Genomic DNA, 114872 nt, shown 5'->3' on the forward strand with positions numbered 1-114872 from the left:
GCTCGGTGCGGCCGTCGAGACCGAATGCGAGATCACCGACATCGAGCCGGTGGATGGCTCGGTCCGGCTCCGGGCCCGCGACGGGGTTCATCACGCGCGGAAGGTCGTCGTGGCCACCGGTGCGCAGGAAACCGGTGTTCCGCTGCAGCTGGACCAGCTCGTCGTGCCGTGGTTCTGGGGCGCGCAGCCGTTGTCGTTCCCGCCGTTCATCCACGAACTTCCGGACGGCCGCCGGTTCGGCGGGATGCCGAACCTCGACGCCGACACCCCGGCGAAGGTGATGCCGATGCGCCCCTATCCCGGGGAAACCGCGCTGGCGGACGGGGTCCGGGACGCGGAATGGTACGTCCGCACCCATCGGTCCGATTTGGACCCCAAAGCGGAAAGCGCCTTCCAGTGCCTGGCCCCGACCACCGCCGACGGGCATTTCCATCTGCGGCCGGGGGAGCGGGACGTCGTGCATCTGGCCGGGCTGAACGGGCACGGGTTCAAGTTCGGCCCGGTGCTGGGCGAGGCCGCGGTCCGGATGGCGCTGGAGGAGTCGGTGTCCTGGCCGTGAGCCGGACCATGGGCGCTGGAGGAGTCGGTGTCCTGGCCGTGAGCCGTACCATGCAGGCCATGACCCGCATCGCCCGCCGGATGTTCGAGCTCCTGGAGCCGATCTGCCTGGTCACGTTCTTCGCCGACGAGTGCAACGACGAGCTGGCCGCGCTCGGCCACCGCACCTATTGGGACGGCTATTTCGCCAGCCGCGCCGCGCCGCTGGGGCGGGTGCCGGCGCAGGTCGTGCACGCGGCTTTCTACAACTTCGCCGAGGGCGAGGCCGCGCGGCACATCCCGAGCGCGTGGGAGACGATCCCGCCCGAGGCGTCCGTCGCGGCGAGGCTGCGGGGCAGCGCAGCGTCCGTGCGGCGAATCCTCGGCGACGAGCTCGTCGGCTCCCCGGGCCTGGTACGCGCGGCCGACCTGGCCACCAAAGCCGCGACGAGCGCACCCACCGAAGGCCGGATGATGTACGCCGGGATGCGTACGCTGCCGATCCCGGGTGACCCGGTCGCCCGGTTGTGGCATTCCGCGACCATGCTGCGTGAGCACCGCGGGGACGGGCACATCGCCGCCCTGCTCAGCGAGCGGATCGGCGGCACGGAATCGCACGTACTGTCCGCGCTGGACATGGGAATTCACCCGGCGGAATCGTTCGGACGCATCCATCACCTGCCGAAACAACGGCTGGCCGAGGTCATGGACGGCTTGCGCGAGCGCGGGCTCGTCGACTCCGGCGGCCGGTTCACCGACTCCGGCCGCCGGACCAAAGAACGGATCGAAACCCTGACCGACGAGCTTGCCGACGCGCCGTACGACGCCCTCGCCCCGGCCGAGCTCGACGGGCTGATCGCCGAGCTCGAACCCATTACCGCGAAGCTGGAGGCTGCCGGGTCACGGTGACTGGGCTGCGCGAAGCCAGGAGGATCGCATGCCGCGCACGACCCAGGTCAGGTCTTCGTCCGGGATGAGGAAACCGCCGGTTCCGTTGGCGTACAACAGGTCGAACACGGGTACGTGGTCGGCCGGTTCCGGTGGCAGGAGGATGGTGATCAGACCCGGTCGTTCGTCGATGCTTTCCACGCGGTAGTCGCCGTCCGGGACGGTGCCGAAATGCTTGCGGAGTGCGGCTCTCGGGTCCGTGACGAATTCCTCCCGTACTTCCGGGTCGGTCGTGAGCTGACGGAAATGGTTCCGGGACAGTTCTTCTGGGGTCATGAGGTAATGCTCCGGTTCTCGCGGAAGGAACGGCGCATGGTCAGCAGCGACGCTTTCAGGTTTTCCGGCATGATCCAGCAGAACAGGTCGGCGCTGCGCCAGAGATCGATTTGCTCGACGCCTTCGACCGGCTCGGACCGGAGCGGCGGAATCAGGTAATAAAGCGTGCGCCGGTCCTGTACGCGGATGTCCACTTCGATTTCCTCGGGTACCTCGACGCCGAGTTCGGTCAGGGCGGCCCGGGGGTCCGCGCGGAGGAGATCGCGGAACGCGGCGTCGGTCCAGGCTCGCTGCATCAGGGCTTGTTCCAGGTCATCGGTCATGGTGCGGGCCTTTCGATGATTGCCGAGTGGACGGTGTCCGGGTCGGTCACCAGTCCGAAGTGGCCGGTCTCGAGCACCTGGCATTGCGAAGCGCGACCAGCCATCCCCGCGAAAAGGGACTGGCTGCCGAAAAGCACATACCGCTGTGGAGAAACGGCAGCACGTGGCAATGCTTCCGTATGCGTCGCAATGCTGATCGGCCGTAGCCGGGCGAGGAATGCCGGATCGGTCATGCCGAACCGGTCGAATCCGAATGGGGGAACGGTTTCCCCAGCTGCTGCCTCGGCAAACAACCCACGAAGCATCGGCAGCAGATCGAAAGCGGATTCCCCGGGCCGCGGCAGGAATGCGTCGAGATAAACCGCCTCGCGGACCTGGGCACAGCTGGCGGCCCCGGTGATCACCATCCCGCCGTAACTGTGGCCGACCAGCGTGACGTCGTCCGGCTCCAGCAGCGAGACGACCTCGTCGATGTGCTGGTGGAGACCGGAACCCTCGGACAGCGTCGGCGTCTCCACGGTGTGCCCGCCGGCGCGCAGCCGGGCCGCGATGTCGTCCCACACCCAGCCGCCGCACCACGATCCGTGGACCAGGACGTAGTGGCTCATCGCAGCGCCGCCACGACGTCGACCTCGACCAGCACCCCGGGCGCGAACAACGCACTCACCCCGGCCAGCGTGCTCGCCGGGGGTTCCGCCCCGCTCGTGCGCAGCGGGACGAGCAGGCCCGGCAGCAACTCCGGCTGGTGGTCCACGACGTAGACCGTCTCCTTCACGATGAGGTCGCGCCCCGAGCCTGCGGCGGCCAGCGCGAGATCGAGGTTGCGGACGATTTGCCGCATTTGCGCGAAATGGTCGTCGCCGATCAGCGCGCCGTGCTCGTCCCACGCGACCTGGCCGGAGAGGAACACCAGACCGGCGCTGCGAACGACAACGCACGCCGTGAGGGCGCCCGGAATCCGGTGCAGGCCAGCCGGATTCAGGTACTCGACCGCGCTCATGCGGTGATCCAAGCCGACAGAGCGGACAGATCGGCGGGCGCCGAACCAGGACGGCGGACCCACGCGATATGCCCGTCCGGGCGCACGAGCACCTCCTCGGCCTCCCATTTCTCCGGCAGCGCAGCCACGGTGACCCGGTCCGCCGGGACCGCGGGGGCGGCACCGGACGTCAGGTAGGCGAACTTCCCGGTGTGCAGCAGGCTCGAAACCCGCTGTCCGGGCCCGTCGAGATCCAGGTCCGGCATGCGGGTGCCGATGAGGGGATCGTCCGGGGACGGATAGGTCGTGCCGAGTGCGGTCACCAGCCCGGCGAGGCGCGCGTTGACCTCGGGAATGCCGAGCAGGTCGTTCAGCAGGTCGCGCAGTGCGGCGACCGGGCGCTGGTACTGCGGCACGAGCAGCAGCTCCAGCAGCAGGACCTGCGACAACGTGTTGTCGGTGACCGATTTCCCGACCGGATGCCGCTCCGCGTGGTAGGTGTCGAGCAGGCCGGGCGGGGCCCAGCCGTTGATCTCGGCGGCGAGTTTCCAGCCAAGGTTCATCGCGTCCTGCAGGCCGACGTTGAGGCCCTGGCCCGCGGCCGGGAAGTGGATGTGCGCGGCATCGCCGGCGAGGAAAACCCGTCCGGCGCGGTAGGTTTCGGCCAGCCGGGTGGCGTTGCCGAAGCGGGACAGCCACCGCGGCTCCGCGATCCCGAACGACTGGCCGGTCATCCGGACCACCGCGGCGCGGAACTCCTCGAAGGTCACCGGTTCCGACGTCGGCACGTGCATCCGGTCGGGATCCACGACAACGAACCGGGTCGCCCCGTCCGACAGCGGCACGATCATCAGCGGACCCCCGCCCTCGGCGATCGCCGCCGCATCGACGGTCGTGAAATCGCCGAGCATGCCGGTCACCGTGGTGTCCGAGCCGGGGAAACCGATCCCGGCGCTTTCCCGGACCCGGCTCCGCGCGCCGTCACAGCCGACGACGTACGCCGCGCGCAGGGTGGCTTCCCCATCCGGCCCGGTCACGACGACGTCGACGCCGTTTTCGTCCTGCGCCACGGAAACGACCTCGTGTCCATAAGCGACCTCGACCCCCAGTTCCCGCGCGCGTTCCTCGAGCAGCCGCTCGGTCTGGGCCTGCGCGAGGAACAGGGTGTAGCCGTGCCGGGTTTCGAGCGACGAGAAGTCCAGCCGCGTCGGCAAGCTCGCGAAATGCCAGCCGGGGAGCGTGTGCCCGGCGTCGAGGAACCGGCCGGCAATCCCGCGCAGGTCGAGGATCTCGATGCTCCGCGGATGCAGGGTGAGCGCGCGGGACTGCTCGTGCCGGGCGGTCAGCCGTTCCAGCACCCGCACCCGTACCCCGGCCAGCGCGAGTTCGCTCGCGAGCAGCAGACCGGCTGGGCCCGCGCCGCTGATCACCACGTCGGTGTCCATGATCGCCTCCTTTTTCGAACAACGTTCATTTAATACTCCGTCAGTGTGCCGCCGTCTCGCGGAAGCTGTCAAACGCGCTGGTAGGCTCGCTGTGTCATGACTGCGCACCCTGCTCGCGGCCGCGGTCGCCCGCCGGCGGCCGACCGGGCCCACGTCACCGCTGCCGCGCTGCGCCTGCTCGACGAAGCCGGGCTCGACGCGCTCACCATGCGCAAGCTCGCCACCGCGGTCGGAGTCCAGGTCGGCACCCTGTACGGCTATTTCCCCACCAAACGCGCGCTGCTCAACGCGATGGCGGAGGAGCTGCTGGCGGGATGCGCCGAGACCGACGAGACGGTGCCGAGCGAGCGTGTACGGACCTTGCTGCGGAATCTGCGCACGGCGTTGTTGTCTCGCCGCGACGGCGCGCGCGTCTATGCGGGTACCCACTCCACCGGGCCGAACACCCTGGGGCTCACCGAAACGTTGCTGGGCGCCCTGCGCGAGGGCGGGCTCGAAGCGGTCGAGGCGACGGAATCCGCGATTCTGCTGGTGAATTTCGCCATCGGGCACGTCCTCGAAGAACAAGCGACCACCGAGGCCAATCCCGATCTTCCGGGGGAAATGGCCGAGCTGAAGGACGCCATTCAGCGCGGCGACTACCCACTGCTCACCGAATTCCGGGTACACCTCGGCGAAACGGACTACGGCCGGCTTTTCGAGCAGGGCATCCGGTCGCTCACTGCCACGCTGCGCTGAGCCGTACGGACATCGTTGTCGGCGGTCGGCCTCCGACCTCGGTGCAAACGCTGCCGACCGGGAATTTCTGACAAGACATGTCTGAACCAATCCGTTGACATGGTTGTCGGCCGGGCTGACCATTGTCCCCGTTACCGGAGCGCACAACGATTTCCCGGTCCTCGCGGCTCCCTGCCGGCTCCGGCGGGAGGGAGCCGCGCGGAGCCGGGGGCCACGCCGCTCGCCCGAGCGGGTTCGGATCTCGCCACCGTCGCCGTGACCGGAGGAAGCCGCCCATGCTGCTCCGTCGTTTGCTTGCCGTCCTTGCCCTCGCCGTGAGCCCGCTCGTGGCTGTGCCGCCGTCCGCCGGTGCGGCCGCGCTCGGACCTGCCGTGCGGATCATGCCGCTCGGTGACTCGATCACCGCGGGTGCGGGCAGCGCCACCGTGTCGTCCTACCGGGCTCCACTGTGGACGATGCTGGCCGGGGAATCCCGCTATTCCCCCAGATTCGTCGGTACCCAGACGAACGGCAGCCTGCCCGGCCCGGCCAACGAGGGCCACAGCGGGTACACCATCGACCAGATCACCGCGGGCATCGGCGGCTGGCTGGCCTTCGACCGTCCGGACGTCGTGCTGCTGCACATCGGGATCAACGACCTCGACCGCGGGATCGACATCGCGAACGCGCCGGCCCGCCTGCACAGGTTGCTCGACCGGATCTACGCCGACCGGCCGGATGTCACCGTGCTCCTGCTCGGCCTGATCCCGACCTCGGCCGGGCTGGAGAGCCGGGTCGCCGCGTACAACTCGGCCGTCAAGGGCTTCGCCGCGGGGGAAAACCAAGCCGGGCACCGGTTCCGCTATGTCGAACCGCCCGCGCTCACGTCCGGGGAAATGCAGGATCACCTGCACCCCAACGACGCCGGGTACCGCCGGATGGCGGAAAGTTTCTCCGGTGCCCTCGCGAAGGCGTATTCCGATGGGTTGTTTTCCGCGCATCCGCCGCTCGGCGCCGCGACCGAATCCGGCGGCTCGGGCAAGATCCGCTGGGCTGATTTCGACGGGGACGGCCGGGCCGATTATGTGACCATTGCGTCGAATGGTGCAGTGAACGTATTCCTCAACCGCGGTGGCGACGGGCACGGCGGCTGGCAGGCACTCGGTCAGGTCGCCACCGGATTGACCACCGACCCGGCCCGCGTCCGGCTCGCCGATTTCGACGGCGACGGCCGGGCCGATTATCTGCTGATTGCTCCGAATGGCGCGGTGAGCGTTTATCTCAACCGCGGTGGCGACGGGCACGGCGGCTGGCAAGCGCTCGGTCAGGTCGCCACCGGATTGACCACCGACCCGAGCCGGGTGCGGTTCGCCGATTTCGACGGCGACGGCCGCACCGACTACCTCCTGATCGCCCCGAACGGCGTGGTCACCGCCTATCTGAACCGTGGCGGTGACGGCCACGGAGGCTGGCTGGGTCGCGGTCAGGTCGCCGGAGGAACCACGACCGACGCCAACAGTGTCCGATTCGCCGACCTCGACGGCGACGCGCGAGCCGATTACGTCACGATCGCGCCGAGCGGTGCGGTGAATGCCTTCTTCAATCGCGGTGGGGACGAAGAAGGCGGCTGGCAATCGATGGGCCAGGTCGCCACGGGAGTGACCACCGATTCGAGTGCCGTCGCGCTGGCCGATTTCACCGGTGGCGGCAATGCGGATTACCTCCTCCTCGACAAGAGCACGAATGCCGCTTCCGTCTATTCCTGGGAAGGCGGCGACGGACACGGCAGCTGGAATTACCGCGGCACAGTCGCGGGTGGCGTGCCGGTCAGCTGATTTTCCCCGCGAAACCCCGAAGAGAGAGATGAGGCTGTGCGATGAGAGTGCTCGCGAGACCGCGTAGCGCCGCAGTCGGCTGCGCGCTGGCGCTGGCGGTCGCCGGACTGTCGGCGGTCCCGGCGCAAGCCGCCCCGCAAGCCGCCCAGGCGGTGGCCGATCCGGCGTCCCTGGTGAACCCGTTCATCGGAACGACCAACGACGCCAACGACTTCCCCGGCGCCGACGCCCCGTTCGGCATGGTCCAGTGGAGTCCCGACACGAACTCCCGCCCGCCCGGCGGCGGCTACAACTACAAGGACTCCACGATCACCGGTTTCAGCCTCACCCACATCGCCGGACCCGGCTGCGGTGCCGCGGGTGACCTGCCGGTACTGCCGACCACCGGCGGGGTCAACTCGTCGGCGAACGTGAACTTCTCGCACGCCAACGAATCCGCGTCCGCCGGGTACTATCAGGTGAAGCTCGACAACGGCGTGAACACCGAGCTCACCGCCACCACGCGCAGCGGCATGGGCCGGTTCACCTTCCCGGCGGGCAACCAGTCCAACCTCGTGTTCAAAGTGGACAAGAGCCAGAACGCCACCAGTAACGCACAATTCAGCGTGGTGTCGAACACGCAGGTGCGCGGACAGGTCACCAGTGGCCAGTTCTGCGGCGCCGGAAACAAGTACACGGTCTACTTCGACATGGTTTTCGACCGTCCATTCTCGAGCAGCGGCAGCCGGTCGGTCACGTTCGACACCTCCGGAAACCAGGTGGTACAGGCAAAAGTCGGGCTCAGTTACGTCTCGTCCGCCAATGCCGCCGCGAACCGTGCCGCGGAAAACTCCGGCTGGGACTTCAACGGTACCCGCGCCGCGGTGGCGAAATCCTGGAACGACCAGCTGAACAAAATCAAGATCACCGGTGGTTCGGCGGATCAGCAGAAAATGTTCTACACCGCGCTGTACCACTCCCTGCTGCACCCGAACGTGATCAGTGACACCAATCGTCAGTACCCCGGATTCGACGGCCGCACGCACACCGTCGACGCCGGGCACGATGCCGCGTACGGCAACTACTCCGGTTGGGACATCTACCGTTCGCAAGCGCAGCTGGAAGCGTGGGTCGCGCCGAAGGTCGCGTCCGACACCGCACAGTCCATGGTGAACGACTACCAGCAGACCGGCATTTTCCCGAAGTGGTCGGAAAACAACGGCGAATCGTACGTGATGGTCGGTGACCCGGCGGCCGCCATCATCGCCGACTACTACGCCTTCGGCGCCCGCGACTTCGACACCGCCACCGCGCTGCGCGGCCTGGTTGCCCAAGCATCGCAACAGAACAACGACCGGCCAGGCGTGAACTATCTCAACAACCCGGGTTACCTGCCGCATGACGGACAATACGGCTGCTGCAATTTCTACGGTTCCGCAGCCACCACATTGGAATACGCGACCGCCGACTTCGCCTTGTCTGCGTTCGCCGGTGCGCTCGGCGATACCGCAAATCAGCGCACGTACCAGAACCGCGCGCAGGATTGGCGCAACCTGCTCAACCCGCAGTCCGGGTTCATCCAGTCCCGCAATGCCGACGGCAGCTGGGTGTCCAATTTCGACCCGACCGGCGACACCGGCATGGTCGAGGGCGATTCGTTCATCTACACCGGCATGATCCCGTTCAACCTGGCCGGGCTCACCCAGGCCAAGGGCGGCCCGACGGTGATGAACCACTACCTCGACACCGTGCTGCGCAGCTACAAGGGCGAAAACGGGTACGCCTGGGTCGGCAACGAGCCCAGCATCGAGCTGCCGTGGGAGTACGACTACACCGGGGCGCCGTACCGGACGCAGGAGACGGTCCGCTCGATCCAGCAGCAGATCTGGCGCAATGCGCCGGACGGCCTCGCCGACGGCAACGACGACCTCGGGGCCATGAGTGCCTGGTACGTGTGGTCGGCGCTCGGCATGTTCCCGGAGACCCCGGGTACCGCCGACCTGGCGCTGGGTTCGCCGGTGTTCACCCAGGCCGTGGTCACGCTCCCGTCCGGGCAGGCGCTCACGATCAACGGCAACGGCGCCGCGGACAACGCGCCGTACGTGCAGTCGGCTTCGTGGAATGGATCGGACTGGAACAAGGCGTTCGCCCCGCCCGGCGCGGTCAGCTCGGGTGGCACGCTCACCTACAACCTCGGCACCGCGGCCAACCGCTCGTGGGCCTCGGACCCGTCGGCCGCGCCGCCGTCGTACGCCGGGGACACTCCGGGACCGGCCCGACCCCGGGTCGGGCCGGTGACCTCGGGGGTCGGGGCGAGCATCTGCCTCGACGACGCGAACTCGAAGACCGCCGACGGCACCCCGATCCAGATCTACGGCTGCGACTCCACGTACGCCCAGGACTGGACCGTCGGCACCGACAGCACGCTGCGAGTGCTCGGCAAGTGTCTCGACGTCGACCACTCCGGTACCGCCGATGGCACCCACATCCAGCTCTGGTACTGCAACAACAGCGGGGCCCAGCAGTGGGTGGCGGACAACGGATCGCTGCGCAACCCGAACTCCGGGAAGTGCCTCGATGTCCCGGGCGGCACGACCAAGGAATCCACCCAGGTCCAGCTGTACACCTGCAACAACAGTCCCGCACAGAAGTGGAATCTGCCTTCTTGAGAATGGGGGAGTAGCACTCGGTACCCGGGCTGCCACGCGGTGTTGCGACACCGTGAGGCAGCCCGGGTCCTGCTTTAGCCGGGGGCACAAGGCCGGGGCCGAATGTCTGGGCTCTCGTCCAAGGATCTGCGTTTCCGCCGGGCTCGATACTGACGCCCATCGACCCGTCGTGGTCGGGACACCGCAGTCCCGGAGGTTTCAAGCAGATGAGAGCACCCGCGTCCCCGGCGCTGGACCAGGCCTGCCGTACGGCCTTGCACGAACGGTCCTTCGCCACCGGCCTGTCGATGGCGGTGACCGATCGCGACACCGTGCTCGCCGCCGGCACGTTCGGGCTCGCCGACCAAGCCGCCGGCCTGCCGGTCACCGGCGACACCCTGTTCCAGATCGGGTCGATCAGCAAAGCCTTCACCGCCGTCCTGCTGCTGCAGGCCCGCGACACGGGACTCGTCGACCTCGACCACCCGGTCACCGAGTACCTGCCGTGGTTTTCCGTCCGGTCGGCGCACGAGCCGATCACTTTGCGGCACCTGATGTCCCACACCGCCGGGATCATCGAGGGCACCGACGTTTCCGGCGATTCCGCCTTCGAGGTGTGGGCGCTGCGCGACACCGAGGCCACCACCCCGCCGGGAACCTGGTTCCACTACTCGAACGTCGGGTACAAGGCGCTCGGGCTCGTGCTGGCGGCGGTGCACCGGCGGCCGTACTCCGAACTCCTCGGCGAACTCCTCGCCGCACTGGGGATGCAGACCGCGGTACCCGCGATCACTCACGAAATCCGCACCCGCAGCGCGGTCGGCTACGAACCGCGGTACGACGACCGTCCGCCGCTCCGCGAAGACGGCGTGGTCCCGGCGACCTGGCTGGAGACAGACACCGCCGACGGCAGCGTCGTGTCCACTGCGGTCGACATGACGGCATGGCTGCGGCTGCTGATGGGCGGGCGGCCCGACCTGCTGTCCGAGGCCGCGAGAAAGGAGCTCCTCACCCCCGCGATCCGGATCGAGGAGGAGGGGTGCTCGTACGGGCTCGGCATGCTGATCGGCGAGTTCGGCGGGCGCCCGCACGTCTGGCACACCGGCGGCATGATCGGGTACCACGCGGCCGTCGCCTGCGATCTCGACACCGGGATCGGGGCCGTGGTGCTCACCAACGGCGTCGGTCCTTGGCAGGAAACCGCCGTGCATCTGATCGCGGCGACCCGGGAGCCGGTACCCGAGTTTTCCTTGCCGGACAAGAAACCTCCGGCCCCGCCACCACCGGAAGACCCACCGGAACGCTGGGCCGCGCTGGTCGGCCACTACCGCTGTCACAACCCGTGGCTGTCGAATCTCCACGTTTACGCCCACGAGGCGAAGCTGTGGGTTTCGGTCTGCGGCGGCGCGCCGGAGGAACTCGTCCCGCTCGACGACGGCTCCTTCCGCGTCGGCGCGGACGCGCGGCTCCCCGAACGGCTGCGGTTCGACGTCTTCCTCGACGGGTCCGCGACGCGGGCCGACTACTCCGGCTGCCCCCTCTACCGCACGTTCACGCCTTAGGTGGCTTCGATGACGAACCGCTTCCGCCGCGCGGTCGCCGCGCTTCTCGCCGTGGTGCTGGCCGCTGGTGGCCTCGCCGCGTGCGGCCGGGCCGAAAGCGAGACCGCCGACGGCGGGATCTACCGGCTCGGCGCCGACCAGCCGATCGATTCGCTGAACCCGTTCGTGTCCGTCGTGACCATGGCGTTCTCGGTGTTCGAGCAGATCTACCCGACCCTGGTCCAGCTCGATCCGCAGGACAAGTACGCCCCCGAGTTCGCCACGGACTGGACCACCTCCGAAGACGGCCAGACCTGGACCTTCCACACCCATCCCGGCGCGAAATGGTCCGATGGCGAACCGCTGAGCGCCGAGGACGTCGCGTGGACGCTCAGCACGATCGCGCAGTTCCAGGACGGGCCCACCGCCGGTCTCGCCAACTACGTGATCGACCTCGACACGGCAACCGCGCCCGACGCGAACACCGTGGTACTGCACTACAAGAACCCGGTCTCGAACGTGCTGAGCCGCCTGATGAGCGTGCCGATCCTGCCCCGGCACATCTGGCAGCAGTACGCCGAGGGGGACGGACAGGCGCTCACGACGTTCCCCAACAACGCGCCGATCGTGTCCGGCGGACCGTTCGTGCTGGTGAAACACGAGCCGAAGCAGATTGCGATGTTCAAGCGCAATCCCGCGTACTACGGCCCGAAACCGCACATCGCCGGGTTCGGCATCCAGTTCTTCAGCACCGACGACGCGATGATCACCGCACTCAAGAGCCACCAGCTCGACGCGGTGCAGAGTGTGCCCGCCACGTCGGTCGGAAACCTCGAATCGTCCGGGTTCAAGGTGATCTCGTCGCCCGGCATGCGGTTCGACAGCATCACGGTGAACGCGAACCCGAAACAGCAGGAAGCACATCGGGAGCTCACCGATCCGTTGCTGCGCGAGGCTTTCGACCACGCCATCAACCGCGCCGAGATCGTGAAGACCTCGCTGCTCGGCCACGGCCGTCCGGGCGGGTCGATCATCGCACCCGGCACCGCCGACTGGGCCGATCCCTCGATCAAGCCGGCGTCGTTCGACCTCGACCTCGCCAATCGCCTGCTCGACCAGGCGGGCTTCCGCCGCGGGCCGGACGGGACGCGGATCGCGAACGGTCACCCGATGGTGTACCCCATCATCCTGCCCGAGGACACCTACAGCGGCGCCGGCTTGCGGTCGTTCCAGATCATCCGCGGCGACTTCGCCCGGATCGGCGTGCGGCTCGAACCGCGGCTGCTGGACAACGCGGCGGCGAACGCGGCGGCCATGGCGAACAAGTCGGCGGACTTCGCGATGACCATGTGGGGCTGGAGCGGCGGCACCAGCGACCCGGACGACACGCTCAACTACCTCACCTGTGCCAGCTGGGAAATCCTCAACGACACCGGGTACTGCAGCAAGGAGTTCGACGACCTCTACGCCGATCAGGGCGAGGCGATGGACCCGGCCGAGCGGCACGACGTGGTGAACCGGATGCAGCAGGTGGCCGCACGGGACCGCGCGCTGCTGGTGATCGACTACCCCGATTCGATCGAGGCGCATTCGCCGTCCTGGGAGCTGCAGCAGGTCGGCGGGGACTCGTTCTCGTCGGAATCGAAGATCCCGCTGCTGTCCGCGCGAAAGGTGGGCTGAACCGATGCGCAGTCTCGACTACCTGCTCCGCCGCGGGATCTTCACCGTGGTGACGATCTTCCTCACGGTCACCGCGAACTTCTTCCTCTTCCGGGTGCTGCCCGGCGACGCGGTCAGCAACCTGTCCCGGGTCCCGCACGCCACGCCGGAGCTCCAGCACGCGCTGGAGGCCCGGTTCGGGCTCGACAAGTCCAAATGGGACCAGTACCTGATCTATCTCAAGAACCTGCTGCACGGTGACCTCGGCGTGTCCTTCACCTACCAGCAGCCGGTGAGCCACCTGCTGGTGGAGGACCTGAAGAACACCGTGCTGCTGGCCGGGGTCGGCACGCTCGGCGCGATCGTCTTCGGCATTCTCTCCGGCGTGATCGCGGCCTGGCGCCGGTCGTCGGCGCTGGACCACCTCAACACCGGGCTGGCGACGCTGGTGTACTCGTTCCCGTCGCAGTGGCTCGGGCTGGTGCTGCTGATCCTCTTCGCCGGGGTGCTGCCCGCGGGCGGGATGGCGGACCTGTTCGTGTTCGACAGCCCGCCGTTCTGGCAGAACGTCGGTGACGTGGCGAGCCACATGGTGCTGCCCACTGCCACCCTGATCCTCACCGCGTACGGCGGTTACACGCTGGTGGTGCGGTCGTCGATGCTCGAAACCCTGGGCGAGGACTACGTGCTCACCGCGCGGGCGAAGGGCCTGTCCGACCGTCGCGTGGTGTGGCAGCACGCCGTGCGCAACGCGATGCTGCCGATGGTCACCATGGTCGCGCTCGACCTCGGGTACGTGGTGGGCGGCGCGGTGCTGATCGAGGTGATCTTCAGCTGGCCGGGCATCGGCATGGCCACCTACACCGCGCTCAGCCAGCGGGACTACCCCATGGTGCAAGGCGGTTTCCTGCTCCTGACCGTTTCGGTGATCCTGCTGAACTTCATCGCCGACCTCGTCTACTTCCGCCTCGACCGAAGGGTCAGCGCATGAGTACGTCCACCCTTCTCGCCCCCGATGTGGGCGGGATGCGCCGCACCGGGATCTTCCGGAAAGTGCTGCGGGAGCACAAATCCGCGGTCGCCGGGCTCGTGGTGCTCGGGTTTTTCGTGGTGCTGTCGATCATTGCGCCCTACGTCGCGCCGTACAGCACCACCGAACGGTCGTGCGCGGTGTTCGAACCGCCGTCCGCGCACCACTGGCTCGGCTGCGACGACGGCGGCGTGGACATGGTGTCGCTGCTGATGCGCGGCGGGCAGACCTCGCTGGTCGTCGGGTTCACCGCGACGCTCGTGGCGATGGTGCTCGGCGGGACGATCGGCATCCTGTCCGGCTACTTCGGCGGCTGGGTCGACGCGGTGCTGATGCGGGTCACCGACGTGCTGCTGGTGCTGCCGGACCTGGTGCTGGCCATGGTGATCGCCGCGGTGTGGGGCCCGAGCCTGTTCCACGTGATCCTGGTGATCGGCCTGCTGGAATGGACCACTACGGCGCGGATCGTACGGGCGGAGGTGATGTCGCTGCGCGAGCGCGCGTACGTGAAACGGGCGCGCGGGCTCGGGGCGAGCAACACCCGGGTGATCGTGCGGCACATCCTCCCGCAAGCCGGTCCGCTGCTGATCGCGAACACCGTGCTGACCGTGTCGGTGGCGATCTACCTGGAGACCGCGCTCGCGTTCCTCGGCTTGGAGGACCCGAGCGTGACCACGTGGGGAACGATCCTGGAACACGCGTTCGCGCGGACGGCAATCAGTTCCGGCGCCTGGTGGGCGATCGTGCCCGACGGATTCGTGATCGCCGCGGTGAGCATCGGCTGCTTCCTGCTCGGGCGGGCCATCGAGGACGCGCTGAACCCGCGGCTGAAGGTCTCGCACCTGTCGGGGCGCCGGTGGCGGATCCGAGTGCTGGCGGGAAGAGGGGCGGACGCGCGATGAGCGTGCTGGAGTGCAGTGATCTGCACGTGTGGTTCGACCTGCCGGGCGGTGGTCAGGTGCATCCCGTGGACGGGGTGAGTTTCTCCCTCGCGGCGAGTGAACGGTTCGGGCTGGTCGGGGAATCGGGTTGCGGGAAGTCGACGACGATTCTGGCGTTGATGGGTTTGCTGCCGCCGACTGCGACGGTCGCGGGGCGGGTGTGCATTGACGGTACCGAGATTCTGTCCGGTGGTGAGGAATCGGTGCGAGGGCATCGGTGGCGGGACATCGCGATGGTGTTCCAGGGGGCGATGAATGCCCTGAACCCGGTGAAAACGGTCGGCTGGCAAATTGCCGAACCGATGATCGCGCACGGTTTCGCGCGCCGGGCGAAAGCGCGGGAGCGGACGCGGGAATTGCTGGAGCTGGTCGGTATTCCGGCGGCTTCGGTGGACCGGTACCCGCACGAGTTCTCCGGCGGGATGCGGCAACGGCTCTCGATTGCGATGGCCTTGGCGTGCGAGCCGAAAATCCTGCTCGCCGACGAGCCGACGACCGCGTTGGACGTCATGGTCCAGGCCCAGATCCTGGAGTTGCTGACCCGGCTCACCGAGGAACTGGGTATGGCGTTGGTACTGGTCACCCACGACCTGCCACTGGTGTCGCAGTTCTGCCATCGCGCGGCGGTGATGTATGCGGGGAAAATGGTGGAGGACGGTCCGGCGGACAAGCTGAGCTGGGAATCGCAGCACCCGTACACGCGGCTGCTGTTCGCGGCGACGCCGGATCTGTACGGCGCCGAGGAGGTCGTCTCCATTCCCGGTGCGCCGCCGCGGCTGGACCAGGAGATCACCGGCTGCCCGTTCCGGCCCCGGTGTGACGTGCCGATGGACCGCTGCGCGGGCGAGCTGCCGTTGTTGCGGGCGACCGGTCCGGGCCACCGGGCGGCGTGTTTCCACACCGAGAGCATGGTGACGTCATGAGCGAGGCGCTGCTGGAGGTCGAAGACCTCTCGATCCATTACCCGATGCGCCGCGGCATGGTGGGGACTCTCGCGCGGCGGCCGCGCAATGTCGTGCACGCCGTCGACGGCATCAGTTTCCGGCTGGGGCGCGGGGAAATGGTCGCCGTGGTGGGGGAGTCCGGCTGCGGGAAGTCCACTACCGCCAAAGCGATCTGCGGTCTGGTGAGCCCGACCGGCGGCACCGTGCGGCTGGAGGGGAGCGCGATCAGCGGGCTGCCCGAACGCCGGTTGCGGCCGATCCGGCGCCGGGTGCAGATGATCTACCAGGACCCGTACGAATCGCTCGACCCGCTGTGCCGCGTCCGCGACATCCTGGCCGAGCCGATGCTGATCCACGGCATCGGCGGGTCGCGGGCGGAGCGGGAAAAGCTCGCCGAGGAAGCGCTGGAGCGCAGCGGGCTTTCCCCGGCGAGCGCATTCCTCGCCCGGTATCCGCACGAGCTTTCCGGCGGGCAGCGGCAGCGGGTCGCCATTGCCGCCGCGCTGGTGCTCGACCCGGATGTACTGCTCGCCGACGAACCAGTGTCCATGTTGGACGTTTCCGTGCGCGCCGGGGTGCTGTCCCTTTTGGACACTCTGCGCAAGGACCAGGACACCGCCATCCTGATGATCACCCACGATCTGTCCACGGCCGCGCATTTCGCCGACCGGATCGTGGTGATGTACCTCGGGCGGATCGTCGAGCAGGGTCCGGCGCACGACGTCATCCACAATCCGCAGCACCCTTATACGAAAGCGTTGCTGTCCGCGGTACCCCGGCGGGACCGGCAGGAACGCGCGAAACCGCAGCTGCTGTCCGGGGAGACGCCGGACCCGGTGGACATCCCGGACGGCTGCCGGTTCCGGTCGCGCTGCCCAGTCGGCACGGCCGACTGCGAGCGCACCGACCCGCCGCTGGTCACGGTGGGCGCAGGCCACGAGGTCGCATGTCTGTACGCCTGATCATGTCCCGCCCGGCCGCGCCGAGGGAAAGGAGCACCATGCCCGCCGATTTGGTGATTCGAGGAGGCTCGGTTGTCGACGGCACGGGCGGCCCGGCCCGGCTCGTCGACGTGGCCATCGCCGGCGACCGGATCGAAGCGGTCGGCGAGGTGCCGGAGACCGACGTGCCGGAGCTGGACGCCGCGGGATGCGTGGTGGCGCCGGGGTTCATCAACGTGCTGAGCCATGCGTACGAGACGCTGCAGCTGGATCCGCGCGGGCTGTCTGACCTGTATCAAGGGGTGACGACGGAGGTGTTCGGCGAGGGCCGGTCGATGGGGCCGGTCACCGGGCGGATGACGGATCTGGTCGCAGCCGAACCGCCGCTCTTCGGCATGCGGACCAGCTGGCCGCGGCTCGGGGATTTCTTCGCCGACCTCGCCGCGGCCGGGCTGGGGCTGAACATCGCGAGTTTCGTCGGCGCGGAAAACCTGCGGATGCCTTTTGCCGGTACCGAAGATCGGCCGCTGACCACGGATGAATTGGCGGCCGCGTGCGCGTTGCTGGACGAGGAATTGGCGGACGGCGCGCTCGGCGTGGGTTCGGCGTTGATCTATTCGCCGGGCAGTTATGCGTCCACGGAGGAATTGATTGCGTACGCCCGGGTTTTGGCGCGCCATGATGCGTTGTACATCTCGCACATCCGCGGGGAATCGGACCGGCTGGTCGATTCCGTGGACGAGCTGATCCGGATCGCGCGGGAATCGTCGGCGCGGGCGGAGATCTATCACCTCAAGGCGTCCGGGAAACAGAACTGGCCGCTGATGACGACGGTGCTGGAGCGGGTAGCGCAGGCTCGCGCCGAGGGCCTCGGGGTGACCGCGGACATCTACCCGTACGACGCGGGTTCCACGTTCCTGTCCGCCTTCATCCCGCCGCGCTTCCACGAGGGTGGCCACGCGGCGCTGGCGGAGCGGATCGCCGACCCCGTAACGCGCAAGGAGATCAAGGCGGCCATCCTCGATCCTGGTCAGGACTGGGAGAACCTGTACCTGGGTTCCGGCGGTGCTTCCGGGATCCTGCTGCTCGGGACCGGCGCTGATCATCTGAAGGGGCATACGCTCGCCGAGGTCAGCGCCCATCGGTGGGACAGCGATCCACTGGACACGTTGCTGGACCTCGTGACCGCGGAGCCGAAGCTGATGGTCGCGGAGTTCACCGCCTCGGAAACGGACGTGCGACGTGCTTTGCAACAGCCGTGGGTCTCGGTGTGCACAGATTCCGAGGCGATCGCGGCGGAACCGCCGTTCACCGACACGTCCATCCATCCCCGGACGTACGGTGCTTTCGCGCGAGTGCTGGGCCCGTGGGTGCGGGAAGGCGTGCTGCCGCTCGAGGAAGCGGTCCGCCGGATGACGAGCCTGCCTGCGTCGAACCTGCGCCTGCCGGACCGCGGCGTGCTGCGGCCGGGTGCGTTCGCCGATGTGACGGTGTTCGACCCAGCGGCAGTGCAGGACAACGCGACGTACCTGAACCCGCACCGATATGCGGACGGGATGCGGCACGTACTGGTGAACGGCCAGGCGGCACTGCGGGAGGGCCAGCCGACGGGGGTTTTGGCGGGTCGTGCCCTGCGGCGGGGGCGCTGAAAGTCACCAGCCCAGCTGGTCTCCCAGCCGCAATCGGAGCCACAGGACCAGCCGCTCATCCGGGTCGGCCAGATCGAAGCCGAAGATCTCCTCCGCGCGCGACAGCCGGTACCGGATTGTGTTCGGGTGTACCGAAAGGCGCGTCGACGCGGCCGCGATGTCGCCGTTTGTGTCCAGGTACGCCAGGATTGTCGGGGCGTACGTCGTTCCGTGGTCGGCGTCGTGTGCCCGGACTGCCGGACCCAGTCGTCGCGGCAAGGACTCGTGTGTCGCCAGGATTTGGGCCAGTACCGACAGCGTCGCGCCTGCCCAGACTTCGTCGATCGTTGCTACCTGGCAAGGTTCCGTGGGGCGTTCGCTCAGCGTGCGGAGTACCAAGTCCGCGTCGGCGCGGGAGGTTGCGATGGCGCGTAACCCCTTGACCACCGAACCGAGCCCCGCCTGTACCGGCATCCGCAGCGCACCATTGGCCCGGCGCGCGATGTCGGCGACCAGTTCCCGGTGGGTGGGACCGTTCGGCAGCAGCGCGTACACCGTCCCGTCGATCAGCGCGCACCCGTGCCGTCCGTAGTGGGCTTCGCAGTGCAGGCTCACCAGGTCGGCCAGCCGGGCGGCCGCGTGGGCCGCGAGCACGTCCTCGGTGTCCGCGGACGCCACGGTGAACGCGGCGACTGCCACCGGGGCGTCCGGTTCCAGGCCGAGCTGCGGGGCGACCGCGGTGACGCTGCTCGGGTCGGCGAGCAGGCGGCGTAACAGGTCCGCGCGCCGCCGCCGGACCACGTCGACCGCCGTCCGGGCCGCGAGCAGGTGCAGTGCGGCGATGTCCGAAGCGTCGAAAAGAGCCTGCTCAGCGGCCTCGTCGAGGTTGTCCTCGGCGTCCACGACCCAGATCGACCCCAGTATCTCGCTGCCCGCGCGCACGGCCACCCCGAGCCGCGGCAGCCCGCCGGGGATGGGCGGGAACCGGCAGGTCCGCCGCTCATGGGTGAGGGCCTGGTACTGCTCGTCGTAGTAGTCCGGCGCGTGCGGCACCTGCAGGCCGAGGATGCCCTGGCGGCGGCCGTCGTCGATGGGCTGGCCGGGCACCGTCGAGTACGCCAGGATCCGTCGGTGCGGGTCCTCGATCGACGTCGCACCGCCCACCATCCCGGCAATCGCGTTGGCCAGCGCGAAGAGGTCACCGGCAGCGGGCGCGCCGGGTACCCGCACGGTGGGCGCCAGCGCCGAGGAGATCATCGCCTCCAGGTGGTGCCAGGCCACGGCTTCGTCGGCGGCCAGCAGCACGAGACCTGCGCCTTCCGCGGCGGCGGCCAGCTCCGTCACCGGCTCGCCGAAGCTCTTCACCACCAGCCCCGCGTACCCGGCGTCCGCGGCCGCGACGACCAGGTCCTTCCCCTCGGCCGGATCGGCCCCGACCGCGAGCAGGATCGTGTCCCGCGCCGGTGGCAACGGCGTGCGCCGTTCGTGGATCAGCACACCCGACACCGGCACCCGCCGGTCCGGCAGCGGCGTGACCGGCCGGAGCAGCGAAGTGCCCAGCGCGTCGAGAACCTGGCCGAGATCGGGTATCTCCGGGTCGAGCATCCTCACCTCTTTAGCCAGACGCACAAAACATTCGCGGAATCTCTGGACTGGCACTGTATGCACCCGGCCGAGCTGCCCGCGAGGCTGTCAGCATGCACGTTCCCTCAGGTGTGCCGCGGGCCGCCCCTGCGACCGTACCCCCCTTCGCCGAGACCGGGGCCACCGAAACCGCTTTGCGCGCCGCGAACCGCGCCGGGGTCCGGATCCGGCTGGCCGGGGATGTCCCGACGGTCGAAGCGGTGTCACGGTTCCTCGCCGGGGTATGGCAGACGCCGGAAACGCAGCCGCCTTTCGGCACCGACGCCTTGCGCGCCTTCGCCCACGCGGGCGGCGCGGTGCACTACGCCGCCGACGGTGACGGCATCCTGGCCGCCTCAGTGCTGATCTTCTGCGCACCTGCATCGCGCGCCGTGTACTCGATGATCGCCGCTGCCCGCACCAGTGACCGCGGGGTCGGCTTCGCGCTCAAGCAAGCGCAGCGCGGGTGGGCGCTCGAACAGGGCGCCACCACAATGGTCTGGACCTTTGACCCGCTGGTCAGCCGGAACGCGCATTTCAACCTCGCCAAGCTCGGCGCCCGCGGTACCGAGTACACAGTGGACTTCTTCGGGCAGATCGCCGACGGCGTCAACGGAGCGGACGAAACCGACCGGCTCACCGCGGTGTGGCCGCTCGAACACCCGCGCCCGGCCCGCCTCACCGGACCCGACCTGCACACCGCGGACCTCGACCCCCGCCGCGCCCCGGACGGCGAACCGTTCCTCGCCCACGACGCGACCGGACACTGGTGCCGCGTCCCGACGGACATCGTCGCCACCCGCCGCGAGGACGGACGGCTCGGCGCGCAGTGGCGGGCGGCCGTCCGGGATGCGCTGGCGCCGCTTTTCGCCGAGGGCTTTGCCGCGACCGGCTTCAGCCGGTCCGGCTGGTACCGCCTGAGCCGGGAGTCCGCATGAAGATCGAGCTGATCGACCTGATCCAGGTCCGGCTGCCACTCGTGCGCCCGTTCCGGACCTCGTGTTCGGTCGACACCGAGCGCGACACCCTGCTGCTGCACGTCGTCACCGACACCGCGGAAGGCTGGGCGGAGTTCGGCGGCGACCCAGAACCGTTGTACAGCCCCGAATTCGCGGCCGGTGCCGAACGTATTCTGCGCGACCACCTCGTCCCGCGGGTCACCGCGCTGCTGCGGCCGGACGCCGCTCGGATCGCCGGGGTGATGGCGCCGGTCAAGGGCAATCCGATGGCGAAGGCGTTGCTCGAAACGGCAATTCTCGACGCCGAATGCCGGACGTATGCGATGCCGTTGTCGACCTATCTCGGCGGTGTGCGGGATCGCATTCCGGCGGGGGTGTCGGTCGGGATCACGGACACGATCCCGGAGCTGCTGGGTACGGTCGCGGGCTACCTGGCCGAAGGGTACGTCCGGATCAAGCTGAAGATCGAGCCCGGCTGGGACCTGGAGCCGGTGCACGCGGTCCGTGCCGAATTCGGGCCGGACCTCGTCCTGCAGGCCGACGCCAACACCGCGTACACGCTCGCCGACGCCGCACACTTGCGCCGGCTCGACGAGTTCGGCCTCGTCCAGCTCGAACAGCCGCTGCCCGCGGACGACCTGGGCGGGCACGCCGAACTGGCGAAACTCCTGCGTACCCCGATCTGTCTCGACGAATCGATCTGCTCCGCCCGCGACGCCGCGTTCGCGATCCGGCTGGGCGCGTGCCGGATCGTGAACGTCAAGCCAAGCCGCGTCGGCGGGTACCTCGAAGCCCGGCGGATCCACGACGTCTGCGCCGCGCACGGGATTCCCGTGTGGTGCGGCGGAATGCTCGAAACCGGCATCGGCCGCGCGCAGAACCTCGCCCTCGCCGCGCTACCCGGTTTCGTGCTGCCGAACGACATTTCGGCGTCCAGCCGGTATTACGCCTCCGATCTCACCGAGGCATTCGAACTCGAGGACGGCTGTCTGTCCGTTCCGGACGGTCCCGGCGGTGGCGTCACGGTGGACCCCGCCGCGCTGCGCCGGTACACGGTCGCCTCGCAAACGCTCTTCTCGGTCTGACCCAGGTCCCCCCGGCAACGACGCCGGACCGGTGGAAGGAGACAGTATGCGAGGGTTGACGAGTGCTGCCGCGGCAGTGGCGGTGACGGCGGCTTTGGTCGCCGTACCTCCCGCGTCGGCCGCGGCGCGGTGCGACATGAAACCCATCCAGACCGCGCTGGCGGCGTTGAAGAACATCAATGCCGCACCGGGAATCGTCCTCACGGTGAAGAGCCCCGGCTGCGGGGTGTGGTCCGGCGGCGTCGGTGTCGCGGACCGCGCGACCGGCCGCAAGATCAGCGGCGACGAGCACAGCCGGATCGGCAGCGACACGAAGACGTGGACCGCCGTCGTCGTGCTCCAGCTGGTCGCGGAGGGCAAGCTCAAGCTCGACGACACTGTCGACCACTACCTGCCGGGCCTCGTCGACACCCCGCAGTACGACGGGCGCGAGATCACCATCCGGGACCTGCTGCAGCACACCAGCGGCCTGCCGGACTACGCGGAAAACGACTACTGGGCCGACGATCAGGAACACCGCTGGGACCACACGGAGCCGTTGTTCACCGTGCAGCAGGCACTCACGATGGACCCGCCCGAGCAGACGGCGTCGGGCTTCTACTACTCCAGCACGAACTACAACCTGGCCGGGCTGATCGTCGCGAAGGTGACCGGCCGGAGCATCGGCACCGAAATCACGCAGCGCATCATCCAGCCGCTCGGCCTGTGCGAAACCTACTGGCCCGGCGACCAGACCACGATCCGCAAGCCGGACCTGCGCTCCTACACCAAGGGCGTCGACACGACGGAGTGGAACACCTCGGAGGCGGATGCGTCCGGTGAGCTGATTTCCACCGGCCCCGACACGACGGCGTTCTGGGCTGCATTATTGAGCGGAAAGCTGCTGCCGCCGTCACTGCTGACGGAAATGAAGCGCACCATTCTGGACGACAGCAAGCAGGGGTACGGGCTCGGAGTCCAGAAGTACCAGCTCACCAAGGACCTGGTCACGTGGGGCCACAGCGGCGGCATGGCGAGCGGCCACAACTTCTGGAACGCAGTCACCGGCGACGGCCAGCGCTCGGTCACGATGCTGATCAACAGCGACGGCTACACCAACGCCCAAGCCCGCAAAATCGACAACGTAGGCGGCACCCTGGTCCACGACATCCGCTGACCATTTCCCGGCGAGTGCGGTGGTTCTCGGTACTGCCGCACTCGCCTTACTCTTCTGGCCGGACGATCCGCGCCTCGTCCCCGTTACGGCGCCGGACGGCCAACCGCCCGTCCCCAACTGCTGCAACCACCATCGCCCGCCGCCGCTTGACCTGCGTCTGCGGGGATTTGGCCCACTCGTCGGCCAGCACCTGGTCCTCCCACAACGCCGCAAGATCCGGGTCCCGCCATTCCCGCTCGGCGAGCAGCTCCCAGAGCCGCGCATCGAGCTCGGCAAGCCGGGCGTTGCGCTGCTTGCGCCCACCGTAGGCGCGGGCTTTCGCCCGGAGCTGCCGATTGTGTGAAGGCGTCCACAGCAACGGATTGGGCCGATGCATCGTATCGAGATACATCGAGCCAAACGCGGACGAAGCAGCCCGGAGCTCCTGCAACGACCGCGCACCAGGCTGCTGATTCTCTCGGAGCGCCGTCCGCCGATTGACCACCTCGACAGCATGCTTGGCCAGAAAATACATACTCCACCAAGGCTCCCGATAACCCACGGCCCTCGACAACCGCCGCGCGACCTCGTGCGCCTGCTGGTCGTCCAGACACCACTCATGGACCGCCCGCGCTTCCGCCAGCTCGGCGTCCAGCTCCTCGACGGTAGCCACCCGCCACGCCGCCACCCACGCGGCATCGGACCACTTCGCGCGAACCAAGTCGTGAAGCTCCCCGTCCGCCTTCGCGACCGGCGCGTGAACCTTGCCGCAGCCAGTACAGTCGTAATCCGCAGCCAGCAAATCCGGTGTCCAGCCCCGAATCGCCGCCGCCCCGATCACCGCCGCGCCACACTCCGCACACGACAGAACCCCATCGCCGACATACCCGGTATCCGGCTTGACCTCCCGAGCCTCCGGCCCTTTCGCCCGCCGCAACACCTCCGCCGCCAGCTCCGCGTCCACCTTCCGCAGCACCCCCTCCCAAGCCCGAGCCCGTGCGCGCAGTGTAGTAACACCCCAGCATTCCGTGAAGGGAACCTTCACGGAATCAGATTCCCTCATGGTTCCCTTCACGGACTTCCCCCACCCTCCCACCGCAGCCCGCGCACCCCACGAAACCCGGCAGCCCAGCCCCCGCCCTGCACCCCGATACGAAGCCGAAACACGGTCTGAGGGGCTTGTCAAGGCATCTTTCCCGCCTTGACAAGCCCCTCAGACCGTAGTCACAATCCCGGCTTCGGGGTGCCCCCCCGCAACAGTTCCCAAGAGAAACCCTCAGGAACGTGATCCCGGAGCAGCACTCCCTTCATACTCCCCAAGATCGGAAACCAGCCGAGTCAACTCCGGATCACTGTCATACCTCCGCTGATGCAGCTCAGCAATCCTCTCCGCCACCTCCGGATCCAGATCATCCGTAATGTCAAACGAAGTAAACCGATCCAGCAACGGCAACCCGATCCGATCAGTGTGCCGATGCGCAGGATGCACCAAATACTCCCAATACCCAGCCAAATCCTCGATCACGAACATCGCCCCGTAAGCAAAATCCCCACCATGATCCCGGCCGACCACAAACGACCGCACCGACGGAATGGACCGCCCCTGAACCCGCAAACTCTCCAGCGCAGAATCAATCTCCTCCTGACTGACCCCATCCTTGAACGTAAACCGATTACCGTGGTAAATCATCGAACTTCCTTCCCTTTGATGAAAACACTCCGCCAAGCACAGCGGAAGCTGTCGCCGCAAAACCGGCCCACCAGAACGCCCCACCGACCCCAACGGCGTGAACAACCGGCTCCACCAGCAGCGGCGAGAAAAACTGACCGAGAAAAATCGCGGTAACCAGCCCGCTCAACACCCGCCCCCGACGTTCCGGCGAGGCAAGCTCACTCAGCCGCAGCGTCAGGTTCGGGACCGCGAACCCCACCCCGGTACCCCCGACCAGCAACCCGACTGCCGCACCCACCGCGTCCCCGGCAAGACCGACCACCACCCAGCCAAGCCCGAGCAGCCCGATACTGACCGCAGTGATCACCGGTGACCGCAACCGCCGCCGCAGAGCCGGGAAGGAAAACGCCGCAACAGCGCTGCTCAATGTGCTCCCCGCAACCACGAATCCGACGAGCGCAGGTGCGGTGAGCAGGAACGGCACCTGCGTCGGGCCCATGTAGAACACCAGCGTCGCGGCGAGTGCCACCGCGTAAATTCCCAGCGCGCGACCAGGCAGTTTCGACCCGGTTCTCAGTCCCGGTGGCCGTGGCCGGTCGTGCACCGCGGCGATCGCGAGCAGGGCGACCACGGCGGCCACCGCGTAGAGCCAGAAGGGGACCCGCCAGCCGAGCGTCGCGAGCACCCCGGCCAGTGGCAGGAACACGACCCCGCCGAGGCTTGCGAACGCCTGCTGCAGCCCGAGGAACGAAGCGCGATCAGGCCCGTCGAACCAGTCGGTGATGGTCGCCGTGACCGCCGTCATCACCCCGCCGACGGCCACCCCGAGCAGGGCCCGCGTGACCAGCAGCACCGGGAGGTCGGTGACGAAGAACCCGGCGGTGCCGGCGAGCGCGTACAGCAGCAGCGCGGCGACGAGCACCGGACGGCGCCCGATCCGGTCGGCGAGCAGCCCGGCCAGCGGGGCGCTGATGCCGATCATGAGCGAGGTAAGCGTCATCGCGAGGCGGACGACCAGTCCGGCACCGAAGGCCTGCTCCATGGCGGGCAGGCTGGGCGCGATGATCGCGGGCGCCATGATGGTCAGGGAAGCCGCGGCGAGAACGGTGCCGCGGGCGAGGGAGCCCGGCGCGGTCCGGGCGGCTGGTTTCGTCATGCCCCGAGAATCACTCCGGACGGCACCGGCCCGCGTCGGCAGGAATTGCCTATTCTCGCGGGCGTACGTAGACGGCGCAGCGGCTGTTAACCTTCCAGCTGTGGTGCCCCCTCCCGGTCGTCGAGAGCGCAAGAAAGCCGCTACCCGCAAGGCTATTGCGGACGCGGCGCTGCGGTTGTTCCTCGAACGCGGGTACGCCGAGGTCGGGGTGCGGGAGGTCGCGAACGAGGCGGACGTGGCGACCGCGACCCTCTTCGCCTACTTCCCCTCGAAGGAAGCGCTCGTCTTCGATTGCGAGGAAGCCGAGGAATCGGCACTGGTCGAGGCGGTCACCGGGCGCGCACCGGGAGTCTCGATCCCGGAAGCACTGCACCGGAAGTTCCAGGCCGACCTGCGCGACGCGGCGGGCCTGCCCGAGTTCCGCAGGCTCATCAGCGAAACGCCGGCGCTGCGCGAGTACGCCGACCGGATGTGGCTGCGGTACGAGAAAACTCTCGCGGCCGCCATCGCCGCGGAGCTCGGCTACTCCGACCCGCCACCCGCTTGCCGGGCGCTCGCGCGCTTCGTCCTCGACGCCCGGGTGCTGGTGCGCGAGGAGGCGGATCCCGTCGCGGCGACGGAGCAGATCTTCGCCCTCATCTCGTCCGGCTGGGACCGGATGAGCACCGCACTGACCTAGGGCAAGCCTGCCACTGCCCAACCGGCTCGTTCCGCAGATCAGGGTAGTTCGGCCCAGCCCCCGGTGACCCGTCGGTGGCGCGCGGATGCACCCGCGCGCTCGTCGAGCACGCCTCAGCCCCCGTCCCGGCAGCATCCGCCGCACCGCGATGTCCCCCGACCAGGCGGTAAAAAGTTGTGCCGTTGCAAACTTGGAACAGTTCCGAATATAGTCCGGGTAGTAGTTCAACCCGGAGAGGAGCACCAGTGACCACTTCGCCTCGGATCGCGATCATCGGCGGCGGGCCCGGGGGCCTGCTGTGTGCCCGCGTCCTGCAGCTGCACGGCCTGCGCCCCGCGGTCTACGACGCCGATGCGGCCGCGGACGCCCGTGATCCCGGTGGCACCCTCGACCTGCATGCGGATGCCGGGCAGATCGCGCTGGAGGACGCCGGGCTGATGGCCGCGTTCCAGGCTCTCGCCCGGCTCGAAGGCCAGGCCAAGACCAGCCGTGACCACCACGGCAACCTCGTGGACGAGTTCGTCCCGGCGGACGGCGACAGCGCCGCGCCGGAGATCGACCGTGGCCAGCTGCGGATCATGCTCGCGGACCACGTCGAGGCCGGCACCGTCCACTGGGGACACAAACTCGTGCTGGCCACCGCTGCCGGCGCGGGAACGCACCGCCTCGAGTTCGCGAACGGTTTCCGTACCGAGGCCGACCTCGTGATCGGTGCCGACGGTGCGTGGTCGAAGGTGCGTCCCCTGGTCACCGACGCGGCGCCGCGGTACCTCGGGGTCTGCTTCCTCGACACCCGGTTCGACGACGTGGACGTCCGGCATCCCGAGATCGCCCGGATGGTCGGCGACGGGCACCTCTTCGTCACCGACAGCGCGGGCCGGGCGGTGATCGTCCAGCGCAACAGCAACGGGGTGGTCCGCGGGTACGTCGCTTTCCGCGCCGAGGAGGATTGGCCCGTCGCGGCCGGGGTGGACCTCGCCGACCGCGCCGCCGTCCGGGCGTATCTGCTGCGCCAGTACAGCCAGTGGTCCGCGGTCATGCGCCCGCTGCTCACGGACAACGACAGCGACTACCTCCTGCGCACCTTCTCGGCCCTGCCTGCCCCGCTGACCTGGGCGCACGTCCCCGGCGTCACCCTGATCGGCGACGCGGCCCACCTCATGGCCCCCTTCGGCGGGCACGGCACGAACCTCGCGCTGCTGGATGGCGCGGAACTCGCCCACGCGATTGCCGGGGAACCGGACCTCGACGCGGCGATCACGAGGTACGAAACCGAAATGTTCGCCCGCACCGCCGATCTCGCGGTGAGCTCGAACAAGGCTCTCGAAGGGTTCTTTTCGACCTCCGGCGTCCTTCACCGGCCGCCGGATCAGGGCGAAGAACACCGCGACTACGAAGCCCGCGCCGCCGAATACCGGCGCAAGCGGGCGCGGGGAAAGGAAAACACTCCGTCATGAGTGCACCACCGAGCGACGTTCCGGTCCCGTTGACCGGACGGCCCGTGGCCGCCGGCGCCTTCCTGTTCGATGACCCCGAGGGCATCGGCGTCGCTGAATACTGGGCCATCTCACTGGAAGGCAAGGACTACGGCGTCGATGTTTCCTACCTTCAGCTCAGTACCACGCGAATCGGGGTCTCCCCGCCCCTGCACGAGCATCCGTATCCGGAAACGGTGGCCGTTTTCGAGGGTACTGCCGAATTCACCGTCGGCACTGAGAAAATCGTCGTGCACGGTGGGCAGCGGCTGATCATCCCGGCCGGTACTCCGCACCTTTTCCGGACCCTGGGCCCCGGCCGCTATCAGCATTTCGCGCACCATCTCAGTGCCGAGTTCGTCACGACGTTCCTCGAAACCGGAACCGGCTGAAGCCGAGCGCAGGATAGGCTCGGCCCATGCCCGCTCCGCTGGTCGGCCGAGACGACGAGGTCGGGCGGCTTCGTGCGCTCACCGAGGCGGCGGCCCGGGGCGAGGGCGGGGTGCTCGTCCTGCGCGGGGAGCCCGGGATCGGCAAGAGTGCGCTGCTGGACGAGACCGGGCGCTTGGTGGACGGCGGGTTCCGCACCATCCGCGCGTCCGGCTCGGAGTTCGAGGGTGAGCTGGCCTTCGCCGCGCTGCACCAGCTGTGCGTGCCGGTGCTGGGGCTGCTGGACGAGCTCGCCCCGCCGTACCGGGACGCGCTCCACGTCGCATTCGGCCTGGCCAGCGGCACGCCCGACCCGTTTCGCGTCGGTCTCGCCACGCTCGAACTGCTGGCCGCGGCCGCGCGGGAGAGTCCGGTGCTGTGCCTGGTCGACGACGCGCACTGGCTGGACAAGGCGTCGGTGCAGGCGTTGACCTTCCTCGCCCGCCGCATTGCCGCCGAGCCCATCGCGATGGTCTTCGCGACGCGCGACTCGGCGCTGGACGAGCTACCCGGGTTCACCGTCGCGGGCTTGAGCGAACCCGACGCGCGAGCGTTGCTGACCGAGCAGAAGGCCGACGAACGCGTGCGCGAGCGCATTCTCGCCGAGGCACGCGGGAACCCGCTCGCGCTGATCGAGTTCCCCAAGGCCGGCGGCTTCGCGCTGCCGGAGCCGGTCCCGGTCGCGACCCGCATCGAGCGCAGCTTCCAGGCGCGGCTGGCCGAACTGGCGGACCCGGCGCGAAAACTGCTGGTCCTCGCGAGCGCGGACCCGACCGGCGATCCTGCGCTCTTGTGGGCGGCTGCGTGGGAACTGGACATCGACGTCCCATCGGCGAGCGCTGCCGCCGAGGCGTCCGGGCTGGTGGAATTCGGGACCCGGGTGCGGTTCTGGCATCCGGTCGCGCGGGCGGCTGTGTACCGCGGGGCCGAACCTGGCGAACGGCAGGCCGCGCACCGGGCGCTCGCCGCGGTCACCGACCCGGTCGGCGCGCCGGACCGGCGGGCATGGCACAGCGCGCAAGCGGCCAGCGGGCCGGACGAACAGATCGCGGCCGACCTGGTGTCCTCGGCGTCGCGGGCACAGGCGCGTGGGGGAGTGAGCGCCGCTGCCGCGTTCCTCCGGCGCGCCGCCGAGCTGTCGCCCGCGCCTCGGGAACGCATCTCGCGCACCCTCGCCGCCGCCCAGACGACCCTGGACGCCGGTGACGCCGATGCGGCGGCCCATCTGCTGTCCACAATCGACAGTTCGGCGCTGGACGTCGCGCAGCTCGCGTCCGTCGACCTGCTGCGCGGCCAGATCGCGTTCGTCGCGGGGGCGGGCCGCGGGCCGGAGTTCATCCTGCAGGCCGCGCGGCGCTTGGCTGCCACCGATCCGCAGCGGTCGCGGGAGTGTTTCGTGGCCGCGCTGGAGATGGGATTGGTCGTCGGCCGGGCGACCGGTGTCCTGGACCGAGTACTCGACGCCGCCCGGTCGGCTCCTGCGGCGGACCGCCCGGATCTCCTGGATGCGTTGGTACTGCTGAAGAACAAGGGTCATCGCGAGGCGGTACCGGCGCTCCGGCAGGTACTCACCGAGGATTCCGTTGCGCAGATCCCCGGTCTGGCGGCCGTGCTCGCGGGCGAACTGTGGGACCTCGACCTGCACACCTCGATCACCGCCTGGCTCCAGAAAACCGGACGGGACAACGGATCCCCGATCACCATCCGATTAGGACTGTCCCAATCGGCCATCGGTGCCACCCTCACCGGCGATCTCGGCCGTGCGATGGCGGCGATCGCCGAGGAGGAAGCAATCGCCGACGCGGTCGGTGATGTGCCGCAGATGTATTCGCGGGTCCAGCTGGCCGCATTACGAGGCCGCCGTGCGGAAACCTTGTCACTGCTCGCCGAAGCCGAACGCCGGGGTACCGGCCAGCTGATCACGAACGTCCATTGGGCTCGTGCAGTGCTGAGCAACGGCCTCGCCGAATACGAGGACGCGCTGGCCGCGGCCACCAAGGCAACCGAATCCGGCGACCTGTTCCTTTCCGGCGTTGCGCTTCCGGAATTGGTGGAAGCCGCCGTCCGATGTGGACGACCGGATACGGCCGCGGCCGCCCTGGAGTCCCTTGTGGACCGCACGGAACCCGCCGGAACCCCGTGGGCGCGCGGCGTCGCCGCCGGTGCTCGCGCATTGGTGACCGGCGCGGAGGACGACTACCGCGAGTCGGTGGAAGTACTGGCCGACAGCCCGCTGGCCCCGAACCGCGCGAGAGCCCACCTACGCTACGGCGAATGGCTACGGCGGGAAGGCCGCCGCCGCGACGCCCGCGAGCAACTCCGGACCGCGCACACCCTCTTGTCGGACCTGGGTCTGGAAGCCTTCGCCCGCCGCGCAGCGGGCGAGCTCCGCGCAACCGGAGAAGCCACCCGCAACCGCGCGGACCACGCCTACGACCACCTGACGATGCAGGAAATGCACATCGCGAGAGAAGTCGCGGGCGGCGCGACGTCGAAGGAAGTGGCGGCCAGGTTGTTCCTGAGCCCCCGCACGGTGGACGCCCATTTGCGGAACATCTACCGCAAACTGGGCATCAACTCCCGGCGGCAGCTGAAGGATCTGCCCGGACTGGTGTGAAGTCACATCGCCCGCAGCCGAGGCAGGACGTCTTTACCGAATTGTTCCAAAAACCGGCGCTGGTCGTGGCCCGGGCCGTGGATCACGAAGTGTCGCAGACCGGCGTCCAGGTACGGCTTGATTTCCGCCACTACCTCGTCCGGTTCGCAGCTCACGATCCAGCGGCGGGTGACCTGGTCCAGCGGCAGTTCGTCGGCCAGCCGTTCCATTTCCTCCGCGCTGCCGACGCTGTGTTTCTGTTCCGCCGACAACGAAAGCGGCGCCCAGAACCGGGTGTTTTCGCGCGCCCGCTCGGGGTCGCGGTCGTACGAGACCTTGATTTCGATCATCCGGTCCAAAGCGTCGACATTGCGCGCGGAGGCACCGGCGGCCAAGGCGGGCATGAGCTTTTCGGTGTACAGCTCCATTCCCTTACCTGAAGTGCAGATGATGCCATCCCCGGCGCGGCCCGCGTATTTCGCGACTACCGGGCCACCTGCGGCGACATACACCGGCACCGGGCGTTCCGGGCGGTCGTAAATCGTCGCGCCGACCGTCGTGTAGTGCTCGCCCTTGAAGTCGACGCTGCGCTCGGTCCACAGTAGACGCATCAGGTCGATCGATTCGCGCAGGCGGGCGAAGCGTTCGCGGAACTCGGGCCATTCGCGGCCGGACACGGCGATCTCGTTGAGTGCTTCACCGGTGCCGACGCCGAGGACCACCCGGTTGTCCGACAGCAGTGCCATGGTGGCGAAAGCCTGCGCGATGACCGCTGGGTTGTAGCGGAACGTCGGGGTGAGCACGCTCGTGCCGATGGTGACCCGGTTCGTGCGCTCGGCGACCGCGGCCATCCAAGCAAGCGAGAACGGCGCGTGCCCGCCGGTGTGCCGCCACGGCAGGAAGTGGTCGGACACCCACACGCTGTCCAGGCCGATTTCTTCGGCCAGCACCGAGGTTTCCACCAGCTCGCGTGGTCCGAACTGCTCCGCCGAAGCCTTGTACCCGATCCGGAGCGTCACTGGCGAACCTCCCGTCCGGCGAGCACTGCCGCCGCTTCTTTCACTGCGTCCACAATGAACTGATACCCCGTGCACCGGCAGAGGTTGCCGGACAACGCATTCCGGATCTCCGAGTCGGTCGGATCCGGGTTCGTGGCGAGAAGCTCCCGCACGGTCAGCAGGATGCCGGGCGTGCAGAAGCCGCATTGCAGGCCGTGGTTGCGCCAGAAGGCTTCCTGCAGCGGGTGCAAAGTGGACCCGTCGGCGAGACTCTCGACGGTCTCGACCTCCGCGCCGTCGGCCTGCACTGCGAGAGTGCAGCACGACCGCGCCGTCCGTCCATCCAGGACAATCGTGCAAGCACCGCATACCCCGTGTTCGCAACCGACGTGCACGCCGGTCGCGCCACAGTCCTTACGCAGGAAGTCAGACAGCGTACGGCGCGGTTCGACCCGGGCACTGACCTGGCGGCCGTCGACGGAGACAGTGATGTCGTTCATGCGGCGGTCCTTCGCGGTCGGGTTGTCTCGAGGCATCGGCGGGTCAGTACGGCTGCGAGGTGCCGCCGGTAGTCGGCGGGCGCGTGGATGTCGCCGACGGGTGCGGTGTCTTCGGCGAGTGCGGCAGCGGCGGCTTGGATGGTCGACGGCGTCAGAGAAGCCCCGGTGAGGATGTTTTCCGCGCGCTCAGCACGAATTGGTACCTGGCCGAGCCCGGCGGCCGAAATGCGGGCCTCGGCTACCACGTCGTCCGAGAACCGAATCGCGGTGAAAATCGCGGCCATGGCGAAATCGCCGTGCCGACGGGCGAATTCCTCCACCGCGACGACAGTTCCCGGTGCCTGCCGTGGAATCCGGATCGCGACCAGCAGCTCATCCGCTTCCAGCGCCGGGGTGAGAAATCCGAGAAAGAAGTCCGCCGCGGCAATCGATCGACGACCACGTGGACCGGCGGCAATCAGCTCGGCGTCGAGTGCCCGCAGCACGGAAGGCAATTCCGCCGCCGGGTCGGCATGTGCCGCGCTACCTCCGATCGTCCCGCGATTTCGGACGGTCACGTGCCCCACATAAGGCAAGGCCGCAGTAAGCAACGGCACCTCGGCGGCCAGCAGCGGCGACGTTTCCGCGTCGCGAGTACGCGTCATGGCACCAATCTCGACGGCCGCGTCATCAGAGCGGATGTACGCGAGGTCGCCGATCCCGCCGAGGTCGACGAGCACGGTCGGCTGAGCGAGCCGCATGGCCAGCAGTGGGACGAGACTTTGCCCACCGGCCAGTACTTTTGCGTCACCATCGGCGTCGGCGAGCACCTGGATCGCGTGCGCGACGTCGGTGGCCCGGACGTAGTCGAACGGAGCGGATTTCATGCGCGGTTCTCCTCGGCGTCCGTGATGAGCGCGTGCAGCCGGGGTGGCGTGACCGGCAGCGAAGTGATGTGAATACCGAGTTCCGACAGCGCATTGTCGATTCCCGCCGCAATGGCCGACGGCCCGCTGATCGTGCCCGCCTCGCCCATTCCCTTGAACCCGCCGGGAATGATCGGTGATTCGGTGGTCATGTGCAGCGTCCCGAACGGCGGAATCTCGGCCGCGGTGGGAATCAGGTAGTCCATGAACGTGGTGGTGAGTGGCTGGCCGTCCGGACCGTAGACGATTTCCTCGTACAACGCCCCGCCGATCGCCTGCGCTGCGCCGCCGTGCAATTGGCCGTCGACGATCATCGGGTTGATGACCGTGCCACAGTCGTGCGCGAGCAGGTAATCGAGCAGCGTCACTTTCCCGGTTTCCCGGTCGACTTCCAGCAACACGGCAGTGGCGCCATAGGAAAACGCGTGCGACGGCGGATCGAAGACCTCGTGTTCCTGCAGTCCCGGCGATTCCCCGTCCGGAAGCCGGTTGACCTGGCGGTAGCACGCGTCGGCGACCTCGCGGACCGTCACCGAAGGCCCATCCGGATTCCCGGTGACGAAAATGCGTCCGTCGGCGATTTCCAGGTCGGCCGGGGACGCCTCCAGCATTTCCCCGGCAATGCGCAAGATCTTGTCCCGCAACCGGGTACACGCCCCCATCACGGTCGCGCCGCCGACCGCCCCGCCGCGGCTGCCACCGGTGCCGTACCCGGTGAAGGGCACGGTTTCGGTGTCGCCAGTGATCACGGTGACCGAGTCCAGCGGCACGCCCAGCGTGTCGGCCGCGACCTGGGCCAGCGCGGTTTCGATGCCCTGTCCCATCACCGACATTCCACTGCGGACAGTCACGCCGCCGGTCGGGTCGATCCGCACGATCTCCTCGTCGAAGCCGGAGTGCCGGATGCCGATCAGGCCCATCACGCGCGAGTTCCCGGTGGCGCTCAGTTCGACGTGGAACGAATATCCGATGCCAAGGCAACGTTCGGGCGACTCCGCCCGCAGCCGGTTCCAGCCACGCTCCTCGACCGCCTGCTCCGTCCTTTCCAGACACTCGGCGTACCGTCCGCTGTCGAGGACGAAAGCCGTGCTCTGGTAAGGAAACTGGTCCGGTTTGATCAGATTCCGCCGCCGTACCTCGTTGGGCGGCAACCCGAGCTTCACCGCGAGCTTGTCGACGATCCGCTCGTGCGCGAAATTCCCCTTCGGCTGGCCCCAGCCGCGGTAGGAACCGTAGGGAGACCGGTTGGTGACCACACCGACCACAGTGGACTCGACGGCGGCAACGTCGTACGGCCCGGACAACGACGCGGCCGATGCCCAGGCCGGTCCCATTCCCGGCGTCGCGAGCTGACCACCGAGGACACCGGTGAACGTGCCGCGGATGCCGAGGATCGTGCCGTCCGCCTTGGCCGCGGCCTCCACCTCGATCCGCTGCTCCCGCGCATGCGCATTGGCGACGAAGCTCTCCAGGCGGTCCTCGATGATCTTCACCGGCCGCCCGGTCTGCCGCGAGAGCAAGGAAGCGACGACCTCCTCGGCGTACAGGTCGAACTTGTTCCCGAACCCGCCGCCGACCTCGGGAGTGCGCACCCGGATGCGTTCGGTGGGCAGCCCGAAGATCTCGCCGAGCAGGTCGCGCGCGAGGTTCGGCGCCTGCGTCGACAGCCAAAGGTCCAGCTGGCCGGTGAACGTGTCCCAGGTCGCGACGACCCCGCGCGTCTCCATCGGCGCGCCGGTCTGCCGCCCCCAGTACAGCGTGTCCCGCACGACCACGTCCGCCTCGGCGAATGCCGCCGCGATATCGCCCTTCGGGAACGTCATCCGGCCGCTGACGTTGTCCGGCCATTCCTCGTAAAGCCGCGGCGCATCCTCGGCGAGCGCTTCGTCCAATGTGGTCACCGCGGGCAGCACGTCGTACTCGACGTCGATCAGGCCCAGCGCGTCTTCGGCGACATAGCGGTCGACGGCCGCGACCGCCGCGACGGCTTCCCCGACATACCGGACCTTGTCCGTGGCCAGCGCGTAACGCTCGGTCATCCGCTGGCCGGGGATCACGTGGTGCAGCACCGGCTGCGGGTTCGCGCACAGCTTCTGCAAGTCGGCGCCGGTGAGGACCGCGTGCACGCCGGGCAGCGCCAGCGCGGCGGAGGCGTCGACCGACCCGACACGCGCGTGGGCATGCGGGCTGCGCAGGACCGCGCCTTCGAGCATCCCGGGCAGCACCACGTCGTCGACGTACCGGGCGCGCCCGGTGAGCAGCCGGGGATCCTCGGTCCGGCGCACCCGGGCGCCGATCAGCCGGGGCGGGAGAGGGTGGATGGTCACGAGTGCGCTCCGTCCGGGCCGGGAGGATGGTTCTCCGCAGCGTCGCTCACGCAGGCGCCGCTGTCCATTGGCCGCCGCGGCCGAAAATGCGGGCCCCGCTTCGGCCGCGGTGGCCATAGCGAGAAGTCACCGGCGCTTTTTTGTGCACCGCGCCCGATTCCCCCGTCGGCGCGCGGTGCCTAGGCTCGGAATCCGGGTGCCGACGCGGAAGGTAACGCATGATCCTGGAAAACGAGTTCACCATCGACGCCCCGCTCGAGAAGGCGTGGCAGGCCCTGAACAACCCGGAGCTGGTGGCCCCGTGCTTCCCCGGCGCGAACCTGAGCGATTACGCCGGCGACACGTTCACCGGCATGGTGAAGGTCAAACTCGGCCCGATTTCCCTGACGTACCAAGGGGAAGGCACGTACGTCGAGCGGGACGACGCCGCGCACACGATCGTGATCGCGGCCAAGGGCCGGGACGCGCGGGGCAACGGGACGGCGTCGGCGCGGGTGACCGGCGAGATCGTCGAGCTCGAACCGGGGAAATGCCGGGTCGGGATGCGCACGGACCTGTCGATCACCGGCCGTCCGGCGCAGTTCGGCCGCGGGGTGATCACCGATGTCGCGGATTCGATGGTCACGACGTTCGCCGGGCGGCTGGCCGAAACCCTCAGCGCGCGTGCGCCGGAAGCCCCGGTCGCCGAGATCCCCCAGGTCATCGAGGACAACGCGATCAGTGCCCTCGACCTGGTCCCGGCGCGGGTGAAGCGGGCTGCCCCGGTGGTCGGCGCGGTACTGGTCGTGACCCTGCTGTGGCGGCTGCTGCGCCGCAGGTAACCGGTCCTCCGGGAGGGCTCCCGCGGCCCGGCCGCTATCGTCCCTGGCCAAGCAGCGGAAGGGGGCCCGTGGTGACGGGATGGCGGATCAAGACGGCGCGAGGGGTGATGGCCGCGCAGGCGCTGGCTTCGCTCGGGATCTGGATCGTGCAGATACTCACGGTGAGCACGCGACTGGACCACAACCAGGACGTCGCGGGTTCGGTGTGGCTCGTGCTCGTGGTCAACCCGCTGGTCGTGATCCTCACCGCGGTCGCCGCGGCGTTACTGACGCGCCGGTCGTGGGCCCGCGGGCTCGGCGTGTTCGTCGAGGTCGTCGGGGTGCTGGGGGCGCTGGTCAGCGTGCTGACCGGGTACTACCAGGCACTGGTCGCGATCGCCCTCGCGCTCTTCGTGCTGTTTCTGCTGGCCACCAGCGGGCCACGACCCGACCACGCGGCATGAGGAGGCACGTTCCGGTGAAGGCGTTGTTCCGTTCGGCGGCGGTGGCCGCGGTGGTCGTGGTGGTCGTGGTGGCGGCAGCCGGATGTGCCGGTCCGCCGCCGATGGAGTGCGGCGAGCATTTTTGCAGCGGCCCGGCGTACTGGCCGAGTACCGGTACGCAGATCGAGAACGGGTTCATGGCAGTGCTGAGCGCAATCGGCATCGTGCCGATCGTCCCGCGCAGCGCCAACGGCCCGGCCCGCCGCACGATCGGGCAGTGACGATCGGGCTGAGCACCGGGAAAAACCCGGCGACATCGGCCGATCATCCCGGGAATACTGGCCGACCGTGGATGAGGTCGAAGTCGTCGTCGCCCATACCGAGCGCGCGACCCTGCGCGTCGGCGACGTGTTCCTGAAAGTGGACGCCGACCAGGCGCGCCTCGACGTCGAGGTCGACGCGATGGCTGTGGTGGATTTGGTGCCGGTCCCGACCCCGGAGGTGCGGTGGCGCAAGCCGTCCGTGCTCGCGCTCGCCGCCCTCCCGGGGGTGGCGCTCGGCCACCTCGGCGAACCGTCGACGGCGTCCCCGGCGGCATGGGCCGCGGCCGGTGCCGTCATCCGCAAGCTGCACGAGGCGCCGTTACCGCCCTGGACCGGCCGGCGCCGCCGGGATCCTGACGAGCTGGCGGTGGAACTCGACCGCGAATGCGAACTGCTCGTGAAGGACGGCATCCTGCCCGTCGACCTGGTCACCCACAACCGCCGGATCGCCGAGATCGCGCTCCGCCCGTGGACCCCGGCGTTCACCCACGGCGACCTGCAGATCGACCACGTCTTCGTCGACGGAGACGAGGTCACCGGCATCATCGACTGGTCAGAGGCCGGTCCGGGGGATGCCCTCTACGACCTCGCCACGGTCACGCTCGGGCAGGAGAAGCACCTCGCCGCCATCCTCGCCGGTTACGGCACCGACGTCGACCTCGACGTGGTCCGCGCGTGGTGGTCGCTGCGGAGCCTGCTGGGGGTCCGCTGGCTGGCCGAGCACGGCTTCGACCCGTTCACCCCGGGCTGTGAGGTCGACGTGCTGAAGGCCCGGATGCCTTAAGCCCCGGCGCGGCGAAGGCGTTCGGTGGCCTGCTCCCGAAGCGCGGCACCGCACACCGGCGGGTCCCCGTGCAGTGCTTCCCACCGGGCATGGTGCGCGGCGGGCCACAAACTCGCCGCCCACGCGACTTCCGTTTCCGCACGCGTGAACCGGCGGCCGCGAATGTCCTGATAGGACTCCAGGAATGCGTGGGAGCTGTCGATCGGTGCCAGCGTGGGCGGCCCGGCACCGGCGAACGTCCCGCTCGCCGCTCCGGCCAGCGCGGCTTCCGGTTGCCAGGCAAGGCTGTCCCAGTCGTGCACTGTCCACACTGTACTGCCCAGCCACCGGAGGTTCTGCGCCTCGAAATCCGCATGCCCGAGTACGCACGGCAACGCGGCGGCCCGGATGCGCCGCCGCGCCCGTCCGGCCGTGCCGACGACGAATCCGGGTACGACACTCTGGTCCCGCTCGTCGAGGAAGTCGATCGCGGGCCACAGACCGGGATCGCCGTGGTCCCACCGCGCCCAGCGAGGACTGGGTACCGGCGGCTCGACCGTCACCCGGTCCAGTGCGGTCATCACCATCGCGAACACTTCCGCGTACCGCACCGCGATGTCCGGCGAGTCGCCGCGCAGCACCTCGCCACCGGGCCGGAATTCCTCGGCATGCACCGCCAGCGAACCGACCGTGATCGCCGGCGTGAGCGGCCGGGCGCACGGGAAGCCGCTGTCGGCCAGCTGCGCCTGCGCCGCCACACACGCCGCCGCGCGTCCGTGGTCGGTCCGCGCCTTCACCACGACCTCGCGTCCGCCGGTGAGCCGGAATCCGTAGACCGCGGAGATCTGGTGCTGCTGGAAAAGCACGTCGGCGGGTTTGCCGCCGAGGTGCTGCAGGCACCAATCGGGCAGCCATTCCCCAGGGTCGGTCATCGGCGGCTCCCGTGTCGGCATCGACCGTACCGCCGGTTTCGCGAAATGCCTAACCGGTGACCCGGCGTTCGGTGGACCGTTGTTCGATTGCTTCGCCGACTTCGGCAATGGCGCGCCGGACCAGCGTGCCGTAAGCGTCGTCGGCGAGGGTGTCCTGGCAACGGCGGGCCGCGTGGATGTGTTCCGCTGCCGGGACGAAAGAACCGAGCCGGCGAAAGTTGTCGGCGAGATTGAGATGCAGCGACGGGAAGAATCCGGCGACCGGCATTCCGGCCTGTTCGTCGGTGACACTCGCCGCGGCGTCGAGGGCCCGGACGTCCCAGACGAGTGCCTCGGCCGGATCGTCGAAGAGATCTGCTTGGTAATGCGCGAGAACGCAGCGGTGGAACGGATTCCCGGCCGGGCCGAGCTCGTCCCACAGTTCCTGCAGCCGGATTCGCGCGGTTTCCTGGTCGCCGCCGCGGCCCAGCGTGACGGCGGCGTTGATTTCGTCCATCATCCGGCGGATTCCTCCTTGAGTGGCATGGCAAGCGTGGTCAGGTCGCCGTGGTCGGCGGAGCGGACGACCATCGGCAGGTCCGGCCCGGCGACGTCGAGCATCACGTCCGGCCCGACTGCCGTGCTGACGGCCGGATGCAGCGTCGTCATGGCGAATTCGAGCGAAACTTCCGGACCGGTGACGACGGCGTCGAGCGGAATCGCGGCCACGGACATCGAGGTGCTCGAAAAATCGAGCCGGACCCGCGGAGGGTAGTGGTTTTCCAAAGCCGCGACGAACGCATTCCGCGAAACCACCGCCCGGGTGACGACTTCCGGCAGCGAACCCATCATCAACCGGTAATCCGGAAATGGCTCGGCGAGTACGCGGCACGTGCGGACGGTGGAATCTCTGACGAAAAACACCCCGCCGGAATTGCGGCTGAGCGTGAGTTCGTGCTGCCGCCGGGTCCACGACATCGCGAGCCGGAGTTCGTCGGCGTCAATGGTCGCCGACCATTCCGCGTCGCTCGCCTCGGCCGGGACCAGCGTGCGGGTCGCCAGCCGGTACCGGTCGGTCGCGGTGAGCACGATCCCGTCCGCGGACACTTCGAGGTGTACCCCGTTGAGCACCGGCAGCTCCGGGGACGTGGCGGTGAGAACCTGCTCGACGGCGGCGCTGAACACCGCCCCGCCGACCCGGATCGACGGCGCTTGCGCAGCCGGGCCGAGCGCCGCCTTGACCTCCGCGGCCGTTTCCCGCGCCTGCCGCGCATGCCGGCTCAACCCGGCGACCTGGTCGTCGATGATCCGCGCGGCCTCGGCCGGATCGGCGGCGAGCACGTCGGCGATCCGGTCCAGCGGCAGGCCGATCTCGCGCAGCCGCCGGATCTGTACCGCCTGCGCGACCTGGCCGGAGGAGTAGTAGCGGTAGCCGGACCGGTCGTCGACCCGGAGTGGCGGCACCAGCCCGGAATCCGCGTAGAACCGCAGTGCGCTGGCGGTGAGCCCGCAGGCGCGGGCGAAAGCCCCGATGGGGAGTAGGTCGGACACCCGCTCATCATCGGGCTTCAAGCAACTCGAAGGTCAACCCCGGGAGCCCTCCCGCGGGTGATGCCCGATCCTGGGACCGGCCGAGAGGAGGCCCAGGGTGACCGAGCGGGAACAGCAGGCATATCTCGACCGCATCGAGGACGAGCACCGGCAGCTCCGGACCGGCCGGTTCCGCCGGATCGCGCGCATTGCCGGATGGCTGCTCGGCGCCGCGGTTCCGGTATCCCTGACCTCGTGGTTCGTGGACGGTGCGGTGCTCAACGACCACCCGTTCTGGAGCGGTGTGGCGTTGTGCGCCGTCGTGCTGTCGGGGCTGGGGGTGGCCGCCGAGGTGACCGGGTGGCTGGGCTCCGACGCCACTTCGTTGCGGGCGCTCGAGCGGGAACGCCGCGACCAGGAGCTCGGCGGCTGGAAACAGGACTCGCAGCGGCTCCTCGACGACCTGGATGACGCCCGCGCCGACCTCCGCCGGATCAGGCGGCAGGTGGCCGTCTCCGGGCTGGCGGTGGCGGGGTTCACCGGTGCGGTCGCGGTCGAGATCTGGCAGGTCGGCGCCGTATGGCCGGTCGAGTGGACGGCGCGGCTGCTGGTCGGCGGGACGGTCTGCCTCGGCGTGCCGCTGGTCGAGGTTTTCGCGTCGCTGCTGCTGACCGGGCGGCTGCGGACGGCGAAGGCCAATCTCCGGGCGGCCCAGCGCCGGCACCGCGACACTGCGCTGTACGACGCCCCACCCGACACGGACGACATGCCGGAACTGCCCCCGCTGACCCGCCGCGGCACGCTCGTCGCAGCGGTCACCGGCTGGCTCGTGTACGCCCTGGTCCTGGCGACTGCGTACGTGCACCTGCCCGCGGCCGCGCCACCTCCACCGGACGCTCCGATCGCCCTGGCGGCGAGGGCGACCGGGGTTCCGCTCGACTGGCCTTCCGGCGTGGCGGTGTCGCCGGACGGGAAGCGGGCGTACGTGGGCAACGCCGGTCCACACGACCGTCCCGACTCCGACATCGCGGTGATCGACCTTGCCACGGAGAAGGTCGTCGCCACGGTGCCGGTGCAGCCGCATCCGCTGGGGCTTGCCTTGACTCCGGATGGTCAGCGGCTGATCGTGTCCGCCAACGGACCTGCTGGCGCCCCGGCGGGGTCGCTGACGGTCATCGACACCGGCACGCTGAAGGTGCTCTCGACAGTGCGGCTCGAGGCGCCCGCCTACGACGTCGCAGTCTCCCCGGACGGCCGTACGGTGTGGTGTCTCATCACCGGCCCGACCGACTACGACCCGGGCGCGGCCGTCGCGGTGGATCTGGCGGCGGGGAAGGTGGCCGGGACCGTCCGCGTCGGACGGGATCCGGACGGTCTCGCGATCGCCCCCGACGGCTCGCGGCTCTACGTGTCCAACTACGACGACAACACCGTCTCGGTGATCGATGCCGCCGGCCAGAAGGTCGTCGCCACCGTGGAGGTGGGCGCCGGACCGGCCGGGCTGGTGGTCGACGCGCGGCGGCACACGGTGTGGGTCGCGAACCAGACCGAGTCCGACGTCCATCACACGCTCACCGCACTCGACACCACGACGCACGCGACGAAACCGGTCGACCTCGGCCCGCCCGCACCGGGGGTGAGCGGCGCGTCGGCAATGGCCTTGACCCCGGACGGACGGCGCCTGATCGTCGGCCGGTACAGCCCGAAAAGCGGCCCGATCCCGTCTCTCGCGCTCGTCGATCCGGACACGCGCCGCGTCACGGACGTGCTTTCGGTACCGTCGGCCTTCCGGATCGTGACCACCCCGGACAGCCACCACGCGCTCGCCTCGGCAGGCAACCTGTGGGTGCTGGACATACCGTGATTGTGTCAGCACGTATAGCATTGTGTTACAGCTGAAACTGCGCGGAGGTGGGCGACGTGGTCGAGGAGGCAGCGCTGTCCGGCGGGACGGCGGCGGAGATCGCGGTGTCGGTCGAGGGCGCCATTTCCGGCGGGCGGCTCGCGGCGGGCGAGCGGCTGCCGACGGTACGCGAACTCGCCGCACGGCTCGAGGTGAGCCCGGCGACGGTCAACGCCGCGTACCGGACCTTGCGCAACCGCGGCTTGGTCACTGGTGCCGGACGGGCCGGGACCCGGGTCGTCGAACACTCGGCGCCCGCGGCCCGCCGGCTCGCGGCGCCGGTGGGACCCGGGGTACGCAACCTCGCCGACGGCAACCCCGATCCGAGCCTGCTTCCGCCACTGCGCCCGGCGTTCGCCCGGATGAGCGGAAAGCATTGGCTGTACGGGGAATCCGGTGCCGCGCCCGCGCTGCTGGACTGGTTCAGCCGCGACTTCGCCGCCGACGGCCTCACCGCCCAGTACCTCGCGATCACCGGCGGCGCAATGGACGGCGCCGAACGCGTGCTGCAGGCGCACCTGCGGCCGGGCGACGCGGTCGTCGTGGAAGATCCGGGCTACGGCGGGGTGCTCGACCTCGTGCCCGCGCTGGGACTGCGGCCGATCGCGGTGCCGGTCGACGCCGACGGGCTGATGCCCGACCAGCTGGAGCGGGCGCTGGAGCAACGTCCGGAGGCGTGCATCCTCACGCCGCGAGCGCAGAACCCGACCGGCGCCGCGCTCACCGGCCAGCGCGCCGCCGACCTCCGCGAGGTGTTCCGGCGCCACGAAAACGTGCTGGTCATCGAAGACGACCACGCCGGGGTCATTTCCGGTGCAGCCGCGGAAACCATTGCCGGTACTGGGGATTTCCCGCGCTGGGCAGTGATCCGGTCGCTCACCAAGACGCTCGGCCCTGACCTGCGGCTCAGCTGCGTCAGCGGTGACCAGCTCACGGTGGACCGGCTGATCCGCCGCCAGCAGGCCGGAGCCGGCTGGGTGAGCCACCTCCTGCAAGAACTGGCCGCCACAATCCTTGCCGACTCGGCGACGCCGTCTCTGCTCGCCGCCGCCCGGGACGCCTACGGCGAACGCCGCCAAGCCCTCGTGGATGCGTTGGGGGGCCACGGGATCACGGTGACGGGTCGGTCGGGTTTCAATGCGTGGGTTCCGACGCCGTCGGAGGGTGCGGTCGCGCAGGCGCTTCTGGCGCGGGGTTGGGCGGTGCGTGCGGGGGAGTCGTTCCGGACGAGTAGCCCGCCTGGGTTGCGGGTTACGTTCGCTAGTCTGTTGCCGAGTGAGGCTGTCCAGTTCGCGGAGACTTTGGGCAGCATCCTCCGCGGCGACGGATGGGGTTATCCGGCCTGATCACCACAACGGCGCCCGCGCGACAGGGCCCTCATGCGACGGAAAATGCGGCAGCACCCACTCCACGATCTCCGCCACCGCCTCCTCCGCCGGGCGCGACCCGTGCTGTACTCCCAGTGCCACGTGGTTCACGCCGTTGTCCTGCCAGCGGCCCAGCAGGTCGATCAGCCCGTTGCGGCCGGTGCGCAGCACGAAGCCGCCCCGTAGCGGGGTCGGTGGGTAACCGGGATCCGGAGCCAGGTCGATCCACTCGTTGGTGATCACCGGTTTGAACTCACCACCGGGAATCCGCGACCGCCAGCCGCTGATTTTCGCGCCCAGCTCCGCCGGTCCCTCGGGCGTGTGTGCAGTACCCGGGTACACGAGCCAGCCGTCGCTGTGTTCGGCGATCCAGTCTTCCGTCTGCCTGCTCGAACCGGTGACGATCAGCGGGATCTCGCCGGTTGTCGGCTTCGGCAGGACGTCCGTGGTGCCGGTCAGGTGGGTCAGCCGGGAGCATGCCTGCGGGAAGCTCTCGGTGAGCAACCGCCGGACCAGCGGCAGGCTTTCGGCGAACCGGGCCGCACGCTCGTCGTACGGGATGCCGTAGGCCGGGAACTCCGACGCCCGGTCCCCGGCCGCCACGCCGAGCACCAGCCGCCCGCCGGAGAGCCGGTCCAGGGACGCGGCCTGCTTGGCGACGTCGATCGGATGCCGCAGCGTCGTGACGATGCTTCCCGCCGCAAGCGCGATCCGTTCGGTGTGCGCGCTCAGCCAGGCGAGGTACGTCCACGGGTCGTAAACCTGTCCGACGTCGCCGAACTTCTTGTCGTGCAACGGAATGTCGCGGACCCACAGTCCTGCCAGCCCACCGCGGTCGGCAGCCTGGACGATCGCCCCCTGCCCGCGCATCTCCTCCAGTTCGCCGCGGTACTGCCACAACGGCAGGAACAGCCCGACGGTCAGCCGTCCCGGCGCGAACATCCGCCGGTAGCCCGGGTGACCGGGGAACCGTCCCTCGTCGAGAACGTCCATTGCACCTCCTTGATCAAGCGTTCGTCCAGGACTACCAGAGACCGCTCACGATCCATTCCCGCGAACCCCTGGACGTGCGCCGAATCACAGATTAATCTATAACGTAACTAATTTGTTCTAGCACAAAACTCACCCGGAGAACACCATGGACGTCAGTGAGAAAACCGCCGTGCCGTTGCAGGCGGGCGAGATCCGCCGGATCGCCGGGCTGAGCCTGGTCGGCGCCAGCGTGGAATGGTTCGACTTCTTCCTCTTCGGCACCGCCGCCGCGCTCGTGTTCCCCCGGCTGTTCTTCCCGGCGGGCAACGAGTTCATCGCGCTGCTGTCGTCGTTCGCGGTGCTGGGCGTCGGGTTCGTCGCCCGGCCGATCGGCGGGATCGTCTGGGGCCACTTCGGCGACCGGGCCGGCCGCAAACGGGCGTTCGTGGCCGCGCTGCTCACGATGGCCGCGGCGAGCGTGCTGATCGGCCTGATCCCGACGTACCACCAGATCGGCGTCGCCGCGCCCATCCTGCTCACCGTGCTCCGCTTCGTGCAGGGGCTGGCCGTCGGCGGGCAGTGGGGTGGCGCCGCGCTGCTCGCCACCGAATGCGCGCCGAGCTCGAAACGGGGCTACTACGGCAGTTTCACCCAGATCGGCGTGCCGGTCGGGGTGCTGCTCGGCGTGGTCGCGTTCTTCCTTGTCGGGACCGGCATGGACCCGGCGCTCTTCGACCGCTACGGCTGGCGCGTGCCGTTCCTGGCCAGCGCTGTGCTCGTCGCGGTTGCCTTGTACGCCAAGAAATCCCTCGACGACACCCCGGCCTTCCAGCGGCTGCAGCAGGTCGGCGGATCGGGCCGGAAGAAGTCGCCGGTGCTCGAGGTGCTGCGCCGGCACTGGCGTCCGGTGCTGCTCGCCGGGGGCGCTTTCATCGTGGTGAACGCGACTTTCTACATCTACCTCACCTACATGCTCTCCTACGGCGTCAGCACGGTCGGGCTCAGCCGGGGCGAGATGCTGCTGGCTCTTGCGGTCGCCGCGGTGGTGCAAATCCCGTCGCTGGCCGGATTCGCCGCGCTCTCCGACCGGGTCGGCCGCCGTCCGGTCTACCTCGCCGGTGCGGTCGGTACTGCGCTGTGGGCGTTTCCGTTGTTCTGGCTTGCGGATTCGGGCAGTACCGTCGCGATGATCGTCGCATTGACGGTCGGGCAATGCATCATCTCGATGATGTACGGCCCGCTCGCGGCCTTCTTCTCCGAGCTTTTCAGCGCCGAGGTGCGGTACAGCGGCGCCTCGCTCGGCTACCAGCTGGGTGCGCTCATCGGCGGCGCGATCTCGCCGCTCGTATGCGTTGCGCTGCAGCGGGCTTTCGGCAGCACGCTCGCGATTTCCGGCTACATCGCCGTGCTGTCGGCGATCGCCATCGCGTGCATCATGCTGCTGAAGGAGACTCGTTCGGCAAAGCTGGGGTAACCGTCTTGCGCGCACCCGAACAGTCTGGTTCTATCGAACTAGAACATAAACATATACGTACTAGAACAAATTGGGAGTTTCTCATGACCACGGATCTGGGCTACGACCCCGACGAGCTGTGTGCCGAGTTTCTCGCGCCGTGGAACGACCACGACGTCGAGGCGGCCGTCGCCGCGTTCACCGACGACGCGTTCTGGGAGTTCACCGTCGGCTCGGACCCGTGGGGCACCGCGCACACCGGCCGCGCCGCCGTGCGGGCCGCGATCGAGGACGTGTTCACCGCGATCCCGGACATCCACTACGAGCTCGTCCGCTACCACGCGGGATCGACGCACCTCACGATGGAAGTCCTGGTCACCGGCACGAAACAGGACGGCACCAAGCTGAAGTACCAGGCGTGCGACATCCTCCGCCTCGACGGCAACCGGGTCGCCGGAAAACGCTCGTACCGCAAGGTGGTCTCGTGACCGGCCCGGTCACCGCCGAGGTGCGCACCCTCATCGAGTACCAGCGCCTGTGCTACGTCGCGACCACCGGCCCGGACGGCGAGCCGAACCTCAGCCCGAAGGGCTCGCTGAAGGTACTCTCCGACCACGAGCTGGCGTTCGCGGACATGGCCTCGCCGAACACGGTGGCCAACCTGCGCGCCGATCCGCGGCTGGAGATCAACGTGGTCGATCCGTTCCTGCGCCGGGGGTACCGGATCAAGGGCGTCGGCACGGTGGTCGACGATCCGGGCCTGCTCGCCGTGGTCGGCGAAGGGCTCGGGCACGACTACCCGGTCCGCGCGGCGGTGCGGATCGCGGTCACCGAGGTGCGGCCGGTCGACAGCCCGGTCTACCTGTTCACCAGCGCGCCGGCCGAGGAGGTGCACGCGATGTGGCAGGACAACTACGGCTATCACCGCGACGGCGCCGGGGGAGGGCCGAGCTGATGCGGTACGCACTCGCTTTCCCCGCCGAGGTCCAGCTGCGGACCACGGAGATGATCTCCGTCGGGCGGCAGGCCGAGGACGCCGGTCTGGACGGGGTGTGGGTCGCGGAAGGGCGTGGCGGGGAGGCGTTTTCGACCCTCGCCGCGCTGCTGATGAGCACGTCGCGGATCAGTGTGGGCGCGGGCGTCCTGCCCGTGTTCAACCGCAGCCCGTGGCTGGTCGCGATGGGTGCCGGAGTCCTCGAAGAGCTTGGCGGGCAACGGTTTCTGCTCGGTCTCGGACCGGGCCACCCGGCGGTGGTGCAGGACCGGCACGGCCTGGTCTACGAGCGTCCGCTGGACCGGATCCGGGAAACCGTCGACATCGTGCGCGCGGCCCTCACCGGCGACGTGGTCGACTACCGTGGCAGCGTCTTCACCCTGCGCGGTGCCCAGCTCAGCCATCCCGCGGCGCCGGTGCCGATCCACCTGGCCGCGACCGGCCCGCGCGCGCTGCGGCTTGCGGGTGAGGTCGCCGACGGGGTCATCCTGATCCTGACCTCGAAAGTCACCGCTCATACGGCGTTGACCCAGGTGCAGGCGGCGGCTGTGGAAGCGGGCCGGGACCCGTCGTCGATCGCCTCGTCGACGTACGTGTTCACCTGCGTACACGACGACCGCGACCGGGCGCGCGACGCTTCCCGCGGCACCCTCGCCTACTACGGCCGTCTGCGCACGTACCGGAAAATCTTCCACGCCGCCGGTTTCGAACGGGAAGCGGCCGGGCTGGAGCGAGCTTGGGAGAGCGGGTCGGCGGAGTCGGCGGCTGCGGCGATCAGCGACGCGATGATCGACGCCTTCACTGCGTCGGGCAATGCCGACGATGTCGCGAATGCCTTGCTGCGGATGGAAGAAACCGGCCTGACCGAGCTCACGGCATACCCGTATCCGGCGGCCGGTCAGTCGGCCATCGAGGCCTTTGAGTCCACTGTGGACGCCGTCGCGCGGGTCCGCTCGGTGAATTCGGTGAAGGGAGAATCGGCACATGCTGGACATGCGCCCCACCTGTGAACGCTGCGCCCGGGAACTGCCCGCGGACCAGCCGGGAGCGATGATCTGCAGCTTCGAATGCACCTTCTGTGCGGATTGCGTGTCCGGCCCGTTGAACGAGACGTGCCCGAACTGCGGCGGTACGTTCGTTCCGCGCCCGCCCCGGCCGACCGCACTGCTGGCGAAGTACCCACCCCGAGCGCCGGGTGATGCTGCGGAGTGATGACCGGCCCGGCCGAGGGCTTCCGGGTGAAGCTCTCGGCCGGGGGATGCGCTATCGGACCCGGACCGGCAGGCTTTCCAGCCCGCGGATCACGTTGTTCAAGTGGCGCACCGGTGTTCCGGTCTCGAACCGGTGCACGCGGTGGGCCAGCGCGGACAGGATCGCGTCCGCCTCCATCCGGGCGAGGCCCTGTCCGGCGCAGGCGTGGATGCCGAAGCCGAAGGAGAGGTGGTCGCCGGCGCGGCGGGCCACGTCGAACCGGTCCGGGGCAGGGTAATGGCGGTCGTCGCGGTTGCCGGAGCCGTAGAGCAGGACGACGCGGTCCCCGGCCGGGATCGTGACCCCGTCCAGCGGCACGTCGACGGTGGTCGTCCGGGTGAAAGCTTGCACTGGTGAGTCGTAGCGGAGGACTTCGTTGAACGCGTCTTCCGCGCCGCCCAGCCGCACCGCGTCCCACTGCTCGGGGTTCTGCGCGAAGAGGTGGACCGCGTTCGACAGCGCGTTGATCGTCGTGTCGATCCCGGCCGTGACGTACGCGGACAGCAGCCGCGGACACGACGCCTGCTCGATGACCCCGGCGTCGGCTGCCTCGTAAATCGCGCGGCCGAGGCTGCCGGGCGCGAGGTCGTCCGGTCCGGCCGACTCCAGCCACTCGTGCATGGCCTGCCGGACCGGCTGCAGGTCGATCATCCGCTGGTTCAGCGGGCCGAACGCGGTGAAGGAGGCGTCGGCCCACGCCAGCAGCTGCCCGCGGACCGCCGGACTCACCCCGATCAGGTCCGCTACGACCCGGAGCGGAAACACCTGCGCCAGGTCGCGGACAGCGTCGAATTCGCCCTTGTCGAATAGTTCGTCGACGAGATCCGCAGCCTGCGTGGTCAGGTCCGCCCGAAGCCGTTCGAGACCCCGCGGTGCGAGCTGCTCGGACAGCACGCTCCGCAGCCGCCGGTGCAACGGCGGATCGGACGCCAGCACGGTGCCGTTGAGCCCGGCGTTCATGGCGTCGTTGAGCGCGACGCCGTTCGCGGAGGAGAACGTCTCCCACTTGCGCAGCGCGTTGCGGACCTCGGCATACCGCGGAATCGCCCAGGCCTCGTGGCGTTCGAGATAGACCGCAGGTCCCTGGGCGCGCAGCTCGGCGTAGACGGGGTAGGGATCGTGGAGGGTGGGGTCGCTGAAGAGGTCGACGTCCGAGGTGAAGCGCATGGTGCCTCCGGGAGCAGGTGATGGTTCCAGTGTCGGAACCCGGCGGCACGGGACGCCACGGTGTGCCGGTCACCTCTGCCCTTTCGGGCACGCCTCAGACCAGGCGGTCGACCGCGGAGCCGAAACCCAGCCAGGGATGCCGGTTGCCCCACCAGCACCAGCCGACCTTCGGGGCGTTGCGCCGTTCGGGACCGTCGCGGCCGGTGCCGTTGCTGATCCACAGCGCCGGGGTACGGGCGTCGAAAGTGCCGTTTTCCTTGCGCAGCCGGGAGCCGATGGTCATGAAGCAGCGGTCGCGTTCGAGCGCGGCCGGCTGCTGCAGTACCCAGTGGATGCCTTCGGTGAGCAGCAGCGGGGTGCGACCGGCTCGGCTCAGCTCCGGCAGCGCTTCCGCCGGGCTCCAGTTCGCCAGATGATCCCCGCGGTCGAGCGCGGTGACGACGTACAGCGCGCTCTCCGGCAGCTCGAGGTCAGCTGGGGTGAAGCGGTCGACATCGGGCAGGTCAGTGACGACGAATCCCCGCTTGCCCTCGTGCCGGAGCAACGGCGCGAGCACGGACGCGGGTGCCCGGTCCGGGTGAATGGTGAGCAGGCCGTCACTGCCGGTGTGTGCGGCGAAGGCGCGCAGGGTGTCGGCGGGGATGTTCGCGACCCCGGGTATCCCCAGCTCGATCAGGCGTTCTGCCTGCGCCGGGAGGGCCGGGAGGGCGAGGGTCGGCACGGGCGGCTCCTTTTTGTCGATGATAGGCCCGCGGGCATGTCGATCGGGGTGGGTGCCATTCGTCGCTTGGGTGAGACGAGCCGATCGAGACCCCCGGGAGACGACGATGAGGGCAGGACGACGCGAATGGCTGGGCCTGGCGGTGCTGGCGCTGCCGACCGTGCTGTTGTCGCTGGACATGAGCGTGCTGCACCTGGCAGTTCCGCATCTGGCCGCCGACCTGCGGCCGAGCAGTACGCAGCTGCTGTGGATCATCGACGTCTACGGGTTCATGATCGCCGGGTTCCTCGTCACGATGGGTACGCTCGGTGACCGGATCGGGCGGCGGAAGCTGCTGATGGCCGGTGGGACGGCGTTCGGGCTCGCGTCGATCGCGGCGGCGTTCGCCACGAGCCCGGAGATGCTGATCGGCGCGCGGGCGGTGCTGGGGATCGCCGGGGCGACGCTGATGCCGTCGACGCTCGCCTTGATCAGCAACATGTTCCCCGACGCCAAGCAGCGCGGTACCGCGATCGCGGTGTGGATGAGCTGCTTCATGGGCGGCATGGTGGTCGGGCCGGTGGCCGGTGGGTTCCTGCTGGAGCATTTCCGGTGGGGTTCGGTGTTCCTGATGGGGGTCCCGGTGATGATCCTGCTGCTGGTGACCGCGCCGAAACTGCTGCCGGAGTACCGCGACACGTCCGCCGGACGGCTGGACCTCGCGAGCGTTGCGCTGTCACTGGGCGCGATCCTGCCGGTCATCTACGCACTCAAGGAAATCGCGAAGAGCGGGTTGTCGCTGACCGAGGTCGTGGTACTGGCGGTGGGTCTGACGATCGGCGTGGTGTTCGTCCGCCGCCAGCGCCGGCTCGCGCATCCGCTGCTGGACCTGCAGCTCTTCCGGGTCCGCGCCTTCAGCGCGGCGGTGAGCATCATGCTGGTCGGCGCACTCACGATGGGCGGGGTGTTCCTGCTGGTCAGCCAGTACCTGCAGATGGTGGCCGGACTGAGCACGGTAGCCGCGGGGCTGCTGCTGGTCCCGCAGGCACTCGCGGTGGTAGCCGGGTCGATGATCGCGCCGCGGCTGGCGCGCCGGTTCCGCCCGGAGTTCGTGCTGGGGTTCGGCATGCTGGTAGCCGCAGGCGGAATCCTGCTGTTCACCCTGGCCGGCGCGACGGGTGGCGTGACGTTCGTGGTGCTGGGCATGTCGATCGGGAGCTTCGGAATGGGCCCGCAGGGCGTGCTGTGCACGGAGATGGTGGTGAGCTCGGTACCGCCGCAGAAGGCAGGCGCAGCGTCGGCAATGTCGGAGACGAGCGCGGAGTTCGGAATCGCCATGGGGATCGCAGTGTTCGGCTCCATCGCGACGGCGGTGTACCGGGATCGGATCGAGGTCCCGTCGTCTATTCCGGCTGCCGCCACCGCGGAGGCAACCGACAGCATGGCGGGCGCGCTGCACGCGGGGAGCACGTTGCCGGGCCCGCTGGGGGAGCAGCTGGTGACGACCGCGCGGGAGGCGTTCACGTCCGGGCTGCACACGGTCGCGGGTATCGCGGCGGGGATTGTGGTGGTGTTCGCGGTGGTGGGGATGGTGGCCCTGCGCCGGACCCGGGGCGGGGCGGTTGAGGAGCGGGTTTTGGTGGGTAGTGAGCGGTGAGTTCGGGTGGTGGGGTTCTTGGTTGGTCGTGGGTTGCTGGTGAGTTCGGGTGGCGGGGTTTGGTGGGGTGTTTGGTTGGTCGTGGGTTGCCGGTCAGCCGGGTCGTGGGGCTTGGTGAGGTTCTCCTCAGCCCGGCTCCGCCGCCCGGCCGCAGGTGTGGCCGTTCCTCCGCGACTGGCAAATTATCCAGCAGTTCGGTCTGTGGCCTGGCCATATCCAGCACTCGCCCACCGTCCGGGTTCCACTCGAGTGAGTCACCTCCGCCAGTCGCGGACGATTATCCAGCACTTCCGCCGAAGACGGGGCTCCGCCGAAACCGGGGCTCCGCCGAAGACCGGGGCTCCGCCGAAGACCGGGGCCCCGCCGAAAACCGGGGCCCCGCCGAAAACCGGGGTTCCGCAGGGGATTCGGTCTTCCAGCAAGCGCGAGATTATCCAGCACTCCCCACCAAAGTCCGCGTCCGTAGCCACATCACAACCGCGCAGCCGACCGCAACGAACGTTGCAGCGGCGGCCAGCGCAAGGATCGTCGGGGCGGGCGTGCCAACTCCCAGCAAGATGCCGGTCGCGGCGGGGCCCGCAACCGACCCGGCCCGGCCCATTGCCGACGACCAGCCGATTCCCGTTGTCCGGTGTTCGCGTGGGTACAGCGCAACCGCCAGGCTCAGCTGGCCGCTCTGGCTTGCGCTGATGCCCGCGCCGATGCCGACCAGCGCGATCACCAAAGCCGTACCCCTGAGGTCCAGGGTTACCGCGGCGAGCAGGCACACGGCGGACAGCAGCGGGATCGCGACCAACGTCCGGCTCACTCCGGCCCACGCGGTGACCGGTATTACCGCAATGGCGCCCGCGATGGCGCCTAGGTAAATGAACGCCAGGGCGAGTGGGGCGTCCGAACCGGCGACGCCCAGGTGGGTGACCAGCACCGGGGCCCAAGTGGACAGTGCGGTCGACACGGCGAAGACGAGAAAAGCGAAGAGCCACAACAGAATCGTGTCGGCGCGAACGTCCCCGAACAGTTTCCGCACCCGTTCCGACGCGGGTTCCCTCGTCACGGCTGGTTCCGGCGGCAGGAGCAGTTGCAACGGGACGACCATCGCGAGCGAAACCGCGCCCACTGACCAGAACAGGCCGGTCACGCCGGACAGCGCGACGATCTTCTGGTAGGCAAAGCCGACTACGGTGGCGCCGCCGGAAAAGCCCAGTGCGACGAGCAGCGGTACCACGGCCCGACGCTCCGCTGAGCTGAAATCCGTGGCCAGCGCGACCGCCGACGGCAGCACGCCGCCGAAGCCCAGACCGGTCACGAACCGGATGGCGCTCACCGCTTCCATCGACTGCATCGGCAGGACCATTGCCAGCACCAGCGTGCCCACGGCGAACAGCGCCGTGCTGCCGATCAGCAACCGGCGCTTGCCGAATTGCCTTGCGAGCCGGCCGGAACCCAGGTAGCCGAGGAAAACGCCGACGCTCGTCGCGACGAGCGGGGCGGTGAAAGCGCTTGCGTCGACGCCCCAGTCCGCGGCCAGCGCCGGTACTGCGAGCGAGAGCGCGGTTGCGTCGAATCCGTCCAGCAGGACCAGAAATACGCACAGGGGGACCACGAGCCGTGCGTGCTGCCGGACCTTCACTGCGGACCGGCCGTTGCCCCGTCGGTGGAAGCGAGCACAGCGGGAGTCGTCAGAGGATCTAACTCCATGATCCGAGACTGGTGCAGACCGCCAGAAGGTGTCAAGCGGACAAGGCGCCCGAATGAAGGGAAGGCGTCAATTCGGGCAAACAGGTCAGGGTTTCCGGGCGACCCCGCACGCCAGAATCCGCTGCGCGATCGTCGGGTCGCCCAGCAGCGGGCCGTCCGGCCACCACTGGGCCACCGAGACGATTTCCGCCGGCTGCCCAGGACCGGTCGGGACCAGCGGAAGCCCGTGGAAGAGCTCCTCGATCTCGTCGCGGGTGCGGGACGTGACGTCCTTCATCGAGCCGTTGCGGATGACCTCCACCAGATCCTGCACGGTCTCGTCGTCGGCGGACCCGTCGTGCGGGTCGAGCAGGTGGGTGATCGCGAGGTACGACCCGGACGGGAGGCGGTCGATGAACTGCTTGGTGACGTCCGCGGGCAGGTTCCGGTCGCCCTTGTGGTGGTGCAGTGCCGCGATGAACAGCACGGCGATCGGTTCGTCCCAATCGAGGTGATCGCGCACGGTGGGGTGGTCGAGAATGCTCGGCGGGTCGAAGAAATCGGCCTGCAGGTACTCGGTGAAGTCGTTTTCGTCGAGCAACGCGCGCCCGTGGCTCGCCACCACCGGGTCGTAATCGACGTACACGACCTTCGCCTCCGCCTGCGCCCGCTGCACGACCTGATGCACGTTCTCCGTGGTGGGCAGGCCCGAGCCGCAGTCGATGTACTGCCGGACGCCCGCGTTGAACGCGAGGAAGCGGCACACCCGGATCAGGAAGTTCCGGTTTTCGAGCGCGGCCTGCGGCGCCTCCGGCATCCGCCGCGCGATTTCCGTCGCGACCCGCCGGTCGATCTCGTAGTTGTCCTTGCCACCCAAGAGATAGTCGTAGACGCGCGCAACGCTCGACTCGTTCGGGTTGACCCCCACCGGGGTGTTGACTGCGTCGGTCACGACGCGAACCTCCCGCGAACTGACCACTGTGACTGATGTCGCACCGAGCGTAGCGGAGTCGGATACCGCAGCGAAACCGGTATCGCTCAGACGCATTAGGGCCACGTTATCCGCAGGTTTCCCGTCGTTGCGGATCGGATCTCGTCGCAGGGTTGACCAGGCTCACCAGTGCCTGCCGCCGGATACGGCCAGCCACCATGCTGCGAGGCCGGGTGCGGCGTAACGGAGGGGTGCTGGGGACAGGTCGGCTAGGTTGCCTGCGGCCGGGTCACGGCGTCGACGTCGTCCGCGTAGTGTGCCGCGGTCTCGTCGGCGGCGGTTGGGGAGTCTGCCGCGGGCCCGGGTCGAGTCGTTCCCGCAGCCGGAGACGCAGGTGATGCGGATACGTCCGGTGAAGGTCGAAGAACCGGCTAGACAACTCGCCGAGGTCGGCTGCCTGTCCGGCGTTCATCGGGACGGCATCCGTGCGCTTGGGCCGTTCCTGTTCCAGCTCGGCACTGCACAGCTTCTGCTTGCTGCCGAAGTACTGGTGGCTCCGCTCGGCCTGGTTGCCCGCGTCCGTCTCAGGATGCCCGGACTGCCTGCCGGAGGCCGTCGATCAGTTCGAGCAGAATGGGTTCGGCCGCGCCGAAGGTGAGGCGGACGTGGGTATCGGGGGCGTGCAGGTCGGCGCCGCGGATGGCGGCGATGCCGTTGCGCAGGAGTGCGTCGTCGATGGCGGCCGGGGTGCCGCCGAGGCGGGAGCAGTCGGCGAGCAGGAAGGCGCCGCCGGTGGGGCGGACCGGTTCGGGCAGTCCGGCTGCGACGATGCCGTCGCACACCAGGTCGCGTTTCCTTTGGTACGTGGAAAGTGCGCGGTCGAGCCAGTCGCGCGGGCCGGTGAGCGCGGCGGCCGCGGCGCGTTGCGGGACCACGCCGCAGCAGACCGCTTCCCACTGCAGCCGCCGTTCCATCGCGTCGACGATCGGTGGCGGGGCCAGCACGTACCCCAGCCGCCAGCTCGCGAGCGCGTAGTACTTGCTCAGGCTGGTGACTGTGACCAGGTGCGGCCAGCGTCCGGCCAGCGCTTCGATCGGCTGGTACCGGCGGCCGTCGAAGGTGAAATGCTGCCACGACTCGTCGGAGATGACGAGGAGCCCGTACCGCGCGGCGAGGTCGACGACGGCCGCGATGGTGGCTGCGTCTGGTAGGTAGCCGGTGGGGTTGTTCGGGTTGCACAGGAGGACGGCACGGCTTCGGGTGGTGATGGCGTTTTCGATGGCGGTGAGGTCGAGGGACCAGCCTTCGCGTGAAGGTACGTACGCGGGCACGGCGCCCGACTCGCGGATGGCGCCGTCGAAGAAGTATGCCGGCGTCGGGACGATCACTTCGTCGCCAGGGGCGAGCACTGTGCGCAACACGAGCGACAGGCCATGCATCGCGCCGTTGGTGATGAGCAAGCGTTGGTCAGGGTCTACGGGTAGTCCGTGTACGTCGCTCAGCTCGGCCGCGATGGCGGCGCGGAGGTCGGGGAGGCCGCGGCTGTCCCGTGGGTCGGGCTGGTCCATCGCTGCGGTGACCGCCTGCCGGACATGCTCCGGCATGGGCAGGACTGGCGCGCCGACCAGCGGAAGGATCCGCACCCCCGCCCGTGCCGCGCGGTCGCGGGTGGTCATCGCGCCCAGCGCCGGGAAGTCACTAAAGGGAAGGGTCCAGGTCTGCATGACACCAGTATCGCCGATTAAGATATCAATGACAAGAGTAAGTATCTCTGCGGTTCGCTAAGATCTCAGTTTCTGCTATATCAATCATGCTCGCTGATATACTGACGCCGTGCCCGACATTCACGACGTACTTCCCGAAACGCCGTATATCCCCGCGTTGCTGCTGGTCGGCCGGGACGAGTCCGGTCTCGACCGCACAAGCCAGGCGTACCGGGCGATCCGGCGGCAGATCATCGACCTGACGTTGCCGCCGGGGAGCAGCTTCACCGAGACTTCACTGGCGCAGCAATGGCAGATCAGCAAGACGCCGGTACGGGAAGCACTCGCGCGGCTGCGGCGGGACGGGCTGGTGACCGCGCTCCCGCGGGCAGGGTACGTGGTCAGCCCGGTCACGCTCGAGGACACCGACGATCTCTGTTCGCTTCGTACCCTGCTGTCCGGCCAGGCCGCCAGCGCCGCCGCGCACAGGGTCATCCCGGAAGCGGCGCTCAAGCGGCTCGACGCGCTGGCGAAAGTCCCGTTCGCGCTCGCCGCGGGCAAAGTCGAACTCGAGGACTCGCTGCGGGCAGGCATCGAGTTCGAGGGAATCATCGCCAATTTCGCGGACAACAAACGGCTGAGCAAAGCAATCGTCGACGTGCTCGACGAGCTGGAACGCGTCCTCCGGATGGTGTCCCTGATCTCCCCGGGAACGGCCAGCCCACCGGGAGAACTGGAATCGATCGCGACCCGGTTGCGGGCCCGCGACGGGAACGCCGCGTATGTCGCAATGCACGCCCGGTGTGAGCGGGTGCGGCGCGATGTGCTGGAGGTGCTGGCGAAGAGTTCGTCGGTCAGCAGGGCGAATATCGAGCTCCCGCTGGGCTGAAGGCCCGGGTCGCAGTGGGCTGGGCAGCACTGGGGTGGGGACCGAGTAGCGGCGAAGGTGAGCTTCGAGGCGGACGGTGGGGGCGGTTGGCCGGGGTGCGCCACGGCTGCAGGTGAGCGGCCCTTGGCCGGGTGAGCGGCAAGGCCCGGCGCCGGTGGCGAGGGCGAGCGGCTGGTCGCGAGGGTGGGCGGCCGGTGGCGAGGGTGGGTGGCTGGTCGCTGGTGGCGAGGGCGAGCGGCAATGCCGGGCGGCGGTGGCGGGCGGCGGTGGCGGGCGGTGAGATCCGCCGGTGGGGCGCGATTGGCCGGACCGGGGATCCGGAGACGGGACAGAACCCAGCCGCGTCGATGATCGACTGGGAACTGCGCCGAACTACAAAACCGGCGATGCCAGGCGGCCGCCCAACGCGGCGAACCCACCAACGGGAATGGCGGTTGGCTGGGACCCCGCCGTCGAGGGTGTTCAACGGCGGGGAGTGGTGGTTGGCCGGGATTCCCGCCGTCGAGAGTGCTCAACGGGGGGGGGGCGCTTGACCGAGATTGCCGCCGTCGGGGGAGGTCAGCCGCACCGGAGTTGGAACTGAGGAGTTGACCGCCGCCGGAGGATGCAGCCGCGTTGTCGCCGGGTGGCAGCTCGACTGAGGCCGGGGCTGGGGCCGGAGGGAGCGGAAGCGGCAGCATCGCCGGAGGGACCGGCTAAACAGCCGTCGGGAAATGCAGGTTTGTCATTTCACGCACGTCGCCTGGCCAGCGGGTCGTCACTGCCTTCGCGCGCGTATAGAACGCTACCCCCTCCGGGCCGTGCATGTGGTGGTCTCCGAAAAGGGACTGTTTCCATCCTCCGAAGGAGTGGAACGCCATCGGGACCGGGATCGGGACGTTCACTCCCACCATTCCCACCTGTACCGACCTCTGGAACAGCCGCGCGGCTTGCCCGCTGGTCGTGAAGATGGCCGTCCCGTTGGCCCAGTTGCTCTTGTTGATCAAAGTGATCGCTTCGTCCAGCGAGTCTGCTCGCACGACCACCAGTACCGGGCCGAAGATTTCCTCGCGGTACACCGCCATGTCCGGGGTGACGTGGTCGAACAGTGTCGGTCCGACGAAGAAGCCGGCGCCGTCGGCAGAGCGGCCGTCCGCGAGCAGTTCGGCGCCCGACGCCACCCCCGAATCGATGTAGCCCCGGATCCGGGCCTGCGCTTCCGGCGAAACGACCGGGCCCATCTCCGACTCGACCTTGATCGCCTCCGCCTTCTCCTGCATCAGTTTGACCAGAGGATCCGCCGCATCGCCGACTGCGACGGTCACCGAGATCGCCATGCAGCGCTGACCTGCCGAGCCGTATGCGGCCGAGATCAGATGTTCAGCGGCGTGCTCGAGGTCCGCGTCCGGCAGCACGACGGCGTGGTTCTTCGCGCCGCCGAGGGCCTGTACGCGTTTTCCGGCCGCCGACGCACGTTCGTGCACGTATTGCGCGATCGGGGTCGAGCCGACGAACGACACCGCGGCGACGTCCGGGTGGTCGAGCAGTGTGTCGACCGCGACCTTGTCCCCGTGGACGACGTTGAAAACGCCGTCCGGCAGGCCTGCTTCGGCGTAAAGCTCGGCGATCAGGTTCGACGCCGACGGGTTCCGCTCCGACGGCTTCAGCACGAACGTGTTCCCGGTCGCGATCGCGATCGGGTGCATCCACATCGGGACCATCGCCGGGAAATTGAACGGCGTGATCCCCGCGCACACGCCGAGCGGCTGGCGGAACGAGTGCAGATCGACGCCGGTCGAGACCTGGTCGGAGTACTCGCCCTTGAGCAGTTGCGGGATCCCGCAAGCGAAATCGATCACCTCCAGCCCGCGTACGAGCTCGCCGCGGGCGTCGTCGAAGACCTTGCCGTGCTCGGCCGACACGATGCGCGCCAGGTCGTCGAGGTGCTTTTCGACCAGGGTACGGAAGGTGAACATCAGCCGCGCGCGGCGCATCACCGACGTGTCGGACCAGCCCGGCCAGGCGGCGCGTGCGGCCTGCACCGCGGCGTCGACATCGGCGGGCTCGGCCAGCAGTACCTCGGCCTGGCGTTCGCCGGTCGCCGGATTCCACACCGGAGCGGTGCGGGTGGACGTCCCGGCCGTTTCGCGACCGCCGATGCGGTGCCGGATCGTCTTGTTCGTGGACACAGAAAACTCCGCTTCTCGTAAGGGATTCAGACGATGAGGTCGCCGCCGTTGATGTCGACGGCCGCCCCCGTGATGTAAGCCGCACGGTCGGAGGCCAGGAAAGCGACGAGCTCGGCCACTTCCCACGGCTGCCCGACCCGGGGTACCGGAAACGACGCAGTGGCGCGTTCGAGTTCCGCGGCCGGCAGCAGTCCGCGGGCCATCGGCGTGTCGATGAGACCCGGGCAGACGGCGTTCACCGTAATACCGTCGGGTCCGTACGCCTTGGCCAGGTGCCGGGTGAGACCGAGGACGCCGTGCTTTGCCGTAGTGTAATGCGCGCCCCCGGCAGTGCTGATGGTTTTTCCGGCAGTGGACGAGAAATTGACGATCCGGCCCCAACCTCCGGCGCGCATGGCGGGAAGAGCCCTTTGACAGCATAGGAAAGTACCGTGCACGCTCACCGCAAGCACCCGGTGCCATTCGGCTTCCGTGATTTCCTCGAATGGCGTAGGCGGAGCAATTCCCGCGGCGTTCACCAGAATGTCGAGCCGCTCCGGCAACTCCTCGAACGCGCGGCTTACCTGTGCGGCATCCGTGACGTCCACCGCGAACGACCGGACTCCATCCACAGTGGACGGAGCAGGATCGAGCACCGCGACTGTTGCGCCACGGGCGATGAGGGCGTGTACCACCGCGAGCCCCATTCCGCTCGCGCCGCCGGTCACCACCGCGACGCGGCCGGCCAGTTCACGGCTGTCGGCGCTGGTCGGTGCATGGAATCTCATGCGACCCGGCCGAAGGCGGCCGCCGCGCGTTCGAGGTGCTCGGCGGTGTGTGCCGCCGAAACCTGCACCCGGATCCGCTCCTCGCCGGAGGGAACGACCGGATGCGACAGCGCGAACACCAGGACCCCTTCTCGCCGCAACGCCGCTGCAACGTCACGGGCGCGCGTGCCGCCGCGGAGCATCACCGGAATGATCGGATGTTCGCCGGGCAGCATCTCATACCCGAGATCGGCCAATGCACTTCGCAGCCAGGAAGTGTTTACAGCCAAGCGTTTCCGAAGCTCTGGACGGGTTTGCGCAAGGCGGATCGCGGCCAGCGCCGCGGCGGCGAGCGGGGGAGCCATCGCGTTGGTGAAAATATACGGCCGCGACACCTGACGCAGCTTCTCCGTCAGCACCCGCGACCCGGCGACGAAACCCCCGGCTGCGCCGCCGAGCGCTTTGCCGAGCGTTCCGGTGAGAATGTCGACGGGCCGGCCGAAATGCTCCGCCGTACCCGCGCCGAGTACGCCCGTGGCATGAGAATCGTCGACCATCAACACCGCGTCGTAACGCCGCGCCAGTTCGGAAAGCTGTGGCAGCGCGGCAAGATCGCCGTCCATGCTGAAGACGCCGTCGGTGACGATCACGCGATGCCGCGCATTCCCGGAATCAGCGAGCAACCGTTCCAATTCGGCCACATCGGCGTGCGGGAAAACGTGACGTTTTGCTTGCGACAACCGGATTCCGTCGATCAGGCTGGCATGGTTGAGTGCGTCGCTGAAGATGACGTCCTCGGGCCCGAGGAGGGCGTCGAAGACACCGAGGTTCGCGTCGAAACACGAGCCGTACAGCACCGCGTCCTCGGCGCCGATGAATTCCGCAATGGACTCTTCGAGTTCACTGTGGACGGACCGGGTTCCACAGAGGACTCGTCCGGCCGCGACCCCGAGCCCCAGCTCGTCCAGAGATTCCCGCGCTGCGGCAAGGACTTCCGGGGCACCGGCGAGTCCGAGATAGTCGTTGGCGGCAAGGTTGACGAGAGTCCGGCCGTCGACCTCCACCGTCGGACCTTGCGCGCCCGACACCACGAGGTCGCGCCGTGGATGGCCGAGTTCCGAGCGAAGACGGGTCAGCAACGCCGCGTTCACGCAGGTCCTCCTGTCCACTGTGCACAGGACACGACGTCGAAACCCCGGCTGGGGAAGACTTTGTCCATGAAGAAGTCGTGCACGGTCTCGTCGCCGTCCGCGCATCCGTCGCGCAGCACGGTGACGCCGTACCCACGGTCGGCCGCGTCGTAACAGGTCGCGGCGACCATTGCGCTCGTCGCGACTCCGGCGATCGCGAGCCTGGAAACGTCGCGCGCGCGAAGCACCAGGTCGAGGTCCGTTCCGGCAAAAGCGCTCGCCCGCCGCTTCACCACGACGACGTCCGCACCGGCGACCGGCAGCGTGATCTCGGTGCCGGACGAGCCCTCGTGAAATGCGTCACCGGCGTCGAAAAAGCTCCGGTACAGCGGGCCAGGAGGCAGGTCGGTTCCGTTGTCCCGCAAGGCGAAGTGCACGAAAACGACGAGCGTACCGGCCGCGCGGGCCCGCGGGAGCAGGCCGGTGAGCGGCGCGACGACCTGGCGGGCGAACGGGTAGCCGTCCGTGATGCCGCGTTGGACATCGCCGACGATCAAGGCAGTGGTCACGAGACATCCAGCCGTTCCATCCGGCGCCCCGTGGTGAGCAGGGCGGCCATCCCGGCGGTCATGATGACGGCGATCGCGAGCAGGGCATAGGTGAAACTGCCGGTCGTGGTCGCGATGGCGCCGGTGAAGTACGGCCCGACGAACCCGCTGACGTTGCTCACCGAGTTGATCAGCGCGATGCCGGACGCGGCCGCGGCGCCGGTGAGCCCGATCGCCGGAATCCGCCAGAACTGGGGCATCGCGGTGAGAATTCCGGCGACGCTCAGGCAGACCGCGATGACGAAGAACGTGCCGCTGCTGGCAAAGGTCGCCAGGAGCAGGCCGACCACGCCGAGCGCCATCGGGATGGCCGTGGCGGTGACCGCCGAGCGGCGGGCGGCGAAGCGGGCCCAGACGATGAGCGCGACCAGCGCGACCGCGTACGGGATGGCGGACAGCAGCACGCTGCTCACGTCACCTGCGCCGCCAAGGCTGTGCGTGATGGACTTGATCATCGTCGGCAGGAAGAACTGCAGCGGGTACAGGCCGAATGCGATCGCGAACCACGTCACGGCCATCACCCAGACCCGGCGGCTGGTCAGCGCTTCGCGCAGGCCGGACAGCGCGCCGCGGGCCCGGTGTTCCTCGGCTTCGGCGGCCAGCGTGGCTTCGATCGCGGCCTTCTCGCCGTCGTCGAGCCAGCGGGCCTTCGACGGGCGATCGGGCAGGAAGACGAAGACCAGGACACTCACCACGACCGTCAGCGCGCCCTCGACCAGGAACAATGACCGCCAGCCCGCGATGCCGAACATGCTTTGGCCCCATTCGAGCAGCGCCGCGGCGAGCGGGGAGCCGATGATCGAGGACACCGGCGTCATGAGGAAGAACGCCGACAACGCCCACGACCGCTGACGGCGCGGGAACCACGAGGTCAGGTACAGCAGGATACCGGCCGCGAGCCCGGCTTCGGCGAACCCGAGCAGCAGCCGCGCGAGGTACAGCGTCGCGGCCGAGTTCACCGCCGCGGTGGCCGCCGTGACCAGGCCCCAGGTGATCATGATCCGGGCGATCCACTTCCGCGCCCCGAACCGCCGCAGCATCATGTTGCTCGGCACCTCGACGAGGATGTACCCGATGAAGAACAGCCCGGCGGCGAGGCCGATCTGGCCGGTGGTGAGGTGCAGGTCCCGCGACATCGGCGCGGCCAGGTAGCCGACGTTCGCGCGGTCGATGTAGCTCGCCACGTACGCGAGCCCGACCAGCGGGATGATCCGGATGCCGACCTTGCGCCAGGTACGCGGGCTGACTGTGCTTTCGCCGGTGGCGACGGGGGAGTTCATGCGGAAGTCCGTTCTGTCCGGTGGGAAGGGGCGCTGCGCAGGGCCGCAGTCGCGTTCGAGTCGATCCCCCCGTCGCCGGTGATGACGACGCCGTAGTCCCGTTCGGCCCCTGCTCGGGTGACCTTGCCGTCCAGGACGTCTTCGAGCACCCGTTCCGGCGCGCGCTCGAAGGGACTGCCGTGCCCGCCCCCGCCTGCGGTCACGTGCCGGTGCCGGTTTCCCGCGGTCATCCGGAAATGCGGTTTGGACTCCAGCACGCGCTCCCCGGGGCCGCCGGGGTCGAGCACGTTGAGCGACGGGGTTCCCGAGGCCCCGCCGGACAGCCCGTACGGCAGGAATTTCCGCCGGTCGGACCGGATCTGCACGCTGGCCTCGGGCGCCAGCAGGGTCATGTCGCGGAAGGTCGCGAGGCCGCCGCGCCAGCGTCCGGCGCCGCCGCTGTCGGGCAGGTACCCGTAGCCGTCGATGCGGACGTGTCCGGAGCGTTCGAGCTCCTCGACCGGCGTGTTCGTGAGGTTCGCGCCCAGTGAGCTGATGCCGTCGACGCCGTCGCGATCGGGCCGTGCTCCCCACGCGCCGGCCAGCGGGTCCCACAGCACCATGGATTCCCCGTCCGGGCCGACGAGGCCGATCGCGATCCCGTCCGGCCCGCCTTCGCCCGCGGCCGGAACCCGGTCCGGGAACACCGGGGCGAGCGCGCCGAGGACCGCGTCGATGATCCGGAAACCGACGAGCCCGCGGGCGCCGCGTGCCGCCGGCCGCTGTCCATTGAGGATGGACGCGTCCGGGATGACGAAGCTGAATGGACGGTAGAAACCGCTGTTGGCCGGAATGTCGGAGGCAAGAACTCCTTGCAGGGCAGCGTAAGCAGCGGACCGGGTGAAGGACTCGGTTGCGTTGAGGGCCGATTCGACCTGCGGCGACGAACCGGTGAAGTCGAGTTCGATTCCGGGATCGGACAGAGTGGCTTTCACGCGGATGGGAATGGGGCCGGTGCCGAGGCCGTCGTCGTCGATGTGGTCGAGGAATTCGTACGTGCCGGGAACGGCTTCGGCGAGTGCCGCGCGGAGCAGTGTTTCGGAGTAGTCGAGCAATTCGTCGATCAGGCTTTCGAGCCGTTCGAACCCGTGCTTGGTGGCGAGTGCGCGTAACCCTTCGGCGCCGGTGTGACAGGCGGCGAGCTGGGATTCGAGGTCCCCGCGCAACAGTTCGGGCTCGCGGACATTACGCAGGATCAGGCTCAGGAAGGTGTCGTTCGTGGTGCCGCTTTCGATCAAGCGGGACGGCGGGATCTGAATTCCCTCGGCGAAGATGCTCGTCGATTGCACTGCCATGGACCCGGCTGCCCAGCCGCCGACGTCGGTGTGGTTCACCACGGTGACGGCAAAACCCAGGAGTTTTTCGGCGGCGAAAACCGGGGCTACCGCGAAAATGTCGGGCAGGTGCATACCGCCGAGAGACGGGTCGTTGAGCAGGTAACAGTCGCCCGGCCGGATTCCTTCGCCGAACTCGGCGAAAATCGCTTCCATTGCAGCGGGAATGGACCCGAGGTGGACCGGCAGGGTGTTGGCTTGCGCGATCACCCGGCCGTGTGCGTCGCAGAGGGCGGTGGAGAAGTCCATACTGGACGCGACGAGCTGGGAATGCGCCGTGCGGAGAATGGTGATCGCCATTTCGTCGGCGATTCCGGTGACGGCGTTGCGGAAGACCTCGAAGGTCACGGCATCGCGGATCATGCGGCACTCCAGGTGATCACGATGTTGTTGAACCGGTCGCGGTGCACGCGCGCGCCCGGCGGGACGAGGGTGGTGGCGTCCATGTCCTCGATGATCATCGGCCCGTCGACCGGCTCGGTGCCGAGAGCGGCCCTTCCGATGACCGGGGTGGACACGGTTTCGGTGAACCGGCAATCCCGGGTGGTCGCGCTGGTTTCGTTGGCAGCAGGGAGATCCAGGAAGTCCGAAATGGACACCGGAGTGGGCAGGCGGCCGCGGACCCGGAGGTTCACCGGCTCGACCAGATCGTCCGTACCGGCCCGGCCGTACGTGCGTTTGTGCTCGGCGTGGAAGCGGGCGCGGGTCTCGGCGAGGAGGTCTTCGGTGAGGTCGCCGTCGGGAATGCGGATCCGCAGCTCGAATCGCTGGCCGCGGTAACGCAGGTCGAGAAGGCGATCGACGACGGCGTCCTCGCCGAGTTCTGCGCGGACCTTTGCGGACAGTCGCTCGAATTCCGCTGACAAGGCTCGGGTTTCCGTGAATGCTGTGCGATAAGGCGTCAGTTCGTGGCGTTCGGTGTCGGCAACGAGGAGGCCGAGGCTGCTGAACAGTCCCGGGTACCCCGGAACGATCACGGTGGAGATTCCGAGTTCGCGGGCGAGTGCGGCGGCGTAAAGCGGACCGGCGCCGCCGAAAGCGACCATTGTGGACTCTCTCGGGTCGCGACCTCGTTCGCTGGTCACCGATTTCACCGCGGTGGTCATGCTCGACACGGCGACCTGGTACGCGCCGCGCGCGGTGCCCGGTACGTCGTCGCCGAGCTGTTCGGCCACTGTGGACAGTGCTTTTTCGGCGAGGTCCGGATGAATGGCCACCCGGCCGCCGGCGAGCGACTGCGGGCTGAGGTAGCCGAGGGTGACGTTGGCGTCGGTCAACGTCGGCAGTTCGCCGCCCTGACCATAGCAAGCGGGACCGGGGCGAGACCCGGCGCTGGCAGGCCCGACGTGGAGCGCGCCTGCCGGGTCGACAGAAACGATGCTGCCGCCACCGGAACCGACCTCGGCAATGTCGATCGACGGCGCCCGCACCGGATATCCCGCGCCGGAACTGAGGCCGCGCGCGCCGTTCATGCCGCCGCCGACCTCGTAGTCCGCCGACACGAACGGTTCGCCGTGCTCGATCAGCGACGCTTTCGCCGTGGTGCCGCCCATGTCGAAGGCGACCACTGTGGACAGTCCGATCAGCTGCGCGAGCTTCTGCACGGCGGTGACTCCGGCGGCGGGACCGGATTCGATGATCTGCACCGGCCGTTGCGCGACCGCCGCCGCGTCGAGCAGTCCGCCGCTGGATTGCATAACCAGCAACGGCGCCTGCACGTTTTCCGCGCGCAGCCCGGCTTCCAGCCGGGTGAGGTACCCGTGGACGGCTGGGCCGACGTATGCGTTGACGGTCGCCGTGCTGGTGCGCTCGAATTCGTGCGGCTGCGGGGAAACGTCGACTGACGCCGTGATGTACACGCCGGGCAGTTCAGTGCGCAGCAGGTCGGCGACGCGGCGCTCCTCGTCCGGGCGGACGTACGAGTTGAGCAGGCACACGGCGACGGCTTCGATCCCGTCGGCGCGCAGTTGTTTCGCGAGGGTGCGGACCTCGTCGTCGTCGGCGGGCGGCTCGAGCTGCCCGCCGGCGGCGATCCGCTGGTCGAGTTCGTACCGATTCCTCCGGCGCGCCAAGGGTTGCGGCTTGGACCACGACAGGTCGTACAGCGCGGGGCGGCGCAGGCGGCCGATCTCGAGCACGTCGCGGAATCCGCGGGTGGTGACGACGGCGGTGCGGACGCCGCTCATCGAGAGGATCGCGTTGGTGGCCACGGTGGTGCCGTGCAGCATCGCGACCACCGACTCCGGCCGTGCCCCGGCCGAGGTCAGCACCGCGGTCGTCGCGGTGACCACGCCCGCGCCGTAGTCCGGCGGGGTGGACGGCACCTTCACCGGGACGACCTCCCCGGCCGGGCCCAGCGCGATGACGTCGGTGAACGTACCGCCGATGTCGGCGCCGACCCGCCATCCGGCCGGTCGAGGATCGGGACTGGGAGGCACTGCGATCTCCTTCGGTGAGACGAGCAAGCTGGGATCACAGTAAGTCCGAGTTGAGATATCAGCAAGGGGTGGTTGTTATTTTTTATAGAACTCGCACGTGGGATGGTGGTGGTCAGGGGGCCGTGGACGGCGCGCCGGAGTCCGGTTCCGCAGCCGCACAGCCGGACAACCGCGCCGCCAGCGAGTGCACGAGGTCTCGCAACTCGGTGGGCTTCTCGATGACGAACGGGCGGTCCAGGGCGGCCAGCCGGGACGGGATCCAGTCCAGCCGCTGGGCGCGGATCCGGGCGCGCACCCCGGAACCGGTCGCCTCCAGGACCGCGATCGACGGCGGGAAGACCGTGCGAATCTCCTCGGCGCCGGCCTCGAAATGGACGACCACCTCGTGTTCGTGCGGCGTCTCGGCGATGGTCTTCAACAGGTGGTCGGCGGGGTCGAAACCCGTTGGTGCCGCGAAGGTTTCGGCGGTCAGCTCGACGCGAGTGATGCGGTCGACCCGGAACGTGCGCACCTCGTCGCCGGCGGAGTCGAAGCCGGTGAGGTACCAGCGGCCGGAGTGCGCCACGACGCCGTACGGCTGGACGATACGCGAACTTTTCCGGCCATGTGCTGCGGTGTAAGCGATCCTGACCGCATGACGGTCCCGCGCGGCTTCCGCGACGGTCAGCAGCACCTCCGCCTCGGCGGTGAGTGGCGGCCGGGCGGGCGTGGTGAAATCGGTGACCGTGAGTAGAGCGTCGAGGCGGCGGCCCAGCGCTTCGGGTAGCACCCGCCGGACCTTTCCGACCGCGCTCTCGACCGCAGCCGCCGACCCGGCCCGCCGTCCCGCGACCAGGCCGAGCACGACCGCGAGCGCCTCCTCGCCGGTGAGCATGAGCGGTGGCATCCGGTAGCCGGGAGCGAGCCGGTACCCGCCGTAGCGGCCGCGTACCGAGCGGACCGGAACGTCCAGGTCGAGGAGGTGATCGACATAGCGGCGGACGGTGCGCTCGTCCACCTCGAGCCGCCCGGCCAGTTCGCCGACCGTGCGGGTGCCGCCGCTCTGCAGGATTTCCAGCAAAGCCAGTACACGCGCGATCGGGCGGGACATGCCCAGAGGATACCGGGCGGGTTCTGTCCGGTATCCGTCCTAACGTCGGCCGGGTCGAACCCTCGCCGAAGAAAGGACCCGTCATGCAGCTCGTTTCCCTCCGGATCATCACCGAAGACGTCGCCCGCCTGGTCGAGTTCTACGAGCACGCCACCGGCCTCGAACCGCACTGGCGGGCGCCGCAGTTCGCCGAGTTCAGGGGCCCGTCGGGCACGCTGGCGATCGGCAGCGCGCAGACGATGCCCGCCGCGGTGCCCGGGTCGAACCGGGCGGTGATCGTCGAATTCCGGGTCGAGGACGTCGACCGCGAGTACGCGCGGCTCGCGGACCACGTCGTCCAGGCACCGGCCACGATGCCGTGGGGTAACCGCTCGATGCTGCTCCGGGACCCGGACGGCAACCTCGTCAACTTCTTCGCTCCGCCGACCCTTGACACCAACTAAGAACTGTTTCATAGTTCTTTTACTCGAGAGACGAGCGGCGCAGCTCAAGCGCCGCGGCCGGTACCGGTGACCCCAGATGACCCACCTTGACCCTGGAGCGCGAATGACCGGATACACCACGCATGCGCAGCTGCTCGAAGCCGCGCTGCTTCGCTGCAACGTTCGGCGCGAGGAGAAGGTCGTGCTGCTCAGCTCGCGGATCATCGATCCGGGCGAGCTCGGGCCGTACGAGGAGGCCGTGCGCCGGGTCAGTGACCACGTCGTTTCGGTGCGCTACTACCCGATGGAGGTCACCGACGCGCACCACATGAACGCCATGCTGCTGGCCGCGATGAAGCAGGCCGACTTCGTGCTCCACTACCGCGGCGGTACGTTCCCCACCCCGTTCGCGCAGCTCACCGCGCATTCGCACGGGATACCCGAGGTCGCCGCGAGTGGCGTCCGGTGGCTGGACATCTGCCTCAACGAGGCCAACCAGTTCCGGCTGTTCCCCAGCAAGGAAATCGTCGACGAGACGATGGCCGCGGCGGTCCGGATGGCGGCGGCCAAGGAACTGCGGCTGACCAGCGCCGACGGCACCGATCTGGTGCTGCGCAAGGACGGCCGCAAGGGCCACCGGCAGCTGGGGCTGTCCGACGAGCAGGGGATCTGGGACAACTTCGGGTTCGCCATGGTCGCCTGCGCGCCGCTCGAGGATTCCGCGCACGGCACGGTGGTCGTGCAGCCGGGGGACGCGCTGCTGCAGATGGGGGCGACCGTCCGCGACAAGATCACGCTGCACGTCGAAGGCGGGCGCATCATCAAGATCGAAGGCGGCGAATCGGCCAGCGCGGTGTCGCAGTGGCTGGAGCGCTGGGACGACCCGGAGTCGTTCGGCGTTTCGCACATCGGCTGGGGCCTGCACCCGAATGCGGTGTGGACCGGCAGCCCGCGGTTCACCCCGGTGGACGGCGAGTCGTACCGCGGCAGCATCCTGCTCGCGTTCGGCTCGAACACCAGTGACATGCCGGCGAAGCACTCCGGGATCGGCGGTACCCGGCACTGTTCGTCGCATTTGGACATTCCGCTGCTGAACCACAGCTTCGCCCTCGACGGCACGCTCGTCGTGGACGAGGGCAAGATCGTCTGACATCGCAGGCAGACCGGATCGGATGGCACGCAGATGACCCACGACGAGGACACCGCACGGGAAGCACTCGTGCTGGCCAACCTGGATCGCGTGGAAATGCTCGACACGGCAGGCCGTGCCGTGGTCGAGCTCGTCGACTGCATCCGGCGGACCGGCCTCGACACCGGCGACCGGCTGCCCAACCTGCCGGAGCTCACCCAGGCCCTCGGCATCGCCCGCGACAACGTGCGCCGGGCGATGGGCATCCTGGCCGACGCCGGGGTCGTCGAGACCAGCGTCGGCCGGGGTGGCGGTACCTGGCTCCTCGACCGCGGGGGCATCCCGGCCGCGCTGGCCGAGGTGCTGCCCGAGCCGACCTCGGACGACGAGTGGGAGGAGCTGGTCGCGCTCCGCCAGGTGCTGCAGATCGAGGCGGCCCGGCTGGTGGCGCGGCGCGCCGACCCGGACTCGATGGGCCGGCTCCGCCGCCACCTCGACCGGCTCAAGGAGGGGATGCACTCCGGCGCGCTGGACCGGGCAATGCTCGCGGCCACCGAGCTGAACTGCGAGATCGCCCTGTCGTGCGGGAACCGGACGCTCGCGGACATGCTGATCCGCACGATCGACCGGATCTCGGTGATCGGCTACCGGTCCAGGGCGATGCTGGCGGCGAGCGCCGAGTTCTCCGCCCAGCTGGTCGCCATGCAGGACCGGCTCGTCACCGCCATCGAAGACGCCGACGACGACGCGATCGGCAAAGCCGTGGCCGAGCAGATGTCGCTCAGCCTGGAAGTGCAGCGGGACAACGCCGGTGCACGGTCCCCGGGGGGACCCACCCCAGATTGACCCGGCCGGGCGACCGGCCGCACAGACCTCGAAAGGCTGTGATCACCATGGGCCCCAACGACCCCATGCCCCGTTCGGCAGCACCACCCCGATGGACCCGGCGCGGGTTCCTCGGCCTCGCCGGCGGCGTCGGCGGCGCACTGCTGCTGGGCGGCTGCGGTGGTGCGGCGGACCGGAAGGACTCCGGTGGCCTCACCTTCTTCTACTCCGAGGGCGCCGGGCAGGACGTCGTGCCGAAGAAGCTGATCGGCGCGTTCGAAGGGAAGCATCCGGACGTCCGGATCGCCTCGATCACCGGCGGTTCCCGCGTCCCGGAGATCATGGCCGCCTACAAGGCGAGCAAGAAGGCGCTCGTCAACGTCGGGATCTTCACCGCCTCCGCAATCGCGCAGGGCCAGGCGATGTCGATGTTCCGCCAGCTCGGGGACGCCGACGTGCCCCGTGCCGGCAAGGCAGATCCGGCGTACCGGCTCTTCGGCCAGTCCGCGGTGCCGTTCAACACGAACCTGGTGGGGCTGGTCTACCGCGGTGACCGCATCGAAGCCCCCACGTCCTGGCTCGACCTGCTCGACCCGAAGTACAAGGGAAAAGTCGGCCTTTACGACGCACCGCAGGGCATCCTGCTCGGCGGCCTGTACGCGGTCAACGACGCACTCGGCGGCGACCCGGTGACGCTCGACAAGGGCTTCGAGGCGTTCGCCAAAGCAGCCAAGGCCGGGCAGTTCAGCACGATCTACAACTCGAACCAGACCCAGTACGACGCCTTCGCCCGCGGGGACTGCGTGATCGGCGCGAGCATCCTCGCCACCCAGGCCGCCTGGGCCGCGCAGGGCGCCAAGATCGGGTACGCGCCACCGAAGGAAGGTCAGCTCGCCGTCCCGCTTTACCTGGCGATCGTGCAAAGCAGCTCGGCCGCGCAGGCCACGTCCGGCCTCGAACTGCTCAACTCCGCGCTGGAACCGGCCAACGTCGCCGAATACAACCGGCTCACGGTCGCCGGTTCGGTCTACGCCGACGTGCCCGCTTCGGCCGAGCAAGCGAAGATGGCCGCCTTCAGCACCGAGGCCATGCAACGGGTACGGCAGATCGACTGGAAGCGGCAGACCGAGGTCCAGGCCAAGCTGGTGGACCGCTGGAACCGTGACATCAAGAGCAACCTGAGCAGCTGATTGCGGTGTCCATGACAGTGAAACCCGTGTCCGCACCCGAACTCACCACCGCACCCGGCGCGGTCGAGCTCGCCGCGCTGGGCAAGCGGTACGGCGACGCGGCGGCGGTCGACGACGTCACGCTGAGCTTCGCCTCGGGGTCGTTCGTCGCGATCCTCGGCCCGAGCGGCTGCGGGAAATCGACCCTGCTCGGCATGATCGGCGGGTTCGTGCCGCCGGACACCGGTGACATCCGGATCGGCGGACGTTCGGTGGTCGCAATGCCGCCGGAACGCCGTCCGACCGCGATGGTGTTCCAGACCCTGGCGTTGTTCCCGCATCTGTCCACGGCGGGCAACATCGCGTTCGGCATGCGTGGCCGCGGCCTGTCCCGGGCACAGGTCCGCGCGCGGACGGCCGAACTGCTCGAACTGGTGCAGCTACCCGAATTCGGCAAACGGCGGATCAGCCAGCTCAGCGGCGGGCAGCGGCAGCGGGTGGCGATCGCGCGGGCGCTCGCCGTCGAGCCTGCCGTGCTGCTGCTGGACGAACCGCTCAGCGCGCTCGACGCCCAGATGCGCCGGTCGATGCAGCTCGAACTGCGGGCCATCCAGCAGCGCACCGGAACCACGTTCGTGTACGTGACCCATGACCAGCACGAGGCGATGTCGATGGCCGACCGGATCGTGATCATGCGGTCCGGCCGGGTGGAGCAGCACGGTTCGCCGCAGGAGATCTACACCCGGCCGGAGACGCCGTTCGTGGCCGGGTTCCTCGGTGACGCGAATGTCGTCAGCGGTGACTCGGACCTCGCTGCCGTGTTGCGCCGGCTGGTGCCCGCGGACTGCTGGGCGGTGCGGCCCGAGCACGTCCAGCTGGTCGATCCGGGCGATCCCCGCGCGCAGGTCAGCGGAACCGTTGCGCGGGCGACGTTTTACGGGCAGACCGTCCGTTACGAGGTGACGGCCGGGCTGCCCGATCCGCTGGTGGTGGTCCGCCCCGGTGACGAGCCGGTGCGGGCGGACGGCGAACGGGTCGGCCTCGTGCTGGACGCGGAGCGGATCACCGGATTGCCGGGTGCGTCGTGACCGCGCTGGAGACCCGGACGCTGCCGAAATGGGCGGTGTCGGCGCTTTTCCTGGCTCCGGCGCTGCTGTTGCTGGCGGTGCTTCTCGGTGCGGTCGTGGTGTTCGCGTTCCAGGCGGTGGCGCCATCCGGCGCGGAGCAGGCCGGTGTGGTGCAAGCCGTCCGGGACGGCGCGCTCGACGGGTTCTTCTGGGCGGCGATGGGCCGTACCGTGTTGCTTTCCGTGCTGGGCGCGGGATTGTCGGGTCTGATCGCGGTGGTGATCGCCGAGGCGCTGGTCGCGATCGGACGTCCGGTGGTCACGGTGGTGACCGGGGTGCTGTTGTTCTCGCCGCTGGTGGTGAGCATGGCGGTGCGTGGGTACGGCTGGCTGCTCGTGCTCGATCAGGTGAGCGGCGTGGTCAACTGGCTGGGCAACCTGGTGCTCACCCCGCCGGTGATCGCCACGATCCTTGCCACCGCACACGCCATGATGCCGCTGACGTTCTTCCCGATCCTCACCCGGCGCAAGGAAATCCAGCGGCTGCATCTCACCGCGGCCGCGCAGGATCTGGGTGCCGGACCGGTGCGGGTGCTGACCCGGGTGATCGCTCCGCTGGCCGCGCCGACGGTCCTGCGCACCGGCGCGCTCGCGTTCGGGCTGTCGATGGGTGCCTACGGCATTCCGGCGATCATCGGCCGCGGACGGGTGCAGGTCGTGGCCGAGCTGATGTACCAGAACCTGCTCGCGAGTGACTGGTCGTCGGCGTTCGCGCGGCTGGTCGCGTTGCTTGCGGTGACGGCCGTGGTGGTGCTGCCCGCGTTCCGGCTCGCGTCCGTGCTGAGCCGTCGCGGTGCGGTACCTGCGGGAGGTGCGGGCTGATGCGTAAACGCACGTGGTGGGCTTGGCTGGTCGTGGTGCTCGGCGGCGCGTTCATGGCTGCGCCGCTGATGATCACGGTGATCAACAGTTTCAACGCTTCGGCTGTTTCGCAGTTCCCACCGGCGGAGTGGTCGCTGTCGTGGTACCGGGCCGCGTTGACCGACGATGCGTTCCGGTCGGGATTCGCGCTGAGCGTCCGGGTTGCGCTGTACTCGGCGATCATCGCGTCGCTGGCCGGACTCGGTGCGGCGTACGCGCTGAGCCGGCGCCGGGTGCGCGGGTCGGGATTCCTGCTGGGGATGGTCAATGCGCCGTTGAGCATTCCGAAGATCGCCGTCGGGCTGGCCGGGCTCGTCGCGTACACCTCGGTGGTGTCGTGGCTTCCGGCGCCGGTGGTTTCCGGGACCACTGCGCTGGTCCTGATGCATGCCGCCATGGCATTGCCGCTCGTGGCCGGGATTCTCGTCTCCTCGCTGGAGGCGCTGGACCGGCGGCTCGAATCGGCCGCGCGGGACCTCGGCCACCCGCCGTGGCGCGTGTTCGGCTCGGTGACCCTGCCGCTGATCGCCCCGGCGTTCCTGGTGGCGTTCGCTTTCGCCTTCATGATCTCGTTCGACGACCTGGAATCCTCCCTCTTCATGGCTTCGCAGGCGGGAAACACGCTGCCGGTCGTCATGTTCGTCTACCTGGAGACTCACCTTGACCCGACCCTTGCCGCACTGTCCACTTTGCTCTTGGCGGCCACGGTGGCGCTGATCTGTGTGGGATTGCCGATCAGCCGGGCGCGGGCCCGGCGCGACGGAGGGTGGCAGGCGTGACCACCGAGTTGCTGCTCCGGCCGAGCTGGTGCCTGCTGCCCGACGGCCGCCTTGTCGACGGACAGGTGGTGCTGACCGGCGCGGACGGTGGTATTGCTTACGTGGGACCGGAAGACGGGCTGCCACCGGGGGAGCGGGAGGTCGTCGACGCGCCCGGATGCACCCTGCTTCCCGGGCTGATCGACCTGCATTTGCTGTTCCTGCACGCGCATCCGGTCGGGTCCGCGGTCTCGCCGGTGCACGAGGTGCTGTCCGGCCGTGATCTGCTGGAGTCCTTGCTGGCGCAGGGAATCACGTCGATCCGGGACACCGCGACGGACGAGCAGGTCGCGCTGGATTTCCGGCAGCTGCTGGCTTCCGGCACGGTGCGAGGGCCGCGGCTGTTCGCCGCCGGACGTCCGATCGGGGCCGGTGGCCGGGGCGGTGCGGTGTACGGCGCGCACGAGGTGAACGGCCCGGTCGAAGCGCGGGCGCGGGCGCGGACCCAGATCCGCGCGGGCGTCGACTTCCTGTCGGTGGCCGTGACCAACGGACTGGCCGGTGGCGGCGGCAAGGTCAACGGACCGGCGGGCTGGCAGGAACTGCGGCCGGACGAGATCGCGGCGGTCGTCGCCGAAGCACGGGCGGCGGGGCGGCCGGTGTCCGCGAACGCCCTGGGTAACGACGGAATCCGCGCGGCGGTCGAGGCCGGGGTCGACACCGTCGAGCACGCGACCGAACTCGACCGCGAGACGGCGGACCGGATGGCGGAGAAGGGCGTGGCGATGGTCCCGACCCTGACGGTCATGCATTGTTTTGCCGAGCGGGCCTCGGAATTCGGACTGCCGCTTTATCTTGAGGAACGGGCCAAGCGCGTGCTCGAGCGGGCGTACGAGGCGGTCGGCATCGCGCTCCAAGCCGGGGTGACGATCGGCGCGGGCACGGACAGCCACGGCCGCGAGACGGTGATCGACGAGATCCGCTACCTCGGCGATGCCGGGCTGAGCACCGTCGACGCCGTCCGCGCGGCCACGTCCGTCGCGGCGGATCTGCTTGGCCCGCAAGCGAATACCGGGCGAGTGGCCGAGGGGTACCGGGCGGATTTGCTGGTGGTCGAAGGCAGTCTGACGGCTGCGTTGGACCGGCCGCGCTGGGTCGTGGCCGATGGACGGCTTGTGGTGAAGGAGACGGTATGACTGTGGTGCGTTGTGGCCAGCTGATCGACGGCCTCGGTGCGGTGATGCCCGACGCTGCCGTGACCGTCGAGGACGGCCGGATCACCGCCGTCGAGCCGTGGACGGGCGAAAGCAGCCGGACCGTACTCGATTACCGCGACCGCACCGTGATGCCCGGGCTGATCGAAGCGCACGGGCACATGGGTTTGCTGGGTCCGGGATTGCAGTTGTCGGCCGCCGAGATCGCGGCGCACGTGTTCGCCAATGTGCAGCAGGCGCTGCGCGAGGGGTTCACCACCGTGCGGGATGCCGGTGGCATCGACGGCGGCGTCGCGGCTTGTGTGAACACCGGCCTGCTCGCCGGGCCGCGGATCCTGCCGTCCGGGCCGTTCATCACGCAGACCGGCGGACACGCCGACGGCCGTCCGGTGTGGCATCACCACCACGGCACGACGAGCATCCCCGGCCTCGTACGAGTCGCCCTGGTATGCGACGGCTCGGACGACGTCCGCCGTGCCGTGCGGGAGGCGTTCCGGCACGGGGCTACGCAGATCAAGGTTTGCGTCAGCGGCGGTGTTTCGTCCGGTGGCGGGCTGGACAACTGCCAGATGTCGGTGTCGGAACTGCAGGCAGCGGTGGAAGAAGCGCAGGCGCGGCACACGTACGTGCACGCTCATGCGCATAGCGCGGCGAGCATCCGGCACGCGATTGCCGCGGGGGTACGGCATTTCGAACACGGCAGCCTGCTGGACGAACCCACGGCCGACCTGATGCGGGAAGTCGGTGCTTCGCTGGTACCCACGCTGCTGGTGCTGCGCCGGTTGATCGAGGAAAACGACAATGCGGACCTGCGCGCACTGCTCGATTCGATGCGCCGTTCGGTGAAGCTGGCCCATGAGGCCGGTATCCCGCTGGGCAGCGGCTCGGACCTGCTGGGCATGCACCAGCGTGGACGGGCCGAGGAACTGGTGCTGAAGGCGGAGATCATCGGCCCGATGGCGGCGATCATGTCCGCCACTTCGGTGAGTGCTTCGATTCTCGGCATTGCGGATCGGGTCGGTTCGGTGGCTCCTGGGCTTGATGCGGATTTGCTGGTTCTTGATGGTGATCCGTTGACAGATCCTGCTGTTTTTGCGCGTCCGGAGGCGATTACGGCGGTGCTTCGTGGTGGGGTGGTTACAGGTCCAGCCACATGATCCGCAAACCGACCCTCCCTTCGATGGGATGCCGGAACGCGCCGGGTGCGACGCCGATCGTACGGAACCCGAGGCTCTCGTAGAGGTGGATCGCGCTCGTGTTGGTCTCGACGACGGCGTTGAACTGGATTGCGGCGAACGCGTTCTGCCGCGCCCACACGATCAGGTCGAGCACGAGCGCTCGGCCCACACCGGCGCCGCGCGCATGCCGGGCGACCATCAGGCTGCCGGACGCGACGTGGTTACCCGGGCCGGGCCGGTTGGCGTACATGTTCGCGGTGCCGAGTACCCGCCCGGCATCTACGGCGACGACCGTTCTCGCCGGGGCGGGTAGCAGCCAGGCCCGGTGTGCGTCGCGCTCGCTCATGGTGGGGTCGTACGCGAAGGTGCGCTGTTCGGTGATGACGTCGTGGACGATCGGCCAGATCTGGGGCCAATCGGCTTCCTCTGCCGGGCGGATCAGGTACCCCACCGTGAGCACGCTACCGCTGGGTGAGCAAGGCCCGCGGGCGGCCTTCGGGTTCGCGCGCGCCGCGGAGGACTTGTGCGCGGTCGGCGCCTGGCCAGCTGTTGACCCAGCTCGACCCGGGGATGTCCTTCGCCTGCTTCTTGAGCGGCGCCAGCAGGCGGGCGCTGTCGCGGTAGGAACCGGCGGCTGAGCCGGGCCAGACGAGGCTCGCCATGGACAGGGTGACCGGCAGGCCGTCGGCGGACCAGTCGTGGCCGAGGATGGCGTCGGCGAGTGTCGTGATGTCCTCGACGCCGCAGACGACCAAAAAGTCGTCGCCGCCGACGTGGCCGACGGTGACGTCACCGAGGTGACGGGCGTGGTCGGTGAGGGCGCGGCCGAGGGCGCGGATGAGGTCGTCGCCTGCCGCGAACCCGGCGGTGTCGTTGAGGCGCTTGAAGTCGTCGATGTCCAGCCACGCCACCACGAACGGCCGCCCTTCGCCGGTCCGGCGCGCGACGTCCTGGGCGACCGCGTCGCTGCCGGGCAGCCGGGTGAGCGGGTTGAGCGCGACCGCGGCCTCCACCTTCACCGCCGCCATCCGCCGCATGACCTCGTTCGGCCGCACGACGCCCTGGTACCGGCCGGACGCGTCGATCACCACGAGGTGGTCGCCGCTGTGGTCCCATCCGGCGTCGGCGATGAGTTCGAGCAGCTCGCGGGTACCGGTGTCGATCCGGACGAGCCGCGGCGCGCCGGCCAGCTTCGCGGCGGGCTTGCCCGCGTAGAGCGCGTGCCCGTACCGCCCGGTGACGGCCAGCAGGAACCGCATCCGGTCGATCGTCCACTGTGGACGAGCCTGCCGATCGAGCCCGATGATCGCCTTGGGCGCATGCTCGGCGGAGAGAATGGTGTGGACGTCGTCGCACGTCGCGTCGTCCGGCAGGGTGCGCGCCTGGCGCAGGAACTCGGGAATCCGCAGGCCGGCCGCAGGGGAGACGACCATGGTGCCCGGCTGGCTGTCCCGCGCGGTGGCCGGCAGCAGCCGCGCGGGTGCCGTGGTGGCGAAAAGATTCCCCTGCACGATCCGAATCCCGGCCCGGCGCGCAATGTCGAGCTCGGTCTCGTCCTCGACGCCCGTCGCAACCAGCCGCAACCCAGCCTGCCGGGCGAAGTGCACGAGCGCCTCGACAAGCGCAACCGCCGACGCGTTGGCAGGTAGCCGACGCAGCGTGGCATGGTCGAGCTTGACCATCTCGATGGGCGCCTCAGCGAGCAGGTTCATCGGCAACCCAGCCGCCCCGAGCCGGTCGAAGGCCAGCTGGAACCCGAGATCGTGCAGCCGATGCATGCCTTCGAGGAGCACGTCAGGATTGGGCGCAGCAAGCGGTGAAGTGATCTCGAGGACGACGTCCCCCGGCCGCCGCCCAGCCCGGTCGAGCGCCTGCATGAGCGCGTCGAACGCACCCGCAGGCGCCGCCGCGGTACTGGCAGTGAGATTCAGCTGCAGCGGCACCCCGCCCACCTGCCGAGCCGCGGCGCCCACCGCCCGGACGGCAAGATCGAGGTCAGCCTCCGCCATCCGCACCGGATCCGCGGCAACCGCCAGCAAATCCTGAACCCAGCCACTACCGGGATGCACGAGCGCCTCGACCGCGACCACGGTGCCGCTGTAGAGGCTGTACAACGGCTGGAACGCGAGGCGAACCTGCTCAGCGGGCGTCGGCACAGGCAGATCCTCACCCGGAACGCACAGATCTCCACAGAACTGTTATCCGACGTTGATACGCGAATATCTTTCATAACGGGAAAAACTTTCGGGATACCCCATCTTCCAGGGCATCGGCGAGCGGCAAGGGCGGTCCGTTGTCCGATCGGTGACAACCATCACAAACGGCCCACCGCAGCGGTGTGACCAGCAGTAATGACTCGACCACGAAAGATCACCACTCACCCGCGCCGACGGTCCGTGAAGGGAACCTTCACGGAATCAGATTCCCTCATGGTTCCCTTCACAGCCCGCCACATTCCGTGAAGGTTCCCTTCACAGCCTTCCCGAGGCCCGCGACCCCACGATCCCGCGACCCCAACCGCAGCCGAGGCACCCATCCGGACCCGGGCAGCCAGCCCCCGCCCTGCACCCCGATCCGAAGCCCGCACACGGTTGGAGGGGCTTGTCAAGGCATCTTTCCCGCCTTGACAAGCCCCTCCAACCGTCGTGACACTCAGACTTCGGGGTGCCCCCACGCAACAGTCTCCCGGACCCAAACCCTACGAGACGCCCGAATCCTCCCCAGGAACCGAAACCTCCGCCCACAAACTGGGCAAATTCACCACAATCCCCTCCTGGCTACTCCGCGCAATCACCACCACCGCAGGCTCCCCAGTAGGATTCTCCTCCCGATGCGGCACATACGGCGGCACAAAAACATAATCCCCCGGCCCGGTCTCCAGCCGAATCTCCTCCTCCCCGTCGGCAAACACAAAAACCGGATGCCCGGACTTCACATAGATCGCAGTCTCCGCCTCCCCATGATGATGATCCCCGGAATTCGTATGCGGCGTAACATGCGTCTCCCCCATCCACACCTTCGTCGACCCGACAGTCTTCCCGGAGATCGCCTCCAGCCGCCGCATCCCGGTGGTCTGGTTGGTGTCCCCGGTGAGGTCCGCCCCGCGGATGTGCCGCAACGGATGATGCCAATGGTCAGTCACAAACGGATCCCTTCATCCAGCCCGCCGGAAACCACTCCGATGAAACACCAGTGGCACCGCGTCGGTCGAGTGAGCAGAATGCAAGCGCAGCAGGACGAGCGTGTGATCACCCGCCGCAACCGCACGCTCGACGGTCGTCTCGAACCAAGCAACCCCATCATCAAGCGTAACCGCCCCATCAGCGGTCTCACTGAGCTGAAGCCCGGCGAACCGCTCGCCAGCAGGCCCGGCCAACTGCCGCGCAACCGGCCCGTGATGCCCGGCCAGCACCGTCACTCCGACCCGCCCGGCCCGGCGCAAATCCGGCCACGTCCGCGAGGTAGCGGCCACCGAAAACGACACCAACGGCGGATCAAGCGACACCGACGTGAACGAACTCGCCGCAAACCCCACGACCCGCCCCTCGACCCGCGCAGCGATCGCCACCACCCCGGTCGGAAACGCCCCGAAAGCCGCCCGCAGCCGCGCCGGATCGAGGTCACCAGGCACTGGACTCAACCGAAATCACCGGCACCAGCTCATTCCCGAGCGTCTCCAGGAAGCTCACCACTTCCGCCGCGACCGACCGATGCTGCCGATCGTTCAGCACGTCGTGATGCGCCCCGTGCACCACCGACAACCGCGCCCGCGGCGCCGACTTCACCGCCCGGGCCAACCCTTCCCGGTCGGCCAGCGGATCCTCGGCCCCGATCAGCACGAGCTGCGGTACCTCGATGCCACCCGGGTAAGCCAGCGTCGCCGGCAGCGGCTCGGTCAGCGCCCCTCGATTCTCGACGGGCTGTGCGGCAAGGACCTCACGATGCACCGGACAGCTCGTCCGGACGTCCAGCTCGTCCTCCCAGCTCCCGTTCACCCCGGACGCCCCGGGCAGCCCCGCGAGCACGAGCCCGTCCGCCGCCGTCGCTCCACCGGCAACAAGCACCGCCAAGGCGGCCGCACCGGCGTCGGACCCGGCGAAGACCAGGGGACGGTCAGCGAGATCAGCCGTCGCTGAGGCCAGCTCGGCGGCAAACCGCTCCAACGGCTCGGTCAGGGACGGCGCCTCGACGACCCGGACGTGATAAGCATCAGCCGCAAGTCGCCGCCCGAACCGGACATAGGCACCACGGGTCTCCCCGCGCCCGGGAACGACAACCACCGTTCCCCGGGTCCGCAACCCCGCCGGAGCAGGGAAATCGTCATACCGGCTCATCGAACCGCCCTTTCCAGCTCCCGCGCCGGATGCCACCCGAGCGCCGGAGCGATCTCCGTGGCAATGACCTCCAGCGCCCGCACCGCACTGTCATGATCCGGAACCGCCGGATTGAACTGCGTGATCAAATCCGTGGCCACCGGCAGCACCCGCTCGGCCTGGAACGCCGCGACGATCTCCTCCGGATGCCCGTAGAACGCGTGGAACCGCCGCAGCGCCTCTTCGAGCCCGATGCCCGCCGGAAACGCTCCCCGCGCCGAGAACCGCTGCGCCGCCCGATGCACGTCGTCGCCGATCTGGGCGAGCGCCGTCTGCCGGTCCCGAGCCGGAAACACCAAGCGGGACAACCCGATTCGCGGTACCCGAGGTCCGCTCCAGGCGGCGAGGTAAGCGTCCGCCCATGGCCGCTGGACGACGTCGGTGTCCTCGTCGTAGCCGTAAGTCGCGCGGTTCAGCAGGAGATTCGACCCCTCCTTGGCCGCGTACTCCGCGCCGGGCGCGCTGAACACGCCCTGCCAGATCCGGCCCTCGAAGCCCGCCGCGGGCGGCTGGATCGTGAACCCGGCCGTACCTACCTCCTCCCCGGCCAGCGCGGCCCGCAGCACGGCGAGGCCCTCGGTGGTGAGCTCGCGTTTGCGGGTGACGTCGCGGCCGAACGCGGCGTACTCGAGCTCGCTTGCGCCGCTGCCCACGCCGACCTCGACCCGCCCGCCGCTCAGGGTGTCGACCACCGAGATGTCCTCGGCCAGCCGCACCGGATCTTCCAGCGGCAGTACGGTGATCGCGGTCCCGAGCCGGATGCGGGAGGTGCGGGCGGCGGCGTGCGCGAGGAACGTCCAGGGCGAGGAAAGCCCGCCCCCGCCCGGCGGCACGTGGTGCTGGGCCACCCAGCCGACGTCGAACCCGAGCTCGTCGGCAACGACGAACAGGTCTTGCGCATTGCGGTAAACCTCGGCGAGGTCGTCGCCGCGGCCTTGCACGTGGGTCAGGAAACCGAGTCTCATCGCGCACCCACCGGAATGCGCTCGGCAGTGTGGCGGTTGACCGGAATCGGCAGGCCCAGATTGCCGCGCAGCGTGTTCGCTTCGTATTCGGTACGGAACAACCCGCGCTGCTGCAGCAACGGAACGACGCCCTCGACGAAGTACTTCAGATCCTCGTCATTGCGGAATGCGACGTTGATACCGTCGAAGGTACCGGCGTCGAACCACCGGGAAATGGTGTCCGCGACGGTTTCCGGGGATCCGACGAACGGCGATTCCCGCCGTTCGGTGAAGTTCTCGACGACCTGCCGCAGCGTCAGTTTCCGTTCTTCCGCTTGTGCGATGATGTGTGCGGCGCCGGTGCGGCCGCCCCGTTCGGCGAGGTGTGCGACGTCGGGGAAGGGCGCGTCGAGGTCGTACTGGCTGAAATCGTGGGCGCCGAACGCACGGCCGAGCAGGGCGAGGCTGGCCCGGAAATCGTAGTCCTCGTCGGCAATTCGGTCCGCGCGCTGCTGAGCCAGCTCATCAGTGCCGCGCACGACGGGACTGCCGTGGATGAAAATCTTGATGTGGTCCGGATTCCGGCCCGCTTCGGCAGTCCGCCGCTTGATGTCGGCGTAATACTCGCGGGCGTTTTCGAGCGTTCCGCCCGGGGCGTAAATGCCTTCCGCGACTTGCGCGGCGAGGTCGCGGCCCTCCTCGGAAACCCCGGCCTGGAAGATCACCGGCTGTCCTTGCGGGGAACGGGAAAGGTTGAGTGGACCGTCCACGCGGAAATGGTCGCCGACGTGGTTGAGTGCATGCAGCTTTTCCGGGTCGAGGAAAACGCCGCTTTCGACGTCCGCCGGGAAAGCATCGTCCTCATAGGAATCCCACAGCCCGCGCACGACGTTGACCGATTCCAGTGCGCGGCCGTACCGGGTGGTGTAGTCGAGATGTTCCTCCAGGCCGTAGTTGCGGCTGGTGCCGGTGTCGAAGCTCGTCACGACATTCCAGCCGGCGCGCCCGCCGCTGATGTGGTCGAGCGAACCGAATCGCCGGGCGAGGTTGAACGGCGAATTGTAGGTGGAGCTGGCGGTGCCGACGAGTCCGAGGTGGCGCGTGTGCGTGGCGACCGCGGAAAGCAGGGTGAGTGGTTCGAGCCGGTTGAGATAATGCGGGGGATAACCGGCATTGATGAACTGACTGTCCACAATGAACAGGGCGTCGAACAACGCGTGTTCGGCAGCCTGGGCCTGCCGGATGTAGTACTGGATGTCGATGGACGCGTTTTTCGCGATGCTCGGGTCTTTCCACAGGCCGTGCTGCCCGGGGCCGCCGACGCCGTACGGGTGCAGCGCAAGGTGGAATCTGCGGGACATCTGGGGTCCTTTCGAAGTGGGATCAGGAATTCAGCAGTGTGGCACGCAGTTCTTCCCGGCGGGCGCGGTCCGCGGGTGCGGCGTGCAGCGTCGGGGCCGAGCTGACGAGCAGCCGCGTGTACGGATGTTTCGGCGTAGCAACGACTTCCCGTGCCGTACCGGTTTCGACCAGTTCTCCCTGGCTGAGCACAGCGACCCGGTCGGCGATTCCGGCCACCGAACCGAGATCGTGCGAGATGAACACCAGCGCGACCCCGGTGTCACGCAGGTCTTGGAGAATGTGCAGCACCTGCACACGGTTGGCGGAATCGAGCGCGCTCACCGGTTCGTCGAGCAGCACCAGTTCCGGTTCGGTCACCAGTGCCCGGGCGACCGCCACGCGTTGCCGCTGCCCGCCGGAGAGCTCACCCGGCAGCCGGGGGAGGAGGTCGGCGTCCAGCCGCACTCGGGGCAGGTACTCGGCAACGCGGTCGAGTGCTTCCGCACGCGGGACTCCGCGGATGAGTAGTGGTTCGATCAAGGAGTCCGCAATGGACAGTTCCGGATCCAGGCTGCGTAGTGGATCCTGGAAAACGTACTGCACCACGCCACGACGGCGGAGCGCGCGCCATTGCCGGGCTCGGTAAGCGGTGACGTCCTCGCCGTCGAGCACGATCCGGCCCGCCGACGGGCGCGCGAGACCCAGCACAGTCCGCGCGAGGGTCGACTTTCCTGAGCCGGTTTCGCCGATCACGCCGACGATTTCGCCCCGCGCCACGGTGAGGTTGACGCCGTGGAGCGCCCGGTTGCGTCCGTAATGGACGTCCACATCGGAAACTTCGAGGACGTTCATGCCCCGGCCTCCGCGTGGGCGAGGAACCGGTCCAGGCCATATTGCTCGTGCTCGTCGACGAGCAGCCGGGTGTATTCGTGCTCCGGATGATGCAGTACGCGGTCCGCGGGACCTTGTTCCACCACCACACCGTCGCGCAGCACCAGCACCTCGTCGCACAATTGCGCGACCACCGCGAGGTCGTGCGAAACCACCACCAAAGCGAGCCCGGTCCGTTCGCGTAAATCCGCGAGCAGGTCGAGGATTTCCGCTTGCACGGTCACGTCGAGCGCCGTTGTTGCTTCGTCGGCAATGAGAACCCGCGGTTCGGCGGCAATTGCGGCGGCGATGAGGACCCGTTGCAGCATCCCGCCGGACAACTCGTGCGCGTATTGGCCGTAAACGAGCGCGGGCGAGCGTAAATGCACCGCGGCAAGGAGTTCGGTCGCCTCGTGACGGGAATCACGGCGACGCAGACCTTTCTTGACCCGTAGCACTTCCGCGACCTGCACGCCGACCGGAATCGAGGGATTCAGGTACGACGCCGGGTCCTGGAACACCGCGCTGATCGTGCTGCCCCGCAACGACGTCAGGTCAGCGGAGCCGAGCGTCGACAGGTCCCGGCCTTCGATGTACACCGACCCGTTGGACACCGTGAACCCCGCGGGCAGCACGCCCAGCGCTGCACGGCAGGTGAGGGTCTTGCCGCTGCCGGATTCGCCGACGATGCCGACGACACCGCCCGGGGCGAGGTCGAAGCCGACGCCGCGGACCACCTCGTGCCCGTCGGCGGCACGGCGGACGTGCAGGTCGCGGATGGAAAGGACGGGAGTCATGCCTTACCTCCAGTGGCGCCGGACACGTCGCGGATCGCGTCGGCGAGCAGGTTGGCGGCCCAGACCGTGGCCATGATCAGTAGCGCGGGTACCACCGGCGCCCACGGCTGGAACGCGAGGTACCCGAGGTCGGACGCGAGCAGCCCGCCCCAAGTCGGCGCCGGTGGCTGCACGCCGATGCCGAGGAACGTGAGGCTGGAGACGATGATGAAACCGACGCCGACGGTCTGCGCGAAGGCGACCGCGATCGGCGGCAGCACCTTGCCCCACACGTGCCGCCGCACGACCGTGCCCAGCGACGCGCCCGCGATCAGCGCCGCTTCGACGTACGGTGAGCGCGCGACGGAGAGGGTCGCCGCGCGGGAAACGCGGTAGAACAGCGGCGAGACGAGGACGCCGGTCACGACCATCGCCTGCGTGATTCCGTTGCCCAGCAACGCTGTCACGGCCACCGCGAACAACAGGAACGGCAGCGCGACGAGGGTGTCGGCGAGGCGGAGCGTGGTCCATTCGAACGCGCGGCCGAGGTACACCGACAGCACGCCCGGGATCGCCCCGGCGGCCAGCGCGACGAGGGCGACCTCCAGCGCCCCGGCGACGCTCACCCGCGAGCCGTCGAGCAGGCGGCTGAACACGTCGCGACCCAGATTGTCGGTGCCGAGCCAGTGGTGCGCGGACGGGCCCGCGAGGATGTCCGCGCTCGGCGCGATCGGGTCGTGCGGGGCCAGCAGCGGGCCGAGGATCGCGAGCAGTGCGACCACGACGAGCACGGTCAGCGCGATCCAGCCGGAGGTGAGGGTGAGGATGCGGCGGAGCACGTCAAACCCCCCGTTGCGCGGCCGGCGCGACCCGGCCGAGGACGATGTTGACCACCAGGTTGAACGCGACCACCAGCACGATCGACACGACGAGCACGCCTTGCACCGCGGGTACGTCGCCGCTTTGCGCGGAGTCGTTCGCGAACCGGCCGAAACCCTGCAGCCCGAAAATCCATTCCGTCACCACGGACGCGCCGACGAGCGCGGGGAATTTCAGGCCGACGGTCGCGAGGGCTGGTCCGATTCCGTTGCGCAGCACGTGAACGAAGAAGATCCGGCGCGGGGACAGGCCGCGGACCACCGCGCCGAGAACGTAATTCTCCCGGTACGAGGTGACGAGACCGGTGCGCAGCTGCCGGGCGACGTCGGCGATCACGTCGAAGCTCAACGCAAGCGCGGGGAGGGTGATGTGCGCGAGCCACGGTCCGAGCCCCTGGTCGAGCGACGCGTACCCGGCCGCCGGGAAGAGGTGCAGGCCGACGGCGAAAATCGTGACGAGCACGATCCCGATCACGAAGGCAGGCATCACCGAGGTGACGGTGACGAAGCCGGTGACCGCCCGGTCGAGCCAGGTCCGGTGCCGCAGCGCCGCCGCGGTACCCAGCGCGAAGCCGATCACGACGCCGACGACCAGCGCGGTGACCGCAATCGACAGGCTCACGCCCAGCCCGAGCCCGATGAGGGTCGAGACGTCCGCGCCGTTGACCCAGCTCGTGCCGAGGTCGCCGCGGAGCACGCCGGTGAGCCAGGTCCAGTACTGCGCGAGGAACGGCCGGTCGAGGCCCCACTGGCTTTCCAGGGCGTGGATTGCTTCCGGGGTCGCCTGTTCGCCGAGCTGCAGGCGGGCCGGGGACAGGCCGCTGACCGCCCGCAGCGCGAACGTCACGAACGTCGCCACGAAGAACACCGGCACGAACACCCCGACCGACCTGGCGAGCGTGCCCAGGAAGCGGCCTGCGCGGTTACTGGCCACTGATCTTCACGCCCGTCCAGTCGATGTGGGCCGGGTTCTTCGGCAGCGCCGAGATCTGCTTGCTCTTCGCGAAGAGGTTCGGCTGGGAGTAGGTGAAGACCAGCGCGCGGCTTTCGAGCCCGGCGCGCGTGGCAGCCTGCAGCACCTGCTGGTAGTCCGGCGCGTCGAGCGGGGTCTGGCGGACCTTCGCCACCGCGGCCTCGAAGGCGGTCGGCTCGTACGGGCTGGACAGGTTCAGCGGGCCGTTCGGTCCGAAGTGGGCGGTGAGGGTCTGCAACGCCGAATCCCGGCCGGTGGTGCCGTACGTCGAGAGAGTGAGATTCTTCGCGAAGAACGGCGTCGCCCAGTTCTTGTCGACCTTGATCGTGGTCGTGATTCCCACTGCGGCGAGCTGGGATTGCACGATTTCGGTTTCCGGCTCGCCCTTCTGCACGACGAGATCGAGTTTGAGGTCACCGGGTTTGAAGCCCGCTTCGGCGAGCAGCTGACGGGATTTCGCCGGGTCGTAGGGGAAACGGTTCTTCGACTGCGGGTCGTAGGCCAGGTATCCCGGCGGGAAAGGCTGATCGGTGGCTTCGCCGTACCCGAAGGTGAGCTTGTCGACGAATTCCTGGCGGTTGATGGCGTACCGCACGGCGTCGGCGACGCGGGGGTCGGTGAAGGGGGCTTTGTTGGTGTTGAGGCTGATGTTCGACGCGTTGAAGCCGGGCTGGACGAAGACGTCGAGACCGGCGTTCTTCGCCGCTCCGGCCTGGCTCGGGTTGAGGTCCGCGAAATTGTAGACACCGGTTTGCAAGCCGGAAACGACCGTTGCCGGGTCGGGTGCGGAGGTCAGTTCCACGTTGTCGAGGTGGATGTTCTTTGCGTCCCAGTAGTCCGGGTTCTTCTTCAGCACGGCTTTGGTGCCGGGAATGACCTGGGTGACAGTGAACGGACCGGCACCGACCGGGTTCTGGTCGAGTTTCGCCGGGTTTTCCGCGGCTTTCGGGCTGGCCACCTGCAAAACGCGTTCGCCGAGCAGCTGCGGGATCTGGTAGTCGACCTGGGTGAGGTGCACGACCGCGTCGAGACCGTTGGCGGTGACCGATTTGATCGACGTCAGATCGCCGAAGAGGGCGGAGTTCTTCTGGGTTTTCGCGCGTTCGATGGCCGCTTTCACCGAAGTGGCGTCGAGCGGGGTGCCGTCGGTGAACTTGAGGCCGGGGCGGAGGTGGAACGTCACCTCGTCGCCCTTTTGGTTGTAGTCCCAGCTCTGCGCGAGGTCGGGGACGGCTTTGCCGGTCTCGTCGGTGCGGGTGAGGGAGGCGTAGACGAGGGCGAGCTCGCGGAACTGGGCGCCGCTGCCGCCGACCACCGGGTCCCAGTGCGTGGGAAAGTACGACGAAGTCCACCGCAGCGTCGCGGCGCCGGTCGCCGCATTGCCTGCGCCGCAGGCGGTGAGCGTGCCGCCGAGGACCGCGGCGAGGGTCAGTGCGAGAACGGGAACGCGGGTGGAACGTGGGGACATGGGGGTTTTCTTTCTGTGCGCGGGCGTTGCAGGTCCACAGTGGACTCGGGGATGGCTCGGCGATGGGCCTCGACAGGGCTGGTACCCGGGTTCGAGCATGAGTCGAGCCCGGGGCAATGTCCAACGACGTTTCACGATGCGGATTCATCACGGTTCGCGATGGGTTCCGGGGTACGTTGCCGGACATGGAGCAGGTACTGGACATCGTGCCGCTGCGCAGTTTCGTCGCGGTCGCCGACCGGGGCGGGTTCCAGCGCGCGGCCACGCATCTCCACCTCAGCCAGGCGGCGGTGAGCCAGCACGTGCGCAAGCTGGAAGCGGCGACCGGGCGGCGGCTGGTCGAGCGCGCGGGCCGGCGGTCGCGCTTCACGATCGACGGGCACCAGCTCCTGGGGTACGCGCGTCGCCTGCTCGCGCTGCACGACGAAGCGCTGGACGCCTTCGGGGTCGCCGAGGAGGAAAGCGTGGTGATCGGGTCGACGGAACATGCCGCGGCGCAGTTGTTACCCCGGTTGGCGGAGCTGCTGGGCAGTTCGCTGCCCGGGCACCGGGTCCGGTACCGCCTGGACCGGGGCACGGCGTTACGTCAGGCGCTGGGCACCGGAGGGCTGGACCTGGCCCTGCTGCTGGGCGACGCCGACCATCCCCGCGCGACCGCGGTCGGCTCGCTGGACTTGACGTGGTACTGCGCGCCCGGCTGGACGCGCCCCGACGGCCCGGTGCCGCTGGTGGCGTTCGACAATCCGTGCGCGCTGCGTTCGAGGGCACTGGAAACGCTGGCGGAGTACGGAATCGCCGCGGAAATCGGTGCGGAGGCCAACCAGCTGGCCGGGGTACAGGCGGCTGCGGCGGCGGGACAGGGGGTTGCGCTGCTGGCCACGCTGGGCACGACGCCGGAGGGCCTGGTCCGCTGCGACGATCTCCCGCCGCCGGACCCGATCCCGCTGGCGTGCTGGCATCGGGAGGGGCTTCCGGCGATGGTGTCCGGCCGCGCGAGTGTCGCGTTGGAGCAGGTGCTGCGGGTGAACCGGTTTCCGCGGATGGCCCGTGGTGCGTGAGTTTCTGCTTCAGCCGACGGTTGGCAGTACCCGCCGGGGCGAACGGCGACCGTCGCGGCGGCGGGAAGATGGCGCGCGACTAGCTCGGCGCGACCCGGTACGTCACGATGACGAAGTGGGACACGGGTGTCCGGCGGCCCGGGTCCGGTGACGCTCGCTGGCACGGTCTGCCCGAGCGGGCAAGTTGTCAGCCGGACAGTTTCCGGAGCAGTTCGCTCAACTCGCCAGGCACGGTGATCATGCAGTCGTGCCCGGCGGGGAGTTCCCAGATCCGGGCCGGGGTGCCGTTGGGTTGCGTTGCGGGCACCGGACGGCGGGGGACCCGCTCCGGGCCGGTGCCGACGCAGTGGATGTGCGTGCGGCGGCTCCTCGGGCATCGGCGGGATGCGCCAGCCGCCGACGGCCAGGTCGACCAGCAGCTGCATGACGGGAAGGACGTCGACCCCGGTCTCGCCGTGCTCCGGGACCATCGCGTCGAGGTAGACCAGGTGCGCGATCCGCTCGGGGACGTCGTTGGCCACGGAGCCGACGTCGCGAGTGAGCTGCTGCCGGGTGTCGCCGTAGCCGGTCAGGGTGGGCGCGAAGACGCGGTGCCCGGCCGACTCCAGCAGCGGCACCACGCGAGCCCAGCATTCTCCGCTGTGCCAGGCACCGTGGACCAGCAGGAAGACCGACATGAAAGCTCCGTCCGGGGAGTGCGGGTGGGGACCTTCCCATCATGGCCTGACGGATCGCGGGTCGACCCGGAGTTGGAGACAATCGGGCAGGGGGTACGCACTCCAAGCGGTCGAGTGCAAGACCGGACCCGCGCGAAACTCACCCCAGATGGGCCGGTGCCGTCCGGCGCCGCAAGGCGAGGTGCATCGCGGCCCGACCGCCGAGTTCCAGGTCGTCTTCCAGCGCGCGCAGGGCGGCTTCTCCGCCGACCTTGAGCTGGTCGGCCAGGTGGCGGTGCATCGCGGCCAGCTGCGGGGCCGAAAAAACCGCCCGGATGGTCGCCAGCATGCAGTTGAGCTCGTTCTGGCACGCCTGATGCGCGGCGACCACCCGCGGGTTGCCGCCCGCCTCGACGATTGCACTGTGTACCGCGCTGTGTGCCTCGATCACGTGCCGCCACGGGGCTTCCTTCGGCAGCGATTCCAGGTGCCGGACGGCTTCCTCGACCGCGCTGAAATCCGCCCCCTCGGCCAGCGCCAGCCGCAGGGCGCCGATTTCCAGGATCGAGCGGTACGAGCACATGTCGTCGATGCGGTCGGTCGTTACTGCGGGTACGACGATTCCCCGGTTGCGCTGGTGTTCGAGAAGTCCTTCGGACACCAGCGTCTGCAAACCGGCGCGTACCGAGTGGCGGCCGCAGCCGAAGCGGGCCGTGAGGGCTTCCTCGGTGAGGCGGGTACCGGGTTCGAGGGCGCCGTCGAGGAGGTCGTCGCGGAGGGCATGCGCGATGCTCGTCGGCGTGCTGTCGGTGACTTTCACGATGATGCCCGATTATAGCCCGTGGTAGGCCGACCGGAGAGTCGCGTGCTGGGCATCGATTTCGCTCGTGCGGACCACGCCGAGAAGCCGCATGGTCCGCGCGTATTCGGTGGCGAGGATGTCGAGCGCGCGGTCGACGCCTTGTTCCCCGGCCGCCATCAGGCCGTACAGGTAAGGGCGGCCGATCATCGCGGCCGACGCGCCCAGCGCCCGCGCGGCGACGAGGTCGGCGCCGGTGCGGACACCGGTGTCGATGAGGATTTCGCACGAATGCCCGACGGCGTCGGCGACGCGCGGCAGCAGTTCGAGCGGCGTCGGGGCGCGGTCGAGCTGGCGGCCGCCGTGGTTGGAGAGGACGAGCGCGTCGACGCCGTGTTCCGCCATCGTCTCCGCGTCCGCGACGCTCTGGATTCCTTTGACCACCAGCTTTCCCGGCCAGCGTTCGCGCAGCCACTGCAGGTCGTCGACGGTGAGCGACGGGTCGAACATCTTGCCGATCAGCTCTTCGACGGTGCCGTCGAAGTTGCTCAGCGACGCGAACTGCAAGGGTTCGGTGGTCAGCAGGTTCATCCACCACGCGGGCCGGATGGCCATCCCGGCGAGGGTGCGCACGGTGAGCGTGGGCGGGATGGTGAGTCCATTGCGGACGTCGCGCATCCGGGCTCCGCCGACGGGCGTGTCGACGGTCAGCACCAGCGCTTCGTACCCGGCCTTGGCGGCGCGTTCGATGAGGATTTCGCTTGCCGCACGGTCTTTCCAGAGATACAGCTGGAACCATTGCCGGGCGGCCGGTGCACTGGCGCGCACGGTTTCCAGGTCGGTGGTGCCCATTGTGGACAGTACGTAGGGAAGCCCGGCACGCGCCGCGGCCCGCGCGACGGCGATCTCGCCCTCGTGGTGCATCATGCGGGTGAAGCCGGTGGGCGCCAGCACGAGCGGAAGCGCCGAAGGCCCGCCGAGGATCTCGGTTTCGGGTTCGATCCGGGTGACGTCACGAAGCACCCGCGGGTGCAGCTCGACGTTCTCGAACGCCGTACGCGCCCGGCCGAGGCTGATTTCCTGCTCGGCCGCGCCGTCGACGTAGTCGAAAACCGGCCGGGGCGTACGGCGGCGCGCAATGGTGCGCAGGTCGTCGATCGTGTGCGCGGCGGCGAGGCGCCGCTCGCGCGGGTCGAACCGGGGCTGCCGGAACTTGACCAGCGGCCGGATCTCCGACCACCGGGGCACCCGGCGCGCAATCCTCCGCCGGGGCAACTGCTCGGCGGCGGGGTCGAGGCTGGTCATCCGCATCCTCCTGCTCGGCGACGAGGGCGGTTCGGAGTCAACCACACGGGACACCTTGGAGGCAAGGATTGTGACACAATGAAGTCGGCCTTGTGGTCAGACATAGTGGTGATTCTTCGGTTCAGGCAAGGAGTTGGGTCAAGGTTTGGGTTAGATTGTTCTACAATCGTCCGGGCGTGCGCTTCCCCGAACCTGGTGGAACCGGCGCCTGGTTGATCATTTTCCGATCGGCCACCGTGGAGCGGGAGCGACGGACTGCCCGTCGACGGCAGCGTGATCGGAGACGTGATGCGGCGCGTGACGACCCTCGCCCTCGGGCTGACCCTCCTGGTGGCGCCGGTGGTACCGGCTTCGGCGGACTCCGTGCAGCACCCGCCCGGCTGGCAGACCCTCGCGCCGATTGCCGGTGGACCGCGGCAGGAGCACGCCGTCGCCGAAGCGGGAGGCCGCGTCTACGTGGCCGGCGGGGTCCATTTCACCGCGGACGGGCGGCTGACCACCACGAACCGGGTCGAGGTCTACGATCCGCGGCGGAACAGCTGGTCGGAGGTCGCGCCGCTGCCGGTCGCGCTCAACCATCCCAACCTCGCGGCGGTCGGCGGCCGGTTGTACGTCCTCGGCGGGCTGGCCGGGGGCGATTCGTGGCGTGCGGTGCCGGACAGTTACGTCTACGAACCCTGGACCGGCCGCTGGACCCCGCTCCCGCCGATGCCGTCCGGCACCGAACGGGGCAGTGCCGCGATGGGGGTGCGGGGGACCAGGATCTACCTGGCCGGCGGCATGCGGACGCTGACCCCGCGCGACGGTGGCCTTCAGGACACTGTGGACACTGTGTCGTCCTACGACGTCGTCACCGGCCGATGGGAGACGCTGCCGAGTCTGCCGCAGGCGAGGGATCACGCGGGTGGCGCGATGATCGGGCGGACGCTGTACGTGGTGGGCGGCCGGGATCGCGGGCAGGCGAACGTGCGCGGGACCGTGTATGCGCTCGATCTGCGAAGCCTTCGATGGACCGAGCGGGCACCGATGCCCACCCCGCGTGGCGGGATCGCGACGGCGACAGTCGCCGGGAAGATCTACACGTTCGGCGGCGAGGGAAATCCCGCGCCGGGCTCGCACAGTGTCTTTGCGGAAACCGAGGCGTACGACGCGGCGCGCGACACCTGGCAGCGTCTCGAACCGATGCCGGTGCCCCGCCACGGCACCGCCGCGACGGCGGTCGACGGCACCATCTACCTCCCGGGCGGCGGCACCGAAGGCGGCGGCAATCCGGTCGACGTGAACGACGCGTACCACCCTGCCCGCTGAACAACGGCGGTTCACGATTCATTTTCCGGGCTGAGGTTTTTCGACGGCAATGGCGAGCAGCGCGCTCATCAGCGCAATTCCGGCGCCGACCCACATCGCGGTCTGCATTCCGCCGACGAAGGCGTCGTTTCCCGCGATCAGCACGCCGAACAGGCTGATGCCGAGTACGCCGCCGAGCTGTCCGGCAGTTGTCTGCAACCCACCCGCGACGCCGCTGTGTTCGCCGGGCACATTGCCGACAATCGCGTCGGTCGCGGCGACGATGGTGATTCCCATGCCGATGCCCAGCAGACCGAGCCAAGGCCATTGCGCGAGATAGGTGGACTCCGCGGAAAGCCTTGCCAGCCCGAGGAAACTGAGGGCGAGCAAGACCATTCCGGCGGTGAGCGGAACGCGGGGGCCGAACCTGGCGGTGAGCCGCCCGCCGAGCGGGGACGCGAGGGTGAACGCGGCCATCAGGGGCAGCAGGCGGACGCCGGTTTCGAGCGCGGGGAAACCTTGGATGTTCTGCAGGTACAGGCCCAAATAGAACAATGCGCCGTACAACGCGACATTGCTGGCGATGAGAACCGTGACGCCCGCCGAGACTGATCGCGACCGGAACAGCGCCAGGGGAAGGAGCGGGGTGGTGGCGCGGCGTGGCGGATGACGAAACCGATCAGTACCGGAACGGCGACGGCAAGGCTCGCGGAATTCGCTCCGGTCAGGCCGAATACGAGCGCGAGCAGTCCGGCGGCGAGCAATCCGGCACCGGCGAGGTCGAATCCGCCCGAACGTTCCCCGTGGCTTTCCGCGACCCAGCGCATTGCAATTGCTGCGGCGGCCAAGCCGATCGGCACATTGAGGAGAAAGATCGCCCGCCACGACGAGTATTCGACCAGCAGTCCGCCGGCAATCGGCCCGGCAGCCGCAGCCAATGCCGACGCGGCGCCCCAAATTCCGATCGCCCGGCTCAATGCGGGTTGCCGGAAGGTCGAGCGGAGAATTGCGAGAGTATTGGGTACCAGCAGGGCGCCCGCAATTCCCTGTAGCACGCGAAAGGCAATGAGGAGCCCGGCCGAGTGCGCAAGCCCGCACCCCAGTGAGGCGAGGGCGAAACCGGTGACGCCGATGGTGAAAATGCGCCGGTGTCCGAAGCGGTCGCCGAGTTTGCCGCCCAGGATCAGCACTGTCGCCAGCGCCAGCAGGTAGCCCGTGGTGACCCACTGCAGGTCGGTGAGCGACAGGCCGAGGTCCCGCGCGATCGCCGGGTTGGCGACGTGCACGATCGTGCCGTCCAGGCTGACCATCACCACCCCCAGTGCGACCGCGAGCACGGTGCGCCGCTGTCTCACGTCCATCAGGCACGCTCCTTAAGTGGTACACGCTGTTCCATTTGGAACACGTTGTACCATATCGATGTGAACGAGGCCAAGACGCGCCGCTCGGATGCGCAACGGAACCGTGATGCCGTGCTGGCGACCGCGATCCGGCTGCTGGCGGCGGACCCGGACGCGAGCATGCAGGAGATCGCCGGCCAGTCCGGCGTCGGGCGCACCACGGTGTACCGCCATTTCCCGACGCGGGAACATCTCCTGGCCGCGCTGGTCGACCTCGTGGTGACGGAACAACGCGCGATCATCACCACCGCAACGGCCGTTCATGCCGCCGCGTCAGAGGTTTTCGCGGCAATCGGCCCGGAGATCATCCGGGTCGGCGAGCGTTACCGCTTCCTCGACACCCGGCCGGTCGTGGTTTCCCAAGCGCCGCTGCGCACTCCCGCGGCCGACGAACCCCTGCTGACCTGGCTCGCCGCCGCGCAGCGCCGCGGCGAACTCCGCAAGGATTTCTCCCCGGCCTGGATGTACGCGATGATCCACGGCCTTTCCCGCGCGGCCAACGAGGAAGTGCTCGCCGGGCGGACCACCGCGGAGGAAGCAGGCATTCTGCTCGGCCGGACGTTCGTCGCCGCTTTTACTGGATCGACATCGTGACCGCGAGTGAGCCGCTCGTCTCCGGGCTCGCCGCCATCTTGAAGGCGAGGATGTCCGAGCGGTAGCCGACGCGGGTGAACTCGAACGGCAGCCGCTCGCCGGGGCCGAGTACGAGCGTTTCGGTGGCGGAGACGAGAAACAGGGGCGCGCCAAGGGGAATGTCGAGCTGTCCGGCGCTGAACGGGCCGGTGGACGTACCCTCGATCGCCGCCTCGACCGGGGCGAGGCTGATCGGCCAGCGCACCCCGGAAATCTCGAACGGCGGGTCCTTTTCGAACGTTTCGGCAAACCACGGGAAAGTGTTCAGCCGGAAGTACGAGTGTCCGATGCACAGCGGCGTTCCGTCGAGGGTCCACCGCCATTCGACGATGTGCACCTTCTCCAGCCGCGGCAGCCCGAGTTTCGCCTCGACCACCGGTTCCACCGTGGTCAGGCCGTGATCGATGACCAGGAACGACGACGTGGCGCCCGGATCGTGTGCCAGCAGCCTGCTGAGGCTGCCGACCTCGCGCTCGACCTTCGGCGGCGCGACGAAACTGCCGGTGCCGCGCACGGAGACCACCTGGTGGTCCTTCTTGAGGATGTCGAGCGCGTGCCGCACGACGACGCGGCTCACCCCGAACTGCTTCGACAGCTCGTGCTCGGACGGGAGTTTGCTGTTCGGCGGCCAGCGCCCGGAGTCGATTTCCTGCTTCAGGATCTCCTGGAGCTGATAGTACAAGGGCACAACGCTGGTACGGCTGAGGCGTGCCCCGGTCGGGGGCGTCGAACCCGTCATTCTCCCGAGGATAGCGCCTGTCGGGACCCGGGAAGGCGGGTCTTCCCGGCAGAGAAGTCTACTTGTACCTACAAGCAGGCAGGTGTACTGTCCTCGCAAGTCATCCGGCGGAGCCCGGCCAATCGCTGGTGGTGGCCGTGATGACGCAGGTGGCACCCGGGTCGGAGGCGAGCGCCGAGGGTGCAGACAGGTACCGACAAGTGCAGGGAGAGTCATGGGCAAACGTGTCTTGATCACCGGCGGGGCCGGGTTTCTCGGGTCCCGCCTCGCCGCCCACCTCGCCGCTGCCGGGCACGAGGTCACGAGCGTCGACCAGCGCAGCCCGCTTCCCGGTGCTGCGTTCGCCCAGGAGGTCGCCGACATCACCGACGGGCTGAGACTCCGTTCGCTGCTCGAAGCCGGGGACATCGAATGCGTGGTGCACGCCGCCGCGATGGCCGATCTCGACCTGGCGCGGACGAACCCGGTCGCGACGGTCACGGCGAACCTCGTCGGTACCGCGCAGGTGCTCGAGGCCGCCCGGCAGGCCGGGGTCGAGCGCGTCGTCTACGTCTCGTCCGAGGCGGTCTACGGCGTGGTACCCGGCTCGGCGGCGATCGACGAGGCCCGGTGCTTCGACCCGATTTCCGTCTACGGCGCCACGAAAGCCGGCGGAGAGCTCCTGCTCGGCGCCTACCGGCAGGCCTGCGGGCTCGACCTGGTGAGCGTGCGGCTGGCCGAGGTGTACGGCCCCGGTCTCACGATGTCCGAATACGTCACCGAGCTGGTCGCGGCAGCTGTGGGCGGGGCGCCGTTCCTGGCCGGCGGCCCGGTGGACCAGCCGGTGGGACTGGTCTTCGTCGAGGACGCGGTGGAGGCCCTTCGCCTGGTCGTCGAGGCGGAAAGCCTTGCCCAGCAGGCGTATCACGTGTCCGACGGGGAACTGCACACCTTCGGTTCGGTGGCTGCCACCGTGCGGCGGCTGCTTCCCGGCGCGGACATCGCCTTCGGCGGCGACCCCCACCACCCCCGGCTCGCGCAACCGCCGTGGGACCTCACCGCACTGCGGCGCGACCTGGATTTCGGCCCGCGGTGGGTGCTCGACGACGCGCTGCCGGTGCTGATCGCGGCGGCGCGGGCGGAGGACGGAGCGTCATGAAACCAGTGAAGGAGACCAGCGGAACAATGCACATGTTGGCAGACCTGACGTGGGTCGAGGCCCGGGAAGCCATCGAGCGCGGGGCCGGGGTGCTGGTGCCGATCGGGGCGCTGGAACAACACGGCCCGCACCTTCCGCTGTCCATGGACGCGCTCGCGGTGACCGAGGCCGCGAAAGCCGTGGCACAGCGGCTCGACGTGCTGATCGCACCGACGATTTCCTACGGCTGCCGGTCCAAACCGCTCAGCGGCGGCGGTCCGGCGTTCCCCGGCGGCGTGGGCCTGGAACCGCGTACGTACATGGCACTGGTCGAGAACGTCGTGCGGGAACTGCTCCGCAGTGGCTTCGAGCGGATCGTGGTGCTGAGCGGGCACTGGGAAAACCGCCAGTTCACGTACGAGGCGGTCTACCAGGCACGGCAGCCCGACGACGAAGGGACGGCGCGCGTGATGGTGATCGAAAGCCTGTACGGCGACACGGTCCGGAAGTCCACTTTGGACGAGATCTTCGGCGACGACTGGCCGGGTCTCGCGCGGGAACACGCGGCGATCGTCGAAACCTCGGTCCTCCAGCACGTCCGGCCCGAGCTCGTGCGGGCAGACCGGTCCGTCGACGACGCGCAGGAACGTTTTCCCTGGTGGGACGTGGTACCGGCGCCGCCGGAGTTCACCACGAAGACGGGCGTGATGTGGAAGGCGACCAGGGCGACTCCGGAGTTCGGCCGGAAGATCTGGGCCGACGTCGTCGAAGCCTTGACCACCGCCATCGACGAGGAGCTCTTCTCCGGATCGAGAGCACACCGTGCTTCGTGAGCTGGAGGGCCGGATCGCGGTCGTGACCGGTGGCTCCGGCGGGATCGGGGCGGCCATCGTCGCTGCGCTCGCCGACCGCGGTGCCACGGTCGTGGTGTTCGACCTCAACGCACCGGAGCGGCGGCAGTTCCGCAAGGTCGACCTGACCTCGCCGGACGACGTGACGAATGCGGTCGAGGAGGTGGTCGCCGAGTACGGGCGGATCGACGTGCTCGTGAACTGTGCCGGGCACGCGCGGCACGAAGCCCTCGAAGAGATCACTGTGGACAGTTGGCACGAGATCCTCGAGATCAACCTGAGCGCCGCGTTCTACGCGTCTCGCGCGGCGGCGCCGCACATGCGCCGCCATGGCTGGGGCCGGATCGTCAACATCGGCTCGGAGCAGGCGCTCCAGGGCGATCCGAACCTCTGCCACTACACCGCGGCCAAGGCCGGACTGGTGTCGCTGACCCGGTCGTTCGCGGTCGAGTACGCACCGGAGGTCACGGTGAACCTGGTGTCGCCGGGGCCTACCGCCACCACGAAGTTCCGCCGCGGCCCGCACTTCAGCGAGGACCGGATGGCCCGGCTTCCGCTCAAGCGGTTCGGCACACCGGAGGAGGTCGCCCTGTCGGTCGCATTCGTGGTCGGACCGGGTGGCGACGTGTACACGGGGCAGCAGCTCGACCCCAACAGCGGGGCCGATCTGCCGATGCCCGCCCGTCCTTGACAGGCCAGTCCGGCCTGTCTCATGCTCATCGTCTTGTACTAACAACTGATCAGAGGCCATCATGGAGCAACCCAGTGGGGTCAGCCGCCGTCAGTTCCTCCGCTACAGCAGCGTCGTCGCCGGCGGGCTTGCCGTTCCCTCGCTGCTGAGCGCGTGCGGTGACGCGGCGGGAAGCAAGGGGTACAAGGGGCACGAACTGAAGTCCACGTCGCTCGTGCTCGCCGACTACGGCGGCGTGGTGCGCACCGCGTCGGAAAAGGCGATGTACGCGCCGTTCACGAAAGAGACCGGGATCGGGATCTCCTACGCCGAGAACGACGTCGCGAAACTGCGCCTGATGGCGGAGAAGAAGCGCACCGTATGGGACATTTCGGTGCTCGACGGCTTCGACCTCTACCCGCTGATCCAAGCCGGTCTCGTGCAGAAGCTGCCGGACTGGGTGACGCGCAACGACCTCGTCCCGGACTGGGCCCGCGACTACGCGACCGGCCAGAACGCGTACAGCATCTGCCAGGGGTACCGCACGGACCGGCTCACCGGCCCGCGTCCGGAGTCCTGGGCCGATTTCTTCGACGTCAAGAAGATCCCCGGCAAACGCACCATGCCGTCGAACGTCCCGTTCGGTGCACCGGAAATGGCGTTGCTGGCCGACGGCGTACCGCGGGACAAGATCTACCCGCTCGACCTCGACCGCGCGTACGCCAAGCTCGACGAGCTCAAACCGCACCTGCTGTTCGGCGATTCCTATGCGGCGTGCCAGCAGTTCCTGCAGGCGGGCAGTGTGTCGCTGGCGATGATCCCGAACGGGCGCTTCACCGATCTCGCGAGCAAGGGGATTCCGGCCGAGATCGTGTGGAACGAAGCGCTGCTGTTCCCGTGGAGTGCCACGGCGGTGCCGGTCGGCGCCCCGCACACCGACGCGGCCATGGCACTCAACGACTTCATGGCCCAGCCCGAGCCGCAGGCCGAGCTGGCCAAGCTGATTCCGTACGGGCCGAACAACTCGAAAGCCCTCGGCCTTCTTCCGCCGGATGTGCTCAAGCGGCTGCCCAACAGCCCGGACAACGCCAGGATCGCGTTCACGATCGACGAGGCCGAACTCGGGAAGATCCAGGTCGAGTACACCGCCCGGTTCCACAAGTGGATTGCCGGATGAGCGCGCCCCGCGTACTTGCCGCCCCGGCCCGGTTCCGGTTCGGCGCGCTTCCGCACCGCTGGCTGCTCGTGGTCCCGTTGCTGGTGCTAGGGCTGGGAATCGTGCTTCCCCTGGCGACGCTGGCCACCCGGGCCATGGCCAGCACCGGCGCGTGGGCCACCCTCACCGACCCGCTCTTCATCCAAGCCGTCACGCGTACCCTGCTGCTGGCCGTTTCGGTGGCGGTGATCTGCCTGGTCCTAGGTACGGTTTTCGCGCTCGCGCTCGTTTCCGCGCCACGCAAGGCGAAAGTCGGGTTGTGGGGAGTCCTGCTGAGCACGTTCTGGATTTCCCTGCTGGTGCGCACGTACGGCTGGGTGCTCCTGCTGGAACCGAACGGGGCGCTGGACAAGTTCCTGATCGGCCTCGGCCTCCGGGACAGTTCGCTCAATGCACTCCAGACCACACCGGCGATGTATCCCGGCATGGTGCACATCATGCTTCCGTACATGGTGCTGCCGATTTACGCGTCGCTCGCCGCGCTCGAACCGTCGCAGCTGCGGGCCGCCAAGAGCATGGGGGCGGGAACCTGGCTGACCCTGCGCAAGGTCATCCTGCCGCAGGCCCGGCCGGGTGCGATCGCCGGCGCGATCATCGTGTTCGTGCTGTCGCTCGGGTTCTTCGTGACCCCGGCTTTCCTCGGCGGGCCGAACAAGCTCACCGTCGGCACGATCATCGAACGCGAGTTCAACGATCTTTTCGACTTCGGCGGGGCGTCGGCGATGTCACTGGCTCTCGTGGTGGTGGTATTGGTGATCTATTTCGTCGCCGACAAGCTTTTCCACGTCGGCGAACATTGGACGGCGTCATGACCGCCCCGGATTTCCGCCGTACACTGGGCCGGTCGCGGTTCGCGCTCTACACGGGTGCGGTGCTCATCGCGCTTTTTCTCCTGCTGCCGATTCTCGTGATCATCCCGACTTCCTTCGACAGCGCGGGATTCGTCGAGTTCCCGCCGCGCGGTTTCTCCCTGGGCTGGTACGCGCAATTCTTCTCGGATCCCACGTGGACCGACGCATTGCGCACGTCGGCGGTGACCGCGCTCGAAGCGACCCTGCTCGCCACTGTGATCGGCACGGCGGCCGCGCTCGGGTTGCGGCATCTGCGGATGCGGGAAGGATCGCAGCGGCTGGCCGGAATTCTGCGCACCGGATTCATGCTGCCCGCGATCGTGCCCCTCGTCGGATATGCGCTCGGTCTCTACAACGTGTTCGATCTCGTCGGCGGGACCACGTCCACCCTGCCGATCGCGGTCGGCCAGGGAATTCTGGCCTTCCCGCTCGTTTTCATCACCGTTTCGGCCGGGCTGGCCCGGGTACCGCCGAATCTCACGAAGGCCGCCTTCAGCCTCGGCTGCCAGTGGCCCGCGGTGGTCCGCCGGGTCGAACTGCCGCTCGTCACCCGCAACATTTTCGCCGGCGCCGTATTCGCGTTCGCGTTTGCGTTCGACGAGGTCGTAGTCGCGTTTTTCTTCAACAGTCCGGCAAATATCACGCTTCCGGTGAAGCTGTTCGTGAGCGCCCGCGAATCCGTGACGCCGGTGATTTCCGCGGCGGCGACCGTCGTGATGGTCATCGCGCTCGGGATCATCGGCGGGGCAGCCGGGCTGCTCAGCTTCCGGAGCACCAGAGCAGGGAGGTCGCAGTGACCGTCAAGAGCGATCTGGTCGACGTCGACGTGCGGCTCGGCGGCGCGGCCATTCTCCACCAGGTCTCGCTGAGCATTCCGGCAGGCGCATTCCTGACGTTGCTCGGCCCGAGCGGCTCGGGCAAGACGACGACGTTGAACGTGCTGGCCGGATTCGTGAAACCGCAGTCCGGGCACGTCCTTTTCGACGGGCAGTCCGTCGAACGGCTGCCGCCCGAACAGCGGTCCACCGGAATCGTGTTCCAGGACTACGCGCTTTTCCCGCACCTCACGGTCGGGGAAAACATCGCGTTCCCGCTGCGGGCCCGGCGGATGTCGCGCGAGGAACGGCGCACCCGCATCGAAAACATGCTCGACTTGGTCGAGCTGCCCGGTGCCGCCCGGAAACACATCACGGCGCTGTCCGGAGGACAGCGGCAACGCGTCGCGCTGGCCCGCGCGCTCGTTTTCGAACCGCGGCTGCTGCTCCTGGACGAACCGCTTGCCGCGCTGGACAAACACCTCCGGGAGACGATGCAGCGGGAACTGCGGCGCATCCAGAAGCAGCTCGACATCACCACCGTGGCGGTCACCCACGACCAGGCCGAAGCACTGGTGATGTCGGACTACCTGGCCATCATGCGCGACGGGCGGATCGAACAGGTCGGCACCCCGCGCGAGGTGTACGCGAAGCCGGACACCCGGTTCGTCGCCACGTTCCTCGGCGAGGCGAACATCGTGTCCACCCACGACCCGGTAGCCGCGAGGCTGGGCGCGCCGGTCGAACGGGAGGGAGACGTGGTGATCCGCCCCGAAGACCTCCACCTGACCCGCGCCGACGCCGCCCACGCCGACGGGCACGTACGCAGCATCGAATTCCACGGTTCACAGCTACGGGTCGGCATCGATCTGGGTGGGGCCGCGCAGACGAGGGAGCTGACGGCCATCGCGCCGATCGGGTCGCCGGCGGCGCAGCTGAACGTCGGAGATCCGGTTGAGGTGTCCTGCGACCGGTCTCGGGCACACGTGCTGGCCGAGGACCGGACACCCGCTGCGGCGGGGGTGCCCGGCTAGCTTTCGAAGCCGTGAAGGGAACCATCAGGGAATCAGATTCCGTGATGGTTCCCTTCACGGACTTCCCGGTGACGTCGAACCGGCGCGGCGTCACGGGGTGACGCAGCCGAGCAGTGGGGTGGCGCTCGGTGAGGTGTTGCCGAATCGGCATGGTGGCGCCGCCGCGCGTGGCTGGGTCGCCGCGTTGGCCTGGTGGGGTGGTGAGGTGGCGCGGCTGCACGGGTGGGGTGGCGCGGTGGCGTCGAACCCGGCACGGCGGCATGGGTGACGCAGCCGGGCGTGGTCGGGTGGCGTGGGGGTGTGTGGCGGGTGCCGATGCGGTCGAACAACCCCTGAACCGGCGAAGATCCAGCCCCGAGGCGGCGCGACGACGCCACCGCACCGGTCAGCACAGACGCACCCGTACCGGTCAGCACAGACGCGCCCGTACCGGTCAGCACAGACGCACCCGTACCAGTCAGCACCGACCCGCCCGAGAGGTTGACTGACAATTCAGTCAGTCTTACTCTGCACCTCAGCACGGCCGCAGCAGGGTGGCCGTCCGAGGGCCGAGGTGATCAGGGTGGCAAGACTTTCCGGGAAGACCGTGGTGCTCACCGGGGGTGCTCGCGGGCAGGGGTGGCGTGAGGCCGGCTTGCTGGCGGCCGAGGGGGCTCGGGTCGTGGTCACCGACGTCGTCGAGCCCAGTGAGCGGTTGCCGGACGGGGCCGAGTTCCATCGGCTCGACGTTGCGTCCGCGGAGGGCTGGGTGGGCCTCGCCGACGGGCTTCGGCGGCGGTTCGGCGTGGTGCACGGCCTGGTCAACAACGCGGGGATCGTCGGCGCGCGCGGGAAACAAGGGCGGTTGCGGGACGTTCGCCTGGAGGACTGGAACCGGCTGCTGGAGATCAACACGACCGGTCCGATGCTCGGCATCCAGGCGCTCGCGCCGCTGATGACCGACGGTGGGTCGATCGTCAACATCAGCTCGGTCGTCGCGGCCGGGGCGCACATGTCGGCTGGGTACGGCGTGAGCAAATGGGCGCTGCGCGGGCTGTCGCGGATCGCGAGTGCGGAGCTCGGACCTGCGGGAATCCGGGTCAACACGGTGCTGCCGGGCTACATCGAGACGCCGATGCAGGGCGATTCGCCGCAGCGGTTCGTCGACGCCTGGCTGAGCCTCATTCCGCTGGGCCGCACCGGGACGCCGGACGATGTCGCGCCGCTCGTCGCGTTCCTGTTGTCCGATGACGCCGCCTGGATTTCCGGGGCCGAAATCGCGGTCGACGGCGGTTCGCTGGGGCACGCTGGGCTCAAGATCGTCGCGGATGCGATGGGGACCGGTCATGCGTGAGCTGCGGGTCGGTTACCCGGCGCTGCCGGGCCCGGCGGACCAGGCATCGGCGGCAGCGCTCCGGCAGTTCACGCCGCTGCGGCTGGCTGCGTACGGCGTCGAGGCCGGGGACGCGTTGCGGCTGCTCGAACTCGTCGGCGAAGGGGCCTCTTGGCAGGCCACCGCGGTCGCGCTCGCCGAAGGCGTGCTGGACCGCGCCGGAATCGAATGGCTGTCCACCCGGGCGCGGAACCACCATCTGCATCGGGCGTCGGCGTTGCTGCGGATCAGCCGGGTGATGGACCTCGAGAACGACGAAAACCGCCGCGAAGCCTATCTGCGGGCTGCGGAGTTGTTCACCGAGTCCCGTGCCGACGACGCACGTTACGAGCGCGTGGACCTCGACGGCGGTCTGGCGGCTTGGGTGATCCGGCCCCGTCCGGAGGCGCCCGTGGTGCTGGTCCACGGCGGGGTCGACGGCTGGGCGATGGACTGGGAAGGTCTCGCGCTGTCGTTCGTCGACGAGGGCTTGACGGCGCTGGTCATCGACGGTCCCGGACAGGGCGAAACCCGGTTCCGGCACGAGCATTACCTGAGTCCGGACTGGCTGGGCGCCTATCAGCCGGTCGTCGACCACCTCACGCGGCTTGCCGGTCCCCATCGCATCGCGGCAGCGGGAAACAGCATGGCCGCCGGAATGGTGCTGCAGATCGCGGAGCGGTACCCGGTGTTCTCGGCAGTGTCGAGCAACGGGCCGTTGCTGCGGCTGTCCGACCACCTCCAACGGCCCAGCTACGCACGCAAACTCGCGACTTTCTGCGGCTGGAGCGGGGTTTCCGCGGAGGTGGTGCGCAAGACGTTCGAAACCGTCGACCTGCCCTCGCGCATGGACCTCCGCTGCCCGGTCCAGCTCCTGCAGGGCAGCGCCGATCCGATGGTCCCGGTGGCCGACGGCGAGGAAGTACTCGAGCGGATTTCCGCGCCGGACAAGCAAATGGTGCTGTTCGACCGCGGCGAGCACGTGATCAACCGTTACCCCGGCGACAAACACGCCCTGCAGGCGTCCTGGATCGCCCACCACCTCGCCTGAAGCACAGCGAGGAATGCATGACGAGGAGAAACATGTCGACAGCCGTTCGGCCAGTGCCGTTCACCCGTGACACCGTCCGGAGCGCCCTGCGCGACGGTGAGCTGCCCACGCAGCTGCTCACGCTGTGCGAGCTCACCGGCGACCCCGAAGCCGTGCAGTGGACGCGGCACATCACCGGTCCCGCACCGTGGCAGCACGATTTCCCGCCCGCGCTGGCGGACGAGATCCGCGACCGCCTTGCCGACGCGATCATGGTGTCCGCGGGGGACGAGCCGTCCGTACCGCGAGTGCGTGAGCTGATCTCGCTGTCCGCCGGGTCCGCGACGCCGCCGGGTCAGGAAGAAATGGTGCTCAAGGAGATGGGACTGTCCACAGAGGAGGAATTGGATTGGTCCGGCGCTCGTCCGGCGGCGGCGCAAGGCTTTCACGTCGTGATCATCGGCGGCGGCATCTCGGGGATCGCGGCCGCACGGAGGCTGCGGCGGCTCGGGATTCCGTTCACCTTGCTGGAGCAGGGAAAGAACTTCGGCGGGACGTGGCTGCACAATTCCTACCCGGGCTGCGGCGTCGACATCGCCAGCCACTTCTATTCGTACTCCTTCGCGCCGAGTCCACAGTGGAGCCGGTACTACGCGAAACAGCCGGAAATCCTCTCGTACCTGCAGTCGGTGGCCCGGCAATCGGGACTCGAGGACAATACGCGCTTCGGCTGCCGGGTCACCAAAGCGGAGTACGACGAGGACAACTTCCGTTGGCAGGTAAGCGGAACCGATGCGGCCGGGAAGGAGTTCCATCTCATCGCCGACGCCGTGATCAGTGCAGCCGGGCTGCTCGGCATTCCGTATCGACCGGACTATCCGGGGCAGGAAACGTTCACCGGAACCATGGTGCATTCGGCGGAATGGGACGGCTCGATCGATCTCACCGGCCGCCGCGTCGCCTTGGTCGGAACCGGCGCGAGTGCGAACCAGATCGGACCGGCGGTGGCCGGGAAAGCCGCGCACCTGACCGTGTACCAGCGCACGGCGCACTGGAACATCGGCATCGACAACTACCTCAGCCAGGTCAGCGACGGCGAACGCTGGCTCATGGCCAAGGTGCCCGCCTACGCCCGATGGTTCCGCGCGCGAACCCTGTTCTCCCAGAACGACATCAACCGCGCCGCGCAACTCGCCGACCCGACGTGGGCCGCCACCCACGACACCATCAGCGCGGCCAACGAGCAAATGCGCAAGGAACTCACCGCGTACATCCAGGCCGAACTGGGCGACCGGCAGGACCTGCGGCCCGCGGTGGTCCCGGACTATCCGCCGTTCTCCAAGCGGATCCTGCGCGACAACGGGTGGTACCGGATGTTGCGCCGCCCCGATGTCGAACTCGTGCCGGGCGCCGGCCTCTCCTTCGACGGCGGCCACGTCATCGGCGCCGACGGCCAGGCGCGGCCGACCGACGTGTGCATTCTCGCCACCGGATTCCAGGCCGGCCGGATGCTGGCGTCCTACGACGTCACCGGACGCGGCGGACACTCCATCCGGGACGCGTGGGGCGACGACGATCCCCGTGCGCACCTGGGCATGGCCGTGCCCGGATTCCCCAACTTCTTCGTGATGTACGGGCCGAACACCAACATCGGCACCGGCGGCAGCCTCATCTTCCAGGCCGAGAACTGGTCGCGCTACATCGCGGAGGCGCTCAAGACGATGATCGAACGGCGCTGGGCCGAACTCGAGGTCCGCGCCGATGCCGCCGCGCACTACAACGAGCGGCTCGACGAGCGGCTCGCCGAAATGGTGTGGAGCGTGAGCCCGGCCGCGAGCTGGTACCGCAACAGCCGCGGCCGCGTCACCGCGAACATGCCGTGGACGAGCTTCGAGTACTGGGAGATGACCCGCCGGGTCGATTTCTCCGATTACCACGTCACCCCGCGGGCCGGTCTTGCCCGGCGTGCCGGGTGAGCTGTTCTCCCCTATCCTCGACGAAGGCGGTCAACGATGACTTCGAACCTTCCCCGCACCAAACCGGCCCCGGTGCCGGTCCCGGAACCGCACCACGGGCGCGCGTGGGCGGTCACCGTCATGCTCGTGCTGCTCGCGCTCATCAACTGGGCGGACAAGGCCGTGCTCGGCCTGGTCGCCGTCCCGCTGATGCGGGATCTCGGGATCGGACCCGGTGAGTACGGCCTGCTGGCGAGCGCGATCTACTTCCTCTTCGCGGTGTCCGCGGTGTTCGCCGGATTCCTCGCCAACCGGCGGTCCACCAAGTGGATGCTCGTCTGGATGGTGGTGATCTGGTCGGTCAGCCAGTACGCGATCTGGCTGGCGCCCACGTTCCTGGTGATCTTCCTCGCCCGGATCGTGCTCGGCTTCGGCGAGGGGCCGTCCGCGGGATTGTCCTTCCACGCGGCGGCGAAATGGTTCCCGGACGAGAAGCGGACGCTTCCGGTGGCGCTGCAGAACGTGGGCGCCTTCGGCGGGATCGCGGTCGCGGCTCCGGCGCTCACGTGGATTATTTCCCACCACGACTGGCACTGGGCGTTCTTCGCCGTCGGCACCGCGGGGGTGGTGTGGTTGCTGATCTGGCTGTTCGTGGGCCGCGAAGGCCCGCTGGACGGCAGTAAACCGGCCGCCAAGGGCACGGTGTTCGACTCCGGCATCCGGGTCCGCTACCGCACGCTGCTGACCACCCGGTCGTTTATCGGCGCGACACTCGTCGGGCTCTCCGCGTACTGGGGGCTGGCCGTGCTGTCCGCGTGGCTGCCCGCGTACCTGCGGACCAGTCACGGGTATTCAGCCACGGCGGCGGCGAACATCGTGATGGGTGTGTCGCTCACCGCAGTCGGATTCCTGGTGGTACAGGCGCTTCTGACCAGTGCGATGATGAAACGCGGGGTCAGCTCGCGGATCGCCCGGTCCGGGATGGCGTCGCTGAGCACCGCGCTCGCCGGGGGCTTCGTGATCATCTCGGCGGGCACGAGCACCGGGGCACTGCAGATCGTGGTGCTGTGCCTGGGATTCGGCCTCGGGCTGGTCACGTTCACGACCGGCGCGGTCACGATTTCGGAGTTCGTCCCGGTACTGCAGCGCGGGGCGGTGCTCGGGCTGTACGTCGCGATCCTGACGTCGGCCGGGGTGTTCGCACCGGCGGTCTTCGGCTGGATCGTGTCGGCGGACGGCGCCGGGCAGGCCCACGGATACACCGTGGCGCTGCTGGTTTCCGGCGTGTTCATCGCCTTCGGCGGCGTGGCCGGGCTGGTGCTGATCAATCCCAAACGGGACATCGCCCGGATCGCCGCGGCGGCCGGCTGATCAGGGACCGGTGACGCGGGAGTCCCACATCTGCTGCTCGATGGCTTCGAGCTCCTCGGCACTGAGCCCGAAGCCGCGCTGCAGCGTCCCCTTGAACGCGATCCAGCCGAAGTTCAGCGAGATTTCCCTGATGATGTGGGCTTTCGCCTGAAGCTCGGTGATTTCCGGGTGGTGGTGGCGGATCGCCGCGAGCTCCTCGTTCATGAGCGGGTACGTCCAGCCCAGTGAGCTGTACGAATGCCCGCCGTCGGCGGAGAAGTTCGCGGCGGCCCGCCACCACTGCTCGTGCCCGTCGATCGGCAGCGGCGGCAGCGCCACACTGCGGTCGACGACCTTCTCGCGGTAGTCCAGATAGGCCTGCTGGAGCTCTTTCATCGCCTCCAGGAACACGCTCTCCTTGGAGTCGAAATAGTGGTAAATCAGGGTGTGCTTGAGCCCGGCCTCCTGCGCGATCTGCTTGGACGTGATCGCACTGGGCGGCCGCTGGGCGAGCAGCCGCTTGGTGGCCTCGACGAACTTCCGGCGCGAGTCGGTCTGCGCGGCCGATCGCTCGGTGTTCGGATTCTTGGCGGCAGTCACGGGGTCGAGTGTATGCCGCCCGCGTTTGCCGGGGTCAGGCAGGCGCGTGGCCGGTGCTCCGCGGCCACGTGCACGCCGAACCGGCACCAGGCCCCATGGCGGCGGACTGGGTCTGCTGGCCGAGGCGGCGCTGTCCACTGTGGAGGCAATCGAGGCGAGTGAGCAGCTGGTGGCTGGCTACGATATCGACATGATCAGCTTGGATGCGGACCCGCTTGCCGTCAGCGCGATCCTGGCCGGTCCGGCGCGGCGGTGTCAGGGCCATGACTGAGGCGGTGCCGGCGGTCGCCGAGCGCCTGCTCGGGGAGGCTTGGGGCGGCGATGTCCGGCTCGGTTCCGCGGTGACGCTGAGTGAGGGCAAGGCGTACCGGTTCACCGTCGAGACCGCTCCGGTGGATGCGCCCGCGCGGGTGATCGTCAAGACGGCACGATCCGAGCCGGGCCTGCCCGCTGATCCGGATGCGCGGGCAGGCAATCCGGCGCAGCCGCTCCTCGAGGAATGGGCAGGGCTGGCGTTCCTGAACAGCGTGCTGCCGGACAACGGGCTGGTACCTGCGTTCTACGGCGGGGATCGGGCCGCCTGCGTGGTCGCGATGGAGGACCTGGGGGCGGGCGAGAGCCTCGTCGATGCTCTTCGCGGGCCGGATCCCGGCCGTGCCGGTGAGTCGCTCACCATGCACGCGCAGGCGATCGCGGACCTGCATACCGGGACCGCGGGTGCGGAGGCGCGGTACTGGGAGGTCAGGGATGCGCTCGGGCCGCGTGGCCTGCCGCGTGACTGGAAATCGTGGGGCAATCTGCTCGATACCCAAGGGTGGGGTGACCTGCGCCTTCTGGAGACGCAACTGCGGAAGGGACTCTCCCTGCTGGGCCAGGAGGTTCCGGCGGCTTTCCGGGACGAATACGAAGCCTTGACCGGTTCGGTGGAGCACGCTTCGCCGTTCCGTGCCTACGTCCACAGCGACACGTGCCCGGACAATGCCCTTCTCGGGCCTGCCGGCGTGCGCTTGATCGATTTCGAGCGCGGTGGGTATCACCTTTGCCTGCTGGATACGGCGTACTACCGCTTGGGAATGCCGCATTGCTACTGGGCCGGCCGGCTGCCGCGGGAAGTCATTGCCGAGACCGAACGCGCGTATCGGGCCCGGCTGGGTATTGCCGGTGACTTCGGGGCGGCGCTGACCGAAGCGTGCGCGTATTGGATCATCAGCAACGGGATCTGGCCCCGAGCCTTCGCCGACTTCCCGTGGGGCAGCTCGACCTGGCGGGCCCGCGTACTCCACCAGCTGACCGCGTTCGCCGAGACCACGGAAGAATTCGGCCACTTGACGGCAATGGGCTCGGCCGCACGCGAGACCGTCCGCCTGGTGCGGAGTTGCGGGGGTGCCGCGGAATTGCCGTTGTTCCCTGCCTTTCGATGACGATCGAGCGGTCGCTGGGTCTCTCGCTGTCCGGTGAGTGGTTAGAGGATCGCGATCGGGTTGACCGGGGAACCGGTGCCGCCCGGAATGCGCAGGGGCGCGACGCACAGCATGAATTCGTACCGGCCGGCCGCGCGGCATTCCCGGGTCAGCGGGCCGAGCTGGGCCTGGTCCAGCAGCGCCACGCCGTACGACATCAGTGCCCCGTGCACGGTCCAGGGGACCTCGTAGCCGCTCGGGGTGACGTCGGCGTTGTCCCAGACGAGCATCGCCACGTCGTGGTCCCGCAGGAACTCCAGGCAGGACGCGTGGAGACCGGGCCGCGGGTCCGGGGGATAGCCGGTCCATTCGTGGTGGTGGCGGGCATCCCATTCGTCGCGGCCGCCGAACACGCACAGCGCGTCACCCGGTTCCACGGTGAGTCCGGCCGCTGCCACCGCTGCCGCCAATTCGTTTCCGTGGACCGGTTCTTCCACTTCGACGCATTCGGTGCCGCGTAAGCCCGGAATGTCGAGAAGAAGGCCGCGCGTGACAATTCCGTCCGACCAGTTGTCGATATCACCCCAGGACGAACCGGATTCGGAGAGCACCTCGTCCGGCTGCCGTCCGCCCCACATGCCGTCGCGGTCCCAGATGTGACAGAGCGCGTCGAGATGCGTGATGTTGCGGCTGTGACAGTCGATGGTGATTGCGTCGTGCGCGTATCCGGCGTCGGCCGAGCGCCACGTCGTGCGCACCAGCTCCTGCCCGATCGGCGTCGGGTTGTGCGGGCTTTTCGACGCGTCCAACGGGCGGGACAGCGACACCGAGCGCCCGGACCGGACGAGCGCGGCCGCCTGCCGCCGCTTGGCGTCGTCGATGAGATTGATCGCTCCGCGCTGGTCGTCGGGGCCCCAACGGGTCCAGTTGCGGTCACGCTCGAGGAGGCGGCGTACGTCGTCCTCGCTGGGTAGCTGCATTCCGGGCCTCTCAGCGGGTGGTTTCGGGGTTGATCTCGGTGAGCGGGCGGCCGACGGTGGCCGGGATGAACGGCAGGAAGGCGAGCAGGACGATCATCGGCACCGCCATGCCGAGGTAGGCCGCGGTCACGCCGAGTCCACTGTGGATGGCGACGAGAGCGGGCGCCGCCACCGCCCCGCCGAGGTGGCCGATCCCGTCGGAGAAGCCCATTCCCGCGGTGCGGGCGCGGGTGGGGAAGGTTTCCGTGCCGAGGGTGTAGAGAATCGGCTGGAACACGGCGGCGGCGAACCAGGTGATGATGGTCCCGGCGAGGATGCCGGGAAGCTGTGTGGAGACGCCGAGAAGCGCACATCCCGCGGCCGTGAGCAGCGATGCGGCGGCGATCACGTACTTGCGCTCGAACCGGTCGCTGATCCACGGCGCCAGCAACGCACCGGCAATGGTGCCGACGTTCCCGATCGCGACGAAGCCGATGCTCGCGCTGAGGTCGAATCCGCGCTGGTTGATGAACGTCGGATTGAGGCTCGCGAAGCCGTACGAGGTGAGGTAGAAAAGGAAGAAAATGCCGGTGAGCAGGAGGCTGCGGGAGAGGAACGGCTTTCGCAGCAAGGCGCCGTAGGGCACCCGGGAATTCGACCGCGGCTCACCGGCGACAGCGGCCGGTGGGGGCAGCTGGATGCCGTAGCGGCGGATCGCGAATCGTTCCGCGCGGTCGATGATCTGCTCGGCCTCGTCGTCACGGCCTTGGGAAATCAGCCACCGCGGCGATTCCGGCAGCGATTTCCGGGTGGCCACGAGGAAGACCACCGAAATGATGGGAATGACGAGGAATGGTCGCCAGCCCCAGCTCACCGTTGGCACGAGAAGGAGCGCGACCAGCGGAGTGACGGTCGTCCCGACGAACGCGAAGAGGCTGGCCCACGAGTTGTACCGGCCGCGGAGACCGGCGGGTGCAAGTTCGCCGATGTACGTGCTGATGGTGACGATGGCCCCGCCGGCCCCGGCCCCGGCGACCAGCCGCCACGCGATCAGCCATTCGAGATTCGGGCTGGCTGCGGTCGCCAGCGAACCCAGCGAAATGACCCCGAGCGACGCCAGAATTCCCGCGCGGCGCCCGTATTTGTCGCTCACGAAACTGGTGAAGAACGCCCCGATGACGAACCCGAGCAGGCTCGAGGTGATGGTGAGCGAAATCGCGGTACTGCCGGCACCGAGATCCTTGCGGATCGCCGGCAGCGCGATGCCGATGTTGTTGGTCTCGAAATACGTGAAGAAGTACCCCGAGCCGACGATCCACAGCAGCAGATGGGGATACGGCCAGCGGGGTATCCGATCAAGACGGGCAACCAGCGATCGGGACTGACTGGCGACAGATGGGGACATGGTCCTCCCTCAGTGCACGTGGCCGGAAATGCCTTCCGGCCACGGGAAAGGGCTTCGGGTCTTCCGGCTGGCCAGGCAGGCAAGCTCGAGGGACAGTAACACGACGCCAGGTTATGCACCAGCTGCGGCGAGGGCGGCTTGAGCATCGAGCGGCGAGAACGCTGAACGTAGCCACGACGAAGACACTGAGCGCGTCGGTGCGGTGAGACGGCGCGGACATGGTGTGCGGCCGTGCGGCGACGAGTACGCGGAGCTGCGAGGCTGCGGAGACGAATGGAGGGAAGCAGCATGGTACTTCTGTGGTGTCCTGCGTGGGGCGGCCGCGTCTTTGGTTGGCTATGCGTAAGTGCTGGTGGTTGGGTGGCCTCGGGGTCTGGTGGGTCCCGGAATGTGGCCGTCGGTTGTGGATCGCGGTGGTGTCGGGGGCGGTGCGTATGATGGTGTCATGTTATCGTCCACCATGCCGACAGCGCGTTTCACGACGGCGGGCGCAAGGGAGTGGTGGGCGGCTGTCCGGTGTTACCGTTTTCGTGCGGGTCGGGGCCGGTCGTGGGGAGAGGGGGGCGACGTGGTCGTCTGCAGGTGTGGTGAGGGGCCGGTGGGAGTTCGGTGACCAGCGTCGCGCAGGACGGGACTCCCACGCGGCGCGCGATTCTCGCCGCGGCCGAGCAGTGTATGGCGGAGCGGGGTTTCGCCGGGGCGCGGCTGACTGACATCACGGCCGACGTCGGCGTCACCACCGGGGCGCTTTATCGCTATTTCCCCGGCAAAGGGGCGTTGTTCGCCGAGCTTGTGGACCTTTTCGAGCAGGACGCCGTCGCCTCGCTCGGTCAGGCGGACGGGATCACCGACGCGATCCGGCGCTGGCTGGCGGCCGCCGAGACGCACGCGGGGACCGTTCGCGCGATCTTCGAGCTGGCGCGTCCCGGCACTGCGGAGATCGACCGATTTGCCGTGCTGCGCAACAAGATCGTGGACGCGTTCGGGGCGTATTTGCCGGTGCCCAGCGACGAACGGCAGGCGCTGGCGCGCGTTCTGGTGGACCTGCTCCTGCATTACGCGCTTGCGGTCTCGGCCGGATGGTCGACCGGGCGGGCGCCGCAGCTGGCCGAGAATCTCGCCCGGCTCGTCGGAAGCGGGCTGTACGAGGACGCGGACTCGGTGCCGCCCCGTTCGGAAGTCGACATCGCGACCCGGCCGCACGACATCCGGCCCGGCTCGCGGCCCTTCATCCAGTGGAAACCCGCGGAGGGCAAGGAAGGACCGCGTTCGGCGCGAGGGCACAAGACCTGGGAGAGCGTGCGCCGGGCCGCGTTGCGGGCCTTCGAGGACCACGGCCTCGCCGGGACCACGGCGCTCGACATCTCGCAGATTGCCGGTGTCTCCTCCGGTACGGTTTACCGCTATTTCCTCGACAAGGAAGACATTTTCCGCAGCCTGCAGGCCACTGCCGAAGCGGATATCGTCCGCGAGACGCATCTGCCGCTGGTTCGCGGGCGGCTTGCCGTGCGGGCGACCCTGCTCGCGTACTTCGAGGTGTACCGGCGCCACATCGCCTTGTTCCGGGTGTGGCAGGAACTCCTGCAACGGCGGGCCGCAATGGCCGAGGCGTGGATCGGCCTGCGGGCGCATTTCATCGACGCCTTGACCAAAGCAATCCGGTTCGGGCAACAGGTGGGTATTGCCGATCCGGAATTTGACGCGTCTGTGGTCGGGGAAATTTATTCGTTGTGCGACGAATCAGTCGTCTACACGAGGTTGATTCTCGGCTGGGACGATGACCTCTCGGACGAACAGGTCGCGACCTGCGTGGAACGGCTGTTAATCGGAGGTTTCTCCCGTCCGGGCCCGCGATGACGGCCTTGCTGCCGGGTCATGGCTCGATCCGGGAGGAATGGCTGGCGCGGCA

Annotated in this window: 107 protein-coding genes and 1 pseudogene (2 of these 108 running past the window's edge); 58 read left to right on the top strand and 50 right to left on the bottom strand. The window is 68.7% G+C overall.

Annotation, left to right across the window (positions count from 1 at the left end):
* Positions 1-559, top strand: the 3' portion of a protein-coding gene (locus OO71_RS07340; RefSeq protein ID WP_162186041.1) for an FAD-dependent oxidoreductase. The gene continues 461 nt to the left of window position 1, outside the view; only the last 559 of its 1020 coding nucleotides appear in the window; its start codon lies beyond the left edge, outside the window; it ends in the stop codon at positions 557-559.
* Positions 560-618: 59 nt separating this feature from the next.
* Positions 619-1446 (top strand): SCO6745 family protein, encoded by an 828-nt coding sequence (locus tag OO71_RS07345; RefSeq protein ID WP_033289119.1) that lies wholly within the window; start codon positions 619-621, stop codon positions 1444-1446.
* On the opposite strand, the gene OO71_RS07350 is transcribed toward OO71_RS07345, so the two are convergent.
* Genes OO71_RS07350 through OO71_RS07370 form a run of 5 tightly spaced genes read right to left on the bottom strand, consistent with a single transcriptional unit; the run spans position 1438 to position 4508 of the window.
* The gene (locus OO71_RS07350; RefSeq protein WP_033288884.1) at positions 1438-1761 is read right to left on the bottom strand and encodes a hypothetical protein; all 324 of its coding nucleotides are present in this window, start codon (positions 1759-1761) and stop codon (positions 1438-1440) included. The genes OO71_RS07345 and OO71_RS07350 overlap by 9 nt on opposite strands.
* Complete coding sequence (locus OO71_RS07355) at positions 1758-2084, bottom strand: hypothetical protein (RefSeq protein WP_033288885.1); 327 nt, start codon at positions 2082-2084, stop codon at positions 1758-1760. Before OO71_RS07355 ends, OO71_RS07350 begins: the two co-directional genes overlap by 4 nt.
* Positions 2081-2692 carry an alpha/beta fold hydrolase gene (locus tag OO71_RS47135; RefSeq protein ID WP_051791199.1) on the bottom strand — a complete coding sequence of 204 codons (612 nt, stop codon included), beginning with the start codon at positions 2690-2692 and terminating at the stop codon, positions 2081-2083. The genes OO71_RS07355 and OO71_RS47135 overlap by 4 nt, the downstream gene beginning before the upstream one ends.
* On the bottom strand, positions 2689-3084 hold the full coding sequence (locus tag OO71_RS07365) for a RidA family protein (RefSeq protein ID WP_033288886.1): 396 nt from the start codon (positions 3082-3084) through the stop codon (positions 2689-2691). The genes OO71_RS47135 and OO71_RS07365 overlap by 4 nt, the downstream gene beginning before the upstream one ends.
* Positions 3081-4508, bottom strand: a complete 1428-nt coding sequence (locus tag OO71_RS07370; RefSeq protein WP_033288887.1) for an FAD-dependent monooxygenase — start codon at positions 4506-4508, stop codon at positions 3081-3083. The genes OO71_RS07365 and OO71_RS07370 overlap by 4 nt, the downstream gene beginning before the upstream one ends.
* A 96-nt stretch (positions 4509-4604) precedes the next feature.
* On the opposite strand from OO71_RS07370, the gene OO71_RS07375 reads away from it, so the two are divergent.
* The 10 genes from OO71_RS07375 to OO71_RS07420 all read left to right on the top strand — a co-directional run bounded on the left by OO71_RS07375 (position 4605) and on the right by OO71_RS07420 (position 18392).
* Positions 4605-5246 carry a TetR/AcrR family transcriptional regulator C-terminal domain-containing protein gene (locus OO71_RS07375; RefSeq protein WP_033288888.1) on the top strand — a complete coding sequence of 214 codons (642 nt, stop codon included), beginning with the start codon at positions 4605-4607 and terminating at the stop codon, positions 5244-5246.
* A gap of 275 nt (positions 5247-5521) precedes the next feature.
* Positions 5522-7060, top strand: a complete 1539-nt coding sequence (locus OO71_RS07380; RefSeq protein ID WP_033288889.1) for an FG-GAP-like repeat-containing protein — start codon at positions 5522-5524, stop codon at positions 7058-7060.
* A 41-nt stretch (positions 7061-7101) separates the two neighbouring features.
* Positions 7102-9708: a lectin gene (locus OO71_RS07385; protein ID WP_063740016.1), complete on the top strand. Its 2607-nt coding sequence runs from the start codon at positions 7102-7104 to the stop codon at positions 9706-9708.
* Between the two features lie 206 nt (positions 9709-9914).
* Positions 9915-11249, top strand: coding sequence for a serine hydrolase domain-containing protein (locus OO71_RS07390; protein ID WP_033288890.1), 1335 nt, complete (start codon positions 9915-9917; stop codon positions 11247-11249).
* A gap of 9 nt (positions 11250-11258) precedes the next feature.
* The gene (locus OO71_RS07395) at positions 11259-12908 is read left to right on the top strand and encodes an ABC transporter substrate-binding protein (protein ID WP_156096214.1); all 1650 of its coding nucleotides are present in this window, start codon (positions 11259-11261) and stop codon (positions 12906-12908) included.
* A gap of 4 nt (positions 12909-12912) precedes the next feature.
* Positions 12913-13878: an ABC transporter permease gene (locus tag OO71_RS07400; RefSeq protein WP_033288892.1), complete on the top strand. Its 966-nt coding sequence runs from the start codon at positions 12913-12915 to the stop codon at positions 13876-13878.
* On the top strand, positions 13875-14819 hold the full coding sequence (locus OO71_RS07405) for an ABC transporter permease (RefSeq protein WP_084144764.1): 945 nt from the start codon (positions 13875-13877) through the stop codon (positions 14817-14819). Before OO71_RS07400 ends, OO71_RS07405 begins: the two co-directional genes overlap by 4 nt.
* On the top strand, positions 14816-15781 hold the full coding sequence (locus tag OO71_RS07410) for an ABC transporter ATP-binding protein (protein ID WP_033288893.1): 966 nt from the start codon (positions 14816-14818) through the stop codon (positions 15779-15781). The genes OO71_RS07405 and OO71_RS07410 overlap by 4 nt, the downstream gene beginning before the upstream one ends.
* Positions 15778-16764, top strand: coding sequence for an ABC transporter ATP-binding protein (locus tag OO71_RS07415; RefSeq protein ID WP_033288894.1), 987 nt, complete (start codon positions 15778-15780; stop codon positions 16762-16764). The genes OO71_RS07410 and OO71_RS07415 overlap by 4 nt, the downstream gene beginning before the upstream one ends.
* Positions 16765-16802: 38 nt before the next feature.
* On the top strand, positions 16803-18392 hold the full coding sequence (locus OO71_RS07420) for an N-acyl-D-amino-acid deacylase family protein (protein ID WP_033288895.1): 1590 nt from the start codon (positions 16803-16805) through the stop codon (positions 18390-18392).
* A 3-nt stretch (positions 18393-18395) separates the two neighbouring features.
* Here OO71_RS07420 and OO71_RS07425 read toward each other — a convergent pair whose 3' ends face one another.
* On the bottom strand, positions 18396-19976 hold the full coding sequence (locus tag OO71_RS07425) for a PucR family transcriptional regulator (protein WP_033288896.1): 1581 nt from the start codon (positions 19974-19976) through the stop codon (positions 18396-18398).
* A gap of 92 nt (positions 19977-20068) precedes the next feature.
* Here OO71_RS07425 and OO71_RS07430 point away from each other — a divergent pair, with 92 nt between their 5' ends.
* From OO71_RS07430 to OO71_RS07440, 3 genes are read left to right on the top strand one after another with little or no spacing between them, the layout of a single operon-like run.
* The gene (locus OO71_RS07430; RefSeq protein ID WP_033288897.1) at positions 20069-20932 is read left to right on the top strand and encodes a hypothetical protein; all 864 of its coding nucleotides are present in this window, start codon (positions 20069-20071) and stop codon (positions 20930-20932) included.
* Positions 20929-22038: an o-succinylbenzoate synthase gene (gene menC / locus OO71_RS07435; protein WP_033288898.1), complete on the top strand. Its 1110-nt coding sequence runs from the start codon at positions 20929-20931 to the stop codon at positions 22036-22038. The genes OO71_RS07430 and menC overlap by 4 nt, the downstream gene beginning before the upstream one ends.
* A gap of 46 nt (positions 22039-22084) precedes the next feature.
* The gene (locus OO71_RS07440; RefSeq protein ID WP_033288899.1) at positions 22085-23194 is read left to right on the top strand and encodes a serine hydrolase domain-containing protein; all 1110 of its coding nucleotides are present in this window, start codon (positions 22085-22087) and stop codon (positions 23192-23194) included.
* A 46-nt stretch (positions 23195-23240) separates the two neighbouring features.
* Here the strand turns inward: OO71_RS07440 and OO71_RS07445 are convergent, their stop codons facing one another.
* The 3 genes from OO71_RS07445 to OO71_RS07455 form a co-directional block, all read right to left on the bottom strand.
* Complete coding sequence (locus OO71_RS07445) at positions 23241-24137, bottom strand: hypothetical protein (protein ID WP_033288900.1); 897 nt, start codon at positions 24135-24137, stop codon at positions 23241-23243.
* 312 nt (positions 24138-24449) lie between these two features.
* Positions 24450-24863 carry a Dabb family protein gene (locus OO71_RS07450; protein ID WP_033288901.1) on the bottom strand — a complete coding sequence of 138 codons (414 nt, stop codon included), beginning with the start codon at positions 24861-24863 and terminating at the stop codon, positions 24450-24452.
* Positions 24847-26001 carry an MFS transporter gene (locus tag OO71_RS07455; RefSeq protein WP_033288902.1) on the bottom strand — a complete coding sequence of 385 codons (1155 nt, stop codon included), beginning with the start codon at positions 25999-26001 and terminating at the stop codon, positions 24847-24849. Before OO71_RS07455 ends, OO71_RS07450 begins: the two co-directional genes overlap by 17 nt.
* A 100-nt stretch (positions 26002-26101) precedes the next feature.
* Here OO71_RS07455 and OO71_RS07460 point away from each other — a divergent pair, with 100 nt between their 5' ends.
* The 4 genes from OO71_RS07460 (at position 26102) to OO71_RS07475 (ending at position 31201) form a co-directional block, all read left to right on the top strand.
* Positions 26102-26680 (top strand): TetR/AcrR family transcriptional regulator, encoded by a 579-nt coding sequence (locus OO71_RS07460; RefSeq protein WP_156096215.1) that lies wholly within the window; start codon positions 26102-26104, stop codon positions 26678-26680.
* 245 nt (positions 26681-26925) lie between these two features.
* Positions 26926-28137 carry an FAD-dependent oxidoreductase gene (locus OO71_RS07465; protein ID WP_033288903.1) on the top strand — a complete coding sequence of 404 codons (1212 nt, stop codon included), beginning with the start codon at positions 26926-26928 and terminating at the stop codon, positions 28135-28137.
* Positions 28134-28547, top strand: coding sequence for a cupin domain-containing protein (locus OO71_RS07470; RefSeq protein WP_051791203.1), 414 nt, complete (start codon positions 28134-28136; stop codon positions 28545-28547). Before OO71_RS07465 ends, OO71_RS07470 begins: the two co-directional genes overlap by 4 nt.
* Before the next feature lie 26 nt (positions 28548-28573).
* Positions 28574-31201: an AAA family ATPase gene (locus OO71_RS07475; RefSeq protein ID WP_033288904.1), complete on the top strand. Its 2628-nt coding sequence runs from the start codon at positions 28574-28576 to the stop codon at positions 31199-31201.
* A gap of 2 nt (positions 31202-31203) precedes the next feature.
* On the opposite strand, the gene fgd is transcribed toward OO71_RS07475, so the two are convergent.
* From fgd to OO71_RS07495, 4 genes are read right to left on the bottom strand one after another with little or no spacing between them, the layout of a single operon-like run.
* The gene (gene fgd / locus OO71_RS07480; RefSeq protein ID WP_033288905.1) at positions 31204-32199 is read right to left on the bottom strand and encodes a glucose-6-phosphate dehydrogenase (coenzyme-F420); all 996 of its coding nucleotides are present in this window, start codon (positions 32197-32199) and stop codon (positions 31204-31206) included.
* Positions 32196-32678 (bottom strand): (2Fe-2S)-binding protein, encoded by a 483-nt coding sequence (locus tag OO71_RS07485; protein WP_033288906.1) that lies wholly within the window; start codon positions 32676-32678, stop codon positions 32196-32198. The genes fgd and OO71_RS07485 overlap by 4 nt, the downstream gene beginning before the upstream one ends.
* A complete protein-coding gene (locus OO71_RS07490) occupies positions 32675-33544 on the bottom strand; it encodes an FAD binding domain-containing protein (protein WP_033288907.1) in 870 nt (289 codons plus the stop codon). The genes OO71_RS07485 and OO71_RS07490 overlap by 4 nt, the downstream gene beginning before the upstream one ends.
* Entirely contained in the window at positions 33541-35910 is a 2370-nt protein-coding gene (locus OO71_RS07495) for a xanthine dehydrogenase family protein molybdopterin-binding subunit (RefSeq protein ID WP_245633595.1), read from the bottom strand. Before OO71_RS07495 ends, OO71_RS07490 begins: the two co-directional genes overlap by 4 nt.
* 218 nt (positions 35911-36128) lie before the next feature.
* Here OO71_RS07495 and OO71_RS07500 point away from each other — a divergent pair, with 218 nt between their 5' ends.
* The 4 genes from OO71_RS07500 (at position 36129) to OO71_RS07515 (ending at position 38260) form a co-directional block, all read left to right on the top strand.
* Positions 36129-36731 (top strand): SRPBCC family protein, encoded by a 603-nt coding sequence (locus OO71_RS07500; RefSeq protein ID WP_033288908.1) that lies wholly within the window; start codon positions 36129-36131, stop codon positions 36729-36731.
* A gap of 71 nt (positions 36732-36802) precedes the next feature.
* Entirely contained in the window at positions 36803-37174 is a 372-nt protein-coding gene (locus OO71_RS07505; protein ID WP_156096216.1) for a hypothetical protein, read from the top strand.
* 14 nt (positions 37175-37188) lie between these two features.
* Entirely contained in the window at positions 37189-37434 is a 246-nt protein-coding gene (locus OO71_RS07510; protein ID WP_033288910.1) for a hypothetical protein, read from the top strand.
* A 67-nt stretch (positions 37435-37501) separates the two neighbouring features.
* Positions 37502-38260, top strand: coding sequence for a phosphotransferase (locus tag OO71_RS07515; protein WP_033288911.1), 759 nt, complete (start codon positions 37502-37504; stop codon positions 38258-38260).
* Here the strand turns inward: OO71_RS07515 and OO71_RS07520 are convergent.
* From OO71_RS07520 to OO71_RS07530, 3 genes are read right to left on the bottom strand one after another with little or no spacing between them, the layout of a single operon-like run.
* Positions 38257-39171: an aminoglycoside phosphotransferase/kinase family protein gene (locus OO71_RS07520; protein ID WP_033288912.1), complete on the bottom strand. Its 915-nt coding sequence runs from the start codon at positions 39169-39171 to the stop codon at positions 38257-38259. The genes OO71_RS07515 and OO71_RS07520 overlap by 4 nt on opposite strands.
* A gap of 49 nt (positions 39172-39220) precedes the next feature.
* Positions 39221-39670, bottom strand: a complete 450-nt coding sequence (locus OO71_RS07525) for a hypothetical protein (RefSeq protein WP_033288913.1) — start codon at positions 39668-39670, stop codon at positions 39221-39223.
* Positions 39667-40701 (bottom strand): DNA polymerase III subunit beta family protein, encoded by a 1035-nt coding sequence (locus OO71_RS07530; protein ID WP_033288914.1) that lies wholly within the window; start codon positions 40699-40701, stop codon positions 39667-39669. The genes OO71_RS07525 and OO71_RS07530 overlap by 4 nt, the downstream gene beginning before the upstream one ends.
* Before the next feature lie 97 nt (positions 40702-40798).
* Between OO71_RS07530 and OO71_RS47140 the strand changes: the two genes are divergently transcribed.
* Entirely contained in the window at positions 40799-42544 is a 1746-nt protein-coding gene (locus OO71_RS47140) for a YncE family protein (protein ID WP_051791207.1), read from the top strand.
* Positions 42545-42600: 56 nt separating this feature from the next.
* Positions 42601-43929, top strand: a complete 1329-nt coding sequence (locus OO71_RS07540; protein ID WP_033289127.1) for an aminotransferase class I/II-fold pyridoxal phosphate-dependent enzyme — start codon at positions 42601-42603, stop codon at positions 43927-43929.
* Here the strand turns inward: OO71_RS07540 and OO71_RS07545 are convergent, their stop codons facing one another.
* Complete coding sequence (locus OO71_RS07545) at positions 43930-44943, bottom strand: LLM class oxidoreductase (protein WP_033288915.1); 1014 nt, start codon at positions 44941-44943, stop codon at positions 43930-43932.
* 145 nt (positions 44944-45088) lie between these two features.
* On the opposite strand from OO71_RS07545, the gene OO71_RS07550 reads away from it, so the two are divergent.
* The 5 genes from OO71_RS07550 (at position 45089) to OO71_RS53280 (ending at position 48581) form a co-directional block, all read left to right on the top strand.
* Positions 45089-46396, top strand: coding sequence for an MFS transporter (locus OO71_RS07550; RefSeq protein WP_051791211.1), 1308 nt, complete (start codon positions 45089-45091; stop codon positions 46394-46396).
* An 83-nt stretch (positions 46397-46479) separates the two neighbouring features.
* The gene (locus OO71_RS50850; RefSeq protein ID WP_051791213.1) at positions 46480-46863 is read left to right on the top strand and encodes a nuclear transport factor 2 family protein; all 384 of its coding nucleotides are present in this window, start codon (positions 46480-46482) and stop codon (positions 46861-46863) included.
* The gene (locus tag OO71_RS07560; RefSeq protein ID WP_051791215.1) at positions 46860-47330 is read left to right on the top strand and encodes a pyridoxamine 5'-phosphate oxidase family protein; all 471 of its coding nucleotides are present in this window, start codon (positions 46860-46862) and stop codon (positions 47328-47330) included. Before OO71_RS50850 ends, OO71_RS07560 begins: the two co-directional genes overlap by 4 nt.
* Entirely contained in the window at positions 47330-48379 is a 1050-nt protein-coding gene (locus tag OO71_RS07565) for an LLM class flavin-dependent oxidoreductase (RefSeq protein WP_033288916.1), read from the top strand. Before OO71_RS07560 ends, OO71_RS07565 begins: the two co-directional genes overlap by 1 nt.
* Positions 48363-48581 carry a DUF1272 domain-containing protein gene (locus OO71_RS53280; RefSeq protein ID WP_425388659.1) on the top strand — a complete coding sequence of 73 codons (219 nt, stop codon included), beginning with the start codon at positions 48363-48365 and terminating at the stop codon, positions 48579-48581. The genes OO71_RS07565 and OO71_RS53280 overlap by 17 nt, the downstream gene beginning before the upstream one ends.
* Positions 48582-48632: 51 nt before the next feature.
* Here the strand turns inward: OO71_RS53280 and OO71_RS07570 are convergent, their stop codons facing one another.
* Both OO71_RS07570 and OO71_RS07575 read right to left on the bottom strand, forming a co-directional pair.
* Complete coding sequence (locus OO71_RS07570) at positions 48633-49787, bottom strand: cytochrome P450 (RefSeq protein ID WP_033288917.1); 1155 nt, start codon at positions 49785-49787, stop codon at positions 48633-48635.
* Between the two features lie 94 nt (positions 49788-49881).
* Complete coding sequence (locus tag OO71_RS07575; RefSeq protein ID WP_033288918.1) at positions 49882-50508, bottom strand: DUF5701 family protein; 627 nt, start codon at positions 50506-50508, stop codon at positions 49882-49884.
* A gap of 106 nt (positions 50509-50614) precedes the next feature.
* Between OO71_RS07575 and OO71_RS07580 the strand changes: the two genes are divergently transcribed.
* Complete coding sequence (locus OO71_RS07580; protein ID WP_033288919.1) at positions 50615-52144, top strand: MFS transporter; 1530 nt, start codon at positions 50615-50617, stop codon at positions 52142-52144.
* Positions 52145-52574: 430 nt separating this feature from the next.
* Here the strand turns inward: OO71_RS07580 and OO71_RS07585 are convergent, their stop codons facing one another.
* From OO71_RS07585 to OO71_RS07595, 3 genes are all read right to left on the bottom strand, one after another.
* Positions 52575-53774: an MFS transporter gene (locus tag OO71_RS07585; RefSeq protein WP_033288920.1), complete on the bottom strand. Its 1200-nt coding sequence runs from the start codon at positions 53772-53774 to the stop codon at positions 52575-52577.
* A gap of 153 nt (positions 53775-53927) precedes the next feature.
* Complete coding sequence (locus tag OO71_RS07590) at positions 53928-54773, bottom strand: SAM-dependent methyltransferase (protein ID WP_051791217.1); 846 nt, start codon at positions 54771-54773, stop codon at positions 53928-53930.
* 563 nt (positions 54774-55336) lie between these two features.
* Entirely contained in the window at positions 55337-56476 is a 1140-nt protein-coding gene (locus OO71_RS07595; RefSeq protein ID WP_033288921.1) for a pyridoxal phosphate-dependent aminotransferase, read from the bottom strand.
* Between the two features lie 109 nt (positions 56477-56585).
* On the opposite strand from OO71_RS07595, the gene OO71_RS07600 reads away from it, so the two are divergent.
* A complete protein-coding gene (locus OO71_RS07600) occupies positions 56586-57344 on the top strand; it encodes a GntR family transcriptional regulator (protein ID WP_033288922.1) in 759 nt (252 codons plus the stop codon).
* 695 nt (positions 57345-58039) lie between these two features.
* On the opposite strand, the gene OO71_RS07605 is transcribed toward OO71_RS07600, so the two are convergent.
* The 8 genes from OO71_RS07605 to OO71_RS07640 form a co-directional block, all read right to left on the bottom strand.
* Positions 58040-59512, bottom strand: coding sequence for a CoA-acylating methylmalonate-semialdehyde dehydrogenase (locus OO71_RS07605; protein ID WP_033288923.1), 1473 nt, complete (start codon positions 59510-59512; stop codon positions 58040-58042).
* Positions 59513-59538: 26 nt separating this feature from the next.
* Positions 59539-60279, bottom strand: a complete 741-nt coding sequence (locus tag OO71_RS07610; RefSeq protein ID WP_051791219.1) for an SDR family NAD(P)-dependent oxidoreductase — start codon at positions 60277-60279, stop codon at positions 59539-59541.
* Complete coding sequence (locus OO71_RS07615; protein ID WP_051791221.1) at positions 60276-61409, bottom strand: glycine C-acetyltransferase; 1134 nt, start codon at positions 61407-61409, stop codon at positions 60276-60278. Before OO71_RS07615 ends, OO71_RS07610 begins: the two co-directional genes overlap by 4 nt.
* Positions 61406-61957, bottom strand: a complete 552-nt coding sequence (locus OO71_RS07620; protein WP_033288924.1) for a cysteine hydrolase family protein — start codon at positions 61955-61957, stop codon at positions 61406-61408. Before OO71_RS07620 ends, OO71_RS07615 begins: the two co-directional genes overlap by 4 nt.
* Complete coding sequence (locus tag OO71_RS07625; RefSeq protein ID WP_033288925.1) at positions 61954-63276, bottom strand: MFS transporter; 1323 nt, start codon at positions 63274-63276, stop codon at positions 61954-61956. The genes OO71_RS07620 and OO71_RS07625 overlap by 4 nt, the downstream gene beginning before the upstream one ends.
* Entirely contained in the window at positions 63273-65012 is a 1740-nt protein-coding gene (locus OO71_RS07630; protein WP_033288926.1) for a hydantoinase B/oxoprolinase family protein, read from the bottom strand. Before OO71_RS07630 ends, OO71_RS07625 begins: the two co-directional genes overlap by 4 nt.
* Positions 65009-67087, bottom strand: coding sequence for a hydantoinase/oxoprolinase family protein (locus tag OO71_RS07635; RefSeq protein WP_033288927.1), 2079 nt, complete (start codon positions 67085-67087; stop codon positions 65009-65011). The genes OO71_RS07630 and OO71_RS07635 overlap by 4 nt, the downstream gene beginning before the upstream one ends.
* 112 nt (positions 67088-67199) lie before the next feature.
* Positions 67200-68177 (bottom strand): helix-turn-helix transcriptional regulator, encoded by a 978-nt coding sequence (locus tag OO71_RS07640; RefSeq protein ID WP_033288928.1) that lies wholly within the window; start codon positions 68175-68177, stop codon positions 67200-67202.
* A gap of 83 nt (positions 68178-68260) precedes the next feature.
* Between OO71_RS07640 and OO71_RS07645 the strand changes: the two genes are divergently transcribed.
* The 9 genes from OO71_RS07645 (at position 68261) to OO71_RS07685 (ending at position 76838) form a co-directional block, all read left to right on the top strand.
* Positions 68261-68620 (top strand): VOC family protein, encoded by a 360-nt coding sequence (locus tag OO71_RS07645; protein ID WP_033288929.1) that lies wholly within the window; start codon positions 68261-68263, stop codon positions 68618-68620.
* 103 nt (positions 68621-68723) lie between these two features.
* The gene (locus OO71_RS07650) at positions 68724-69749 is read left to right on the top strand and encodes a 2,5-dihydroxypyridine 5,6-dioxygenase NicX family protein (RefSeq protein WP_033288930.1); all 1026 of its coding nucleotides are present in this window, start codon (positions 68724-68726) and stop codon (positions 69747-69749) included.
* A gap of 33 nt (positions 69750-69782) precedes the next feature.
* On the top strand, positions 69783-70574 hold the full coding sequence (locus tag OO71_RS47150; protein ID WP_051791225.1) for a FadR/GntR family transcriptional regulator: 792 nt from the start codon (positions 69783-69785) through the stop codon (positions 70572-70574).
* A gap of 47 nt (positions 70575-70621) precedes the next feature.
* The gene (locus tag OO71_RS07660; RefSeq protein WP_156096217.1) at positions 70622-71743 is read left to right on the top strand and encodes an extracellular solute-binding protein; all 1122 of its coding nucleotides are present in this window, start codon (positions 70622-70624) and stop codon (positions 71741-71743) included.
* A gap of 26 nt (positions 71744-71769) precedes the next feature.
* Positions 71770-72810 (top strand): ABC transporter ATP-binding protein, encoded by a 1041-nt coding sequence (locus OO71_RS07665; RefSeq protein ID WP_051791226.1) that lies wholly within the window; start codon positions 71770-71772, stop codon positions 72808-72810.
* A complete protein-coding gene (locus OO71_RS07670) occupies positions 72807-73670 on the top strand; it encodes an ABC transporter permease (RefSeq protein ID WP_033288932.1) in 864 nt (287 codons plus the stop codon). Before OO71_RS07665 ends, OO71_RS07670 begins: the two co-directional genes overlap by 4 nt.
* Positions 73670-74488 carry an ABC transporter permease gene (locus OO71_RS07675; RefSeq protein ID WP_033288933.1) on the top strand — a complete coding sequence of 273 codons (819 nt, stop codon included), beginning with the start codon at positions 73670-73672 and terminating at the stop codon, positions 74486-74488. The genes OO71_RS07670 and OO71_RS07675 overlap by 1 nt, the downstream gene beginning before the upstream one ends.
* Positions 74485-75663 (top strand): amidohydrolase family protein, encoded by a 1179-nt coding sequence (locus OO71_RS07680; RefSeq protein WP_033288934.1) that lies wholly within the window; start codon positions 74485-74487, stop codon positions 75661-75663. Before OO71_RS07675 ends, OO71_RS07680 begins: the two co-directional genes overlap by 4 nt.
* Positions 75660-76838, top strand: a complete 1179-nt coding sequence (locus tag OO71_RS07685; protein WP_033288935.1) for a metal-dependent hydrolase family protein — start codon at positions 75660-75662, stop codon at positions 76836-76838. The genes OO71_RS07680 and OO71_RS07685 overlap by 4 nt, the downstream gene beginning before the upstream one ends.
* Here the strand turns inward: OO71_RS07685 and OO71_RS07690 are convergent.
* The 12 genes from OO71_RS07690 to OO71_RS07745 form a co-directional block, all read right to left on the bottom strand.
* Positions 76819-77310, bottom strand: a complete 492-nt coding sequence (locus OO71_RS07690; protein ID WP_245633596.1) for a GNAT family N-acetyltransferase — start codon at positions 77308-77310, stop codon at positions 76819-76821. The genes OO71_RS07685 and OO71_RS07690 overlap by 20 nt on opposite strands.
* 10 nt (positions 77311-77320) lie before the next feature.
* Complete coding sequence (locus OO71_RS07695; protein ID WP_033288936.1) at positions 77321-79015, bottom strand: bifunctional diguanylate cyclase/phosphodiesterase; 1695 nt, start codon at positions 79013-79015, stop codon at positions 77321-77323.
* Between the two features lie 542 nt (positions 79016-79557).
* Entirely contained in the window at positions 79558-80001 is a 444-nt protein-coding gene (locus OO71_RS07700; RefSeq protein WP_033288937.1) for a cupin domain-containing protein, read from the bottom strand.
* A gap of 12 nt (positions 80002-80013) precedes the next feature.
* Positions 80014-80490, bottom strand: coding sequence for a flavin reductase family protein (locus OO71_RS07705; RefSeq protein WP_342669918.1), 477 nt, complete (start codon positions 80488-80490; stop codon positions 80014-80016).
* The gene (locus tag OO71_RS07710; RefSeq protein ID WP_033288939.1) at positions 80480-81193 is read right to left on the bottom strand and encodes an alpha/beta hydrolase; all 714 of its coding nucleotides are present in this window, start codon (positions 81191-81193) and stop codon (positions 80480-80482) included. Before OO71_RS07710 ends, OO71_RS07705 begins: the two co-directional genes overlap by 11 nt.
* Complete coding sequence (locus OO71_RS07715; RefSeq protein WP_033288940.1) at positions 81190-82197, bottom strand: LLM class flavin-dependent oxidoreductase; 1008 nt, start codon at positions 82195-82197, stop codon at positions 81190-81192. The genes OO71_RS07710 and OO71_RS07715 overlap by 4 nt, the downstream gene beginning before the upstream one ends.
* The gene (locus OO71_RS07720) at positions 82194-83537 is read right to left on the bottom strand and encodes an NtaA/DmoA family FMN-dependent monooxygenase (protein WP_033288941.1); all 1344 of its coding nucleotides are present in this window, start codon (positions 83535-83537) and stop codon (positions 82194-82196) included. Before OO71_RS07720 ends, OO71_RS07715 begins: the two co-directional genes overlap by 4 nt.
* A gap of 22 nt (positions 83538-83559) precedes the next feature.
* On the bottom strand, positions 83560-84369 hold the full coding sequence (locus OO71_RS07725) for an ABC transporter ATP-binding protein (protein WP_033288942.1): 810 nt from the start codon (positions 84367-84369) through the stop codon (positions 83560-83562).
* Positions 84366-85184: an ABC transporter ATP-binding protein gene (locus OO71_RS46210; RefSeq protein WP_084144774.1), complete on the bottom strand. Its 819-nt coding sequence runs from the start codon at positions 85182-85184 to the stop codon at positions 84366-84368. Before OO71_RS46210 ends, OO71_RS07725 begins: the two co-directional genes overlap by 4 nt.
* On the bottom strand, positions 85181-86002 hold the full coding sequence (locus OO71_RS07735; RefSeq protein ID WP_033289137.1) for an ABC transporter permease: 822 nt from the start codon (positions 86000-86002) through the stop codon (positions 85181-85183). Before OO71_RS07735 ends, OO71_RS46210 begins: the two co-directional genes overlap by 4 nt.
* Position 86003: 1 nt before the next feature.
* Entirely contained in the window at positions 86004-86975 is a 972-nt protein-coding gene (locus OO71_RS07740; protein ID WP_033288943.1) for an ABC transporter permease, read from the bottom strand.
* Positions 86965-88482 carry an ABC transporter substrate-binding protein gene (locus OO71_RS07745; protein WP_033288944.1) on the bottom strand — a complete coding sequence of 506 codons (1518 nt, stop codon included), beginning with the start codon at positions 88480-88482 and terminating at the stop codon, positions 86965-86967. Before OO71_RS07745 ends, OO71_RS07740 begins: the two co-directional genes overlap by 11 nt.
* Positions 88483-88667: 185 nt before the next feature.
* On the opposite strand from OO71_RS07745, the gene OO71_RS07750 reads away from it, so the two are divergent.
* Positions 88668-89540 carry a LysR substrate-binding domain-containing protein gene (locus OO71_RS07750; protein ID WP_033289138.1) on the top strand — a complete coding sequence of 291 codons (873 nt, stop codon included), beginning with the start codon at positions 88668-88670 and terminating at the stop codon, positions 89538-89540.
* 816 nt (positions 89541-90356) lie between these two features.
* Here the strand turns inward: OO71_RS07750 and OO71_RS07760 are convergent.
* Positions 90357-91016 (bottom strand): GntR family transcriptional regulator, encoded by a 660-nt coding sequence (locus OO71_RS07760; protein WP_051791228.1) that lies wholly within the window; start codon positions 91014-91016, stop codon positions 90357-90359.
* 12 nt (positions 91017-91028) lie between these two features.
* On the bottom strand, positions 91029-92300 hold the full coding sequence (locus OO71_RS07765; protein WP_051791231.1) for an alpha-hydroxy acid oxidase: 1272 nt from the start codon (positions 92298-92300) through the stop codon (positions 91029-91031).
* Between the two features lie 288 nt (positions 92301-92588).
* On the opposite strand from OO71_RS07765, the gene OO71_RS07770 reads away from it, so the two are divergent.
* Positions 92589-93608: a Kelch repeat-containing protein gene (locus tag OO71_RS07770; protein ID WP_033289141.1), complete on the top strand. Its 1020-nt coding sequence runs from the start codon at positions 92589-92591 to the stop codon at positions 93606-93608.
* 18 nt (positions 93609-93626) lie between these two features.
* Here the strand turns inward: OO71_RS07770 and OO71_RS50855 are convergent, their stop codons facing one another.
* Together OO71_RS50855 and OO71_RS52890 are read right to left on the bottom strand one after the other, a co-directional pair.
* The gene (locus tag OO71_RS50855; RefSeq protein WP_281178394.1) at positions 93627-94472 is read right to left on the bottom strand and encodes an MFS transporter; all 846 of its coding nucleotides are present in this window, start codon (positions 94470-94472) and stop codon (positions 93627-93629) included.
* Positions 94394-94948 (bottom strand): annotated as a pseudogene (locus OO71_RS52890) (MFS transporter); the annotation flags it as partial. The pseudogene OO71_RS52890 and the gene OO71_RS50855, both read right to left, overlap by 79 nt.
* Positions 94949-95008: 60 nt before the next feature.
* Here OO71_RS52890 and OO71_RS49940 point away from each other — a divergent pair.
* Complete coding sequence (locus OO71_RS49940; protein WP_162186044.1) at positions 95009-95581, top strand: TetR/AcrR family transcriptional regulator; 573 nt, start codon at positions 95009-95011, stop codon at positions 95579-95581.
* On the opposite strand, the gene OO71_RS47160 is transcribed toward OO71_RS49940, so the two are convergent.
* Entirely contained in the window at positions 95562-96302 is a 741-nt protein-coding gene (locus OO71_RS47160) for a GntR family transcriptional regulator (protein ID WP_162186045.1), read from the bottom strand. The two genes, OO71_RS49940 and OO71_RS47160, sit on opposite strands and share 20 nt — an antisense overlap.
* A 271-nt stretch (positions 96303-96573) precedes the next feature.
* Between OO71_RS47160 and OO71_RS07790 the strand changes: the two genes are divergently transcribed.
* From OO71_RS07790 to OO71_RS07840, 11 genes are all read left to right on the top strand, one after another.
* Positions 96574-97497: an NAD-dependent epimerase/dehydratase family protein gene (locus OO71_RS07790; protein ID WP_033288946.1), complete on the top strand. Its 924-nt coding sequence runs from the start codon at positions 96574-96576 to the stop codon at positions 97495-97497.
* The gene (locus OO71_RS07795; protein ID WP_063740019.1) at positions 97494-98309 is read left to right on the top strand and encodes a creatininase; all 816 of its coding nucleotides are present in this window, start codon (positions 97494-97496) and stop codon (positions 98307-98309) included. Before OO71_RS07790 ends, OO71_RS07795 begins: the two co-directional genes overlap by 4 nt.
* Positions 98299-99018 carry an SDR family NAD(P)-dependent oxidoreductase gene (locus OO71_RS07800; RefSeq protein WP_033288948.1) on the top strand — a complete coding sequence of 240 codons (720 nt, stop codon included), beginning with the start codon at positions 98299-98301 and terminating at the stop codon, positions 99016-99018. Before OO71_RS07795 ends, OO71_RS07800 begins: the two co-directional genes overlap by 11 nt.
* A 61-nt stretch (positions 99019-99079) precedes the next feature.
* Positions 99080-100174, top strand: coding sequence for an ABC transporter substrate-binding protein (locus OO71_RS07805; RefSeq protein ID WP_033288949.1), 1095 nt, complete (start codon positions 99080-99082; stop codon positions 100172-100174).
* Positions 100171-101025, top strand: coding sequence for an ABC transporter permease (locus tag OO71_RS47165; RefSeq protein WP_051791243.1), 855 nt, complete (start codon positions 100171-100173; stop codon positions 101023-101025). The genes OO71_RS07805 and OO71_RS47165 overlap by 4 nt, the downstream gene beginning before the upstream one ends.
* On the top strand, positions 101022-101861 hold the full coding sequence (locus tag OO71_RS07815; RefSeq protein ID WP_051791245.1) for an ABC transporter permease: 840 nt from the start codon (positions 101022-101024) through the stop codon (positions 101859-101861). The genes OO71_RS47165 and OO71_RS07815 overlap by 4 nt, the downstream gene beginning before the upstream one ends.
* Positions 101858-102913, top strand: coding sequence for an ABC transporter ATP-binding protein (locus OO71_RS07820; RefSeq protein WP_051791248.1), 1056 nt, complete (start codon positions 101858-101860; stop codon positions 102911-102913). The genes OO71_RS07815 and OO71_RS07820 overlap by 4 nt, the downstream gene beginning before the upstream one ends.
* 562 nt (positions 102914-103475) lie before the next feature.
* Positions 103476-104246 carry an SDR family NAD(P)-dependent oxidoreductase gene (locus OO71_RS07825; RefSeq protein ID WP_211260459.1) on the top strand — a complete coding sequence of 257 codons (771 nt, stop codon included), beginning with the start codon at positions 103476-103478 and terminating at the stop codon, positions 104244-104246.
* A complete protein-coding gene (locus OO71_RS07830) occupies positions 104239-105315 on the top strand; it encodes an alpha/beta hydrolase family protein (protein ID WP_033288951.1) in 1077 nt (358 codons plus the stop codon). Before OO71_RS07825 ends, OO71_RS07830 begins: the two co-directional genes overlap by 8 nt.
* A gap of 32 nt (positions 105316-105347) precedes the next feature.
* Positions 105348-107270: a flavin-containing monooxygenase gene (locus tag OO71_RS07835; protein ID WP_033288952.1), complete on the top strand. Its 1923-nt coding sequence runs from the start codon at positions 105348-105350 to the stop codon at positions 107268-107270.
* Positions 107271-107306: 36 nt separating this feature from the next.
* Positions 107307-108620 (top strand): MFS transporter, encoded by a 1314-nt coding sequence (locus OO71_RS07840; RefSeq protein ID WP_051791250.1) that lies wholly within the window; start codon positions 107307-107309, stop codon positions 108618-108620.
* Here OO71_RS07840 and OO71_RS07845 read toward each other — a convergent pair whose 3' ends face one another.
* Positions 108621-109199, bottom strand: a complete 579-nt coding sequence (locus OO71_RS07845) for a TetR/AcrR family transcriptional regulator (protein ID WP_033288953.1) — start codon at positions 109197-109199, stop codon at positions 108621-108623.
* A gap of 263 nt (positions 109200-109462) precedes the next feature.
* Between OO71_RS07845 and OO71_RS07850 the strand changes: the two genes are divergently transcribed.
* Positions 109463-110620, top strand: coding sequence for an aminoglycoside phosphotransferase family protein (locus OO71_RS07850; RefSeq protein WP_033288954.1), 1158 nt, complete (start codon positions 109463-109465; stop codon positions 110618-110620).
* A 41-nt stretch (positions 110621-110661) separates the two neighbouring features.
* On the opposite strand, the gene OO71_RS07855 is transcribed toward OO71_RS07850, so the two are convergent.
* Together OO71_RS07855 and OO71_RS07860 are read right to left on the bottom strand one after the other, a co-directional pair.
* Entirely contained in the window at positions 110662-111579 is a 918-nt protein-coding gene (locus tag OO71_RS07855) for a cyclase family protein (RefSeq protein ID WP_033288955.1), read from the bottom strand.
* 10 nt (positions 111580-111589) lie between these two features.
* Positions 111590-112963: an MFS transporter gene (locus OO71_RS07860; RefSeq protein WP_033288956.1), complete on the bottom strand. Its 1374-nt coding sequence runs from the start codon at positions 112961-112963 to the stop codon at positions 111590-111592.
* Positions 112964-113572: 609 nt separating this feature from the next.
* Between OO71_RS07860 and OO71_RS07865 the strand changes: the two genes are divergently transcribed.
* Positions 113573-114820, top strand: coding sequence for a TetR/AcrR family transcriptional regulator (locus OO71_RS07865; protein ID WP_033288957.1), 1248 nt, complete (start codon positions 113573-113575; stop codon positions 114818-114820).
* Positions 114817-114872 carry the 5' portion of an amidohydrolase family protein gene (locus OO71_RS07870; RefSeq protein ID WP_033288958.1) on the top strand. The gene runs 955 nt beyond the window's last position, so 56 of the gene's 1011 nt are visible here — the first part of the coding sequence; its start codon is at positions 114817-114819; its stop codon lies beyond the right edge, outside the window. The genes OO71_RS07865 and OO71_RS07870 overlap by 4 nt, the downstream gene beginning before the upstream one ends.

The organism is Amycolatopsis jejuensis, from assembly GCF_000717335.1.
Lineage (GTDB): Bacteria > Actinomycetota > Actinomycetes > Mycobacteriales > Pseudonocardiaceae > Amycolatopsis > Amycolatopsis jejuensis.

Excerpts from the sequence above, each read along its gene's own strand:
- OO71_RS07345 (WP_033289119.1), top strand. The coding sequence starts at position 619 with ATGACCCGCATCGCCCGCCGGATGTTCGAGCTCCTGGAGCCGATCTGC.
- OO71_RS07350 (WP_033288884.1), bottom strand. The coding sequence starts at position 1,761 with ATGACCCCAGAAGAACTGTCCCGGAACCATTTCCGTCAGCTCACGACC.
- OO71_RS07355 (WP_033288885.1), bottom strand. The coding sequence starts at position 2,084 with ATGACCGATGACCTGGAACAAGCCCTGATGCAGCGAGCCTGGACCGAC.
- OO71_RS47135 (WP_051791199.1), bottom strand. The coding sequence starts at position 2,692 with ATGAGCCACTACGTCCTGGTCCACGGATCGTGGTGCGGCGGCTGGGTG.
- OO71_RS07365 (WP_033288886.1), bottom strand. The coding sequence starts at position 3,084 with ATGAGCGCGGTCGAGTACCTGAATCCGGCTGGCCTGCACCGGATTCCG.
- OO71_RS07370 (WP_033288887.1), bottom strand. The coding sequence starts at position 4,508 with ATGGACACCGACGTGGTGATCAGCGGCGCGGGCCCAGCCGGTCTGCTG.
- OO71_RS07375 (WP_033288888.1), top strand. The coding sequence starts at position 4,605 with ATGACTGCGCACCCTGCTCGCGGCCGCGGTCGCCCGCCGGCGGCCGAC.
- OO71_RS07380 (WP_033288889.1), top strand. The coding sequence starts at position 5,522 with ATGCTGCTCCGTCGTTTGCTTGCCGTCCTTGCCCTCGCCGTGAGCCCG.
- OO71_RS07385 (WP_063740016.1), top strand. The coding sequence starts at position 7,102 with ATGAGAGTGCTCGCGAGACCGCGTAGCGCCGCAGTCGGCTGCGCGCTG.
- OO71_RS07390 (WP_033288890.1), top strand. The coding sequence starts at position 9,915 with ATGAGAGCACCCGCGTCCCCGGCGCTGGACCAGGCCTGCCGTACGGCC.
- OO71_RS07395 (WP_156096214.1), top strand. The coding sequence starts at position 11,259 with ATGACGAACCGCTTCCGCCGCGCGGTCGCCGCGCTTCTCGCCGTGGTG.
- OO71_RS07400 (WP_033288892.1), top strand. The coding sequence starts at position 12,913 with ATGCGCAGTCTCGACTACCTGCTCCGCCGCGGGATCTTCACCGTGGTG.
- OO71_RS07405 (WP_084144764.1), top strand. The coding sequence starts at position 13,875 with ATGAGTACGTCCACCCTTCTCGCCCCCGATGTGGGCGGGATGCGCCGC.
- OO71_RS07410 (WP_033288893.1), top strand. The coding sequence starts at position 14,816 with ATGAGCGTGCTGGAGTGCAGTGATCTGCACGTGTGGTTCGACCTGCCG.
- OO71_RS07415 (WP_033288894.1), top strand. The coding sequence starts at position 15,778 with ATGAGCGAGGCGCTGCTGGAGGTCGAAGACCTCTCGATCCATTACCCG.
- OO71_RS07420 (WP_033288895.1), top strand. The coding sequence starts at position 16,803 with ATGCCCGCCGATTTGGTGATTCGAGGAGGCTCGGTTGTCGACGGCACG.
- OO71_RS07425 (WP_033288896.1), bottom strand. The coding sequence starts at position 19,976 with ATGCTCGACCCGGAGATACCCGATCTCGGCCAGGTTCTCGACGCGCTG.
- OO71_RS07430 (WP_033288897.1), top strand. The coding sequence starts at position 20,069 with ATGCACGTTCCCTCAGGTGTGCCGCGGGCCGCCCCTGCGACCGTACCC.
- menC (WP_033288898.1), top strand. The coding sequence starts at position 20,929 with ATGAAGATCGAGCTGATCGACCTGATCCAGGTCCGGCTGCCACTCGTG.
- OO71_RS07440 (WP_033288899.1), top strand. The coding sequence starts at position 22,085 with ATGCGAGGGTTGACGAGTGCTGCCGCGGCAGTGGCGGTGACGGCGGCT.
- OO71_RS07450 (WP_033288901.1), bottom strand. The coding sequence starts at position 24,863 with ATGATTTACCACGGTAATCGGTTTACGTTCAAGGATGGGGTCAGTCAG.
- OO71_RS07455 (WP_033288902.1), bottom strand. The coding sequence starts at position 26,001 with ATGACGAAACCAGCCGCCCGGACCGCGCCGGGCTCCCTCGCCCGCGGC.
- OO71_RS07470 (WP_051791203.1), top strand. The coding sequence starts at position 28,134 with ATGAGTGCACCACCGAGCGACGTTCCGGTCCCGTTGACCGGACGGCCC.
- OO71_RS07475 (WP_033288904.1), top strand. The coding sequence starts at position 28,574 with ATGCCCGCTCCGCTGGTCGGCCGAGACGACGAGGTCGGGCGGCTTCGT.
- OO71_RS07485 (WP_033288906.1), bottom strand. The coding sequence starts at position 32,678 with ATGAACGACATCACTGTCTCCGTCGACGGCCGCCAGGTCAGTGCCCGG.
- OO71_RS07490 (WP_033288907.1), bottom strand. The coding sequence starts at position 33,544 with ATGAAATCCGCTCCGTTCGACTACGTCCGGGCCACCGACGTCGCGCAC.
- OO71_RS07500 (WP_033288908.1), top strand. The coding sequence starts at position 36,129 with ATGATCCTGGAAAACGAGTTCACCATCGACGCCCCGCTCGAGAAGGCG.
- OO71_RS07520 (WP_033288912.1), bottom strand. The coding sequence starts at position 39,171 with ATGACCGACCCTGGGGAATGGCTGCCCGATTGGTGCCTGCAGCACCTC.
- OO71_RS07525 (WP_033288913.1), bottom strand. The coding sequence starts at position 39,670 with ATGATGGACGAAATCAACGCCGCCGTCACGCTGGGCCGCGGCGGCGAC.
- OO71_RS07545 (WP_033288915.1), bottom strand. The coding sequence starts at position 44,943 with ATGGACGTTCTCGACGAGGGACGGTTCCCCGGTCACCCGGGCTACCGG.
- OO71_RS07550 (WP_051791211.1), top strand. The coding sequence starts at position 45,089 with ATGGACGTCAGTGAGAAAACCGCCGTGCCGTTGCAGGCGGGCGAGATC.
- OO71_RS50850 (WP_051791213.1), top strand. The coding sequence starts at position 46,480 with ATGACCACGGATCTGGGCTACGACCCCGACGAGCTGTGTGCCGAGTTT.
- OO71_RS07565 (WP_033288916.1), top strand. The coding sequence starts at position 47,330 with ATGCGGTACGCACTCGCTTTCCCCGCCGAGGTCCAGCTGCGGACCACG.
- OO71_RS53280 (WP_425388659.1), top strand. The coding sequence starts at position 48,363 with ATGCGCCCCACCTGTGAACGCTGCGCCCGGGAACTGCCCGCGGACCAG.
- OO71_RS07570 (WP_033288917.1), bottom strand. The coding sequence starts at position 49,787 with ATGCGCTTCACCTCGGACGTCGACCTCTTCAGCGACCCCACCCTCCAC.
- OO71_RS07580 (WP_033288919.1), top strand. The coding sequence starts at position 50,615 with ATGAGGGCAGGACGACGCGAATGGCTGGGCCTGGCGGTGCTGGCGCTG.
- OO71_RS07595 (WP_033288921.1), bottom strand. The coding sequence starts at position 56,476 with ATGCAGACCTGGACCCTTCCCTTTAGTGACTTCCCGGCGCTGGGCGCG.
- OO71_RS07610 (WP_051791219.1), bottom strand. The coding sequence starts at position 60,279 with ATGAGATTCCATGCACCGACCAGCGCCGACAGCCGTGAACTGGCCGGC.
- OO71_RS07625 (WP_033288925.1), bottom strand. The coding sequence starts at position 63,276 with ATGAACTCCCCCGTCGCCACCGGCGAAAGCACAGTCAGCCCGCGTACC.
- OO71_RS07630 (WP_033288926.1), bottom strand. The coding sequence starts at position 65,012 with ATGATCCGCGATGCCGTGACCTTCGAGGTCTTCCGCAACGCCGTCACC.
- OO71_RS07640 (WP_033288928.1), bottom strand. The coding sequence starts at position 68,177 with ATGTCCCGCCCGATCGCGCGTGTACTGGCTTTGCTGGAAATCCTGCAG.
- OO71_RS07645 (WP_033288929.1), top strand. The coding sequence starts at position 68,261 with ATGCAGCTCGTTTCCCTCCGGATCATCACCGAAGACGTCGCCCGCCTG.
- OO71_RS07650 (WP_033288930.1), top strand. The coding sequence starts at position 68,724 with ATGACCGGATACACCACGCATGCGCAGCTGCTCGAAGCCGCGCTGCTT.
- OO71_RS47150 (WP_051791225.1), top strand. The coding sequence starts at position 69,783 with ATGACCCACGACGAGGACACCGCACGGGAAGCACTCGTGCTGGCCAAC.
- OO71_RS07660 (WP_156096217.1), top strand. The coding sequence starts at position 70,622 with ATGGGCCCCAACGACCCCATGCCCCGTTCGGCAGCACCACCCCGATGG.
- OO71_RS07675 (WP_033288933.1), top strand. The coding sequence starts at position 73,670 with ATGCGTAAACGCACGTGGTGGGCTTGGCTGGTCGTGGTGCTCGGCGGC.
- OO71_RS07685 (WP_033288935.1), top strand. The coding sequence starts at position 75,660 with ATGACTGTGGTGCGTTGTGGCCAGCTGATCGACGGCCTCGGTGCGGTG.
- OO71_RS07710 (WP_033288939.1), bottom strand. The coding sequence starts at position 81,193 with ATGAGCCGGTATGACGATTTCCCTGCTCCGGCGGGGTTGCGGACCCGG.
- OO71_RS07715 (WP_033288940.1), bottom strand. The coding sequence starts at position 82,197 with ATGAGACTCGGTTTCCTGACCCACGTGCAAGGCCGCGGCGACGACCTC.
- OO71_RS07720 (WP_033288941.1), bottom strand. The coding sequence starts at position 83,537 with ATGTCCCGCAGATTCCACCTTGCGCTGCACCCGTACGGCGTCGGCGGC.
- OO71_RS07725 (WP_033288942.1), bottom strand. The coding sequence starts at position 84,369 with ATGAACGTCCTCGAAGTTTCCGATGTGGACGTCCATTACGGACGCAAC.
- OO71_RS46210 (WP_084144774.1), bottom strand. The coding sequence starts at position 85,184 with ATGACTCCCGTCCTTTCCATCCGCGACCTGCACGTCCGCCGTGCCGCC.
- OO71_RS07745 (WP_033288944.1), bottom strand. The coding sequence starts at position 88,482 with ATGTCCCCACGTTCCACCCGCGTTCCCGTTCTCGCACTGACCCTCGCC.
- OO71_RS07750 (WP_033289138.1), top strand. The coding sequence starts at position 88,668 with ATGGAGCAGGTACTGGACATCGTGCCGCTGCGCAGTTTCGTCGCGGTC.
- OO71_RS07765 (WP_051791231.1), bottom strand. The coding sequence starts at position 92,300 with ATGACCAGCCTCGACCCCGCCGCCGAGCAGTTGCCCCGGCGGAGGATT.
- OO71_RS07770 (WP_033289141.1), top strand. The coding sequence starts at position 92,589 with ATGCGGCGCGTGACGACCCTCGCCCTCGGGCTGACCCTCCTGGTGGCG.
- OO71_RS07790 (WP_033288946.1), top strand. The coding sequence starts at position 96,574 with ATGGGCAAACGTGTCTTGATCACCGGCGGGGCCGGGTTTCTCGGGTCC.
- OO71_RS07795 (WP_063740019.1), top strand. The coding sequence starts at position 97,494 with ATGAAACCAGTGAAGGAGACCAGCGGAACAATGCACATGTTGGCAGAC.
- OO71_RS07805 (WP_033288949.1), top strand. The coding sequence starts at position 99,080 with ATGGAGCAACCCAGTGGGGTCAGCCGCCGTCAGTTCCTCCGCTACAGC.
- OO71_RS47165 (WP_051791243.1), top strand. The coding sequence starts at position 100,171 with ATGAGCGCGCCCCGCGTACTTGCCGCCCCGGCCCGGTTCCGGTTCGGC.
- OO71_RS07815 (WP_051791245.1), top strand. The coding sequence starts at position 101,022 with ATGACCGCCCCGGATTTCCGCCGTACACTGGGCCGGTCGCGGTTCGCG.
- OO71_RS07830 (WP_033288951.1), top strand. The coding sequence starts at position 104,239 with ATGCGTGAGCTGCGGGTCGGTTACCCGGCGCTGCCGGGCCCGGCGGAC.
- OO71_RS07835 (WP_033288952.1), top strand. The coding sequence starts at position 105,348 with ATGTCGACAGCCGTTCGGCCAGTGCCGTTCACCCGTGACACCGTCCGG.
- OO71_RS07840 (WP_051791250.1), top strand. The coding sequence starts at position 107,307 with ATGACTTCGAACCTTCCCCGCACCAAACCGGCCCCGGTGCCGGTCCCG.
- OO71_RS07850 (WP_033288954.1), top strand. The coding sequence starts at position 109,463 with ATGACTGAGGCGGTGCCGGCGGTCGCCGAGCGCCTGCTCGGGGAGGCT.
- OO71_RS07855 (WP_033288955.1), bottom strand. The coding sequence starts at position 111,579 with ATGCAGCTACCCAGCGAGGACGACGTACGCCGCCTCCTCGAGCGTGAC.
- OO71_RS07860 (WP_033288956.1), bottom strand. The coding sequence starts at position 112,963 with ATGTCCCCATCTGTCGCCAGTCAGTCCCGATCGCTGGTTGCCCGTCTT.